The 112,013-nt window shown below is 72.0% G+C and carries 110 protein-coding genes (1 of these 110 only partly in view); 56 read left to right on the top strand and 54 right to left on the bottom strand.

The features are described from left to right. The first annotated feature begins 13 nt into the window (after window positions 1-13). From DWB77_RS32775 to DWB77_RS32765, 3 genes are all read left to right on the top strand, one after another. Window positions 14-499: a helix-turn-helix transcriptional regulator gene (locus DWB77_RS32775; protein WP_120725788.1), complete on the top strand. Its 486-nt coding sequence runs from the start codon at window positions 14-16 to the stop codon at window positions 497-499. Between the two features lie 10 nt (window positions 500-509). Further along, complete coding sequence (locus tag DWB77_RS32770; protein WP_120728498.1) at window positions 510-920, top strand: VOC family protein; 411 nt, start codon at window positions 510-512, stop codon at window positions 918-920. 145 nt (window positions 921-1,065) lie between these two features. Continuing rightward, on the top strand, window positions 1,066-1,761 hold the full coding sequence (locus DWB77_RS32765; RefSeq protein WP_120728496.1) for a beta-glucanase: 696 nt from the start codon (window positions 1,066-1,068) through the stop codon (window positions 1,759-1,761). On the opposite strand, the gene DWB77_RS32760 is transcribed toward DWB77_RS32765, so the two are convergent. Then, entirely contained in the window at window positions 1,749-1,961 is a 213-nt protein-coding gene (locus DWB77_RS32760; RefSeq protein WP_120725786.1) for a hypothetical protein, read from the bottom strand. The two genes, DWB77_RS32765 and DWB77_RS32760, sit on opposite strands and share 13 nt — an antisense overlap. 71 nt (window positions 1,962-2,032) lie before the next feature. Continuing rightward, window positions 2,033-2,260 (bottom strand): ATP-binding protein, encoded by a 228-nt coding sequence (locus tag DWB77_RS32755; protein ID WP_120725784.1) that lies wholly within the window; start codon window positions 2,258-2,260, stop codon window positions 2,033-2,035. Between the two features lie 324 nt (window positions 2,261-2,584). Between DWB77_RS32755 and DWB77_RS39040 the strand changes: the two genes are divergently transcribed. Beyond that, window positions 2,585-4,336 carry a DUF4157 domain-containing protein gene (locus tag DWB77_RS39040; RefSeq protein ID WP_246033704.1) on the top strand — a complete coding sequence of 584 codons (1,752 nt, stop codon included), beginning with the start codon at window positions 2,585-2,587 and terminating at the stop codon, window positions 4,334-4,336. Window positions 4,337-4,366: 30 nt separating this feature from the next. Here the strand turns inward: DWB77_RS39040 and DWB77_RS32745 are convergent, their stop codons facing one another. Then, window positions 4,367-5,218, bottom strand: a complete 852-nt coding sequence (locus DWB77_RS32745) for an SAM-dependent methyltransferase (protein ID WP_120728494.1) — start codon at window positions 5,216-5,218, stop codon at window positions 4,367-4,369. Window positions 5,219-5,698: 480 nt separating this feature from the next. Between DWB77_RS32745 and DWB77_RS32740 the strand changes: the two genes are divergently transcribed. Beyond that, complete coding sequence (locus tag DWB77_RS32740) at window positions 5,699-7,114, top strand: MFS transporter (RefSeq protein WP_120725783.1); 1,416 nt, start codon at window positions 5,699-5,701, stop codon at window positions 7,112-7,114. Between the two features lie 48 nt (window positions 7,115-7,162). On the opposite strand, the gene DWB77_RS32735 is transcribed toward DWB77_RS32740, so the two are convergent. From DWB77_RS32735 to DWB77_RS32710, 6 genes are all read right to left on the bottom strand, one after another. After that, window positions 7,163-9,094, bottom strand: a complete 1,932-nt coding sequence (locus DWB77_RS32735; protein ID WP_120728492.1) for a helix-turn-helix domain-containing protein — start codon at window positions 9,092-9,094, stop codon at window positions 7,163-7,165. Window positions 9,095-9,331: 237 nt separating this feature from the next. Next, complete coding sequence (locus tag DWB77_RS32730; protein ID WP_120725781.1) at window positions 9,332-10,135, bottom strand: 3-hydroxybutyrate dehydrogenase; 804 nt, start codon at window positions 10,133-10,135, stop codon at window positions 9,332-9,334. Between the two features lie 55 nt (window positions 10,136-10,190). Then, on the bottom strand, window positions 10,191-10,673 hold the full coding sequence (locus DWB77_RS32725; RefSeq protein WP_120725779.1) for an NUDIX hydrolase: 483 nt from the start codon (window positions 10,671-10,673) through the stop codon (window positions 10,191-10,193). Window positions 10,674-10,707: 34 nt separating this feature from the next. After that, on the bottom strand, window positions 10,708-12,324 hold the full coding sequence (gene lnt / locus DWB77_RS32720; RefSeq protein ID WP_120725777.1) for an apolipoprotein N-acyltransferase: 1,617 nt from the start codon (window positions 12,322-12,324) through the stop codon (window positions 10,708-10,710). A 321-nt stretch (window positions 12,325-12,645) separates the two neighbouring features. Beyond that, on the bottom strand, window positions 12,646-13,233 hold the full coding sequence (locus DWB77_RS32715; protein WP_120725775.1) for a hypothetical protein: 588 nt from the start codon (window positions 13,231-13,233) through the stop codon (window positions 12,646-12,648). A gap of 46 nt (window positions 13,234-13,279) precedes the next feature. Continuing rightward, on the bottom strand, window positions 13,280-14,062 hold the full coding sequence (locus DWB77_RS32710) for a glutamate racemase (RefSeq protein WP_120725773.1): 783 nt from the start codon (window positions 14,060-14,062) through the stop codon (window positions 13,280-13,282). An 81-nt stretch (window positions 14,063-14,143) separates the two neighbouring features. Here DWB77_RS32710 and DWB77_RS32705 point away from each other — a divergent pair, with 81 nt between their 5' ends. After that, window positions 14,144-15,319, top strand: a complete 1,176-nt coding sequence (locus tag DWB77_RS32705; protein WP_120725771.1) for a glycosyltransferase — start codon at window positions 14,144-14,146, stop codon at window positions 15,317-15,319. Between the two features lie 10 nt (window positions 15,320-15,329). Here the strand turns inward: DWB77_RS32705 and DWB77_RS32700 are convergent, their stop codons facing one another. Beyond that, window positions 15,330-16,685: a TerD family protein gene (locus tag DWB77_RS32700; RefSeq protein WP_246033703.1), complete on the bottom strand. Its 1,356-nt coding sequence runs from the start codon at window positions 16,683-16,685 to the stop codon at window positions 15,330-15,332. 406 nt (window positions 16,686-17,091) lie between these two features. Between DWB77_RS32700 and DWB77_RS32695 the strand changes: the two genes are divergently transcribed. The 4 genes from DWB77_RS32695 to DWB77_RS32680 all read left to right on the top strand — a co-directional run bounded on the left by DWB77_RS32695 (window position 17,092) and on the right by DWB77_RS32680 (window position 21,746). After that, window positions 17,092-17,544 carry a DUF6643 family protein gene (locus DWB77_RS32695; protein ID WP_120725767.1) on the top strand — a complete coding sequence of 151 codons (453 nt, stop codon included), beginning with the start codon at window positions 17,092-17,094 and terminating at the stop codon, window positions 17,542-17,544. Window positions 17,545-17,601: 57 nt separating this feature from the next. Further along, window positions 17,602-18,435 (top strand): MOSC domain-containing protein, encoded by an 834-nt coding sequence (locus DWB77_RS32690; RefSeq protein WP_120725765.1) that lies wholly within the window; start codon window positions 17,602-17,604, stop codon window positions 18,433-18,435. Between the two features lie 199 nt (window positions 18,436-18,634). Beyond that, a complete protein-coding gene (locus DWB77_RS32685; RefSeq protein WP_342778043.1) occupies window positions 18,635-19,231 on the top strand; it encodes an Rv1733c family protein in 597 nt (198 codons plus the stop codon). 112 nt (window positions 19,232-19,343) lie between these two features. After that, a complete protein-coding gene (locus DWB77_RS32680; RefSeq protein ID WP_120725761.1) occupies window positions 19,344-21,746 on the top strand; it encodes a right-handed parallel beta-helix repeat-containing protein in 2,403 nt (800 codons plus the stop codon). Here DWB77_RS32680 and DWB77_RS32675 read toward each other — a convergent pair. After that, window positions 21,716-24,052, bottom strand: coding sequence for a hypothetical protein (locus DWB77_RS32675; RefSeq protein WP_120725760.1), 2,337 nt, complete (start codon window positions 24,050-24,052; stop codon window positions 21,716-21,718). The two genes, DWB77_RS32680 and DWB77_RS32675, sit on opposite strands and share 31 nt — an antisense overlap. A gap of 188 nt (window positions 24,053-24,240) precedes the next feature. On the opposite strand from DWB77_RS32675, the gene DWB77_RS32670 reads away from it, so the two are divergent. Next, window positions 24,241-25,104 (top strand): DeoR/GlpR family DNA-binding transcription regulator, encoded by an 864-nt coding sequence (locus DWB77_RS32670; RefSeq protein ID WP_120728490.1) that lies wholly within the window; start codon window positions 24,241-24,243, stop codon window positions 25,102-25,104. Window positions 25,105-25,277: 173 nt separating this feature from the next. Continuing rightward, a complete protein-coding gene (locus DWB77_RS32665; protein ID WP_120725758.1) occupies window positions 25,278-25,760 on the top strand; it encodes an SRPBCC family protein in 483 nt (160 codons plus the stop codon). Between the two features lie 21 nt (window positions 25,761-25,781). Here DWB77_RS32665 and DWB77_RS32660 read toward each other — a convergent pair whose 3' ends face one another. The 3 genes from DWB77_RS32660 to DWB77_RS32650 all read right to left on the bottom strand — a co-directional run bounded on the left by DWB77_RS32660 (window position 25,782) and on the right by DWB77_RS32650 (window position 29,696). Continuing rightward, window positions 25,782-27,395, bottom strand: coding sequence for an FAD-dependent monooxygenase (locus tag DWB77_RS32660; protein ID WP_120725756.1), 1,614 nt, complete (start codon window positions 27,393-27,395; stop codon window positions 25,782-25,784). Window positions 27,396-27,628: 233 nt separating this feature from the next. Beyond that, entirely contained in the window at window positions 27,629-28,534 is a 906-nt protein-coding gene (locus DWB77_RS32655) for a universal stress protein (protein WP_120725754.1), read from the bottom strand. Between the two features lie 61 nt (window positions 28,535-28,595). Beyond that, window positions 28,596-29,696 (bottom strand): PLP-dependent cysteine synthase family protein, encoded by a 1,101-nt coding sequence (locus tag DWB77_RS32650; protein ID WP_120725752.1) that lies wholly within the window; start codon window positions 29,694-29,696, stop codon window positions 28,596-28,598. Window positions 29,697-29,915: 219 nt separating this feature from the next. On the opposite strand from DWB77_RS32650, the gene DWB77_RS32645 reads away from it, so the two are divergent. Further along, the gene (locus DWB77_RS32645) at window positions 29,916-30,245 is read left to right on the top strand and encodes a hypothetical protein (RefSeq protein ID WP_120725750.1); all 330 of its coding nucleotides are present in this window, start codon (window positions 29,916-29,918) and stop codon (window positions 30,243-30,245) included. Between the two features lie 149 nt (window positions 30,246-30,394). Then, the gene (locus tag DWB77_RS32640) at window positions 30,395-30,910 is read left to right on the top strand and encodes an ATP-binding protein (protein WP_120725749.1); all 516 of its coding nucleotides are present in this window, start codon (window positions 30,395-30,397) and stop codon (window positions 30,908-30,910) included. A 27-nt stretch (window positions 30,911-30,937) separates the two neighbouring features. Here DWB77_RS32640 and DWB77_RS32635 read toward each other — a convergent pair whose 3' ends face one another. Further along, window positions 30,938-31,225 (bottom strand): SHOCT domain-containing protein, encoded by a 288-nt coding sequence (locus DWB77_RS32635; RefSeq protein ID WP_120725747.1) that lies wholly within the window; start codon window positions 31,223-31,225, stop codon window positions 30,938-30,940. A gap of 153 nt (window positions 31,226-31,378) precedes the next feature. On the opposite strand from DWB77_RS32635, the gene DWB77_RS32630 reads away from it, so the two are divergent. From DWB77_RS32630 to DWB77_RS32620, 3 genes are read left to right on the top strand one after another with little or no spacing between them, the layout of a single operon-like run. Then, on the top strand, window positions 31,379-31,963 hold the full coding sequence (locus DWB77_RS32630; protein WP_120725745.1) for a TetR/AcrR family transcriptional regulator: 585 nt from the start codon (window positions 31,379-31,381) through the stop codon (window positions 31,961-31,963). Window positions 31,964-32,008: 45 nt separating this feature from the next. Next, window positions 32,009-32,578: a DUF4865 family protein gene (locus tag DWB77_RS32625; RefSeq protein WP_120725743.1), complete on the top strand. Its 570-nt coding sequence runs from the start codon at window positions 32,009-32,011 to the stop codon at window positions 32,576-32,578. Beyond that, window positions 32,572-33,456: a phosphotriesterase family protein gene (locus DWB77_RS32620; protein WP_120728488.1), complete on the top strand. Its 885-nt coding sequence runs from the start codon at window positions 32,572-32,574 to the stop codon at window positions 33,454-33,456. Before DWB77_RS32625 ends, DWB77_RS32620 begins: the two co-directional genes overlap by 7 nt. Here DWB77_RS32620 and DWB77_RS32615 read toward each other — a convergent pair. Continuing rightward, window positions 33,444-34,667 (bottom strand): ROK family protein, encoded by a 1,224-nt coding sequence (locus DWB77_RS32615; RefSeq protein WP_120725741.1) that lies wholly within the window; start codon window positions 34,665-34,667, stop codon window positions 33,444-33,446. The genes DWB77_RS32620 and DWB77_RS32615 overlap by 13 nt on opposite strands. Before the next feature lie 290 nt (window positions 34,668-34,957). Between DWB77_RS32615 and DWB77_RS32610 the strand changes: the two genes are divergently transcribed. Beyond that, entirely contained in the window at window positions 34,958-36,172 is a 1,215-nt protein-coding gene (locus DWB77_RS32610) for an MFS transporter (RefSeq protein ID WP_120725739.1), read from the top strand. A 72-nt stretch (window positions 36,173-36,244) separates the two neighbouring features. Here DWB77_RS32610 and DWB77_RS32605 read toward each other — a convergent pair whose 3' ends face one another. Next, window positions 36,245-36,649, bottom strand: coding sequence for a MarR family winged helix-turn-helix transcriptional regulator (locus DWB77_RS32605; RefSeq protein ID WP_120725737.1), 405 nt, complete (start codon window positions 36,647-36,649; stop codon window positions 36,245-36,247). Window positions 36,650-36,805: 156 nt separating this feature from the next. On the opposite strand from DWB77_RS32605, the gene DWB77_RS32600 reads away from it, so the two are divergent. Continuing rightward, window positions 36,806-37,093 (top strand): DUF6332 family protein, encoded by a 288-nt coding sequence (locus DWB77_RS32600; RefSeq protein ID WP_120725735.1) that lies wholly within the window; start codon window positions 36,806-36,808, stop codon window positions 37,091-37,093. On the opposite strand, the gene DWB77_RS32595 is transcribed toward DWB77_RS32600, so the two are convergent. The 3 genes from DWB77_RS32595 to DWB77_RS32585 form a co-directional block, all read right to left on the bottom strand. Further along, entirely contained in the window at window positions 37,054-37,719 is a 666-nt protein-coding gene (locus tag DWB77_RS32595; protein ID WP_120725733.1) for a response regulator transcription factor, read from the bottom strand. The two genes, DWB77_RS32600 and DWB77_RS32595, sit on opposite strands and share 40 nt — an antisense overlap. Continuing rightward, on the bottom strand, window positions 37,716-38,975 hold the full coding sequence (locus tag DWB77_RS32590) for a sensor histidine kinase (RefSeq protein WP_120725731.1): 1,260 nt from the start codon (window positions 38,973-38,975) through the stop codon (window positions 37,716-37,718). The genes DWB77_RS32595 and DWB77_RS32590 overlap by 4 nt, the downstream gene beginning before the upstream one ends. 62 nt (window positions 38,976-39,037) lie before the next feature. Beyond that, window positions 39,038-39,736, bottom strand: coding sequence for a TetR/AcrR family transcriptional regulator (locus DWB77_RS32585; protein WP_120725729.1), 699 nt, complete (start codon window positions 39,734-39,736; stop codon window positions 39,038-39,040). A 168-nt stretch (window positions 39,737-39,904) separates the two neighbouring features. Here DWB77_RS32585 and DWB77_RS32580 point away from each other — a divergent pair, with 168 nt between their 5' ends. After that, window positions 39,905-40,360 (top strand): nitroreductase family deazaflavin-dependent oxidoreductase, encoded by a 456-nt coding sequence (locus DWB77_RS32580; protein ID WP_120725727.1) that lies wholly within the window; start codon window positions 39,905-39,907, stop codon window positions 40,358-40,360. 156 nt (window positions 40,361-40,516) lie between these two features. Here DWB77_RS32580 and DWB77_RS32575 read toward each other — a convergent pair whose 3' ends face one another. Then, complete coding sequence (locus DWB77_RS32575) at window positions 40,517-41,794, bottom strand: geranylgeranyl reductase family protein (protein WP_246033702.1); 1,278 nt, start codon at window positions 41,792-41,794, stop codon at window positions 40,517-40,519. A gap of 178 nt (window positions 41,795-41,972) precedes the next feature. Here DWB77_RS32575 and DWB77_RS32570 point away from each other — a divergent pair, with 178 nt between their 5' ends. Together DWB77_RS32570 and DWB77_RS32565 are read left to right on the top strand one after the other, a co-directional pair. Next, the gene (locus DWB77_RS32570; protein WP_120725723.1) at window positions 41,973-43,337 is read left to right on the top strand and encodes a dipeptidase; all 1,365 of its coding nucleotides are present in this window, start codon (window positions 41,973-41,975) and stop codon (window positions 43,335-43,337) included. 88 nt (window positions 43,338-43,425) lie between these two features. Further along, window positions 43,426-44,136: an MBL fold metallo-hydrolase gene (locus DWB77_RS32565; RefSeq protein WP_120725721.1), complete on the top strand. Its 711-nt coding sequence runs from the start codon at window positions 43,426-43,428 to the stop codon at window positions 44,134-44,136. On the opposite strand, the gene DWB77_RS32560 is transcribed toward DWB77_RS32565, so the two are convergent. Further along, window positions 44,095-45,135 carry an NUDIX hydrolase gene (locus tag DWB77_RS32560; protein WP_120725719.1) on the bottom strand — a complete coding sequence of 347 codons (1,041 nt, stop codon included), beginning with the start codon at window positions 45,133-45,135 and terminating at the stop codon, window positions 44,095-44,097. The two genes, DWB77_RS32565 and DWB77_RS32560, sit on opposite strands and share 42 nt — an antisense overlap. Window positions 45,136-45,377: 242 nt before the next feature. Here DWB77_RS32560 and DWB77_RS38040 point away from each other — a divergent pair, with 242 nt between their 5' ends. Then, window positions 45,378-45,554, top strand: coding sequence for a hypothetical protein (locus DWB77_RS38040; RefSeq protein WP_162952651.1), 177 nt, complete (start codon window positions 45,378-45,380; stop codon window positions 45,552-45,554). Window positions 45,555-45,693: 139 nt separating this feature from the next. Here the strand turns inward: DWB77_RS38040 and DWB77_RS32555 are convergent, their stop codons facing one another. From DWB77_RS32555 to DWB77_RS32525, 7 genes are all read right to left on the bottom strand, one after another. Next, window positions 45,694-46,599, bottom strand: coding sequence for an AAA family ATPase (locus DWB77_RS32555; RefSeq protein WP_246033701.1), 906 nt, complete (start codon window positions 46,597-46,599; stop codon window positions 45,694-45,696). Window positions 46,600-46,625: 26 nt separating this feature from the next. Beyond that, window positions 46,626-47,831: a T4 RnlA family RNA ligase gene (locus tag DWB77_RS32550; RefSeq protein ID WP_246033700.1), complete on the bottom strand. Its 1,206-nt coding sequence runs from the start codon at window positions 47,829-47,831 to the stop codon at window positions 46,626-46,628. Between the two features lie 72 nt (window positions 47,832-47,903). Then, a complete protein-coding gene (locus tag DWB77_RS32545; protein WP_120725713.1) occupies window positions 47,904-48,233 on the bottom strand; it encodes a hypothetical protein in 330 nt (109 codons plus the stop codon). Between the two features lie 231 nt (window positions 48,234-48,464). Beyond that, entirely contained in the window at window positions 48,465-49,388 is a 924-nt protein-coding gene (locus tag DWB77_RS32540) for a carbohydrate ABC transporter permease (protein WP_120725711.1), read from the bottom strand. Next, on the bottom strand, window positions 49,385-50,299 hold the full coding sequence (locus DWB77_RS32535) for a carbohydrate ABC transporter permease (protein WP_120725709.1): 915 nt from the start codon (window positions 50,297-50,299) through the stop codon (window positions 49,385-49,387). Before DWB77_RS32535 ends, DWB77_RS32540 begins: the two co-directional genes overlap by 4 nt. 60 nt (window positions 50,300-50,359) lie before the next feature. Continuing rightward, entirely contained in the window at window positions 50,360-51,655 is a 1,296-nt protein-coding gene (locus tag DWB77_RS32530) for an ABC transporter substrate-binding protein (protein ID WP_120725707.1), read from the bottom strand. A gap of 364 nt (window positions 51,656-52,019) precedes the next feature. Next, window positions 52,020-52,976, bottom strand: coding sequence for an ROK family protein (locus DWB77_RS32525; protein WP_120725705.1), 957 nt, complete (start codon window positions 52,974-52,976; stop codon window positions 52,020-52,022). Window positions 52,977-53,134: 158 nt separating this feature from the next. Between DWB77_RS32525 and DWB77_RS32520 the strand changes: the two genes are divergently transcribed. Further along, window positions 53,135-54,175, top strand: a complete 1,041-nt coding sequence (locus DWB77_RS32520; RefSeq protein WP_120725703.1) for a LacI family DNA-binding transcriptional regulator — start codon at window positions 53,135-53,137, stop codon at window positions 54,173-54,175. Between the two features lie 555 nt (window positions 54,176-54,730). On the opposite strand, the gene DWB77_RS32515 is transcribed toward DWB77_RS32520, so the two are convergent. The 6 genes from DWB77_RS32515 to DWB77_RS39670 form a co-directional block, all read right to left on the bottom strand. Beyond that, window positions 54,731-56,464: a serine/threonine-protein kinase gene (locus DWB77_RS32515; protein ID WP_120725701.1), complete on the bottom strand. Its 1,734-nt coding sequence runs from the start codon at window positions 56,462-56,464 to the stop codon at window positions 54,731-54,733. Between the two features lie 89 nt (window positions 56,465-56,553). Next, entirely contained in the window at window positions 56,554-57,852 is a 1,299-nt protein-coding gene (locus DWB77_RS32510) for a DUF6986 family protein (protein WP_120725699.1), read from the bottom strand. Between the two features lie 173 nt (window positions 57,853-58,025). Further along, a complete protein-coding gene (locus DWB77_RS32505; RefSeq protein WP_120725697.1) occupies window positions 58,026-58,988 on the bottom strand; it encodes an electron transfer flavoprotein subunit alpha/FixB family protein in 963 nt (320 codons plus the stop codon). 101 nt (window positions 58,989-59,089) lie between these two features. Next, on the bottom strand, window positions 59,090-59,875 hold the full coding sequence (locus tag DWB77_RS32500) for an electron transfer flavoprotein subunit beta/FixA family protein (protein ID WP_120725695.1): 786 nt from the start codon (window positions 59,873-59,875) through the stop codon (window positions 59,090-59,092). A gap of 199 nt (window positions 59,876-60,074) precedes the next feature. Beyond that, window positions 60,075-60,584 carry a flavin reductase family protein gene (locus DWB77_RS32495; RefSeq protein WP_120725694.1) on the bottom strand — a complete coding sequence of 170 codons (510 nt, stop codon included), beginning with the start codon at window positions 60,582-60,584 and terminating at the stop codon, window positions 60,075-60,077. 219 nt (window positions 60,585-60,803) lie between these two features. After that, on the bottom strand, window positions 60,804-61,058 hold the full coding sequence (locus tag DWB77_RS39670; protein ID WP_428985203.1) for a thioredoxin family protein: 255 nt from the start codon (window positions 61,056-61,058) through the stop codon (window positions 60,804-60,806). A gap of 443 nt (window positions 61,059-61,501) precedes the next feature. Here DWB77_RS39670 and DWB77_RS32485 point away from each other — a divergent pair, with 443 nt between their 5' ends. Further along, window positions 61,502-62,233 (top strand): lysophospholipid acyltransferase family protein, encoded by a 732-nt coding sequence (locus tag DWB77_RS32485; protein WP_120725690.1) that lies wholly within the window; start codon window positions 61,502-61,504, stop codon window positions 62,231-62,233. Between the two features lie 4 nt (window positions 62,234-62,237). On the opposite strand, the gene DWB77_RS32480 is transcribed toward DWB77_RS32485, so the two are convergent. The 5 genes from DWB77_RS32480 to DWB77_RS32460 form a co-directional block, all read right to left on the bottom strand. Continuing rightward, the gene (locus DWB77_RS32480) at window positions 62,238-62,942 is read right to left on the bottom strand and encodes a B3/B4 domain-containing protein (RefSeq protein WP_120725689.1); all 705 of its coding nucleotides are present in this window, start codon (window positions 62,940-62,942) and stop codon (window positions 62,238-62,240) included. Window positions 62,943-62,955: 13 nt separating this feature from the next. Beyond that, entirely contained in the window at window positions 62,956-63,555 is a 600-nt protein-coding gene (locus DWB77_RS32475) for a transglutaminase-like domain-containing protein (RefSeq protein ID WP_120725687.1), read from the bottom strand. A gap of 83 nt (window positions 63,556-63,638) precedes the next feature. Further along, window positions 63,639-64,700: a threonine aldolase family protein gene (locus DWB77_RS32470; RefSeq protein WP_174248659.1), complete on the bottom strand. Its 1,062-nt coding sequence runs from the start codon at window positions 64,698-64,700 to the stop codon at window positions 63,639-63,641. After that, window positions 64,697-65,443, bottom strand: a complete 747-nt coding sequence (locus DWB77_RS32465) for an SDR family oxidoreductase (protein ID WP_120725683.1) — start codon at window positions 65,441-65,443, stop codon at window positions 64,697-64,699. The genes DWB77_RS32470 and DWB77_RS32465 overlap by 4 nt, the downstream gene beginning before the upstream one ends. Window positions 65,444-65,478: 35 nt before the next feature. Then, window positions 65,479-66,879, bottom strand: coding sequence for a DUF6421 family protein (locus DWB77_RS32460; RefSeq protein ID WP_120725682.1), 1,401 nt, complete (start codon window positions 66,877-66,879; stop codon window positions 65,479-65,481). A gap of 288 nt (window positions 66,880-67,167) precedes the next feature. Here DWB77_RS32460 and DWB77_RS32455 point away from each other — a divergent pair, with 288 nt between their 5' ends. Next, entirely contained in the window at window positions 67,168-67,803 is a 636-nt protein-coding gene (locus DWB77_RS32455; RefSeq protein WP_120725681.1) for a PadR family transcriptional regulator, read from the top strand. Between the two features lie 328 nt (window positions 67,804-68,131). Beyond that, window positions 68,132-68,815 carry a glycerophosphodiester phosphodiesterase gene (locus DWB77_RS32450; protein WP_120725679.1) on the top strand — a complete coding sequence of 228 codons (684 nt, stop codon included), beginning with the start codon at window positions 68,132-68,134 and terminating at the stop codon, window positions 68,813-68,815. Window positions 68,816-68,869: 54 nt separating this feature from the next. Here the strand turns inward: DWB77_RS32450 and DWB77_RS32445 are convergent, their stop codons facing one another. Continuing rightward, on the bottom strand, window positions 68,870-69,418 hold the full coding sequence (locus DWB77_RS32445; protein WP_120725677.1) for a GNAT family N-acetyltransferase: 549 nt from the start codon (window positions 69,416-69,418) through the stop codon (window positions 68,870-68,872). 94 nt (window positions 69,419-69,512) lie between these two features. On the opposite strand from DWB77_RS32445, the gene DWB77_RS32440 reads away from it, so the two are divergent. The 7 genes from DWB77_RS32440 (at window position 69,513) to DWB77_RS32410 (ending at window position 75,564) form a co-directional block, all read left to right on the top strand. Next, a complete protein-coding gene (locus tag DWB77_RS32440; RefSeq protein ID WP_120725675.1) occupies window positions 69,513-69,899 on the top strand; it encodes a VOC family protein in 387 nt (128 codons plus the stop codon). Window positions 69,900-70,095: 196 nt separating this feature from the next. After that, window positions 70,096-70,662 carry a DUF5134 domain-containing protein gene (locus DWB77_RS32435; RefSeq protein ID WP_120725673.1) on the top strand — a complete coding sequence of 189 codons (567 nt, stop codon included), beginning with the start codon at window positions 70,096-70,098 and terminating at the stop codon, window positions 70,660-70,662. Between the two features lie 98 nt (window positions 70,663-70,760). Continuing rightward, complete coding sequence (locus DWB77_RS32430) at window positions 70,761-71,696, top strand: M56 family metallopeptidase (protein ID WP_120725671.1); 936 nt, start codon at window positions 70,761-70,763, stop codon at window positions 71,694-71,696. 222 nt (window positions 71,697-71,918) lie between these two features. Continuing rightward, the gene (locus tag DWB77_RS32425; protein WP_120725669.1) at window positions 71,919-72,590 is read left to right on the top strand and encodes a phosphatase PAP2 family protein; all 672 of its coding nucleotides are present in this window, start codon (window positions 71,919-71,921) and stop codon (window positions 72,588-72,590) included. Window positions 72,591-72,609: 19 nt separating this feature from the next. After that, window positions 72,610-73,314: an HAD family hydrolase gene (locus tag DWB77_RS32420; RefSeq protein ID WP_120725667.1), complete on the top strand. Its 705-nt coding sequence runs from the start codon at window positions 72,610-72,612 to the stop codon at window positions 73,312-73,314. A 161-nt stretch (window positions 73,315-73,475) separates the two neighbouring features. Further along, on the top strand, window positions 73,476-74,078 hold the full coding sequence (locus tag DWB77_RS32415) for a TetR/AcrR family transcriptional regulator (protein ID WP_120725665.1): 603 nt from the start codon (window positions 73,476-73,478) through the stop codon (window positions 74,076-74,078). A gap of 139 nt (window positions 74,079-74,217) precedes the next feature. Further along, window positions 74,218-75,564 carry an FAD-dependent oxidoreductase gene (locus tag DWB77_RS32410; RefSeq protein WP_120725663.1) on the top strand — a complete coding sequence of 449 codons (1,347 nt, stop codon included), beginning with the start codon at window positions 74,218-74,220 and terminating at the stop codon, window positions 75,562-75,564. A gap of 12 nt (window positions 75,565-75,576) precedes the next feature. On the opposite strand, the gene DWB77_RS32405 is transcribed toward DWB77_RS32410, so the two are convergent. Beyond that, entirely contained in the window at window positions 75,577-75,930 is a 354-nt protein-coding gene (locus DWB77_RS32405; protein WP_120725661.1) for an ArsR/SmtB family transcription factor, read from the bottom strand. Between the two features lie 115 nt (window positions 75,931-76,045). Here DWB77_RS32405 and DWB77_RS32400 point away from each other — a divergent pair, with 115 nt between their 5' ends. Continuing rightward, window positions 76,046-77,137, top strand: coding sequence for an NADH:flavin oxidoreductase/NADH oxidase (locus DWB77_RS32400; protein ID WP_281280058.1), 1,092 nt, complete (start codon window positions 76,046-76,048; stop codon window positions 77,135-77,137). A gap of 60 nt (window positions 77,138-77,197) precedes the next feature. Here DWB77_RS32400 and DWB77_RS32395 read toward each other — a convergent pair whose 3' ends face one another. Beyond that, window positions 77,198-78,022 carry a class II aldolase/adducin family protein gene (locus DWB77_RS32395; RefSeq protein WP_120725659.1) on the bottom strand — a complete coding sequence of 275 codons (825 nt, stop codon included), beginning with the start codon at window positions 78,020-78,022 and terminating at the stop codon, window positions 77,198-77,200. A 139-nt stretch (window positions 78,023-78,161) separates the two neighbouring features. On the opposite strand from DWB77_RS32395, the gene DWB77_RS32390 reads away from it, so the two are divergent. The 5 genes from DWB77_RS32390 (at window position 78,162) to DWB77_RS32370 (ending at window position 82,733) form a co-directional block, all read left to right on the top strand. Further along, a complete protein-coding gene (locus DWB77_RS32390) occupies window positions 78,162-78,782 on the top strand; it encodes a TetR/AcrR family transcriptional regulator (protein ID WP_120725658.1) in 621 nt (206 codons plus the stop codon). Window positions 78,783-78,872: 90 nt separating this feature from the next. After that, window positions 78,873-79,961 carry a WD40/YVTN/BNR-like repeat-containing protein gene (locus tag DWB77_RS32385; protein WP_120725656.1) on the top strand — a complete coding sequence of 363 codons (1,089 nt, stop codon included), beginning with the start codon at window positions 78,873-78,875 and terminating at the stop codon, window positions 79,959-79,961. A gap of 60 nt (window positions 79,962-80,021) precedes the next feature. Beyond that, the gene (locus DWB77_RS32380; protein ID WP_120728484.1) at window positions 80,022-80,699 is read left to right on the top strand and encodes a uracil-DNA glycosylase; all 678 of its coding nucleotides are present in this window, start codon (window positions 80,022-80,024) and stop codon (window positions 80,697-80,699) included. Continuing rightward, window positions 80,696-81,682, top strand: coding sequence for an N-acetylglucosamine kinase (locus DWB77_RS32375; protein ID WP_120725654.1), 987 nt, complete (start codon window positions 80,696-80,698; stop codon window positions 81,680-81,682). The genes DWB77_RS32380 and DWB77_RS32375 overlap by 4 nt, the downstream gene beginning before the upstream one ends. Before the next feature lie 121 nt (window positions 81,683-81,803). Further along, on the top strand, window positions 81,804-82,733 hold the full coding sequence (locus tag DWB77_RS32370) for a sirohydrochlorin chelatase (protein WP_120725653.1): 930 nt from the start codon (window positions 81,804-81,806) through the stop codon (window positions 82,731-82,733). A 73-nt stretch (window positions 82,734-82,806) separates the two neighbouring features. Here DWB77_RS32370 and DWB77_RS32365 read toward each other — a convergent pair whose 3' ends face one another. The 3 genes from DWB77_RS32365 to DWB77_RS32355 form a co-directional block, all read right to left on the bottom strand. Continuing rightward, window positions 82,807-83,850, bottom strand: coding sequence for a lactonase family protein (locus tag DWB77_RS32365; protein WP_120725651.1), 1,044 nt, complete (start codon window positions 83,848-83,850; stop codon window positions 82,807-82,809). A 188-nt stretch (window positions 83,851-84,038) separates the two neighbouring features. Next, the gene (locus DWB77_RS32360; RefSeq protein ID WP_120725649.1) at window positions 84,039-85,559 is read right to left on the bottom strand and encodes an FUSC family protein; all 1,521 of its coding nucleotides are present in this window, start codon (window positions 85,557-85,559) and stop codon (window positions 84,039-84,041) included. Between the two features lie 202 nt (window positions 85,560-85,761). Then, window positions 85,762-86,274 carry a mycothiol transferase gene (locus tag DWB77_RS32355; protein WP_120725647.1) on the bottom strand — a complete coding sequence of 171 codons (513 nt, stop codon included), beginning with the start codon at window positions 86,272-86,274 and terminating at the stop codon, window positions 85,762-85,764. Between the two features lie 84 nt (window positions 86,275-86,358). Between DWB77_RS32355 and DWB77_RS32350 the strand changes: the two genes are divergently transcribed. From DWB77_RS32350 to DWB77_RS32320, 7 genes are all read left to right on the top strand, one after another. Beyond that, a complete protein-coding gene (locus DWB77_RS32350; RefSeq protein WP_120725645.1) occupies window positions 86,359-86,835 on the top strand; it encodes an Lrp/AsnC family transcriptional regulator in 477 nt (158 codons plus the stop codon). 222 nt (window positions 86,836-87,057) lie between these two features. Further along, window positions 87,058-88,110: a chitinase gene (locus DWB77_RS32345; RefSeq protein ID WP_120725643.1), complete on the top strand. Its 1,053-nt coding sequence runs from the start codon at window positions 87,058-87,060 to the stop codon at window positions 88,108-88,110. A gap of 443 nt (window positions 88,111-88,553) precedes the next feature. Further along, complete coding sequence (locus DWB77_RS32340) at window positions 88,554-88,781, top strand: type A2 lantipeptide (protein WP_120725641.1); 228 nt, start codon at window positions 88,554-88,556, stop codon at window positions 88,779-88,781. Between the two features lie 92 nt (window positions 88,782-88,873). After that, a complete protein-coding gene (locus DWB77_RS32335; RefSeq protein ID WP_120725639.1) occupies window positions 88,874-89,680 on the top strand; it encodes an HlyD family efflux transporter periplasmic adaptor subunit in 807 nt (268 codons plus the stop codon). Beyond that, window positions 89,665-91,953 (top strand): NHLP family bacteriocin export ABC transporter peptidase/permease/ATPase subunit, encoded by a 2,289-nt coding sequence (locus DWB77_RS32330; protein ID WP_428985167.1) that lies wholly within the window; start codon window positions 89,665-89,667, stop codon window positions 91,951-91,953. Before DWB77_RS32335 ends, DWB77_RS32330 begins: the two co-directional genes overlap by 16 nt. Next, on the top strand, window positions 91,954-94,800 hold the full coding sequence (locus DWB77_RS32325) for an NHLP bacteriocin export ABC transporter permease/ATPase subunit (RefSeq protein WP_120725636.1): 2,847 nt from the start codon (window positions 91,954-91,956) through the stop codon (window positions 94,798-94,800). It abuts the gene before it with no gap. 124 nt (window positions 94,801-94,924) lie between these two features. Next, on the top strand, window positions 94,925-95,479 hold the full coding sequence (locus DWB77_RS32320) for a phospholipase domain-containing protein (RefSeq protein ID WP_162952650.1): 555 nt from the start codon (window positions 94,925-94,927) through the stop codon (window positions 95,477-95,479). Between the two features lie 34 nt (window positions 95,480-95,513). Here the strand turns inward: DWB77_RS32320 and DWB77_RS32315 are convergent, their stop codons facing one another. The 5 genes from DWB77_RS32315 to DWB77_RS32295 form a co-directional block, all read right to left on the bottom strand. Then, window positions 95,514-95,987, bottom strand: coding sequence for a DUF3574 domain-containing protein (locus tag DWB77_RS32315; RefSeq protein ID WP_120725632.1), 474 nt, complete (start codon window positions 95,985-95,987; stop codon window positions 95,514-95,516). Between the two features lie 58 nt (window positions 95,988-96,045). Then, window positions 96,046-97,008, bottom strand: a complete 963-nt coding sequence (locus tag DWB77_RS38035) for a DNA-binding protein (protein ID WP_162952286.1) — start codon at window positions 97,006-97,008, stop codon at window positions 96,046-96,048. Then, window positions 97,005-98,219, bottom strand: a complete 1,215-nt coding sequence (locus DWB77_RS32305) for an MAB_1171c family putative transporter (RefSeq protein WP_120725628.1) — start codon at window positions 98,217-98,219, stop codon at window positions 97,005-97,007. Before DWB77_RS32305 ends, DWB77_RS38035 begins: the two co-directional genes overlap by 4 nt. Continuing rightward, entirely contained in the window at window positions 98,216-98,686 is a 471-nt protein-coding gene (locus DWB77_RS32300) for an ImmA/IrrE family metallo-endopeptidase (RefSeq protein WP_120725627.1), read from the bottom strand. Before DWB77_RS32300 ends, DWB77_RS32305 begins: the two co-directional genes overlap by 4 nt. A gap of 259 nt (window positions 98,687-98,945) precedes the next feature. After that, entirely contained in the window at window positions 98,946-99,368 is a 423-nt protein-coding gene (locus DWB77_RS32295; protein ID WP_120725625.1) for a YjbQ family protein, read from the bottom strand. 134 nt (window positions 99,369-99,502) lie between these two features. On the opposite strand from DWB77_RS32295, the gene DWB77_RS39665 reads away from it, so the two are divergent. The 6 genes from DWB77_RS39665 (at window position 99,503) to DWB77_RS32270 (ending at window position 105,033) form a co-directional block, all read left to right on the top strand. Further along, window positions 99,503-99,586 carry a putative leader peptide gene (locus tag DWB77_RS39665; RefSeq protein WP_359832398.1) on the top strand — a complete coding sequence of 28 codons (84 nt, stop codon included), beginning with the start codon at window positions 99,503-99,505 and terminating at the stop codon, window positions 99,584-99,586. A gap of 394 nt (window positions 99,587-99,980) precedes the next feature. Continuing rightward, window positions 99,981-100,865 carry an ABC transporter permease gene (locus DWB77_RS32290; protein WP_120725623.1) on the top strand — a complete coding sequence of 295 codons (885 nt, stop codon included), beginning with the start codon at window positions 99,981-99,983 and terminating at the stop codon, window positions 100,863-100,865. Next, window positions 100,838-101,590, top strand: a complete 753-nt coding sequence (locus DWB77_RS32285; RefSeq protein ID WP_120725621.1) for an ABC transporter ATP-binding protein — start codon at window positions 100,838-100,840, stop codon at window positions 101,588-101,590. The genes DWB77_RS32290 and DWB77_RS32285 overlap by 28 nt, the downstream gene beginning before the upstream one ends. 75 nt (window positions 101,591-101,665) lie before the next feature. Continuing rightward, a complete protein-coding gene (locus tag DWB77_RS32280) occupies window positions 101,666-102,697 on the top strand; it encodes an ABC transporter substrate-binding protein (protein WP_120725619.1) in 1,032 nt (343 codons plus the stop codon). Next, window positions 102,697-103,905 (top strand): LLM class flavin-dependent oxidoreductase, encoded by a 1,209-nt coding sequence (locus tag DWB77_RS32275; RefSeq protein WP_120725617.1) that lies wholly within the window; start codon window positions 102,697-102,699, stop codon window positions 103,903-103,905. Before DWB77_RS32280 ends, DWB77_RS32275 begins: the two co-directional genes overlap by 1 nt. Before the next feature lie 45 nt (window positions 103,906-103,950). Next, window positions 103,951-105,033: an NAD(P)-binding domain-containing protein gene (locus tag DWB77_RS32270; RefSeq protein ID WP_120725615.1), complete on the top strand. Its 1,083-nt coding sequence runs from the start codon at window positions 103,951-103,953 to the stop codon at window positions 105,031-105,033. A 42-nt stretch (window positions 105,034-105,075) separates the two neighbouring features. Here the strand turns inward: DWB77_RS32270 and mltG are convergent, their stop codons facing one another. Together mltG and DWB77_RS32260 are read right to left on the bottom strand one after the other, a co-directional pair. After that, on the bottom strand, window positions 105,076-105,912 hold the full coding sequence (gene mltG, locus DWB77_RS32265) for an endolytic transglycosylase MltG (protein ID WP_120725613.1): 837 nt from the start codon (window positions 105,910-105,912) through the stop codon (window positions 105,076-105,078). A gap of 87 nt (window positions 105,913-105,999) precedes the next feature. Next, window positions 106,000-107,811, bottom strand: a complete 1,812-nt coding sequence (locus DWB77_RS32260; protein WP_120725611.1) for an ABC transporter ATP-binding protein — start codon at window positions 107,809-107,811, stop codon at window positions 106,000-106,002. Between the two features lie 120 nt (window positions 107,812-107,931). Here DWB77_RS32260 and DWB77_RS32255 point away from each other — a divergent pair, with 120 nt between their 5' ends. Continuing rightward, entirely contained in the window at window positions 107,932-108,390 is a 459-nt protein-coding gene (locus tag DWB77_RS32255; protein WP_120725609.1) for a MarR family winged helix-turn-helix transcriptional regulator, read from the top strand. Between the two features lie 186 nt (window positions 108,391-108,576). Next, a complete protein-coding gene (locus tag DWB77_RS32250; protein ID WP_120725607.1) occupies window positions 108,577-109,974 on the top strand; it encodes a Gfo/Idh/MocA family protein in 1,398 nt (465 codons plus the stop codon). 56 nt (window positions 109,975-110,030) lie between these two features. Here the strand turns inward: DWB77_RS32250 and DWB77_RS32245 are convergent, their stop codons facing one another. Beyond that, a complete protein-coding gene (locus DWB77_RS32245) occupies window positions 110,031-111,638 on the bottom strand; it encodes a peptide-N4-asparagine amidase (RefSeq protein ID WP_342778010.1) in 1,608 nt (535 codons plus the stop codon). Window positions 111,639-111,799: 161 nt separating this feature from the next. Here DWB77_RS32245 and DWB77_RS32240 point away from each other — a divergent pair, with 161 nt between their 5' ends. Continuing rightward, a protein-coding gene (locus tag DWB77_RS32240) for an ABC transporter transmembrane domain-containing protein (RefSeq protein ID WP_120725602.1) crosses the window boundary here: on the top strand, window positions 111,800-112,013 show its start. The gene runs 1,589 nt beyond the window's last position; the window shows 214 of its 1,803 coding nt (coding positions 1-214); the start codon lies at window positions 111,800-111,802; its stop codon lies off the right edge, out of view.

Raw genomic sequence — 112,013 nt, 5'->3', positions numbered from 1 at the left:
GTAGCGTCGGTTCATGACGCCGGAAGAGCTGGCCAACCTCGTGCACCTGCGCCGGGCGCGCGACCTGATCGACCGGGAGTACGCCAAGCCCCTGGACGTTCCGACGATGGCGCGCCACGCGCTCATGTCCCCGGCGCACTTCTCCCGGCAGTTCCGGGCGGCCTACGGCGAAACCCCGTACAGCTATCTCATGACCCGCCGGATCGAGCGGGCGATGGCGCTGCTGCGCGGGGGCATGAGCGTGACCGACGCGTGCATGGCGGTCGGCTGTACGTCACTGGGGTCGTTCAGCTCCCGGTTCACGGAGGTCGTGGGCGAGACGCCGAGCGCGTACCGCGGCCGGGCGCACGACGCGGTGACGGCGATGCCCGCGTGCGTCGCCAAGGTGCACACCCGTCCGGCACGGAACCCGCCGAGCGTCCGAGGGGGCCCGAGCGCCCAGGGCGCCCCGCGCGGCCCGAGCAGGATCCGAGAAGCAGGCGGCGACGAGGCGGCCTAACGTGGACGGCATGACGATCGCACTCCAGTATTGCCACATCACCGTCAACGATCCCGACGAGTCGCTCGCCTTCTACCGCGACGCGCTCGGCCTCGAAGTGCGCAACGACGTCGCGTCGGGCGGTCACCGCTGGGTGACCCTCGGCAGTACGACCCAGCCGGGCCTGGAGATCGTGCTCTCCGAGCCGCACGCCGGCCGCTCCCAGGCCGACGGCGACACCATGCAGGAGCTGCTCACCAAGGGCGTCCTGCCGATGTTCGTCTTCCGGACGGACGACGTCGACGCGACCTTCGAGACGGTCCGGGCATCGGGCGCCGAAGTGTTGCAGGAGCCCATCGACCAGGCGTGGGGGCCGCGCGACTGCGCCTTCCGCGACCCGTCCGGCAACCTGATCCGCATCCAGCAGGAAGCCAAGGCGTAGACCGCCCGCTCCCCCTGGCGCGGGCCCCGGCCGGGTCCTCCGTCGCGCCACTCTGTACCAAAGGGCGCGGCGAGGGATGTATGGGCACGTAGCTGGGCAGTGTGGGCTCGTGCTCTCCAACGTTTTCACGTGGTGCCGCGCCCACCTGCCCCGACCGCGCTCCGGTGCCGCCTCCCCGGCGGACGACGGCCCGGTCGTGTTCACCGCGGATTTCACGTCCCTCACCCAGTGGGTCGCGGGCCGCTCGTCCGCGTATCCGGACGGCGGTCCGGTCAACCCCGGTGACAACAAGCTGGATTACCTCGTCGAGGATCCGGCGTACAGCCGTGGCGGAGTCTTCCGGGCGACCCGGAACCCCGACGGCGCCGGCACCTGGTACGCCGGTCTGCTCACCACGGAAGGCAGCGCCGAGGCGTTCATGGTCCGCACCGGGGACGTCCTGGAGGCGCGGGTGCGGCTGCCCGCCCAGGTGGGGGCGTGGCCCGCGATCTGGACCTGGCGGGAGGGTGGCCAGGAAGTCGACGTCTTCGAGTACCACCCGGACAACCCCGACCTCCTGGAACTCACCAACCACGTCCATGGCGGCCAGTCCTACTTCCGTGATCCTCGTGTCGCCCCGGGCGCCTGGCTCGATCTGCGGGTCCGGTTCGGCGCCCGCTCGGTCACCTGGTGGGTGAACGGGGTACGCGCCTTCCGCGACCACGCGGGCGTGGGCCGGGATTGGCGGGCGTACCTCATCGTGAACCTCTCCGTCTGCGCGGGCCGCTTCCACCCGCAGCCGCCGCCGGACGTGACGGAGCTGTCCTTCGAGGTGTCGGCCCTGCGCATCTACCGGCGCTGAGCGCGGAGTTCGTCGCGCCGACTCACGAAGGCAGGCAGCCGCCGCAGTACGAAGGTCAGGGCGTGCAGGGAAGGGATGTCCGCCCAGTGGACGTCGTCGATGACCAGGATGACCGGGGAGCGGCCCTGGAACGTGCCGAGGACGTCAGGAGCGAGGCACCCACGGCCACGGGGTCCGGCATGGCGCTGCCCGGCCGCCAATCGCCCTCCCCCAACGCCGACGAACTGCCCTCAATCGCAGGAGAGTTGGGGATCAACTGCGTAACGACTCCTTACGGGAGTTGCGTCTCGATCTCGTCTCCGCCGGCTCGTGCCACGCGCCACTCCGCGCTCACCCCGCCGAGGAAGCGCCGTACGAGCGAGGTCTCTCCGATGCCCGCGGGCCCGTCCACCACGACGGTCCCCGGCTCGCCGCCTCCGGCCAGGTCCAGGCGCGCCCTCATGCTGGACAACTCGTGCGCCCGGCCGACGAACGGCGCCTCTGATCCTGTCCGCGCCATGACGAGCCCCCTCCGTTTCGCGTCCGATGCCAGGACCCCGTACCGCCTCGGCCGGGCCTCCCTCGGTACCGGGCAACCAGCAGCCTGGCGTTCCTCGGGCCATGGGGCCATCGGCCGAAAGGGACCGAACACGGTCCGAACGCCCTCGCACGTGTCGCGGGGGCCGGCTCTCGCTAACGCGGGGACGGGGCGGGAGTTAGGGACACGTTGGCGCGCCCTGGAACGATCGCGCATTCCCGGTGGTGACCGCCCGGCGCCGGCGGCCCGCCGGGCCTGTTCCGTCCATCCAGTACCACGTGCTTACGGCGCGCGAGAGGACCCATGATGCCCGCCAACGAACACGCCGCCCAGGTCTCCGCACGCGACGGCGTCGACCGCGCACCCGGCACGCCGCGGCGTTCCGGCGTCCCCGCGGGTCTGCTCGCCCTCCAGGCCACGGCGGGGAACGCGGCCGTCGTCCAGATGCTCCGAGCGGCTGGTCACGGCTGGGTCCAGCCGGAGCGACACCAGCACGGGGCGGGCTGTGGCCACCAGGGGGCCGAGCAGGCCGCCGAGCAGCCGGCGGTGCAGCGGTCCACGGTGCACAACGTGTTGCGCGCGCCCGGGCGCCCCATGGACGACACGACGCGCAGCGACATGGAGGCACGGCTCGGCGCGGACTTCTCCGACGTACGCATCCACAACGACGCCGCCGCCAAGGCCTCGGCCGCCGAGGTCGGCGCACGCGCCTACACCTCCGGCAACCATGTCGTCATCGGCGACGGGGGCGGGGACAAGCACACCCTCGCCCATGAACTCACCCATGTCATCCAGCAGCGTCAGGGTCCCGTCGCCGGCACGGACAACGGCTCGGGCCTCCATGTCTCCGACCCTTCCGACCGGTTCGAGCGGGCGGCCGAGGCGAACGCGAAACGCGCGATGAGCCAAGGGACACCGGCGCCGGCGCCGAGCACCACCACGGACTCCGCCGGCGCCCCGGGCGATGCGACGGCGGTACAGCGGGCGAGTACCACGTCGGTGGAAGGCGCGGTGGTGACGTCGTACCAGCCCGCGAAGGCGGGCTCGTTGGCGCTGTGGGATCTGCCGATCGAGCGTCCGGAGAGGGTGACCGGGCCTATCCAGCCCACGGGAACCGGCGGCCGGCCGGCCGCCCCGGAACCCTTGTCGGTGACGTCCCTGCAATCGGCCTACAAGGACGCGCTCAAGCAGCATTACCAGGCGACCGGCACACGTGTCCCCAGGGGCGCGACTCCGAGCAACAGCGAAGTGTGGCGCGACCTTTTCGGCGGAGCGGGTTACGACCGCGGCCACATCATGGGCCTTGAAGTGGGCGGCAGCGACGTCACCGAGAACATTGTTCCGCAGTGGTCCCTGAACCAGCAGTCGGGCGAGTGGCGCGACATCGAGAAGGCTCTGGTCGCGCTGGGATCGGGCAACGTGACGTTCACTCCGCACTATCCGTCCGCGCACGGCAACTTCCGGGCGGTGATGATCCCGACCCGTGTCGACGTCGCGGTGCAGAGCACCGCCGGACCCACGACCGCCACCTGGCAGAACGACCCGAACCTCAATGACCTGTTCCGGTCCGGGCAGGACCCCGACAGCCCCGCGGAATCGTACGAGTACGCCAAGCAAGCCATGCACGGGACGGGAACCGTCACCGTCAACGACAGCCAAATGCATCTCATCGCGCTGATGGCCCATACGCACAACACGGCCATCGCCGACACGCACAACGACTACGTCGCCCAGATCAACTCCGGTCAAATTCCCGGACCTTCCGCATTCGACAGCCTGATGCAGCAGGCGAACATGAGCGCCTTCACGAAGGCGGCCCGTCTGAAGCTCATCGACGTCTACATTCGCTGTGGCTGGGTCACGAAGTCCGGCGCGGACTACATCGTCGACGATCCGACGTTCGCGGACGTCTCCTCCAGCAGTTCGAGCGGGACGGAGAGCGAGAGCGACAGCGATGCGAGCATGGGCTCGGCCGGCAGCGTCGTGGCCAGCGTTCCGTTCAGCCAGATGCAGCTGGGCAACGACTCGGGGTCGGACAGCGACTACATGTCGGAGTGAGCGTCCGGGGTGGTCGGTCGTTGAGGTGGATCACTTCGTCCCGTGAAACAGGCCCCAGCGGAGCAGGCCCCGTTGGGTGATGTCCGCCCACAGAGGCAAGTTGGCCAACAGCTCATCGAGGTAGGCCGGGCTCATGACGCTACGCAACTCGTCGGTGCGGTGGGCCACTTCGTTCGCGAGGCGCGCGTAGTGCGTGGCCAGGTGTTCGCTGAGGTCGTCGAAAGCAGCGCGCAGGCCCAGCCTGGACAGGTGGGACAGGTAGAAGGGGAGGGTGGCCAGGTCGCGCACGCCGAGTCGGGACAGTGCCGGCCGCAGGGCCTCACGGGGGGTGGATTCCTCCGCCATGATGTCGGAGAAGATCAGCGTGCCGCCCGGCCGCAGGACGCGTACCGCTTCCCGCAGCGCACGCTCGCGATCGGTGACGTGACACAAGACCTCCAGCGACCAGACCGCGTCGAAGTGGTCGCTGTCGTAGCGGAGGTCGCCGAGGGAGCCGGTCTCCACCTCGATCAAGTGGTCAAGCCCCCTACGGGCGTTGACCGCGCGGTGGCGCCGGTTGTGACCCTCGCTGAGGTCGAGGGCGACGACCCGGCAGCCGAAGCGCTCGGCCAGGGCGCGAGACGAGCCGCCGTATCCGGAACCGAGGTCCAGCACGGTGGAGCCCGGACCAAGCAGGTCAGCGATACGGTCCCCGGCGCGCCGCACGGTGCGGTGCGAGGCATCGGCGATCGCTTCCTGCGCGTGGCGGTACACGCCGACGTGAATGTCCTCGCCACCCCATACGGCGTCGTAGAAGGCATCGACGTCGCGGGTTTCGTAGTAGTGGCGGGTGGATTCCTCATGGGCGGACGCGTCGCCGGCAGCCTGCTCGTTTTCCGTCATGACCACTGCATTCCCCACTCCAGGGTCCCCGGCACCTGCCCGGCCGTCCTGCGTGCGGCCGGCGGGCCCGGGTGGCGGGGCGGCCCCTGCCGGTGTGGTGGCAGTCGTCCTGTCGCTCCTGCACAACGCCATGCTGTTGCCTGCCGCACGGCAGCGCACCCGCTGCGCTACGGATGATTCCTCAGCCGGGTTTCCCGCGTACTCCGCAACTTGGCCGAATCGGCTGACCACGCGGCGAAGACGGTGCGGAAGGCGGATGCTGCATGGCGAAGTTGAGCCGGTCCCGGGTGGGGCACATGTGCGCGCTCCCCCGCTCGCATTGATGGCGCCGTTGCGGAGAGCCTTGGCCGTCGGCATGGTGGGCGCGCGCACTCCATGGCCCAGAACTATGGTGTCCCACCATATACGCCTCTGACCTGCGCGTTCCTACGGTATGGCGACACGAAGTCGTCCCCCGTCGAACGCCAGGAAGTGGTGCCGATGTCCTCCCCCGCGACCGCTCCCCCACCCGCTGCCAACCTCAAGCGCATCGTCGCCGCCAGCCTCATCGGCACCACCATCGAGTGGTACGACTTCTTCCTCTACGGCTCGGCTGCCGCGCTGGTCTTCAACAAGCTGTTCTTTCCCGAGTCCGCCCCGCTGGTCGGCACCCTGCTCTCCTTCCTCACGTACGCCGTCGGCTTCGCGGCGCGGCCGCTCGGGGCGCTGGTGTTCGGGCACTTCGGGGATCGGCTCGGGCGCAAGAAGCTGCTGGTGGTGAGCCTGCTCATGATGGGCGGGGCCACCTTCGGCATCGGGCTGCTGCCCACGCACGCCACCGTCGGGGCCGCGGCTCCCGTGCTGCTCACGGCGTTGCGCCTGGTGCAGGGCTTCGCGCTCGGCGGCGAGTGGGGCGGGGCCGTGCTGCTCGTGTCGGAGCACGGGGACGCCCGGCGGCGCGGCTTCTGGTCGTCCTGGCCGCAGACCGGCGCCCCGGCCGGGCAACTGCTCGCCGCCGGAGTGCTCTCCGCGCTGACCGCGCTGCTGAGCGACGACGCGTTCACCTCATGGGGCTGGCGCATACCGTTCCTGCTGTCGGGTGTGCTCGTACTCGTCGGGCTGTGGGTCAGGCTCTCGGTGGACGAATCCCCGGTGTTCAAGGCCGCGTTGGCGCAGGCCGAGGCCCGCAAGGCGGACGCGGTGGTTGAACGGGCGCCCCTGGTCGCGGTATTGCGGGATCACTGGCGCGATGTGCTGATCGCGATGGGCGCCCGGATGGCGGAGAACATCAGCTATTACGTCATCACCGCCTTCATCCTGGTGTATGCGACGACCTCCGCCCACATGGCCAAGCAGACCGCGCTCAACTCCGTACTGATCGCCTCCGCCGTGCACTTCGTGGTGATCCCGGCGTGGGGCGCGCTCTCGGACCGGATCGGACGCCGGCCCGTGTATCTGATCGGCGCACTGGGCGTCGGCGCGTGGATGTACCCGTTCTTCGCGCTCATCGACACCGGAAGCTTCGGCAACCTGGTCCTCGCCGTCACCGTCGGCCTCGTCTTCCATGGAGCGATGTACGCGCCGCAGGCCGCGTTCTTCTCCGAGATGTTCGCGACCCGGATGCGGTATTCGGGAGCCTCGATCGGGGCGCAGTTCTCCTCCGTGGCGGCGGGCGCGCCCGCGCCGCTCATCGCGACGGCGCTGCTCTCCGACTACGGCACGTCGACGCCCATCACCCTCTACGTCGTCGCGGCCGTGCTGCTCACCGTCGTCGCCATCGGATGCGCCAAGGAGACCCGGGAGCGGGACCTGGAGCGGGTCGCCGGCCGCGCGCCGCACACTCCCATGGCGCCGAGCGGGTCCGCGGCCGGTGCGCGCAACACCGACGCCGATGTGTCGGATGCCCGAACTGCCTGATCCAGATGGCGAGTTGGGTGGGGCGGCCGTGTGGTGGCGCCCCACCTTTCAGGGCGTCATGGCTGGGGCCGCCACATGGAGGCGTAGGGCCAGTTGGATTTCCAGGGCGCGCGCCGGGCACTGCCAGTCGGGACCGAGGAGCCGGCCGATCCGCTCGACGCGCTGGGCCACCGTGTTCACATGGACGTGCAATTGTTCCTTGGTGCGCGCCGGGCTCATACCGTTGGCGAAGTACGCGTCGAGGGTGCGCACCAGATCGGTCCCGCGTTTCCTGTCGTACGCCACGACCGCGCCGATCGTGCGGTCGACGAACCCCGCGATGTCCCGGGTGTCCGCGAGCAGCAGCCCTAGGAAGCCGAGGTCCTGCGCGGCGGCGCCCTCCCCCGCCCGGCCCAGCAGCCGCAACGCCTCCAGACAGCGCCGCGCCTCCGCGTAGGCCGTGGCGACCGCGGTGGGTGTCGCGGCCGGCGCCGCGAGGACGGCCGAGGCGCCGACCGTGACCGGTTCGTGCAGGGCGGTGCTCAGCTGCTTCGCCGTCTGCCGGGCGATCTCGGCCGGGGTGTCGCCGGGGCCGAGCGGCAGGAGCAGCACCGTACCGCCGTCGCGGGCCGAGGCGAGGCCGTGGCGGGTCGCGGCCAGATACACGGCGGCGGAGCCGATGCGCCGGCGCTCCGCGGTGCGGCGGGCCGCGCCGCCCGGTCCGGCGCCGCCGGGGTGGGGGCCGTCGAGGCGGGCGGCGAGCACCACGTGCGGGGCGTCGAGATCGGCGCGCAGCCGCGTCGCGCGTTCGCGGAGCAGGCGGGGGTCGCGGCCCGGTGCGTCCAGGAGGTCGTCCAACAGCTCACCCCGGACTCGCTGTTCGGCCTCGCCCGCCGACCGCCGGGCGAGCAGCAGTAGGGAGGTGACCATCGCGGCCCGCTCCAGGGTGCGCCGGTCGACGGGGTCGAGGCCGGGCTGGCCGTGCAGGACCAGCGCGCCAAGGAGCTCGCCTCCGGCGGAGACCCCGGCGAGCCAGTCCTCGCCGTGGCGCAGCGCGTGGCCGTCGCTGCCGCTGAGCTGGAGGACGCCGGCCTGCGCGGAGTCCGCGTCCGCGAACTCGACGGTGCCGGCGAGCACTTCGGAGACCGCGTCGGCCACGTCGCGTACGCCGCCGCCGCGCAGGACCAGTTCGGTGAGCCGGTCGTGGACCTCCGAGGCCCGCTCCAGGACCGCGCTGTGGTCCCTGATGGTCTCGTTGGCCTTCTCCAACTCGGCCAGTGCGGAGCGGGTTTCGGCCAGCAGGTTGGCGGTGTCGATGGCGACGGCGGCGTGGGCCGCGAACGAGCCGAGCAGCGCGATCTCCTCGCGGGCGAAGACGCGCGGATGGCGGTCGGCCGCGAAGAGCACCCCGATGACGGTGCTGCCGAGCATCAGGGGCACGCCGAGGATGGCGACGAGCCCCTCTTCGCGCACCCCGGAGTCGATGGCGCTGGTGTGCTGGAAGCGCTCGTCGTCGAAGTAGCTGGCCGTGACGTACGGCCGGGCGGTCTGCGCCACGAGCCCGCCGAGCCCTTCGCCCATGCCGAGCCGCAGTTGTTGGAAACGGGCCGCCACCGAGCCTTCGGTGACCCGCATGTACGTGTCGCCCGCCGTCGGGTCGTTGAGGCTGAGGTAGGCGACCTCCGTGCCCAGGAGGGAGCGGGCCCGCTGCACGATGGCGCGCAGGACCGCATCCAGGTCGCGCAGGCCCGCGAGGTCGTGGGCGGTCTCGAAGAGGGCGGACAGTTCGGCCTCGCGGCGTCTGCGCCCTTCGAGGTCGGCCCGTACGCGCAGGGCGAGTTGTTTGGCGGCGTCCAGTCCTGCCAGCGCCTCGGGTCCCGCGCCGTCGGCCCGGGCCAGGAGCGCCGGGCGGTCGTACGCCTCGGCGGGCGCGCCACGGGCCAGGAGCGCCAGGTAGGGGGCTTCCGGGTGGTCGCTGAGGTGCGGGTGATCGTGGGACATGGTCACAGGGATACCTGCCGGACGGGCGGCCTCGCCAGGCCTGTGGACAACTGTTGAAGGGTACGGAACAAGCGGGAGTTCGGGGCCGGGTGGTTCGGGCGACAGCGCCCAGCCGGCCGGAGATGGCGGCCGGGCGGCAGCGCTGAGCCGTCCGGAGGTGGCGGCCGGGCCGCAGCGCTGAGCCGTCCGGAGGTGGCGGCCGGGCGGCAGCGCCCAGCCGGTCGGGGGGCGGGCGGATCAGTGCGCCGTCCAGCCGCCGTCGAGGGCGAGCGAGGTGCCGGTGATGAAGGACGCCTGAGGGGTGCAGAGATAGGCGACCGCTTCGGCGACCTCGTGCGGCTCGACGAGTCGCTTGAGCGCCGCGTCCTTCAGCAGGATCTCGGCGAGGACGCGGTCCTCGGGGATGCCGTGCGCCGCCGCCTGGTCGGCGATCTGCCGTTCCACCAGGGGCGTACGCACATATCCGGGGTTGACGCAGTTCGATGTGACGCCGTGCGGGGCGCCTTCGAGGGCGGCGGTCTTGGAGAGGCCTTCGAGACCATGTTTGGCGGACACATAGGCCGACTTGAAGGCGGAGGCCCGCAACCCGTGCACCGACGACAGGTTGACGATGCGGCCCCACCCCTGCCCGTACATGTGCGGCAGCGCGCCCCTGATCAGGCGGAACGGGGCCTCCAGCATCACGGTGAGCACGGTGTGGAACACCTCGGGCGGGAACTTCTCGAGGGGGCGCACCAGTTGGAGTCCGGCGTTGTTCACCAGGACGTCCGTGCCGGCCGCGGCCTGTTCCGCGGCGTCGAGGTCGGTCAGGTCCAGGACGAGCGGCTCGACCGTGCCGGCCAGTCCGGTGGCGCGGGCGGTGAGCCTCTTGAGGCCTGTCGCGTCCCGGTCCACCGCCCTGACCTTGGCTCCGGCGGCGGCGAGCCGTAGTGCGCAGGCGCGGCCGATGCCGCCCGCGGCGCCGGTGACCAGCGCGGTGCGGCCTTCGAGGTCCAGGGCGACGGAGGGCGGGAGGGGCGCGGGGGCGGTGGGGGCGGTCATGTTCCCGACCCTAGGCAGGCTGCCCCTCACCACCCATGTGGTCGGCGCACATACTTCAGAGGCCCGTACTGGGTTGGAACCATGTGGGGCCGTCCGACTGCGCCTGCTTGATGCGGAACAGCGAGAACTCGCTGAGATGCGGCAGGGCGTCCAGGGCGAACCAGCCCACTTCGAGCGACTCGTCGTCGTTCACACGCGCCTCGCCACCTATGGCGCGGCAGCGGAAGGCGATGTCCATGAACTGGCACTGATCACCATTGGGATAGGTCACGGTGGAGTGGCCGGCCTCCACCAGGACCACCCGCTCGGCGACGCACCGGACCCCGGTCTCCTCGTACACCTCGCGGACCGCGGTGTGCGCGGGCTCCTCCCCGGGCTCCGGGATGCCTCCGATCGTCGACCACTGGCCGGTGTCCGCGCGGCGGCCGAGCAGGACCCGGCCGGCGTCGTCGAAGACGATCGCGCTCACACCCGGCAGCAGGAGCAGCTGATGACCCGCGACGGCCCGGATGTCTCGAATGAAGTCAGGAGTTGCCATGCCCCGACCCTAATGGCCGCCCGGAACGGGCCGGTCAGGCCTCCGCGCCCCGCCGGGCGCGCACACCGCGGGTGACCGCCCAGGCCAGGCCCGCCGCGGCGGTCGCAACGAGCGCCCACTCGGGCAGGGTGCCCAGTTCGGTGGCGGGGGTGCGCGAGGAGCGCAGCGGCACCTTGGCGACGAGCGAGGCCGGGGTGAACAGGGCCGTCTTCCGCACGACCTTGCCGTCCGGCATGATCACGGCGCTGACACCGCTGGTGACCGGAACGGTGACGGTCCTGCTGTGCTCGACCGCCCGCACCCGGGACATGGCGAGCTGCTGGTAGGTCATCTCGCTGCGGTCGAAGGTGGCGTTGTTGCTCGGCACCGAGATGAGCTGGGCGCCCGCGGTGACGGTGTCGCGCACCGCCCAGTCGAAGGCCGCCTCGTAACAGGTGGCGATGCCGACCTTGGTGCCTGCCATGGTGAACACGCCCGGCTTCGTACCCCGGTTGAAGTCCTCGCGGACCATGGAGGTGTAGCCGGGGGCGAAGGTGGCGATCAGGCCGCGCAGGGGGATGTACTCGCCGAACGGCTGGATCTGCCGCTTGTCGTACGTCGCGACGGGGCCGAGCCTCGGGTCCCACTGGACCTGTTCGTTGTAGAGCTTCGTTCCGTAGCCGCCGACGACGGCGCCGATGGAGATGGGGGCGCCGATGGCCTTGGCGGCCTGGTCGATGACGGCGCGGGCGTCGTCATCGACGAAGGGGTCGACGTCGGAGGAGTTCTCCGGCCACAGGACGAAGTCGGGCCGGGGCTCCTGGCCCGCCCTGACCTTGTCGGCGAGGCGCAGGGTTTCGCGTACGTGGTAGTCGAGCACGGCCCGGCGCTGGGAGTTGAAGTCGAGGCCGAGGCGGGGCACATTGCCCTGGATCACGGCGACGGTCGCCGTGCCGTCCTCGGCGGAGTCACTGACCAGGCCGCGGGCCGCGAACGAGGCTCCGACCGGCACGACGACGGTGAGCAGCGCGGCGGCCGCGGCACCCTTGCGGACACCGTCGGCGCCGCGCAGCCGCAGCGCCTGGCGGACGCACGCGTACAGTCCGAAACCGCACAGCACCACGGCGAAGCCGAGGACGGGGGTGCCGCCGAGCGCGGCGAGCGGCAGGAACGTCCCGTCGGCCTGCCCGAAGGCGATCTTGCCCCAGGGGAACCCGCCGAACGGCGCCCGGGCGCGGGCCGCCTCGGCCGCGATCCACAGGGCGGCGGACCACACCGGCCACAGCGGAAGCCGCGAGACCACGGCGATGCCGGCTCCGGCCGCCCCGATGAACAGCGCTTCGATGACGGCGAGACCCAGCCACGGTCCGGGGCCGACCTCCACCCCGGTCCACACGAGGAGGGGCAGGAGGAAGCCGAGGCCGAAGAGGTAGCCGAGGCCCAGGCCCGCCTTCCAGCTCCGGCCCCTCAGGACCCAGCCGAGGACGGCGAACGCGACGAGCGCCAGCCACCACAGGGGCCTCGGCGGGAAGCTCAGGTACAGCAGCACCCCACCCAGCGCGGCCACGGCGGGCCGCAGGAGACGGTTCAGCAGTGCCCGCGTCCGCGTAGGGGCGGCGGCCCGCGGCCCGAGCTGCTCCGGCTCGGCGAGGGGGGTTTCGGTGGTGCTCACCCGGCGGAGTCTACGGCGGGTCCCTGTGTCCGGGGGAGCCCCGCCTTCGGAGGCCGGCGACCGGCAAGGGCCGCAACGGCGAACGATCAGGGCTCGGCGGGCTTGTCCATGCCGAGCAGTGGCAGACGGGCGCTCAGGCCTCGGCGGGCTTATCCGTGCTGGGCAGTCGCAGCCAGTCGCTCAAGCCTCCGCGGGCTTACCAGTGCCGACCAGTCGCAGCCAGTCGCTCAGGCCCCGGCGGGCTTGCCCGTGCCCAGCAGTCGCAGCCGGTCGCTCAGGCCCCGGGGGGCTTACCAGTGCCGACCAGTCGCAGCCAGTCGCTCAGGCCCCGGCGGGCTTGCCCGTGCCCAGCAGTCGCAGACGGTCGCGGATGACCCGTACCGCCGTTTCCGCGTCGTCGACGGTGATGGTGAAGACACGGCCGTCGCCCAGCTTGAGCGCCACGCCCTCGCCGCGGCGGACGACGACGGCGGTGCCGATCTCGGGCCGCCAGCGGTAGCCCCAGCCGCCCCACTGGCGCGGGGTGACGCTGGGCACGAAGTCGGCTCCGACGACGAGTTCGAGGGGGATGGTGCGGCGCGGGAGTCCGATGTGGCCGCAGCGCACTTCGAGGCAGTCGCCGTCGACCTTGACCGCCACATGGACGAAGGCCAGGGTCCCGAAGAGGACGAGGAGCCCGGCCGCCAGGCAGCCCACGACGGACATCAGCAGGGGCAGGATGCCCGACGTCCAGGTCGAGTCGACGGCCAGCTCCACGCCGAGCGCGATGCAGGCCGCGCCGCCGACCGCGAGCAGCCACTGGACGCGGTTGGTCGCCCGGCCGATCCAGACTTCTGGGGGCTGCGCGGTGGCGCCGGATCCGGTGCGGTGCTCGGGGGACGCGGGGTACTCCCGGGACGGTTCCCTCATGCTTAGCAGGGTACTCAGGTTCCGCTCCGGAGGCACCGCTCAGCTCTCAGTGAGCGGGACTGACGGCCTGGAGCAGGCGCCCTTCGGGGTAGGCGAGGGCGACGTCGGGGAGCGTGCCGACACGGCCGCTCAGCAGCACGGTCAGGCCTCCGACCTGGGCCGCGTCCGGTGCGGGGAGGATGTTGGCGCGGCGCAGGCCCTGGGCCGCCACCGGTTCGGCGCTGCCGAAGAAGGTGAGGGGGCCGCCCTGGGGGCGCAGGGCCGTACGGATGCGTTCGGCGACCAGCTCGTAATGGGTGCAGCCCAGGACGACGGTCCTTACCTCCGGCGGGGTGAGGGCGGCGGCCGCGGCGACGGCCCGGTCGATCGCGGCGTCGTCGGCGTGCTCCACGGCCTCGGCGAGGCCGGGGCAGGGCACCTCGGTGACGGGGACGCCGTCGGCGAACTCACGGATAAGCCCGCGCTGGTACGGGCTGCCGGTGGTGGCCGGGGTCGCCCAGATGGCGAAGGGCTCCCGGGCGGCGGCGGCCGGCTTGATCGCGGGCACGGTGCCGATCACCGGGATCGCGGGTTCCAGGGCGGCCCGGATCGCGGGCAGCGCGTGCACGGACGCGGTGTTGCAGGCGATGATCAGGGCGTCCGGCTCCAGGGCGGCGGCCGCCCGGGCCACGGCGAGGGCGCGCTCGGTGATGCCCTCGGACGTGCGCGGGCCCCAGGGCATGCCGTCCGGGTCGGACGAGATCACGAGGTCGGCGTCGGGCCGTAGCCGGCGTACCGCCGCGGCCGCGGCGAGCAGGCCGATTCCGGAGTCCATGAGCGCGATCTTCACCCGGTCACCATAGTCGACGGCCTCGGCGCAACCGGCCGAAGGTCCCGTGCGCGGCCCGGGTTGTGCGGCAGACTGCGGCGGGTGAGCGCCCTTGTGTGGATCGCCGTGGTGTCCTTGGTCGTCTGGCTCTGGCTGCTGCTCGGGCAGGGCTTCTTCTGGCGTACCGACCAGCGGCTGCCGCCGCGTGCGGAGCTCGCGGAGTGGCCGGATGTCGCGGTGGTGGTGCCGGCGCGCGACGAGGCGGCCGTGCTGCCGCTGAGTCTTCCCTCGCTGCTCGCCCAGGACTATCCGGGCCGTGCCGAGATTTTTCTGGTGGACGACTCGAGTGCGGACGGCACCGGTGAACTGGCTAGGCGGCTCGCAGAGGAGCACGGGGGTCTGCCGCTGACCGTCGTCGCGCCGGGTGAGCCGGAGGCGGGCTGGACCGGCAAGTTGTGGGCGCTGCGCCAGGGCATGGCGCTCGCGCGGGCGCGTGACCCGGAGTATCTGCTGCTCACCGACGCCGACATCGCGCACCGGCCGGACAGTCTGCGCGAGCTGGTCGCGTCAGCGCGCGGCGGCGGCTTCGATCTGGTGTCGCAGATGGCCCGGTTGCGGGTGGCGAGCGGCTGGGAGCGGTTGATCGTCCCCGCGTTCGTCTACTTCTTCGCCCAGCTGTACCCGTTCCGCTGGATCAACGCGCGCAGGCCGCGTGCCACGGCAGCGGCGGGCGGCTGTGTGCTGCTGCGTACGGAGGCGGCTCGGCGGGCCGGGATTCCGGACGCGGTGCGCCAGGCGGTGATCGACGACGTGTCCGTGGCGCGTGCGGTGCGCCGCTCCGGAGGGCGGGTCTGGCTGGGCCTCGCGGACCGGGTCGACAGCGTGCGTCCCTATCCGGGGCTCGGGGACCTGTGGCGGATGGTCTCGCGCAGTGCGTACGCCCAACTGCGGCACAATCCCCTGGTGTTGCTCGGTACGGTCGCGGGCCTCGCCCTCGTCTATCTGGCTCCCCCGGTCACGTTCCTCGCCGGTCTTTCGGGCGGCGACGCGCGGGCCGCGTGGGCGGGCGCGCTCGCCTGGCTGGTGATGACCGTGACGTATCTGCCGATGCTCCGCTACTACCGCCAGCCGCTCGCGCTCGCCCCGACGCTGCCGTTCACGGCGCTGCTGTACCTGCTGATGACGGTGGACTCCGCGGTGCAGCACTACCGCGGCCGGGGAGCGGCCTGGAAGGGGCGCACCTACGCCCGGCCCGAGGCCGCCCCCGAGCAGCGCTGAGCGTTCGGGGTCACTTGCGGCCCGGCGTCCAGTTCATGCCCCAGCCGTAGGTCTGGTCGACGGTGCGCTGCGGGCTGACGCCGCGCGCGGGCACCAGATAGCGGGCCTCGCGCTGGACGACCAGGTCGCCGCCGTTGTTGGTGATCAGGGCGAGGGCGCAGACCGTGGAGGGGACGGTGCACTCGTCGAGGAAGAACTCGATGGGGGCGCCGAACTGGGGCTGGAGCGTCACCGTGGCGTGGAGGTCGGCGAAGCTGCGGGCGCCCTCGTAGATGGTGACGAAGATCAGCAGGCGGCGGAACTTGTCCTTCTGGTCGAGGTTGACGGTGATGTTCTCGCCCGAGTCGACGGCTCCGGTGCGGTCGTCGCCGTCGAGGTGGATGTACGGGGGCTGGTGCAGCGCGCCGAAGGCGTTGCCGAGGGCCTGGACGACACCCTTGCGGCCGTCGGTGAGCTCGTACAGGGCACACAGGTCGAGGTCGAGATCGGAGTGGTTGGCGGCGGCGCGCCCCAACTTGGCTCCCCAGCCGCTGAATTGCTTGCGGCTCTGCCAGTTGAGGTTGATCCGCATCGCGCCCGAGCTGCCGCCCTGCTTGGCGAGCGAGACCCTGGGCGCTTCCTTCGTGAGGGTCACCTTGGAGAGCCGTACGGGCGCCGCCGGGGCCACGGGCGGGACCGGCACCTGGGCGGTCGGCGCGGGGTACGGGAGCGAGGGGGCGTGAGGCGCGGTCGGCGACGCGTAGGGGGCCGCGGCGGGCGGCGTGTAGGGCGCGGCGGGCGGCGGCGTGTGCGGGGCGGCGGGCGCCGGGTAGGAGGGCTGCGAGGCGGCGGGCGGCTGCTGGGGCTTGTCGACGGTGATGCCGAAGTCCCTGGCCAGACCTTCGAGCCCGCTGTCGTAACCCTGGCCCACCGCGCGGAACTTCCACGCGCCCTGGCGGCGGTAGAGCTCGCCGAGGATGAAGGCGGTCTCGACGGTGGCGTCCTGGCTGTCGAAGCGGGCGAGCTCCGCGCCACCCGCCGTGTCCAGGACGCGGATGCCGAGCCCGGGGACGCGGCCGAAGGTGGCGCCGTCGGCCGAGGCGGCGAGCACCAGGCGTTCGACGGCGGGTTCCATGCGTGCGAGGTCGACGAACAGGGTGTCCGTCACCGCGCCCGGCCCGGACCGCTTGCCTTCGTGGCGTACGGCACCGGAGGAGTGCGAGGGCTGGTTGTAGAAGACGAAGTCGGCGTCCGAACGGACCCGGCCGCCCACGAGCAGCAGCGCCGAGGCGTCGACGTCGGGGACGCCGGGACCGGTTCGCCAGGTCAGTTCGACGCGTACCGAGTGCGCCGGCACCGGGACATTGGCTCCTTTAAGCATGGACATGCTCTCCCCCATCACTCGACGTGGTGCCCAGGTCTCTCTGCACGTCAACCTAGTGCCCGAGCGGCCGCCCGGCCCGGTGGCCGTGGGGGGATCCTGGCCCATTGTGTCGCCGCCCGGTGACGAGACATCCAAAGACCCTGATCGCGGGGTGAGGGATCGTGGCCGGCCGACAGGCGACGGCGGCTCAACTGGCCTTCTGCGCAAGCGCCGCGGGCTCCGCGCGAATGTCGCCGTTCGTACACCGACCGCCACTGTTGGTGAACGTCGCGCCCGCGGAACGACCCCTGTCGTTCAACGGCTTCATGCATGGCGTTTCGGCAGGTCAGATGGGCAAAAGTCGCGCAAAACGGATGACCCGGGGATTGGGACTCCCCAACGGCCACATCGTGGGCTTAACTTATGTGCCATGACCTCCCCCCGCTCCACCTATGGCGGCGGTTACTACTCCGCGCCGTTCTTCCCCGACACCCCCATCTACGACTCCCTCGTCGCAGAGCGGGGTACGCCTCAGATCGCCCCGATCCGAGTGCCCTCCCTCTACGACACCGGCAGCAACTACCTGCCCGCTCTGCCGTCGGCCATGCCCGCCCTTCCGGCCGCGCCTTCACAGCAGACCCCGTCCTACGCGTCCTCGTACGGATACCAGCAGCAGATGCAGCAGCCGATGCCGTTGCAGCACGCGCCGGCCCCCTACATTCCCCAGCAGACCTCCGCCCCGCGCGGCTACCAGGCGCAGCAGCCTATGCCGCAGCGCCCGATGGGCACCGGGTACGAGGCGATGCGGCCGGCCGCGCCCCGGCCGCAGCCCGCGCCGTACGAGGATCCGTACAACCGGCCCTACCAGGGCACCGGGTACTGACCCGAGGGCACTACCCGGCCGCCCGGCGCCGTCCGGAGCGGCTGGCAGGATGTAGCGATGGACAACGGATTTGATGCGGTCGTGCACGGGATTCACCTTCATCCCGTCAAGTCGGTCGGGGGATACGACACGGCACGAGCGGCGGTCGAGCCATGGGGGCTCGCCGGGGACCGCCGATGGATGCTGGTGGACACGGACGGCACGGCCGTCACGCAACGCGAACGGCCCGAGCTCGCCCTGAGCAGTGCCGCCACACTGCCGGGCGGAGGGGTGCGTCTTTCCGCGCCCGGGCGGGCCGATCTGGAGGTCGAGCCGCCGCGGGCGGTGGCCGCCGTGGGCGTCATGCTGTTCGGCAAGAAGTTCAAAGCGGTGGCCGCCGACGACGCGGCCCACGCGTGGTTCAGCGCCTACCTGGGCGCCGAAGTGCGGCTGATGCACCTCGACGACCCGGCGCGCCGCAGGACGATCAACCCCACCTACGCGCCGAACGGCGAAACGGTGAGCTTCGCGGACGGCTACCCGCTCCAGATCGCCACCCGCGCCTCGCTCGACGCCCTCAACGCCCTGATCGCGCAGGGTGATCGCGCCGACGAGGGCCCGCTGCCGATGAACCGGTTCCGGCCCAATGTGGTCCTGGACGGGACCGAGCCGTGGGCCGAGGACACCTGGTCGCGGCTCTCCATCGGGGACGTCTGTTTCCGCGTCGCGAAGCCCTGCGGCCGCTGTGTCGTCACCACCACCGACCAGTCGACGGCCGAACGCGGCAAGGAACCACTGCGCACGCTGGCCCGGCACCGACGGATCGGCGGTCTGCTCGCGTTCGGCGTCCTGGTGATCCCGGAGAACACCGGCACCCTCCGCGTCGGCGACGCGATGAAGGTGCTCGCGTAGTTCGCGTAGCTCGCATAGCCCGCGTAGCCCGCGTAGCCCGCGCAGCTCGCATGGCTCCGCGTCGCGCGGGAACTCCTGGGGATGGTGGACGCGTTGGACAGGGCAAGCCGGGTGGGCCGGGTCCCGTTCACGCCACCCGCTCACGCCGTCCCGTCGGGGCGGCCCGGAGGCGGAAGGGGGTGCGTGGCCCGTGCGAGCGATGTCGGGGCTGTGGCGCTGGCGCCACAATCCGCTGCGCCGGCGCACCGACCTGGCGGAGGCCTGGGTGGCGCTCGTGGCTCTGGTGCTGATGGTGTTCGCCGCGCCCGCGGTGGGGGTGGTGTGCGGTTCGCTCACCGACACCTCGTTGCGGCAACAGGTCACCGAACAGCGCCGGCACCGGCATGTGACCGCGGCCGTCGTGGTGGGCCGGGCCGAGCAGCGGGCGGGCGCCTCCCTGCCCGAAGGTTCGACGATCCGCGCCGCCCGCACCACCGTGGTCGCCAACTGGACGGCGTACGACGGCAGTTCACGCCACGGCACGCTGGTCTCGCCCCTCAGGTCACCGGCGCAGGGCGCCACCTTCCGGCTGTGGACCGACGACCACGGAAGCCCGGTACCCCCGCCGATGGCACGGTCCGCGGCCGATACGCACGCGGTGTTCTCGGGGATCTGCGCGGCCGCGGCGACCGCCGGACTCATCGAGGGCATACGGCGGTTGACCGTATGGCGACTGATACGCCGTCGGTATGCCCGGCTGGACCGCGCATGGGCTCGCTACGGTCCGGACTGGGGCCGTACCGGCGCGGGCAGCTGACCGGTCAACTCGGCGGCCCCGCGCGCGCTACGGTGGACCATCAGGCGCAGGCACAGGTCACGGTCTAGGTGGGTGCGAGGACGCACGCACGAGGTGGGGGCACGGCAGCACGATGGCTCAGGGCACGGTCCAGGTGACGCACACGGGCACGTCGAGGTGGCGCCGCCGCACGGGTGAGTACGCCTCCCTGGCCGCGGCCCTGGAGGCCGCGGGCGACGGCGACGTCCTGACCATCGCCCCGGGCACCTACCGCGAGAACCTGGTGTTGCGCCGCTCCGTGACCTTGCGCGGCCCCGAGGGCGCCGTCGGCTCGGTCCGGATCGCGCCCGTCGACGGGGTGGCGCTGACCGTGCGCGCCTCGGCGACCGTACGGGACCTGTATCTGGAGGGCCAGGACGCGGCGGCGCCCGCGCTCCTCGTGGAGGACGGCGCGCCCGAGCTCGTCGACCTGCGGGTGGTGACGCGCTCCGCGGTGGGCATCGAGGTACGCGGCGGAGCGCGGCCCACGGTGCGGCGCTGTGTCGTGGACAACCCGGGCGGCGTCGGCATCGGCGTGTTCGACGGCGCGGGCGGCCTGTTCGAGGAGTGCGAGGTCGTCGCGGCCGGACAGTCCGGGGTCTCGGTGCACAGCGGCGGCCACCCCCGGCTCGAACGGTGTCGGGTGCACCACTCCAGTGGTGCCGGGCTCACCGTCGGCGGTGAGGGAAGCGGCTTGGAGGCGCTCGGCTGCGAGGTGTACGAGATCAAGGGCGCGGGCGTGACGATCGCCTCGCGCGCCGCGGCCCACCTCACCGACTGCACGGTGCACCGCACTTCGGCCGACGGCATCACCCTCGACACGGACGCGGTGCTCACGCTCGCGGACTGCGACATCCACGACATCCCCGAGAACGCGGTCGATCTCCGTTCGCGTGCGGTGCTCACCCTGACCCGCACCAAGGTGCGCCGCTTCGGCCGCAACGGCCTTTCGGTGTGGGACCCGGGCACCCGGGTGAACGCCAACCAGTGCGAGATCCACGACAGTACGGGCGACTATCCGGCGGTGTGGGTGAGCGACGGGGCCACCGCGAGCCTGGAGGGCTGCCGCGTCCATGACGTACCGGACGCGATCTTCGTGCTCGACCGGGGTTCGCGCGCCGACGTCGTGGACAGCGACCTCACCCAGGTGCGCAACACCGCCGTGTCGGTGAGCGACGGCGCGACCGCCCAGCTCGACGACTGCCGGATCAAGGAGGCGGCCACGGGTGCCTGGTTCCGTGACCACGGCAGCGGGGGCACCCTCGCCGGCTGCACCATCGACGGCGCCCAGACCGGGGTCATCGTCACCAAGGGCGCCGATCCCCGGATCGAACGCGTCACGGTCACCTCGCCCGCCGAGGCCGGCTTCTATGTCTCCGCCGAGGGCCGGGGCACCTTCCACGCCTGCCGGGTGACCGGCAGCGGCGGCTTCGGCTTCCATGTCATCGACGGCTGCCGTACGACGTTGACGCGCTGCCGCACCGAGCGGTGTGCGCGCCGGGGCTATGAGTTCTCCGAGGACGGCGCCGTCGTCGAGGAGTGCACCAGCGACGAGAGCGGCGCGCGCCCCGGGGCCCCCGAGCCGCCCGCCGTGCAGAGCGCCACCCAGACCATGGGGCTGCTCTCGGCCCTGCCCGACCAGCGCGTCATGGAACCCCCGGCACCACAGCCGGCGGCCGAGCCCGCGCGCGATTCCGGGGCGGTGCTCGGTGAGCTCGACACCCTGGTGGGTCTGGAGAGCGTCAAGCGCGAGGTGCGGGCGCTGACCGACATGATCGAGGTGGGCCGCAAGCGGCAGCAGGCCGGCCTCAAGGCCGCGTCGGCCCGCCGCCACCTGGTCTTCACCGGCTCCCCCGGCACCGGAAAGACCACGGTGGCTCGCCTGTACGGGGAGATCCTGGCCTCCCTCGGCGTCCTGGAGCGCGGTCACCTGGTGGAGGTGTCCCGGGTCGACCTGGTGGGCGAGCACATCGGGTCCACCGCGATCCGTACGCAGGAGGCGTTCGACCGGGCACGCGGCGGGGTGCTGTTCATCGACGAGGCGTACGCCCTGTCCCCCGAGGACTCGGGCCGGGACTTCGGGCGTGAGGCCATCGACACCCTGGTGAAGCTGATGGAGGACCACCGTGAGGCGGTGGTGGTCATCGTCGCCGGATACACGGCGGAGATGGAGCGCTTCCTGAGCGTCAACCCCGGTGTGGCGTCCCGCTTCTCACGGACCATCAGGTTCTCGGACTACTCCGCGGACGAGCTGGTGCGGATCGTCGAGCAGCAGGCGGACGAGCACGAGTACCGGCTCGGCGCGGGGACGGCGGAGTGCTTGCTGAAGTACTTCACGGTGCTGCCCCGGGGCGCCGCGTTCGGCAACGGGCGCACCGCGCGCCAGACCTTCGAGTCGATGGTGGAGCGGCACGCGGGCCGGGTCGCCCAGCTCGCCGACGCCAGCACCGACGATCTGACCCTGCTCTACCCGGACGACCTGCCCGAACTTCCCTGATCCGAGCGCTGGTTGGGGAGTCCGCTCGCCAACGCGGCCAGCAGCAGCGCCCGTTCGTGGGCGAACGCGGGATCGGCCTGGTAGTCGGAGTGCCCCAGGATCGGCGCGGGCAGCGGGTGGGTGCTGGTGCGGCCGTAGGCGACGGGGTCGAGCAGGGGGCCCTTGTCGACGTCGCCGCCGGTGCGTACCGGCCCGCCGATGGGGTCGGTGGCCCGCCACAGGTTCCGCCAGCAGTGCACCTCCTGGTGCAGGGCCGCTAGCGGCGCCGGGCCGAAGTAGGTGGGGAACCAGCGCCCGTAAAGACGCTCCACGGGGCAGCCGTAGGTGAGCAGGGCGACCCGGCGCCGGGTCGCGGCGGGCAGTTGCCACACGGCGGCCGCGGCGAGCACGCTGCCCTGCGAGTGGCCGGAGATCACCAGACGTCCTCCGGTGCGCCCGGTCCAGGTGTTCATCCGCCAGGCCAGGTCGGGCACGGCGCGCTCGGCGTAGCACGGGGGCGCGAAGGGGTGGGCCGCGCGCGGCCAGAAGGTGCCGACGTCCCACAGGATGCCCACGGTGCGGCGGGCCGCCGCGTCCTTGTAGGCGCGCCGCCCCCAGGTGACGAAGAGCAGGAAGCCCAGACCGGTGCACCAGGAGCCGAGCGACTGGACGGCGTCGGCGGCGAAGCCTACGGGGGCGGGCGCGCCGTCGGCGGCCCGCGCCGGCACTTCCCCCGCCCACCAGGCGCCCACCAGGGCCGCGGCGCCGAGCAGCAGGGACGCGCCGGAGACGATGCCGAGGAAGAGCGGGGCCCGGTCGGTGAGCCCGGCCATCGCGCGGGCGGCCGCGATGCGCCGGGTGCGGGCGGTGTCGGGCCGCTCGGTGGGGTAGTCAGCCATGACACGGGGCTCGTCGGCGCGGGCGGTGCGCCAGGTGCGTACGCCGAAGTACAGCAGAAGGGGAACGAGCAGCACGATCAGGGCGGGGATCACCGAGGCCTGCCAGGTCAGCAGCGGTGGTGGCCCGTGGTAGGCGGAGGGGTTCATGCCCGGGGTGGCGTCGTGGTCCAGCCAGTCGGCGACGCGCTGGGCCACACCGCCGGTCATCACCCCGCCGAGCGCGCAGGCGAGCATGGCGACGGCGGGGCCGCCGAGGCCTCGTAAGGCGGTGCGTTCGCCCGGGGCCCGGCGGCGCAGATGCTTCGCCACGGCGGCGAGGGCCACCACCAGCGCGCCCTGGCTGAAGGCGAGGATCCCGAAGGCCCGGTCACCGGGCAGGGTGCCGGCCGAGGCCCAGTCGGGGCGGCCCCAGCACGCGTACAGCAGCGCCAGCGCCAGCAGAGCGAGCGAGGTGGCGGGCAGCCAGGCGGTGACGGCCTTGTCGAGCCGCTCGTCGAGATGGGATTCGGTACGTCCGCGCCGGCACACCACCGCCACCACAACGAGGCCCGCCACGACCAGAGTTGACTCCAGGAGCAGACCGAGTGTCTCGCGGACGGCGCTGGTGGAGTCGTGGTCGTAGCGGGCGGCCGCGACCGTGACGGCGGCGGCAGTGGTCAGGAAACCGGCGGCGGTGTGGGCGGCGCGCAGCCGGGCCACCAGGCGCCTGCCGTACCAGAATCCCGGTCGGCTGAAGGCGGGGCGGGGTGCCGGCGGGGAGTCCTCGGCGGACGTGTCGCCGAGCGGCTGCTGGGACTCGTACGCGCTCCAGGTCCGGTTGGAGAGGTACCAGAGCAGCACGGTCAGGCCGGTCGGCGCGAGGGCCGCCAGTGCGAGCCGACGGCCCGGCTGGGCCCACCAGCCGTGGTGGGCCACCGACAGGAACCCCGGCCAGGACCACGAGCGCGAGCAGGCGACCGAACCCGCGCACTGCCAGGCGGTGAGGTCGAGCGCGACCTCGCAGGCGGCGGCCACCAGGAGCACCGTGAGGCTGAGCGCGATGAGCCGCACCAGCACCCCGTACAGCCGGATCGCCCAGTGCGGCTCGTGGGCGGGGGGCCGCATCCAGTGCGCGAGGTTGATCACCATGAAGGGCAGCAGGAGCAGCCACAGGGCGCGGGCGCTGTTGCCGGACGTCAGGTTGCACCAGACGTACGCCTCGGGCACCGGGCGGTCGCGGTAGCGCTCGGGGTGGGCTTCGGCGTCGGCGTCCTCGGAGCGCCGGTAGATCGCCGCGGTGTCGTCGCCGGTGACGCACACGGTGCGGGGGTCGCCGAGCATCTGCTGCGGTGAGGCGCCGCCGACGCCGTGGACCAGCAGTTCGAGGGCGGGGCCGCCGTTTTCGGCGGCGACGGCACCGGCTTTGCCTGCGGCTGGGGCACGGGTCACTTCTGCGGCTCGCTCTCGTGGTGGCAGGATCGGCGGCGCGGGGTGGCACGGAACGTCAGGATCTCGGATCGGGGTGCCTCGGTGCAGTGCGGTTACGGAATCTCCCCGTGACAGGATGGGTGTCCGTAGGCCGGGGCGCGGATGTGTCCGGCGAGTTGTTCGACGATGGGGAAGGGGTCGGCCCGGCAGTGAACGACCACCAGAATCTGCTCGCGGAGCAGCGTCGCGCGCTGATCCTCGATGAGGTCAGACGGCGTGGCGGGGTCCGGGTCAACGAACTCACCCGGAAGCTCAACGTCTCGGACATGACGGTCCGCCGGGATCTGGACGCTTTGGCGCGCCAGGGCGTGATCGAGAAGGTGCACGGCGGGGCCGTGCCGGTCGCGGAGGCCACGGCGCACGAGCCCGGTTTCGAGGCGAAGTCGGCGCTGGAGCTGAGCGCCAAGCAGGACATCGCGCGGGAGGCGGCCAGGATGGCCGTGCCCGGCAGCGCCATCGCGCTGGCGGGCGGCACCACGGCGTATGCGCTGGCCCAGCAGTTGGTGGACGTTCCGGAGCTGACGGTGGTGACCAACTCGGTGCAGGTCGCCGATGTCTTCCACGCCGCCCAGCGCTCAACGGCCGGGTCCGGGCCGCGACCGGGGGCGGCGACCGTGGTGCTCACCGGCGGGGTGCGGACGCTGTCCGACACCCTGGTGGGGCCGGTCGCCGACGCGGCGATCCGTTCGCTCCACTTCGATGTGCTGTTCATCGGGGTGCACGGCATCTCGGTGGAGGCCGGGCTCTCCACGCCCAACCTGGCCGAGGCGGAGACCAATCGGCAGTTCGTGCACTCGGCGCGGCGGGTCGTGGTGATCGCGGACCACACCAAGTGGGGCACGGTGGGCCTGAGTTCGTTCGCCACGCTCGACCAGGTCGACTCGCTGGTGACGGACGCCGGCCTGTCGAGGGAGGCCCGCGAGGAGATGACCGAGCAACTGCCCGATCTGGTCGTGGCCGGTGAGACCCCCGACAACAGCGGCGGCGACAACGGCGGGACCGCAGACATCTGACAGTCCCGGCGTTGACAACAGCGGGACCGCAGACATCTGACGGGCCGCCAGCTATCGTGTCCGGGCGCCGTCCTGCCTCCGCGCGCAGGCAGGCGCTTGCCGCGCCCATGGAGGCGCGCCTTACCGCCCCGCGTGTGCGGGGTTTCGCCCCCGACCGCCCGGAGGTATGCGCCATGGCTCGCCGACTCAGCTCCGTGGAACTCGACTTCGCCGAGTCGGCTCCGGTGCGTCTGACCTTCACCACGCGCCTCGCGGCCGCGCCCGGCCCCGTCTACCGGGCACTGGCCGAGGAGGTCGCCGACACCCCCCTCTGGTTTCCCTCCGTGGCCGCGGCCCGGCCGCTGGACGGCGGGGCGGGTCGTGAGGTCTCACTGCGCGGCGGGGTGTTCTTCCGCGAGACGATCATGGCGAGGGACCCCGGCGCACGCTATGCCTACCGGATCGACGAGACCAACGCCCCTTGCGTGAAGGCCCTGTTGGAGGACTGGCGGCTCCGGCCCGCGAGCTCGGGCACGGCTGTGCGCTGGACGATGGCGGGCGAGGGGCCCGCACTGTTCCGGCTGGCCATGCGGGCGGCGGGGCCGGGCATCGGCCACTCCTTCAAGGGCGCGATGCGCAAGCTGGACCGCCACCTCGCGGGCACGAGGACGCCTTGACCGACCTCAACTCCCCCGTATTCAGCGGCCGATGACGGAGTGCCAGATACCCTCCAGGGAGTCCGGCGTGAGTCCCTCGTCGGAGCGGGCGGCGACGAATCCGTCCGGGCGGACCAGCACCGCGCCCTTCGGCGACAGCCCCACCACATCGCACCAGGCGCCCTCGGTGTCGTACAGCACCCCCGCGCCGGGCTCGGACCCGGGCTTCCCCGCGACGATGGGGTGCACCGCCACGGGCAGCGCCTCGGCCGCCCGCGCCCAGGCGGCACCCGCTGCGCCGTCGCCGCCGGTGAGCAGGGCGAAGCCCGGGCCGCAGAGGTCGAGGGTGGACAGGCGGGCGCCGTCGCGGTCGAGCCACAGGTGCGGGACGCGGGTGCCGCTCTGGCCCGCGAGCACGTCGACGCTGTCCCCGGCCGGGGCGCCGTGGACGGCGGCGGAGGCATACCGATAGCGGGTCATGATCTCGCCGGTGCCTCGCTGGCGGTCGAGAGCGTCGGCGTTGTGAGGCGTGCGAATGGCGTATCGGGCTAGGAAGTCGGTGCGCAGCCAGGCCTGTTCGGCGACGAGCAGGCCGCGGGGACGGCGTTCGGGCTCGTAGGTGTCCAGGAGGGTGTCCGGGGACTGCCCGCGCAGGACCGCGGCGAGTTTCCAGGCGAGGTTGTGCACGTCCGCGATGCCGGTGTTGGCGCCGAAGCCGCCCCAGGGGGCGTGCCGATGCGCCGCGTCCCCCGCGAGCAGGACCCGGCCACGGCGGTAGGCGTCGGCGACGGCGGTGCCGGTGTCCCAGGCGCCCCGGGCGAGCAGTTCGATGTGAAGTCCCGGGTCGTCCGCGCCGATGGCGGTGCGCAGCAGAGCGAGACAGCGGTCGTCGGGGTAGTCGGCCGGGCTCTCGCGCTCGGGGTCGTAGGCGAGGTGGAAGGACCATTCGTCGGTGTTGTTCTTGGCCAGGAAGAGACCGGACACCTCGGGGCCGTTGATCTCGCACTGGCTGAAGGTGCGGTCGCGTACGAGCTCGGTGAGGTCGGCGCGGAAGTAGAGGTTGAGGTAGTGGTGGGTGGCGGGGCGGGTGGTGCTGGTGATGCCCAGCGCGGTGCGGACCGGGCTGCCGGCGCCGTCGGCCGCCAGGAGGTAGTGGGCGTCCAGGGTGCTGGAGCGGCCGGTGGCGCGGTCCTTGAGGGTGGCGGTGACGCGGTCGGCGTCCTGGGTGAATCCGGCCAGCTCGGTCCCGAAACGAACGTCGCCGCCGCGCTGTTCGGCCAGTACCCGCAGGACCGGTTCGAGCAGCACCTGGGGGCAGAAGCAGAACGCGGAGGGGCTCTCGTCGGCGCCCACCATGGCGCCGGTGGCCAGCACATGGCTCAGGTCGAGCGCTTCGGACGCGGCGATGCTCCGGCCGGTGCGGGCGCCGCCGAAGCGGCCCATCTTGAGGGCGGAGGCGCTCGCGGCCTGCACGGCGTCCTCGACGCCGAGCTGCCGGAAGATCTCCACGGCCCGGGTGTGCATGCCACGCGAGCGGGGCAGCACGGTCGGCTCGGTGTTGCGTTCCACCAGGACGTAGTCGACGCCCTGGTGTTCCAGGCACAGGGCCGCGGTCAGACCGACCAGTCCCCCGCCGACGATCAGTACAGATGGCATGACAGCTCCCCGTGGTTCCCCGTGCTGTTCAGTGGATCTTCCCTACCGTAGACAGCGGAGGCACCGTCGGGGGCAAACTGCGGGTCAACGCTGAGGTTGGCTCAACGCCGTTACGGGGTGCGGCAGTTGAGACGGGCCATCCGGCTCGGGGGCCGCTTCCGTCGTCCCGGATCGGGGCTGGTTCCGTCGTCCCGGATCCGGCCCGGTTCAGTCGTCTCGGCCCCGGGTCCGGTTCAGTCGTCGTCGGTGGCCGGGACCACCGCCACCGGGCACTCCGCGTGGTGCAGCACCGCGTGGGCGACGGAGCCCATGAGCAGGGAGCCGGGCTTCAGGCGCCGGCGATGTCGCCCGACCACGATCAGGGCGGCCGAGGCCGAGGCGTCGACGAGGTGGCCGGCCGCGTCGGCGGGCGCGATCACCGCGTCCACCTCGACGGCGGGGAACCGCTCCGCGAAGGGGCGCAGCCGCTCGGCCTGTTCGCGTCGTACGTCCCGCTCGCCGGGCCCGTACTGGTCGACGTCGAGGCGGCCCGGCGGGAACTCCCCCGCGACCATCAGGGCGGCCGGGGGCGTGGCCGGGTAGGCGGAGATCACCTGGAGCGGGACGCCCCGCGACGAGGCGTCCTCGAAGGCGAACGCGATGACGTCGTCGGCCGTGTCCCCCAGGTCGAGACCGAGCACCACCCGGCCCGTCGCCCGCTCGTCCTCGCCGGTGCGGGCCAGGCGCGGCACGACCACGACGGGGCAGGGCGCGCGAGTGGCGACGGCCAGGCTGTTGGAGCCGAGGAGCAGGCTGGCGAAGCCGCCGCGCCCGCGCGACCCCAGCACCAGCATGCGGGCGCCCGCGCCCAGGCCGTGCAGCGCGTCGGCGACCTCGCCCTCCAGGGAGTCGAACCGCACCGACGGCAGTCCGTCGCGGCCCGAGAGGGCGGCCCGCACGCGGTTGGTCACCGGGTCGTTGAGCTCGGGGCCGGGGCCGAGCGCGGAGCGGCGGGCCGTCCAGAGCTGGGTGTGGTCGGGCAGGACATGGGCGATCACCAGGTCGGCGGCGCGTCGGCGGGCGGTGGGAATGGCCCACTCCAGGGCCCGCAGACTGTGTTCGGATCCGTCGACGGCGACGACTACCGGGCGCGTGTCCATGACGTCACCCTGGCACGCTCCCAGGGCTCCCGCACGGGCAGAAGGTCCCGCTCCGGGCGGGTCACGCGGCGGGCCAGACCCCGCTCTCCAGGAAGGTGTCGAGCGTCCGGGTGTAGGGCGCGATGTCCAGGCCCTGTTCGGCGAGCCAGGCGTCCGAGTAGTACTTGTCGAGGTAGCGGTCGCCCGGGTCGCAGAGCAGGGTGACGATGCTGCCGGTGCGGCCCTCGGCGACCATCTCGGCGACGATCCTCAGCGCGCTCCACAGGCCGGTGCCGGTGGAGCCGCCGGCCTTGCGGCCGATCGCCTTCTCCAGGGCGCGTACCGCCGCGACGCTCGCCGCGTCCGGCACCTTCATCATCCGGTCGATGGCGCCGGGCACGAAGCTGGGCTCCATGCGGGGGCGCCCGATGCCCTCGATGCGCGAGCCGCAGTCGCTGGCGGCCAGCGGGTCGCTGCGGGTCCAGCCGTCGAAGAAGCAGGAGTTCTCCGGGTCGGGCACACAGATCATCGTGTCGTGCTGCATGTAGTGCACATAGCGCGCGATGGTGGCCGAGGTACCGCCGGTGCCGGCCGTGGCGACGATCCAGGTGGGTTCGGGGTAGCGCTCCAACTTCAGCTGCTGGTAGATGGATTCGGCGATGTTGTTGTTGCCGCGCCAGTCGGTGGCCCGCTCGGCGTAGGTGAACTGGTCCATGTAGTGGCCGCCGGTCTTCGCGGCGAGGGCCGCGGACTCCTCGTACATCTTCATCGAGTCGTCCACGAAGTGGCACCGGCCGCCGTGGAACTCGATGAGACGGCACTTCTCGGCGCTGGTGGTGCGGGGCATCACCGCGATGAAGGGCACGCCGATCAGCTTGGCGAAATATGCCTCGGACACGGCGGTCGAGCCGCTGGACGCCTCGATGACCGGCTTGCCCGGCCGGATCCAGCCATTGCACAGGCCGTACAGGAAGAGCGAGCGCGCCAGACGGTGCTTGAGGCTGCCGGTGGGATGCGTCGACTCGTCCTTGAGGTAGAGATCGATGCCCCAGGCCTCGGGGAGGGGAAAGCGCAGGAGATGGGTGTCGGCGGAGCGGTTGGCATCGGCCTGGACCTTGCGCACGGCCTCCTTCAACCAGGCGCGGTACTCGGGATCACTGCGGTCCACATCGATGGTTTCCATGCCACTCCTCGTCGGTTTCTGCGTGCCGCCCCCACGCCCGACAATACCGCTCCCACCTGCACAAACGTTCCCTTTGGGCATCCATAGGAGTGGCTTGTGGGACGCCTGGTGAGCGCTGGGCGACGCTGGCCCGGACCCGATCCCCGCCGCGCCCTGGTGCGTAGGCTCGACGTTGTGCAAACTGCCCACCAGGAGCGATGTGAAGGGGGCCGGACGGTCATGGCGGAACCCGAGTTCAGCGCGAAGGGCGTACGGATCGAGCGGTGGACCCGTTCGCTGACCCGAGCCGGGCAGGTGTTGATCAAGGACGGCCGGCTGGCCCTGCTCACCAGCAACGGCCGGGAGATCGACAGCGCGCCCGTCGACACGGTCAGCGCGACGCGGCCCCGGCTGCCCTGGCTCGCCAAGGAGGACCGGACGGTGGCGCGGCTCAACGGCACCCGCTACCGGCTGACGATGGGCGAGGAGCCGGACCGTTCGCGCGGGTCGGAACTGACCCGGCGCTTCCTTCAGGCCATCGGGCAGACGACGCACGGCGCGCACAGCTGAGGCGCCCGGGCTCCAGTGGTGCGAGTTGCGCAGTGCGAGGCCTTGGGCCACGCTGGTGTCACATCACTGAGGGTTCACCGGCGGTCACGCTCTGATGAGGACCGCCGGATCAGACAGCTACTTCCGGACCTATTCAGGGAGTCGCAACCGTGATCAGCCAGCCAAGCAGGCAGTGCACGGTGGAGCTCCAAGCCCTGCCGTCGCGGATCGGTCAGGTCCGCAGAATCGTATCGGCGCAGTTGCGCTACTGGCATCTGGATCCGTTGATAGACGAGGCGGCGCTGGGCGTCACCGAGTTGCTCACCAACGTCCATCGGCACGCCGAGCCGGACAAGATGTGCACGGTGGAGATCGAGCTGCTGCTCGACCGCCTCACCATCTCCGTGCACGACCACGATCCGACCCTGCCCGCCCTGCGGGACTCCAACTCCCTTGCCACCAACGGCCGCGGGCTTGCCCTCATAGCCGCGGTCAGCGAGAGCTGGGGCGTGCGTCCCCTGGGCGAGTCCGGCAAGACGGTGTGGTTCACCCTCGCCGCGCCCTCCCCCGCGACGCCTCTGTCGCCCTACCCCGTGTACCGGTCGACGCCCCGCTTCCGGGAACGCCCCCAGCACGCGGTGCGCGGCCGCGCCGGCACCGCCGCCCGGTCGCCCGTCGCGGGCTGACCGGGCGGGGGCCGGCGGGGCGGCGCTTCAGGCCGCGCCTCCCTTGCCGGGAGGCGTCCGGTCCATCCGCCCGAAGTGTTCCTCCAGGACGGAGATCCGGCGCCAGTACTCCTCCTCGTCGATCTCGCCGGACGCGAACCGGCGGCCGAGGACGGCGATCGGCGAGCGGTCGTCCATGGGCGGCCGCCCCGCTCCGCGCCGGCCTCGCCATCCGGCGCGGCGCAGCAGGGTCACGACGGTGAGGATCACGGCGGCCCAGACCAGCGGGACGAAGAAGATCCAGGGTCCGGGTCCTGTGTGGGCCGGGGTGTTCATCTCGCTCAGCTCCCTCGGTGACGGTGGTCGTTGCGTGCTTCGAGCCTCCCGCCGCGCGGGGGTCCGCGTCGTCGTCCACCGGGCGACGGTCCGTGTACCACGCGGGGAGGAGAACGGGCGCCACCGACTGCTCTGGATTCTGTACCTACTGGTATGTACAGTACGGTCATGAGCACTTCGGAGCGCCTGATCGAGGCCACCCGCGAGCTGTTGTGGGAGCGGGGCTATGTGGGCACCAGCCCCAAGGCCATCCAGCAGCAGGCCGGCGCGGGCCAGGGCAGCATGTACCACCACTTCGCGGGCAAGCCCGACCTGGCGCTCGCCGCGATCCGGCGCACCACCGAGGAGATGCGGGCGGCCGCCGAGGCCACTTTCGCCGACGGCCGCACGGCGCACGAGCGGATCTCGGCGTATCTGCTGCGCGAGCGCGATGTGCTGCGCGGCTGTCCGGTGGGGCGTCTCACCATGGACCCCGAGATCATCGCCAGCGCGGAACTGCGCGCACCGGTCGACGAGACCCTCGACTGGCTGCGCCACCGGCTCGCCGGCATCGTCCAAGAGGGCCTGGATCAGGGTGAGTTCGCGCCTTCCGTCGTGCCCGACGAGATCGCCGCGGCCGTGGTGGCGACCGTCCAGGGCGGCTATGTGCTGGCCCGCGCCTCCGGTTCGCCCGATGCCTTCGACGCGGGGGTGCGCGGTCTGCTCTCCCTGCTCGCGCCGCCGCCCAACTCCCACTGATCCAGCGGGCGTTCACGACCCGGCCCACCTCCCCAGGAGTACGCCATGCATGCCATGCAGTACGAGATGACGCTGCCCGCCGACTACGACATGGAGATCATCCGCAGGCGCGTCGCCACCCGGGGCCACCTTCTGGACGACTTCCCCGGACTGGGGCTCAAGGCCTATCTGATCCGCGAACGAGACGCCGGATCGCCGGTCAACTCCTATGCCCCGTTCTATCTCTGGGCGACCCCCGAAGGCATGAACTCCTTCCTGTGGGGCCCCGGATTCCAGGGGATCGTCGACGACTTCGGCCGGCCCCCGGTTCAGCACTGGGCTGGACTGTCGTACGTCGAGGGCCCCGCGCGCGGGGCGGTGCCCCGCTCGGCGACCCGGCTTCGCGTCCCGGTCCCCGAGGGGGTCGAACCGGCCCGGTTCGTGGCGCGGGAGGTGTCCCGAGCGCCCGCCCCCGGGGTGGTGGCGAGCGCCGTCGCCGTCGACCCGAGCCGCTGGGAGCTGGTGCGCTTCACGCTGTGGCAGCAGGCCGCCGCGCCGGCGGAGGGCGATGTGTTCGAGGTGCTGCACGTGTCGGCGCCCGGACGTACGGATCTGCCCGTGGGGCGGCACTGGTGAGCGCGGCGCACACGGTTCTCGGCGAGGTCGCGCCGGACCGCCTCGGCGTCGTCGCCGCTCACGACCACCTCTTCATCCGCAGCCCGCTGCTGCCCGGCCAGGAACTGCATGACGTGGCGGACGCGGCGGTGCGCCTGTCCGGATTCGGCGCGCTCGGTGGCGGCACCGTAGTCCAGTGGACGCCGTACGGGATGGGCCGCCGCATCGCCGAACTCCCGTCCCTTTCACGGGACTTGGGTGTGCACATCATTGCCGCCACCGGATTGCACCAGGCCGCCCACTACACGGCCGAGTTGCTCGACTCCGTACGCGACCGGCTCGCCGAGCTGTTCGTCACCGAGCTGACCGAGGGCATCGGGGGCACCGGGGTGCGGGCCGGGCTGATCAAGGTGGCGGGCGGTTTCCACGGCCTCGACGCGCACGCCGTGTCCACGATGCGGGCCGCCGCCGAGGCGAACCGTCGCACGGGCGCCCCGATCGCCGTCCACCTGGAGCTGGGCACCGGCGCGCTCGACGTACTCGACCTGCTGTGCGGGCAGTTGGGGGTGGCGCCCGGTTCGGTGATCCTGGGCCATCTCAACCGCTCCCCCGACTTCACCGTGCACCGCCTGGCCGCCGAGGCCGGCGCCCGACTCGCCTTCGACGGGCCCTCGCGGGCCAACCACGCCACGGACTGGCGGATGCCGGACGCGCTGCGGGCGCTCGCGGACGCGGGGTTCGCCGACCGGCTGCTGCTCGGCGGGGACACCGTGACCCCGGACACCCCGGGGATGTCCCATCTGCTGCGCAGGGTCGTGCCCCGGCTCGAACTCACCCTGGGCAAGGGGTTGTTGGAGCAGATCCTGGTCACCAATCCGGCGCGGGCCTACGCCTGGTGAGTCAGGGCCCCGAGCGGGTCGTCGAGCACCGGCTGCCAGGCCAGCTCGGCGGCCCCGACCAGGCTGTTGTGGTCCAGGGAACAGGCCAGGATCGGAACTCCGCCGCTGCGCCCCCACAGGCTCCGGTCGGCCACCACGGCACGCAGCCGGTCGGGGTCGGCCTCCAGGAGCGCCTTATGGAGCCCGCCAAGGACGATCCGGTCGGGGTTGAGGATGTTGACCAGACCCGCGAGACCGAGGCCGAGGCGGTCGACGAGTTCCTCGGCGGCGCGGCGCACGGAGGCGTCCTTCGCGTACTCGTGGCGCAGCAGCGCCCGTGACTGCTCCAGGAGCGACACCTCGGGCCCGGGGGTGCGGCCCGCCGCCGTGAGGAAGGCCAGCGGGTCGGCCTCGACGTCCAGGCAGCCGCGGCTGCCGCAGTAGCAGGGGCGGCCGTCGGGGTTGACCGTGAGGTGGCCGACCTCCAGCGCCAGACCCGAACTCCCGCTGTGCAGGCGGCCGTCGAGGACCAGGGCGCCGCCGACGCCGCGGTGCCCGGTGGCGACGCAGAGGAGGTGCTGGGAGCCGCGTCCCGCGCCGTGCCGGTGCTCGGCGAGCGCGGCGAGGTTGACGTCGTTGCCGGTGAAGGCGGGGCCCGTGATGCCCGCGGCGCGGACGCGCTCGGCGAAGATCTCACGCACCGGGGCCCCCGCGGGCCAGGCCAGGTGCAGCGGGTTGAGCGCGGTCCCCTCCGGTTCGGCGACGGCGGACGGCACGGCGAGGCCCGCGCCCACACAGCGTCGGCCGCTGCTTTCGAGGAGGGCGGCGCCCGCGTCGACGACCTCGCCGAGCACCTGGGCCGGGTCGGCGGAGACGATGACACAGCCCGGGTCGGTGGCGACGATCTCGCCGCCGAGGCCGACGAGCGCGGCCCGGAATCCGTCCGCGTGCACCTGCGCCGCGAGCGCGACGGGCCCGGCGTCGTTGACGGCGAGGCGGTGCGAGGGGCGGCCTTGCGAGCCGACCGCGACGGGCCGGGAGTCGACCCGGATCAGGCCGAGCGCTTCGAGTTCCGCGGCGACCGCGCCCGCGGTGGCACGGGTGACGCCCAGCTCGGAGGTGAGCACGGCGCGGGTCGGCGCGCGGCCGGTATGTACCAGTTCGAGCGCGGGTCCGAGCGCGCTGCGGCCCCTCTCCAGTCTGGTCCGGGTGGTCGTCGCCTTGCCGTTCATGGGGGCGAGTCTCCCATGATCCCAGCCGGAACCCGCCCCTCCGGCCGGCGGCCGGCCGGCGCACGGTCATGGCCCCCAGTACAGCGCGGTCCGGGGTCCGGTCGCAGCACGGTCCTGCGGCCGGCCGGAGCAGAGTGGGGGCCCGGATTCCGTCGGCGCCGACGGCGCGGGCGGCGGGCCGGCGACGTCCGGAGCGCACCGCTCCACGCCTCGCGAAGGCCGGCGAGCGCGACGGTTTCCTCCGCCCCGGCCGGTTGATTGCGCCGCCGCCCTCCCCCTATCCTGACTTTGTGCCGCTACTAAACAAAGTACGGACGGCTGCTCCGGGGGGACCTGGCGACACGATCGCCGCACCCTCCCTGTCCCGCCTCCGCTCCGCCCTGACCGTGTTCTTCGCCCTCGACGGCTTTCTGTTCGCCGGGTGGGTGGTCCGCATCCCCGCCATCAAGCAGCAGACCAACGCCTCCGCGGGCGAGCTGGGCCTGGCCCTGCTGGGCGTCTCGGCCGGCGCGGTGGTGACGATGGTGCTCACCGGCCGGCTCTGCCGACGCTTCGGCAGCCATCCGGTCACCGTCGCCTGCGGCGCGCTGATGGCCCTCGCCATCGCGCTGCCCGCGCAGACCCACTCCGCGCTCGCACTCGGTCTGGCGCTGCTCGTGTTCGGTGCCGCGTACGGCGGTATCAACGTCGCGATGAACAGCGCCGCCGTCGATCTGGTGGCCGCGCTGCGCCGCCCGGTGATGCCCAGTTTCCACGCGGCCTTCAGCCTCGGCGGGATGGTCGGAGCGGGCGCCGGCGCGCTGGTCGCCTCGGGGCTCTCCCCGACCGCGCACCTCCTGGCCCTGACCGGGCTCGGGCTCCTGGTGACCGCACTGGCCGGGCGGGTGCTGCTGCATCACCCCGCGCCGGTCCGCGCGAAGACGCCGCACTCCGAGGGGCGCCGGCTCGACGGCCGGGCCCGGCGTCTGGTGCTGCTCTTCGGAGTGATCGCCCTGTGCACCGCGTACGGGGAAGGCGCGATGGCGGACTGGGGCGCGCTCCACCTGGAGCAGGACCTGGCCGCGAACCCGGGCGTCGCCGCGGTGGGGTACTCCCTGTTCGCCCTCGCCATGACGGCCGGCCGTCTTTCCGGGACCGCGCTGCTCGAACGGCTCGGCCAGACCCGCACGTTGGTGATGGGCGGGCTCACGGCCGCGGCCGGGATGCTGCTCGGCGCGCTGGCCCCCACGGCCTGGCTCGCGCTGGCCGGTTTCGCCGTGATGGGCCTGGGCCTCGCCAACATCTTCCCCGTCGCCATAGCGAGGGCGGGCGCCCTCGCCGGGCCCGGCGGGGTGGCGGCCGCCTCCACGCTCGGCTACGGCGGCATGCTGCTCGGGCCGCCCGCGATCGGGCTGCTCGCCGAGTGGTTCTCGCTGCCGCTCGCCCTGACCACGGTCGCCGTACTGGCCGCGGCCGCCGCGCTGATCGGCTACGCCGCCCGCAACGCGACCGCTCCCCGGGACTGAGCCGACGCGCCGGCCGGGGTCAACTAGCCCTGTGGCGAAGGGAGTTCGGCCCCGGTTGGAGCCGGGCTGGTGTCAGGCCTGGGGCCGGTCCGCGAGCATCCGGGCGAGCACCGCGCGCTGGACCGGGAGCACCTCGGCATGGCGGGAGCGGCCCGACTCGGTGATCACCACGCTCACCCCGCGCCGGTCCTCACTGCACATCCCCCGCGTGACCAGACCGTCCTTTTCCAGACGCCCGATGAGACGGGACAGCGCGCTCTGGCTGAGATGGATCCGCGCGGCCAACTCCTGGACCCGGAAGGCACAAGCCGGGTCGCCCTCGCGCCCCTCGGCCAGGATGTCGAGAACCTCGAAGTCGCTCGCGCACATGCCGAACGCCTGCAACTCGCGGTCGAGCTCGCACGTGGTGCGCGCGTGAACCGCGAGGATGTCCCGCCACTCCTCCACGAGCAGGCGCTCGCGCTTCTCAGTCGCCATGGCGGCACGCTAGCAGAATCGGCTGATTTTGTTGCATCGTAATTAAATGCGCTTGCAATAAGTGCACGTACAGATAGTCTCGTAGGGCAAGCGGGGGGAGGGACGGCCGACGGGCGACGGTTGCCCGTCGGCCGTCCCTGCTGTGAGACTTCGCGCATGGTGACACGGAGCCGGGCCGAGCGGGACGCCATCACGATCGAGATCGGATACGCACTGGCCAGCGCCCTGTTGGCGGCGGGTGTGGTGTTCGGCGTCATCACCGGCTCCGGCTACGCCCTCGAACTCCCGCACCCGCTCAGGCGCGTGCTGCTGCTCCTGGGCGGCGGCGGCGCGCTCGTCGTGTTCGTCTGGCGGACCGTGCACGTGCTGTGGCGCTTTCCGTACGGGTCCGGCCGGGAGCCCCGTCAGCCGAGCCAGCCGGGGCGCACGAGCCCCGACTCGTAGGCCAGGACGACCAGTTGGGCCCGGTCCCGGGCGCCGAGCTTCACCATGGCGCGGCTGACATGGGTCTTGGCGGTCAGCGGGCTGACCACGAGACGACGGGCGATCTCGTCGTTGGAGAGGCCGATGCCGACGAGCGCCATCACCTCCCTTTCCCGCTCGGTGAGTTCGGCCAGCGCGCCGTCGGCGGCCGGCTCCTTGGAGCGCGCGGCGAACTCGGCGATCAGCCGCCGCGTCACTCCGGGGGACAGCAGCGCGTCCCCGTCGACCACCGCCCGGACCGCGCGCAGCAGTTCGTCCGGTTCGGTGTCCTTCACGAGGAAGCCGCAGGCACCGGCGCGGATCGCCTCGAAGACGTACTCGTCGAGCTCGAACGTGGTGAGCATGACCACCTTCACCGTGGCCAGTGCCTGCTCGGAGGTGATCTCACGGGTGGCGGCCAGGCCGTCGAGCCGTGGCATCCGGATGTCCATCAGAACGACGTCGGGGCGCAGTTCGCGCACCAGGCCCAGTGCCTCGCGGCCGTCGGCGGCCTCCCCCACCACCTCGATGTCGCCCTGGGCGTCGAGGAGGGCCCGGAACCCCGCCCGTACCAGGAGCTGGTCGTCGGCGAGCAGGACGCGGATCATGAGGTCTCCTTGGAGTGGCCCGCCAGCGGAAGCCGGGCGGTGACCCGGAAGCCGCCGGACGGGAGCGGACCGGCGTCGATGCTGCCCCCGAGCGCGGCGGCCCGCTCCCGCATACCGATCAGGCCGTTGCCGCTGCCGCCCGCCTTGCCGCCGGACGCCGGGCCGTCGTCGTCGACGCGCAGCACGAGCGCGCCGGGTTCCTGGTCGATCGTGACCCGGGCGGTGCGTGCCGCGGAGTGGCGCACGACATTGGTGAGGGCCTCCTGCACGATGCGGAAGGCCGCCAGGTCGGTGCCGGGCGGCAGGGCCCGGCGTCCCCCGCTGGTCGTGGTCTCGACGGTGAGTCCGGCGCTCGCCGCCTGCTCGACCAGCTCGGGCAGCCGGTCGAGGCCGGGGGCCGGGGAGCGGGGGGCCTCCCCCGGGGCGCGCAGAGTCTCCAGGACTTGGCGCACCTCGCCGAGCGCCTCCTTGCTCGCGGACTTGATGGTGGTCAGCGCGGTACGGGCCTGTTCGGGGTCGGAGTCCAGCAGAGCGAGACCGACGCCGGCCTGGACGTTGATGACGGAAATGCTGTGGGCCAGCACGTCGTGCAACTCGCGGGCGATGCGCAGCCGTTCCTGCTCGGCCCGCCGTTTCGCCGCCGCGGCCCGCCCGGCGCGCTCCCTCGCCCACTGCTCCCTGCGTACCCGGACGAGTTCGGCGACCGCGACGACGGCCACCGCCCAGGCGGCGACGGCCACTTCCTGGCTCCACGGCGCGGCCTGGTCGCCGCGCGGCGGGAGCCACCGGTAGAGCCAGTGCGCGACGAGGAGGTGTCCGAGCCACAGCAGGGCCACCGCGCACCAGGCCTGACGGCGGCAGCCGGCGATGACCGCGGCGAAACAGCCGACCGCCACGGGCAGGAACACCGGGCCGTAGGGGTATCCGGCGCCGAGGTAGACCAGGGCCGCCAGCGAGGCGCCGAACACCGCGACCACCGGGTGGCGCCGGCGGATCAGGAGAACCGCGCAGCCGGCGATGAGCAGCACGAGGGCGAGGGCGTCGAGCGGGCCGCGGCCCGACTGGGAGCGCCCCGCGACATGGGAGCCGACCAGCACGATCACGGTCAGCGCGACCGTCGAAGGCCAGGGCAGCCCGGCCGGGGCCTCCTCGCCGTCCGGCCCGCGCACCCAGCGCCGCAGCAGGGGCGGCGGCCCCTCCGCCCGCCAGGGCGGACCGTGGCGGCCGGCGCCGGGCGGAGACTGCTGCTCTTCCATGGGAGCCACGCTAGACCGGGCCCGGGTGTCGCGGCGTCGGCCGAGCGGGGTGATCGCGCGTACTACGCCGGGAGTACCAGGCCGACCGACCGGGCCAGCTGCTCGGCGGCGTGCGTGAAGAACGGCTCGCGGTCCTCGACGACGCGGTGGAACTGGCCGAACAGCTCGAAGGAGATGAGCCCGAAGAGCTGCGCACAGGCCGCGACCAGGGCGACCGCCACCGCCGGGGGCAGATCCGGCGCGAAATCGGCCGCCATCCGCTCGGCCTCGGCACGCAGCGGCGCCGGGGGCCGGGGCGGGGCGATGCCCTTGCCCTGATGGGCGTCCCGAGCGATGGTGAGGAGCACCGACCACACCCTCGTGGCGGGAGCGATGGTGTCCTCGGGCGCAGTGTATCCGGGGACGGGCGACCCGTAGATGAGGGCGTACTCGTGCGGATGGGCCAGCGCCCAGGCGCGCACCGCGCGGCAGACGGCGGTCCAGCGGGTCGCGGGCGAGGCCGCGGGCCGCTGCTTGGCCAGCGCGTGCTCGGCGCTCTGGCCCACCGCGTCGTAGGCGTCGACGATCAGGGCGGTCAGGAGGTCGTCCCGGCTGGGGAAGTACCGGTAGAGGGCCGAGGACACCATGCCGAGTTCACGGGCGACGGCGCGCAGCGAGAGCTTGGCCGCGCCGTCCTGGGCGAGCTGCTTTCTGGCCTCGTCCTTGATGGCCGCGGTGACTTCGATGCGTGCCCGTGCGCGGGCTCCCTGGACGGTGCTCATGACGCCAGTGTGCCAGCTCGGAGAGCAGTGGCCAACGACGCGACTGCCGCCCACAAAGCAGAGCACCCGACATTTGTGAGAGCGCTGCTCTTGCTTTGGAGCACCCGCGCGGTGCAGACTGCTCACGACCGAGAGCACCGCTCTCTCGCAGGGTCAGGGAGACTCATCATGTCCGCATCCGCACATGTCCAGAAGCCCGGCTGGTTCACGGTCAACGTCCTCAACCGGTCCGTCGCCTGGATCACCCGGCGCGGGATCAGCGTCTGGGGCTCCCGCATCCTGGCGGTCCGCGGTCGCACGAGCGGCGAATGGCGCCGGACCCCGGTCAATCTGCTGACCCTGGACGGCGAGCGGTATCTGGTGGCGCCGCGCGGCCATGTGCAGTGGACGCACAACATGCGGGCGGCCGGCGGTGGCGAGCTGCACCTCGGCAAGAAGGTCGAGGCGTTCAGCGCGGTGGAGGTCACCGACGACGACAAGCCCGCCGTGCTGCGCGCCTACCTCAAGCGCTGGAAGGCGGAGGTCGGCGTCTTCTTCAACGGCGTGGGTCCCGACTCCAGCGAGGCGGAACTGCGCCGGATCGCCCCCGACCACCCCGTCTTCCGCATCACCGCCGCCAAGTAACCACCTCGTCGCGGCCGGGTGCCCGCCCGCATCCCGGCCGCACCCCGCCCGCACCCCGGCCTCGCACCAGCAGCCACCCTCGCTCAGGGCGGGCCCAGCGAGCCCGGTCACCGTTACCCGGCGGGGCCGGAACCTCTCCGGCCCCGCCGGTGCGGGTCAGCGGTCGACGGCGTCCAGGGCCCGGCGGGCCATCGGGTGGGCGCGCACCAGGCCGGCCAGGGTCGTGGCGCCGCGGGTGATGTCCGCGAAGGCCTTCCACGCGGGTCGCAGGCCCGTGATCGCCGTGTGCAGCAGCAGCGGCCGCTTCTCGAAGAGGCTCAGCATCCGGCGGCCCACCGCCATTTCCACGCCGAGACCCGCCTTGATGGCGAACGCGTAGTTCAGCGCCTGGCGGCGGGCGTCCACCGCGTCCTGCGATTCGGCGATGCGCACCGCCCACTCGCCCGCGAGGCGCCCCGAGCGCAGCGCGAAGGAGATGCCCTCCCTCGTCCACGGCTCCAGCAGGCCCGCCGCGTCGCCGCAGACCAGGACGCGGCCACGGGAGAGGGGCGAGTCGTCGCTGCGGCAGCGCGTCAAGTGCCCGGAGGAGATGGCCGGTTCGAAGCCGGCCAGCCCGAGGCGGGCGATGAAGTCCTCCAAGTACCGCTTGGTGGCGGCGCCTTCGCCGCGCGTCGCGATGACGCCGACGGTCAGGGTGTCGCCCTTGGGGAAGACCCAGCCGTAACTGCCGGGCAGGGGGCCCCAGTCGATGAGCACCCGGCCCGCCCAGTCCTCCGCCACGCTCGGCGGCACCGGGATCTCGGCCTCCAGACCCAGGTCGACCTGCTCGGTCCGGACTCCGACGTGTGTCCCTATGCGGCCGGCGCTGCCGTCCGCGCCGACGACGGCGCGGGCGAGCACGGTCTCGCCGTCGGACAGGACCACGGCGACGGTGCGCCGGTCGGGCACGGCCGAGCCGTGCTGCTCGACCTTGGAGACGGCGACGCCGGTGCGGACCACGGCTCCCGCCTTCTCGGCGGCGGCGACCAGGCCCGCGTCGAACTCCGGGCGGTTGATCAGGCCGAACAGCATCTTCTTGGACCTGCGGGTGCGCGTCAGCTTCCCGTTGAGGGAGAAGGTGACCGCGTGCACCCGGTCCTGGAGCGGCAGTTCGAAGCCGGGGGGCAGGGCGTCGCGCGAGGGGCCGATGATGCCGCCGCCGCACGTCTTGTAGCGGGGCAGTTCGGCCTTCTCCAGGAGGAGCACCGTGCGCCCCGCGATGGCCGCCGCGTGCGCGGCGCTGGCTCCCGCGGGGCCCGCGCCGACCACCACGACATCCCAGACGGGCCCCTCGGCCGGTCCGGCCGCCGGCTCGGCCGCCGGCTCGGCGCCGGGATCGCCCTGGTTCTCCCCCAGCGGTCCGTCCGTCCCGGCGTCTGCGTTCTCGCTGCTCACGATGTGCCTTTGCTCCCCGTCCGACCAGTGGCCCGTGTTGACGACCGCATCCTACGGGGCAGTAGCCCCGCCCTCCTGTGCTGGCCCGCTGTGGGAGGATCGGCCATACCTTCGTCGTACACCCACGTGCACTACACGTGTCTGTACCTACAACGTCGCACCCACGAGGAGCGTGCCCATGACCGCGAATCCGATCGCCGAGACCATCGCCTCGCTGATGCCCCGCGCCAAGGCGGAGCTGACGGAGCTGGTCGCGTTCCAGTCGGTTGCGGACGAGGCGGTGGCGCCCAGGAGCGAGTGCGAGGCCGCCGCGAACTGGGTCGCCGACGCGCTGCGCGCCGAGGGTTTCCAGGACGTGGCGCTGCTGGACACCCCCGATGGCACACAGTCGGTGTACGGGTTGCTGCCCGGCCCGGAGGGCGCGCCGACCGTCCTTCTGTACGCGCACTACGACGTGCAGCCCCAGTTGGACGCGTCGGCATGGGTGAGCCCGGCGTTCGAGCTGACCGAGCGCGACGGCCGCTGGTACGGCCGGGGCGCCGCCGACTGCAAGGGCGGGTTCATCATGCACCTGCTCGCGCTGCGCGCCCTCAAGGCCAACGGCGGTGTGCCCGTCTCCGTGAAGGTGATCGTGGAGGGTTCGGAGGAGCAGGGCACCGGCGGCCTCGAACAGTACGCCGAGGCGCACCCGGAGCTGCTCACGGCCGACGCGATCGTCATCGGCGACACCGGCAACTTCCGCGTGGGGCTGCCCACCGTGACGGCGACGCTGCGGGGCATGACGATGGTCCGCGTACGGATCGACACCCTTGAGGGCAATCTGCACTCGGGTCAGTTCGGCGGCGCGGCACCGGACGCGCTGGCCGCGCTCATCCGCGTACTGGACTCGCTGCGGGACGACGACGGCCAGACGGTCATCGAGGGCCTCGCCGCGGACTCCGCGTGGGACGGGCTCCAGTACCCGGAGGAGGAGTTCCGCCAGGACGCGAAGGTGCTCGACGGGGTGGCGCTGCCCGGCACCGGCACCGTCGCCGACCGCATCTGGGCCCGCCCGGCCGTCACGGTCGTCGGCATCGACTGCCACCCGGTGGCCGGTGCGACGCCGTCCATCCCGTCGAGTGCCCGCGCGCAGATCAGCCTGCGGGTGCCGCCCGGCCAGGACGCGGCCGAGGCCACCAAGCTGCTCTACGCCCACATCGAGAAGCACGTCCCGTGGAACGCGCGGGTCACTCTTGAGCAGGTCGGCCAGGGCCAGCCGTTCCGCGCCGACATCACGAGCCCGGCGTACACGTCGATGGCCGAGGCGATGGCAGTGGCCTACCCGGGTGAGGAGATGCAGTCCTCGGGCATGGGCGGCTCGATCCCGCTGTGCAACACGCTCGCCGCGCTCTACCCGGAGGCCGAGATCCTGCTGATCGGTCTCAGTGAGCCCGAGGCGCAGATCCACGCGGTCAACGAGAGCGTCTCGCCCGAGGAGTTGGAGCGCCTCTCGGTCGCGGAGGCCCACTTCCTGGTCAACTACGCGCAGTCGAAGCGTGGTTGAGCCAGTCGGGGAAGGTTAAGCGCTCGGCGGACATCGCCCAGAGCGTAGATCCTTGGGACGGGCCGTGTCACCGACCTACGTTCGTCCCATGGATCTCATCACCATCACGCCCCGACTTCACCTGTTCCGCTTCCCGATCGGCCAGGCGTATCTGTGGTGCGACGAGGACGAGTTGACCCTCGTCGACGCCGGTCATGTGGGCGCGGCGGCGCCGATCGAGGAGGCGGTGCGCGGCCTCGGGCTCGACCCGACCGCGATCCGGCGCATCGTGATCACCCACGGCCACCGCGACCACTACGGCGCCGCCGGCGAACTGGCCGACCGGTACGGCGCCGAGGTGATCGCGCACCGGCTCGACGCCCCGGTGATCCGTGGCGAGGTGGCGGTGGCCGAGCCGGTGCTCCTGGACTGGGAAGTCCCCCTGTATGAGCTGGGGTTGACGGTCCCCGAGGCGCCGCCGACCCGGGTGGACCGCGAGGTCGGCGACGGGGACGCGCTGGGCTTCGGTGACGGCGCGGTCGCCGTCCACTGTCCGGGGCACACCGACGGCTCGATCGCGGTCCATCTGCCGCGCCACGGCGTGCTGTTCACGGGTGACTGCGCGGCCGGGGTCGGTCAGGTGATGCTGGGTGTCTTCAACACCGACCGGGAGCGTGCGCTCGCCTCGTTCCGCAGTCTCGCCCAACTCGGCGCGCACGCCGTCTGCTTCGGGCACGGCGACCCGCTGACCGAGGACGCGGCGGCCGTCATGAAGGCCTCAGCCGACCGGGACTCCGGCCTCCAGGTTGAGCACGGTTGACGTTTCCCGGGCGCGCAGCGCCCAGCGCAGCCGCTCGAAGCGGGCGGGCGGCAGTAGATGGGCCGCTTCCTGCTCGCTGACGAAGCGCCAGCCGCGCAGTTCGGCGCCGGGCAGCAGCACCTCCCCCGCTCGCGCGCTCTCCAGGCGACCGCCGTCGAACAAAAGCCGCAGACCGCCGAATCCGGGCGGTCTTGGTGGCTCCCAGTCGATCACCAGGAGTCTGGGGACGTGGTCGAGCCGGACGCCCAGCTCCTCCTCGACCTCGCGCACGCCGGCCCTGGCCGGGGCCTCGCCGCGCTCGACCACACCGCCGGGGAACTCCCAGCCGGGCTTGTACGTGGGGTCGACGAGGAGCACCCGGTCCTCCTCGTCGAAGAGCAGCACACCGGCGGCGAGCGTCTCGGCGGTGGGCTCGGGGGTCTGCACGATCGCGCAGGCGCGGGCCGCCCCGGAGCGGACCGCGTCGGCTATTCGCTCGGCGGTCTCGCGCACGGTGAGCGTCCCGTTGTCGACGGTGTACGCGTCGGCGGCGAGCCAGCCGAGCGCGCGCCGGAACGCCTCGATGTGCTCACGGGCCCAGGTGCGGACGCGCTGCTCGTCGGCCTCGGGGTCGTCGGGGAACTCGACACGGCCCGCGATACGCGCCCGCAGGATCGTTTCGTCCTGGGTGAGGAGCACATGGCGTACGGGGATCCGGCGCGCCGCGAGCCCGCCGAAGATCTCGTCCCGGTACTCCTGCCGCAGCAGGGTCATCGGGACCACGAGGACGCCGCCGACCTCGGCGTGGAGCGCGGCGGCGCCGTCCACCACCAGGCGCCGCCAGATCGGCAGGTCCTGGTAGTCGCTCACCTGCGCGAGGAGTTTCTGCGGCAGCAGGTGCCGCAGCGCCCCGCCGATGACCTCGGGGTCGTAGAACGTGCTGTTCGGGATCAGGTCGATCAGCTCGCGCGCGGTGCTGGTCTTGCCCGCGCCGAACGCACCGTTGACCCAGACGATCACGGTTCCCCCCTCTAGGTAGCTCCCAGTGGACTGCCCGCAACACCCTGCCACGGAAACCCCCGCCGGGCTCCGGCCGTCCTTGATCGCGGACCCAACTGTGGCCGGGCTGTTGCTTGCGCGGTGCCACCCTTTCGTCCCGCGCGGCGTCCTGGTGTTCGAGCACCGGCCACGGGGGGCCGTAACGCCGACGGCCGAGAGGTCGTTGTGCGAGTGCCGCACGAGACACAAGGGGGCGCGAAGAGATGCGTCATACGGTTCTGGAACGTTTTCCCGCGGGTGGTCCGCGCGGCCACTGGCCTGCCGAGGAGTTCGCCCACGAGCGCAGGAACGAAGGGCTCGCCGCCGAGGTCGTGATGGATCTGGAGAGCGACGCCTTCCTGGTCGTCATCGCCCCTCCCCGGCAGGAGACCGCCGACTGACACGCGCCCCGCTCCGGGCCGGCCCTCCCACCCGGCTGCTCGGAGCGACGTCCGGTTTTTGCCGGTCGACGCGGGCCCGAAGCGCCCCCCGGTCCTTCAGAGCGGTCCTTCGGGACCCGGATCGGGGGGGCGAACTCCCTTAGAAAGCGCCGTAGTTGACCTGCCAGGTGGGCAGCCCGAGGCGGCGCCACACGGCGACGACCCGGTCCCGGTCGTCGAGGCTGACCCGCACGTTGAACCGGTGGCGTACGTGGGCGTCGAACAGCTCGGCCTTCACGAGGTCGTCGCGTCGCCCGTCGCCGGGCGGCCGCATCCACAGCTCGTCGTAGGGCACGTCGTGCGCGGCGAGCCACGCCTGCGTCTGCGGCCGGTACTCCTCGCCCCGGCCCGAGAGCAGCACGATCGTGTCGCCGTGCGCCTGCCGGAAGCCGATCAGGGCATCGCGCACGGAGCCGTTGAGGCCGTCCTGCTCGCAGCGTGTGAAGTCGTACGGGTTCCGGTTGCGGTTGAGGGCGAGCGTGCCGTCGATGTCGCACATCACCGCGCTCGGCAGGGACGTGTCCGGGGTGTAGGGCTCGACCTCCGCGAGGACGACGGTGTCGTTCATCCAGGCGTCGGTGAGCCGCCAGCCGTTGCGGACGGCCTTCGTGTGCTTGTCGGCGAGGAGGCGGATGACGTCCTCGCCGACGGGTTCGGCGCGGGCCGCGTCGCGGCGCAGGCACTCCTCGACGGGCACGTCCGTGAAGTCGTGCACCACGAACCGGGCCCGTCCGGCCACGGCGGCCTTGAGGCGCTTGGGGATGTGCGGGGTCAGATGCGTGTTGTCGACGACGACGTCGAAGCCGGCGGCGATCGTTTCGCGGACCGCCGCGTCCTGGACGGCGAGGACGCTCTGCTCGGCGGTGTGCGACCGCTCCCGCCGGCCGCCGGCGGCGTCGAACATGGCGCGCAGGTCGTCGAGGTTGACGCGGCGGCACTGGCCGCCGGAGTCCTCGACGAGCTCACGGGCGGCGGTGGTCTTGCCGGAGGCGGGCAGTCCGGTCATGACGTGGACGGTGGGCATGGCGTGGTTCAGCTTTCGTCGTCGTTCGTGAAGGGGTCGGTGGCCGTCGGCTTGACGGAACGCCAGATCATCAGGTCGATGTCGCGTCCGTCGAGGAGCTGGAAGACGGCCGCCCGTACGGTACGGTCCTGGATCTCCTGGGCGCCGCGCGCGAAGGCGCCCCGGTCCTGGGCGAGATGCGACAGCTCGCCGAAGCGTTCGGCGGCGGTCCGGGCCCGCTCGGTGGCCTGGGCCTCCAGGCGCGCCCCCACCGACCGTACCCAGGCGTCGAACTCGTCGGGGACCTGCTGGAGCAGGGCCTCCAGCGGGTCGGCGCCGTCCGCGGTGAGTTCGGCGATCTCGCCCGGGCCGCAGCCGAGCGCCTGCCCGACCTGCCGGGGGTCGCGCCCGGCGAAGCGGCGGATGCCGAGGAAGCGCCAGATGTCGCGTTCGGTGATGCCGGTGAGCACCTTGTGCAGCCGTACGTACTCGCTGATCTTGGCCTTGACCCGGAGCCCGGAGGCGTACCGGATGACATAGCCCTCGGCGTCGGCGCCGGTGGCTTCGCGTCCGTCGGCGTGGACGTTGGCCTCGGTGCGCTTCAGCAGTTCCGCGAGGGTCGTCGCGGGCCAGGTGCGGGCCACGGACCCGACCGCCGCCCAGTCCGCGGCGGCCCGGGCCAGCTCGATCTCGCGGCCCATCGCGTCATACGCGGCCAGGAGCACGAGGTCGCGCCGGCCGCCGTAGTCGACGACGATCCGGTTCTGCGGGTAGAGGATCTCGGCGAGGTAGGTGACGCCGGGGCGCAGCTTCGCGGTGTCCCGCCCGTCGAGCCAGGCGCTCGCCCAGGTGGCCTGTTCGGAGGTGAACGAACCACGGGAGGCGACGCGCCAGCGGCCCTCGTAGTGGAAGACGATGCCGAGCGAACCGTCGACCTTGTCGTACACCTCGAACGGCTCGTCGGGCAGCGGCGGCGCGTAGGGGCGGCCCTGGGTGTGCTCGCCGACGTTGAAGAACTTGGGCAGGCAGTGCGCGACGACCGTCCCGCTCACCTCGTCGACGACGAGCCCGCGGCAGCGCGTGGTGACCGCGTCCCACGCCTGCGCGTACTGGCACGCCCTGGTGTACGAGTAGATGGACAGCGGCAGTTCGGGGTGGGCCTTGCGGACGACGTACCCCGCGTCCAGGGCGGTGGCGAGGCCGGCGGGCGAAACGATGCGGTCGAGGTCGATCACTGCTGCTCCAGAAAGGTGGGCTGTCATCAGCAGCTTGACCGGTCGGCTCCCCCGTGGCCAGGCATTTTCGATCTAGGCCGCGAGCGGGAGGGAGCGCGGAGTCGATGCGGCGGGCCGCGCACCGGCCTCGGCCGTCGGGGCCGCCCGACCGGGCGCGATGAAGTAGCCGTCCCGGTCGTACCAGCGGATCTCGGTGATGCGGATGTCGTGGAATCCGGCGCGCCGGAAGATGGGATCCACGAGCGCGGCGCCCTCGGGGGCGTCCGTCGTCTCCAGCTCCACGATGGTGACCATGGGGTCCACGGGGCTCGGCCGACGGGCGACCTCACGACCCGGCAGCGGGTTGCGTGCCGGGTCGAGGTCGAGCAACAGGGCGGTGGCGACGTGCAGTTCGACGGTCATGGCGATCTCCGGGGCCGGGCCGCGACCACCCGCGCCGGTACGCACCCTGTGCGAGCCGTACGGCCGGGCGGAGCGGACGACGTCTGCTTGAGGCCGCAGACCATGGGGCGGGTGCCTGGAGAACGGGTCGGTTCGTGGTGGAGGCGGCGTCGACACCCGCTGGTCCGCGGGCCGCGTCCGGCTCGTCGCACGGACGAGCCGGACCGGAGCGTCCCGGCCCCACGAGCGGGTTCACCCTTTGCTCGACCCCAGCGTGAGCCCCGCGATGAAGTGCCGTTGCAGCAGCAGGAAGACGATCAGCGTCGGAAGGGCGACGATCACCGAGCCGGCCGCCAGCAGGTTGTAGTCGGTGAAGAACTGGCCGCGCAGGTTGTTCAGGGCCGAGGTGATGGGGAGTTTGTCGCCGTCGGACATGAAGACCAGGGCCCACAGGAAGTCGTTGTACATCCAGGTGAACTGGAGGGTCGCCAGCGCGGCGAGCGCGGGGCGGCACAACGGCAGGGTGATGCGCCAGTACTGCGTCCACACGCCGGCGCCGTCGACGATCGCCGCCTCCAGGATCTCCTGCGGCAGGGTGCGCATGAAATTGGCGAGCACGAAGACGCAGAACCCGATCTGGAAGCCCACCTGCACGGCGATGACCGCCCAGTACGAGTCGAACATCGTCATCGAGTCGGACATCCAGTACGGCAGCGGGATGCGGTTGAAGACCACGTACAGCGGGGTCACGATGACCTGCTGGGGCAGCAGGTTGCCCGCCGTGAACAGCATCAACAGGAGCATTCCGCCGCGCAGTCGAAGCCGCGAGACCGCGAAGGCGACGAAGGCCGCGAGGAACAGCACGATCACCACGCCCGGCACCGCGATGATCAGGGTGTTGACGAAGTACTTCGTCATACCCGCATCGGTGAACGCCTGCTTGTAGTAGTCGAGGGAGAGGTGCTTCGGCAGGGAGAAGTAGCCGTCGCGGGACGTCTCGTCGTACGGGCGCAGGGAGGCGTAGACGGCGAGCAGCAGCGGCGCGAGGAAGGCCAGCGAGACCGCCATGAGGAAGGCGTGCACGCCGAGGCGCCCCGGGCGCACCCGGCGTCCGCGGGCGGCGGGGGTCGTGGTCGGGGCGGCGGCCGTGGGGGCGGGTGCGGTGTGGGTGGTCATCGGTTCTTCTCCCCTCGGATCTCCTGGACCAGGTACGTGATGACGAACCCGAGGGAGACGGTCAGCAGCACCACGGCGATCGCCGAGCCGAAGCCGATGCGGCTGGCCTCGCCGATGATGTTGTCGGTGACGAGCACCGAGAGCACTTCGAGGCCGTTGCGCCCGTGGTTGACGGCGTACACGATGTCGAAGGCGCGCAGCGACTCGATGACCGTGATGACGCCGACGATGACGTTGACCGGGCGCAGGGTGGGCAGGACGACCCGGAAGAAGGTCTGGCGCTCGCTCGCGCCGTCGATGGCCGCGGCCTCCTTCAAGGTGGGGTCCACCGCCTTGAGTCCCGCGAGGTAGAGGATCATCACGTAGCCGGTGTGCCGCCAGGCCGCGGCCAGCAGGATCATCCAGATGTTCACGTCCGGATCGCCGAGCCAGTCGGTCGGATCGCTCCGGTTGCCGAGCACCGCGTTGAGCGCTCCCTGGTCGCGCGAGAAGACCAGTTGGGCGATGAACCCGACGACGGCGAGCGAGAGTACGACCGGCATGTACAGCGTCGACTGGTAGAAACGGCTGAACCGTACGCCCCGGTCGATGAGGACGGCGAGCAGCAGCCCGAACGGCGTTGCCACCAGGCCGAGTACGCCCAGCCACATCAGGTTGTGCCGGACCGCCGGCCAGAACGGCGGATAGCCGGTGAAGAGGTCGGTGTAGTTCCGCGTGCCCACCCACTTCACGTCGCCGATGCCGTCCCAGCTGGTGAACGACAGGACGACGGAGGCGAGGGTCGGGCCCCACACGATGGCGAGGTCGAGCAGGACGGGCAGGCCTAGCAGCACGCCGAGGACGACGAGATCGCGGGCGGTGAACCGCCGGGGACCTCGTCGTCCTCCGCGCCGCGCGGTGATGAGCGCCACGGCGAAGTACTCCAAGTAAGGGCGGGCGGTGGGCAGTTGAAGCGACAGCGCGGGGGGCCGTCAGCCCTCGGACGCGAAGATGCTCTTCTTCTGCCGCTCGATGTCGTTGACGAGTCCGTCCACGTCGTTCGGGTTGCCGATGAACTTCTGGATGGCCGGGATCATCACCGTGGACGCGAAGTCGGGGCGGGTGTCGCGGTCCAGGAACTGCGAGATCTGCTTGGCCCCGGAGACCAGCTCGACCGCCTTCTTCTGCAACGGGCTGTACTTGGAGATGTCCGCACCGGAGTTGACCGCGATGTTGTTCGGGTCACCGGCCAGGTAGACGTCCTCCGCCTGCGGCGTGGCGAGCCACTTGAGCAGGTCCTTCGCGCTCTCCATGGACTGCTTGTTCTTCAGCTCCATGGCGTTCTTGGCGAGGAGGAAGCCGTCGATGGGCGCCTCGACGGCGTCCTGTCCGTACTGCGGATCCATCTCTGGGAACGGGAAGAACGCGATGTCGCCCTGGTCGGCCGCGGGGAACTGCTGGCCCACGTGCGGCAGTCCGAACACCGCCATGCCCGACTGCTTCTTCTGGAGGCTCCGCGCGGCTTCCTGCCAGGTACGCCCGTTGGCGCCCTGCTGGCAGTACGGAAGGATGCGGCGCCAGCTGTCGAAGACGTTCTTGACCCGCTTGTCGGTCCACGCCTCCTTCCCGGCCATCAGGCTCTTGTGGAACTCGTATCCGTTACTGCGCATGTTGAGATAGTCGAAGGTGCCCATGGCGGGCCAGCCGTCCTTGTCGCAGAACGCGATGGGATCGAGCTTGTCCTTGCGCATCTGCTTGGCGAGGTCGACGTACTGGTCGAAGGTCTTCGGCGCGGTGTAGCCGTGTTCCTGGAAGAGGCTCGCGCGGTGGAAGACGGCCCACGGGTAGTAGTAGTACGGCACGAAGTACTGCTTGCCGTCCGCGCCGGTCGACTGCGCTTTGAGCGCGTCGGAGAAGCCCTGGAAGCCCTGCCAGAGGTCGCTGATGTCGTAGAGCAGTCCCTTCTGCGCGAAGAACTGCATGCGGTAGCCCGCGAACCACATGAAGACGTCGTCCGGCTTGCCCTGGAGATAGCGGTTGATGTTCTCCTGGAAGGTGTTGTGGTCAACGGTGTTGACCTTGATCGAGCGGCCTTCCTTGGACTGTTTCTGATACGCCGCGAACGCGTCGGCGAACGCCTTCTTGGGGACGGCGTCCGACGAATTCGAGCCCAGCCGGATCGTCTTGGGGTCACTTCCGGGACCGCTGTCACACGCCGCGAGCAGCGAGGGCAGCGCGACCGCCCCGGCGCCGATCGCCGCACCCCGCAGAAGATTTCGCCGAGACATCCGATGTCCTGCCACGCCACCGGGCGCCACAGAACCGTTGAACGATGACTGCGCCATGTCCCCCTCCTTCGGGGTGCAACCCAACACAACCAAACGCGAGGCTTGGATCTCACCCCCAAGTCAGGGCGTCGTCAAGGGTTTTGACGCAAAGCCGAGCAACCGTTATCGCTTCTCACCCAACAGAGTCCAACAAGGCCTACCGAAAACGCTCGCAGGCGTGGAGGGGTGGCTGGGCGCGCGCGGCGGGCTCCGCCTTGCGTGCGCACGGAGAAGGGTGACGAAGCGTCACTTCCTTGGCAGAGCGAGGGCGTTGGAGACGCGGGTCAGTCGTCGGAGCGCTGATGGGCGGTCGGCGGCGGGCCCGTCACTTCAGCAGCGCCGCCGCCTCCCCCGCCCTACGCGCCGACGCGGCCGCCGCCGCGCCCACCAGGCCCGCGTCCGTGCCCATCAGGGCGGGCGCGACGGTGAGGCGCTGGACGAAGGAGAGCGTGGCGTAGTCGCGCAGGGCTCGGCGCAGGGGGGTGAACAGTACGTCGCCGGCGCCGGCCACTCCCCCGCCGACGACGGCGATGTCGATCTCGACGAGCGTCGCGGTCGCCGCGATGCCGGCGGCCAGCGCCCGGGCCGCGCGTTCGAAGGAGGCGGTGGCCACCGGGTCGCCGGAGCGTGCGGCCGAGGCCACGGCGGCGGCCGAGGTGTCGCCGTCCGGGCCGGGGCGCCAGCCGTTGTCCAGGGCGCGCCGGGCGATGTTGGGGCCGCTGGCGATGCGCTCGACGCAGCCGCGGGCTCCGCAGGGGCAGGCATCCCCGTCGAGGTCGACGCTGATGTGGCCGAGGTGGCCGGCGTTTCCGGTGGGGCCGGGGTGGAGCGCGCCGCCGAGGACGAGTCCGCCGCCGACGCCGGTCGACACCACCATGCACAGGGCGTTGTCATGACCGCGGGCGGCGCCGAGCCAGTGCTCGGCCGCCGTCATCGCGACGCCGTCGCCGACGAGCGTGACGTCGAGTCCGCCGGTGACCGCACGCACCCGGTCGACCAGCGGGAAGTCGCGCCAGCCGGGGATGTTGACGGGGCTGACCGTGCCCGTCGAGGCGTCGACCGGTCCCGCGCTGCCGATGCCGACGGCGACCGTACGCTCCCACAGGGGGGATCCGGTCAGCTCGGCCAGCACCGACTCGGCCGCGCGCATCACCGTGTCGCCGTCCTCGTGGGCGGGAGTCGGCCGCTGCGCCCGCAGGAGCAGCCGTCCATCGGCGTCCACCAGGGCTCCGGCGATCTTGGTGCCGCCGATGTCGAGCGCGGCCACGAGGTCGGTGTGCATCGAGGTCGGATCTCCTGGTGAGGACGGGTAACAGCAGGTCAAGATGAGAGTCTCCCCGGATGTGACAACGTTGTCCAGGGCCTATGCTCGACGCCACACACACCGTTATGGCACCGAACCCCGCCGGACGGCTCCCGACGACGACAGGACAGCGCACCGTGGCCGAGAACGCCCGCCACCCCGAGCACCGCTACGGCAACCGTCCGACGATGAAGGATGTCGCCGCGCGTGCCGGTGTCGGCCTCAAGACGGTGTCGCGGGTGGTCAACGGCGAGCCGGGCGTCACGCCGGACACCGAGCGGCGCGTGCAGGAGGCCATCGAGGCGCTGGGCTTTCGCCGCAACGACAGCGCGCGGGTGCTACGCAAGGGGCGTACCGCCTCGATCGGGCTTGTCCTCGAAGACCTCGCCGACCCGTTCTACGGGCCGCTCAGCCGTGCCGTGGAGGAAGTGGCCCGCGAGCACGGGGCGCTCCTGATCAACGGGTCGAGCGCCGAAGACACCGATCGGGAGCAGGAGTTGGTGCTGGCGTTCTGTGCCCGCCGGGTCGACGGGCTGATCGTGATCCCTGCCGGGTCCGACCACCGCTACCTCGAACCGGAGATAAAGGCGGGCGTGGCCACGGTGTTCGTGGACCGGCCGGCCGGGCAGATCGAGGCCGACGTGGTCCTGTCCGACAGCTTCGGCGGCGCGCGGGCGGGCGTGGCCCACCTCATCGCGCACGGCCACCGCCGGATCGGGTTCATCGGCGACCAGCCGCGGATCCACACCGCGACGGAGCGGCTGCGCGGCTATCACGCGGCGATGGCGGAAGCGGGGCTGTCCGTCGACGACTCCTGGGTGTCGCTCGGCTCGACCTCCCCGGAGCGGGTGCGCGGGGCGGCCGAATCGATGCTGGCCGGGCCCGATGCGGTCACGGCGCTCTTCGCGGGCAACAACCGGGTGACGGTGACGGCGGTACGGGTCCTCGCGGGGCGCCCGCATCCGGTGGCGCTGGTCGGCTTCGACGACATCGAACTCGCCGACCTGCTCGGCATCACGGTCATCTCGCAGGACGCGGCGACGTTGGGGCGGACGGCGGCGGAACTGCTGTTCCGGCGGCTCGACGGGGTTGGGGGGGTGCCGGCGCGGGTCGAGCTGCCGACGGTCCTGGTTCAGCGTGGCTCCGGCGAACTCCCGCCACCGCCCACCCACGGCTAGGCCGCCGCCGGGCGCGACGACTCGGCCCTGGGGGCCCGACCCTGACCGCCTCCCCCCTTCGCCCTCCCGCCGCGGGCGGCTGATCGCGCGATTCCTGCGCCCCAACCCCCTTCGACCCGCAGGCCGTGCTCGCTACTCGCGCAGTTCCTCGCGCCCCTGGCGGGGTTGGGGGTTGCCCGGCCTGCGTGGTTCCCCGCGCTCCTCGACCCGCCTTCGTCCGCAGGCCGTACGTGGCTGGTCGCGCAGTTCCCCGCGCCCCTGGCGGGGCTGGGGTTGCCGGGGTGGCATGTGGCCACGCGCCCTCAACCCGCCTTCGTCCGCGGACCGTGCTCGCTACTCGCGCAGTTCCTCGCGCCCCTGGCGGGGTTGGGGGGCGCGCCCCTAGAAGCCTTCGGTCTGGGGGCCGTGGTTGCTTCTCGCGCCTGCGCGCCTTAGCTGCTCGGTGCGGGGGCACCTTCAGCCTGTCCGGCGATTGAGGACGAGCGCCCTTAAGGCGCGAACGGGGTCTGGGGCGGAGCCCCAGGGGGTCGGAGCCGGCCGACCCCCGGCGTGGCGTCAGCAGGGTTTCAGGCCTGGGACCGGCTCGTCATTGGCGCCGCCCTTCACGTAAACCACGCTCACATAGACATTCGTGTTGCCACTGTCGTCATCGGTCCTGGCCCACCACGTGTTGGTCCACTTGCCATACGTCTCGCGACGGCCCAGATTCGTCTGGCAGTAGAAGTAGTTGGTGCCCGCATTGAGCACGCCCGCCGCGGTCCCGTCCTGCCGGATGGACTTCGCGCTGCGCCACACCTGGCAGTTGACCTTGCCTCCGGCGATCGGCTGACAGCTCCCCGCCGGCGGCGCGGCGCCGCCTCCCGCGCCGCCGGGACCGCCCGGGCCGGAAGCGCTCGGGGTGTTCTTCTTCGCGTCCGGCGTCCTGCCGGCCGCACCCTTCGCGTCGTCCCCCTTGGCGGGACTTCCCGATGCGGACGGCTTCGCGCCGGCGCCCGACGGCGAGCCCGACGGTGACGCCTTCGGGGATCCCGAGGGAGCATCGGCCGTGCCGCCGAGCCGGGCGGCGTCGCCCGGATCGTCCGAGGCGCCGGGGGCCGCGCTCCGCGCCGCGCCCACCGCCTGTTGCCCTCCGCCGGAGGTGTCCTCGCGGTCGAGCAGCGCATAGCCGACCCCGGCCCCCGCGAGGACGACGGCGGCGACTCCGGCCGCCACCAGCACCCTGCCACGGCCCCGCCCGTCGCTCGGTCGCGCCTCGGGCACGTGCGTGATCACCGGGCCGAAGGCTTGCGGGGCCTGGGGCGCGAGGTGCGGCTCGCCACCGGGGGTCCCGGCCGGCATCGCGGGGCCGAAGCCGTCGGGGCGGTGGGGCAGGACATCGCGCACGGTCGAGCTGCGCGGCGGCACGGCGGTCGGGACGGTCTGGACGGCGGTGGGTCCCGATGGGGCGGCGCCGTGCCCGCCGGCGACCTCTTCGAGCAGGCGCGCCGCGGTCTCCGCGTCGGGGCGGCGGGCCGGGTCCTTGTCCATCAGGCGCAGCAGGACGGGCCCGAGCGGACCCGCGCGGCGGGCCTCGGGCAGGGGGTCGACCACGATGGCGTTCAGCGTGGACCAGGTGGAGGTCCGGCGGAAGGGGGCCGCGCCTTCGACGGCCGCGTACAGGGTGGCGCCGAGCGCCCAGATGTCGGAGGCGGGGCCGGGGTCCTGGCCCTGGGCCCGCTCGGGCGCCAAGTAGTCGAGGGAGCCGACCAGTTCACCGCTGCGGGTGAGATGGGTCCGCGAACCGTCGCCGGGGTCGTCCATGGCGGCGATGCCGAAGTCGGTGAGGACCACCCGGCCCGAGGCGTCGAGCAGGACGTTGCCGGGCTTCACATCGCGGTGCAGGACACCCACCCGGTGGGCGGCGGCCAGCGCCTGGAGGACCTTGGCGCCGATGGCGGCGGCCTCGGCCGGTTCCAGGACGCCGCGCTCGGTGAGGACGTCGTCGAGGGAGGGGCCGTCGACGAGCTCCATGACGATGACGGGCCGGCCTTCGTGCTCGGTGACGTCGTGCACGGCGATGACCGAGGGGTGGCGGACCCGCGCCGCGGCGCGCGCCTCGCGCTGCATCCGCAGCCGAAGGTCGCCGAGTTCGGGCGCGGAGGCGTCGGTGTAGGCGCGCAGTTCCTTGACGGCGACCTCGCGGCCGAGCACCTCATCATGGGCACGCCATACGACGCCCATGCCGCCGCGGCCGAGCCGCGAGACGATCCGGTACCGGCCCGCCAGTAGTTGGCTCTCCCCCGTAGACACCGCTGCCCCGTCCCTGTGTGGCGATTGTGGTCGCGTACAGAGTACGGGGCAGGGGTGGGCGGGCTCGGGGGCGTCCGGTTCCGGTTCCGCTACGGGGCCGTGACGGTGAGGCTGCCGCGGCGGGGCGAGGAGAACGCGTCGAGGTCGGCGCGGGTCAGGCCGGTCAGCCGGGCCACCTCGGCGTTGTCGAGGGCGCCGCAGTCCAGGCCGCGCAGCAGGTAGCCGCTGAGCGCCTTGGCGGTGGCGGGCTCGTCCATGACGTCGCCGCCGGTCTTGGCGACGTACGCGGCGAGGCGTCCGGCGGCCTGCTCGAGGCCCTCGCGGTAGAAGGCGTACACCGCGGCGTAACGGGTCGGCATGTGGCCCGGGTGCATGTCCCAGCCCTGGTAGTAGGCGCGGGCCAGGGCGCGGCGGGTGAGGCCGTAGTGCAGGCGCCAGGCCTCGTGGACGTGCTCGGTGGAGCCGATGGGCAGCACGTTGGTCGAGCCGTCCGAGACGCGTACGCCGGTGCCCGCGGCGGCGACCTGCATGACGGCCTTGGCGTGGTCGGCGGCGGGGTGGTCGCTGGCCTGGTAGGCGGCGGAGACGCCGACGCAGGCGCTGTAGTCGAAGGTGCCGTAGTGCAGGCCGGTGGCGCGGCCCTGGGCGGCGTCGATCATCTTGGCCACGGCGGCGGTGCCGTCGGCGGCCAGGATGGACTGGCTGGTCTCGATCTGGATCTCGAATCCGAGCCGGCCCTCGGGCAGGTCGTGGGCCTTCTCGAAGGCGCTGAGCAGCCGCACGAAGGCGGTGACCTGCTCGGGGTAGGTCACCTTCGGGAGCGTGAGCACGAGGCCGTCGGGCAGGCCGCCGTGGCGCATGAGGGTGGTGAGGAATACGTCGGTGGTGCGGATGCCGCGGTCGCGGACGGCGGCTTCCATGCATTTCATACGAATGCCCATGTACGGGGCCGCGGTGCCGCTTTGGAAGGCTTCGGCGATGAGGCGGGCGGCGCGGGCGGCGTCGGCGTCCTCCTCGGCGTCGGGGCGCGGCCCGTAGCCGTCCTCGAAGTCGACGCGCAGGTCCTCGATGGGCTCGCGGGTCAGCTTGGCGCGCACCCGGTCGTACACCGGGGCGGCGAGCTCGTCGGAGATGCCCAGCACCTTGGCGAAGGAGGCGGCGTCGGGGGCGTGCTCGTCGAGCGCGGCCAGCGCCTGGTCACCCCAGGTGCGGATGGTGTCCGCGTCGAAGGCGTCGCCGGGTACGTAGACGGTGTGGACGGGCTGGCGGGTGCCGGGGTCGCCCGGGTAACGGCGGGCGAGCTCCTCGTCCACGGCGACGAGCGAGGCACTGATCTCCTCGCTGACGACGCCGGCGAGGCTCGTCGCCACCTGCTCCTGCTGACCCATCCTGCATCCTCCACACGGTCGAAACTTTTCCGCTTCACGGAATCAACAATCCGTATAGCGAAGTTAATCGGCCCACTCCCTCGCGTCAATGCTTACCGGGGGGTCTCCGAAACGGCCCGGGGCCGCGCGGTGAGGATCACCACGCGGCCCCGGGACCGGAAAGAACTCGCAGGTCAGCCCTTGCGGGACTGGACCTCTTCGGTCAGCTGCGGCACGACCTGGAACAGGTCGCCGACCACGCCGTAGTCGACCAGGTCGAAGATCGGGGCCTCGGCGTCCTTGTTGACGGCCACGATGGTCTTCGAGGTCTGCATGCCGGCCCGGTGCTGGATGGCGCCGGAGATGCCGTTGGCGATGTAGAGCTGCGGCGAGACCGACTTGCCGGTCTGGCCGACCTGGTTGGAGTGCGGGTACCAGCCCGCGTCCACCGCGGCGCGCGAGGCGCCGACGGCCGCGCCGAGCGAGTCGGCGAGGGCCTCGATGACCGCGAAGTTCTCGGCGCCGTTGACGCCGCGGCCGCCGGAGACCACGATCGCGGCCTCGGTCAGCTCGGGGCGGCCGGTCGACTCGCGCGGGGTGCGCGAGGTGACCTTGGTGCCGGTGGCCAGGGCCGAGAAGGTGACGGACAGGGCCTCGACGGCGCCCGCGGCGGGGGCGGCCTCGACGGCGGCCGAGTTCGGCTTGACCGTGATGACCGGGGTGCCCTTGGAGACGCGGGACTTGGTGGTGAAGGAGGCGGCGAACGCGGACTGCGTGGCCACCGGGCCCTCGTCGCCGGCTTCGAGGTCGACCGCGTCGGTGATGACGCCGGCACCGATGCGGAGCGCGAGGCGGGCCGCGATCTCCTTGGCCTCGGCGGAGGACGGGACGAGCACGGCCACGGGCGATACGGCCTCGTACGCGGCCTGGAGCGCGTCGACCTTCGGCACGACGAGGTAGTCGGCGAACTCGGGGGCGTCGGCGGTGAGGACCTTGACCGCGCCGTGCTCGGCGAGCGCGGCCGCGGTGTTCTCGGCACCCGCGCCGAGCGCGACGGCGACGGGGTCACCGATGCGGCGGGCCAGCGTCAGCAGTTCGAGGGTGGGCTTGCGGACGGCACCGTCCACGTGGTCGACGTAGACCAGAACTTCAGCCATGGGACTTCAATCTCCTGCACGTGCGAAGAAAAGGCGGGCGGTTGAGGGGCTCGGCGAGCCCTAAGCGGACGCGGCCCGGAAGGTGCCCGGGCCGGGTGGGCTTAGATGAACTTCTGGCTCGCGAGGAACTCGGCGAGCTGCTTGCCGCCCTCGCCCTCGTCCTTGACGATCGTGCCGGCCGTACGGGCCGGACGCGCGGCCGCGGAGTCGACCGCGGTCCAGGAGCCTTCGAGACCGACCTCGTCGGCCTCCAGGTCCAGGTCGCCCAGGTCCAGGGACTCCACCGGCTTCTTCTTGGCGGCCATGATGCCCTTGAAGGACGGGTAGCGGGCCTCGCCCGACTGGTCCGTCACCGAGACGACGGCCGGAAGCGAGGCCTCCAGCTGCTCGGACGCGGCATCGCCGTCACGGCGGCCCTTGACGGTGCCGTCCTCGACCGAGACCTCGGAGAGCAGCGTGACCTGCGGGACGCCGAGGCGCTCCGCGAGCAGCGCGGGCAGGACACCCATGGTGCCGTCGGTGGACGCCATGCCGCAGATGACCAGGTCGTAGCCGGTCTTCTCGATGGCCTTCGCGAGGACGAGCGAGGTGCCGATGACGTCGGTGCCGTGCAGGTCGTCGTCCTCGACGTGCACCGCCTTGTCGGCGCCCATCGACAGCGCCTTGCGCAGCGCGTCCTTGGCGTCCTCGGGGCCGACGGTCAGCACGGTGATCTCCGCGTCGTCCGCCTCGTCGGCGATCTGGAGTGCCTGCTCGACCGCGTACTCGTCGAGCTCCGAAAGGAGGCCGTCGACGTCGTCGCGGTCGACGGTCAGGTCATCGGCGAAGTGCCGGTCGCCGGTGGCGTCGGGCACGTACTTCACACAGACAACGATCCTCAAGCTCACGCCGGCTCTCCTACTGCATCGTCATTTCTGGGCTGCCTTGTTGCACGCAGCATAGGCGCCTGATGGGGCGGTTTCCGGTCGGGGCGACCGGCGCTCCGAACGAAATATTACTCGCCAGTACACCCAGCTTGTTCCCAGTAAGCAAGCGCTTTGAACTGTGACCTTGGCAACGGTGAGTAATCGTCCGGTGGGGGAACTCTCAGTCGCGCAGCGCGTTGAAGCGGCCCTGGTGATAGAGGAGGGGGCGGCCGGCGCCGGTGAGGTCGCCGGCGATCGCCTGGCCGAGCACGATGCGGTGGTCACCGGCTGGGATGCGGGCCACCACCTTGCAGACCAGCCACGCGAGGACGCCGTCGATGACGGGCACGCCCTCGGGTCCGGTGCTCCAGTCGGTGGGGGGCCCGAAGCGGTCGGCGCCGCTGCGGGCGAAGGTGGCCGCCAGGTCCTGCTGGTGCTCGCCGAGTATGTGCACGCCGATGTGGTCGGCCTCGGCCACCACGGGCCAACTGGAGGAGCCGGTACCGATGCCGAAGGAGACCAACGGGGGCTCGGCGGCGACGGAGTTGAGGGAGGTGGCGGTGAAGCCGACGGGCCGGCCGCCCTGTTGGGCGGTGATCACGGCGACGCCGGCGGCGTGCCGGCGGAAGACCGACTTGAGCAGTTCGGGAGAGGCGGCCTGTGCGGTACCGAGTTCGGGTGAAGCCGTCACGACAGTGTCCTTCTTCAAGAGGTGCGACAAGGGCTGCGGGTTCTCAGCAGCCCGGACAGCGCGCGCTCGCCGTGCGGGCGAGGTCCACTGGGGCGCGTCCATGGAGAAGGAGGTTTGTCGGCACATCGTCAGACTGTCGATCCCGCGCCGCCCCAGTCAAGTGCCTTCCGGGATGTGGGAGATCCCTCACGGTGCGTCGCCCTGGGACAGCGGGAACCATCACACCGCCTGCCCGAGCGCGGCGATGACGTCCGCCCTGCGGGGCTGTCCCTCCGCTCGGCGCACGACGGCGCCCCCGGCGTCGAGGACGAGGACCGTCGGGGTGCGCTCGATGCGCAGCTCCCGTACGAGCGCGAGGCGCTCCTCGGCGTCGATCTCCACATGGGCCACGCCGTCCACCATGGCGGCGACCTCCGCGAGCGTGCGCCGGGTCGCCCGGCAGGGCTGGCAGAAGGCGCTGGAGAACTGCACCAGGGTGGCCCGCCGCCCGAGCGCCGTCCCGAGCTCGGCCTCGCCGAGCCTGCGCCCTGTTCCGGGCTCGGCCTCGCCAGGCCTGCGCCCTCCTCCGAGTTCGGCCTCGCCGAGCCCGCGCCCCGTTCCCGGTTCGGCCTCGCCGAACTCGCGCCCTTCGTCGTCGTCACTCAAGACGTCTCCCCCCTCCACCGCCCCGGCCGTATCTCGTCTTCACACGGCCACTACCCGCACTGTCGTACGGTTGCAGCACGTATGGGCCCGCAATGATTCCTCCCCAGGCCGTGACCTGCGAAGACGTGATGAGAATCTCGCTCGCGCACTACGGGGGGACTGGCCAGTTCGGCTCGTATCGGGCACCATCTGCCCAAAGCCCAAAACCTACGGGCGCGTAACTTATTTCTCCGGGAGCACCCTCCCCGGGCACACGAAGGGTCTCCCCTCAGATGGCAGAACTCGTCTATCGGCCGGTCATCGGCGCCGCACTCGCGATGTTCAAGGCGCTCGACCTGAAGATCGACACCCAGGGTTCGGAGAACATCCCGCGCACCGGCGGGGCGGTGCTCGTCAGCAATCACATCAGCTATCTCGACTTCATCTTCACCGGGCTCGCGGCGCTGCCGCAGAAGCGGCTCGTGCGCTTCATGGCCAAGGAGTCGGTGTTCCGGCACAAGATCTCCGGCCCGCTGATGCGCGGCATGAAGCACATCCCGGTCGACCGCAAGCAGGGCGAGGACGCCTACCAGCACGCGCTCGCCTCGCTGCGCTCGGGCGAGGTGATCGGGGTGTTCCCGGAGGCGACGATCTCCCAGTCGTTCACGCTCAAGAGCTTTAAGTCGGGCGCCGCGCGCCTGGCCCAGGAGGCCGGGGTGCCGCTGATCCCGATGGCGCTGTGGGGCACGCAGCGGGTGTGGACCAAGGGGCGCCCGCGCAACTTCAAGCGCAGCCACATCCCGGTCACCATCCGCGTGGGTGAGCCCCTGGAGGCGCCTTCCGACCAGTACGCAGGCGCCATCACCCGGCGGCTGCGCGAAGCCTGCCAGGAACTGCTGGAGGCCGCTCAGCGCGCCTATCCGGTCCGCCCCAAGGACGCGAGCGACACCTGGTGGGTGCCGGCGCACCTGGGCGGCACGGCGCCGACGCCGGAGCAGGTGAAGGCGGCCGAGGCAGCGGGCTGAATCGTCACGCCTGTCCGCAGGCGGCGACCGGGGCGCGGACCGTGATCCGCGCCCCGGGGCTGAACTTCTCCAATTGCTCGGCCAGTTCGGCCCCGGCGGCGGCCAGGTCGCAGTGCGGGGCCATGCCTTCCAGAAGGAAGAGTGCCTCCACCGACTCCTCGGTGAGCCTGGTGCGCACTCCCTGACGCCAGTTCCAGCGGCGGCAGGTGACGCCCTCGTCGTCGCACCACACCACTTCGCCCGCGTCCGGGTGCTCGATGACCGCCTCGCCGCCCGCGACGGTGTGGAACGGCTCCTGGCCGGCGGCCCGCACCAGGCGCATCGCGCCTTGAATGCGGTCGGCGTCCTCGCCGCCGACCGGCACCAGGTGGGCGACGCTGATCGCGTTGTAGACGTCCACGAGCCGGTTGACCCGCGGCAGCCCGCCGTCGGCGAGGGCCCGCCTGGCGAGCGCTTCCGCCGAGTTGCGGGTGCGGTTCGGCTTGGAGCCGAAGGCGGTGTACGTCGCGCGCCAGGCGGCGAGGTGCGGGTCCTCGTGCGGGGCCCGGCCCGCCAGCCGCCCGGCGAGGCGTCGCGCGGCGTCGTCGAGCAGGGCCGAACTCGCCGCGTCGCTGGGCGCGTTGACGAGTCCGGACGCCTCGACGACGACATGGGTGAAGCCCGGCGCGAGGGCCCGGACGTCGTCGGACACGGTGAGTGCGAGCGTCATGGTCGGTGGTGCCTCACAGTTCGGTCGGGTAGATCGGCCACAGCGACGGCCGGTCGGGTGCGGTTTTCAGGGCCCGCAGGACCGCCTCATGAGGTACATCGTAAAGCACCGGGTAGTCCACTTCACTGAACTCGGGCCGCGCCCGCCACGCGAGCCGCTCCTCGTCGAGCGAGAACCGGGCGTCCACCCCGGGCTTGTTGCCCCGCGCGTCGACGCGCGCCCAGAGGTCCGACCCGGGCAGCCGGAGCGCCACGAGGCCGTGCACGAAGGGGCGGGAGCCGTCGTCGTCGGCGAGCCGCTGGTAGCAGAACGCGGCCGGGATCCCCTCGGCCCGCAGCAGGGCGGCCAGCGCATGGGACTTGGCGCAGCAGATGCCGGTGCCCCGGGCCAGGACGTCGGAGGCCCGCCAGGTCACCGCCAGGTCGCCCGAGTCCTGGGAGTGCGTGATCTCGTCCCGTACGAAGGTGTAGGCAGCCTCGGCGTATGTGTATGCGTCGTGGGTTCCGGCGGCGAGCCGGGCGGCCGTCTCGCGCACCAGCGGGTGCCGATGATCGACGACATCGTCCGCCACCAGATAGGCGGAGAGTTGGGGGTTGCGCTGAATGAGCTGCATGGCATGCGAGCGTACGAACGCGGCCGACCGCAAGTCAATGCCTTTACGGTCGACCGCATAAGTATTCAGGCGAGAGCGATCGGCTAGCGCGCCATTTCTTCCTTCAGCGCCAGCAGGAAGCCGTCCACGTCGTCCTCGGTGGTGTCGAAGGAGCACATCCACCGGACGTCGCCGGCCTTCTCGTCCCAGAAATAGAACCGGTAGCGCTTCTGGAGCCGCTCACTGACGTCGTGCGGGAGCCGGGCGAACACCGCGTTGGCCTGCACCGCGTGCAGGATCTCCACGCCGTCGACCTGGCGCACCCCCTCGGCCAGGCGCTGGGCCATGGCGTTGGCGTGGCGGGCGTTGCGCAGCCACAGGTCCTTGGCGAGCAGGGCCTCCAACTGCACCGATACGAAGCGCATCTTGGAGGCGAGCTGCATCGACATCTTGCGGATGTGCTTCATCTGGTGGACCGCGTCCGGGTTGAGCACGACGATCGCCTCGCCGAACAGCATCCCGTTCTTGGTGCCGCCGAACGACAGGACGTCCACGCCGACCGTGTTGGTGAACGTACGCATCGGCACGTTCAGCGAGGCGGCCGCGTTGGATATCCGCGCGCCGTCGAGGTGGACCTTCATTCCGCGCTCATGGGCGTGGTCGCAGATGGCCTTGATCTCGTCGGGCGTGTAGACCGTGCCCAGCTCGGTGTTCTGGGTGATCGAGACGACCTGCGGCATCGCGCGGTGCTCGTCCTCCCAGCCCCAGGCCTGCCGGTCGATGAGCTCCGGCGTCAGCTTGCCGTCGGGCGTCGTCACCGTGAGCAGCTTCAGGCCGGCCATGCGCTCGGGCGCTCCGCCCTCGTCCACGTTGATGTGGGCGGTGTCGGCGCACACCACGGCACCCCAGCGGTCGGTCAGCGCCTGGAGCGCCGTGACGTTGGCGCCCGTCCCGTTGAAGACCGGGTAGGCCTGGGCGCCCGCGCCGAAGTGGCTGTGCATGACGCGCTGAAGGTGCTCGGTGTAGTCGTCCTCGCCGTAGGCGATCTGATGACCGCCGTTGGCGAGGGCGAGGGCGGCGAGGACTTCGGGGTGCGCGCCGGCGTAGTTGTCGCTGGCGAAGCCGCGCACCGCCGGGTCGTGGTGGGCTCGCGCGTCCGTCCTCACGGCTTGGGGGTCAGCCACAGGCGCTGTCCGTTCACTTCCTGGGCGGGCTTGTCCCACACTCCGGCGATGGCGTCGGCCAGCTCCGTGACATCGGTGAAGCCCGCGAACTTCGCATTGGGTCGCTCGGCGCGCATCGCGTCGTGCACCAATGCCTTGATCACCAGGATCGCAGCAGCGGCCTGCGGACCGTCCTCGCCCCCCGCCTTGCGGAAGGCGTCCCCGAGCGCCAGCGTCCACGCCTCGGCGGCGGCCTTGCCGGCGTTGTAGGCGGCGTTGTTCGCGGTGGGCTTGTGCGCACCGGACTGGCTGACCAGGACGAAGCGGCCCCGGTCACTGCGCAGCAGCCCGTCGTGGAAGGCGAGCGAGGTGTGCTGCACGGTCTTGATCAGCAGCTTCTCCAGGAGGTCCCAGTCGGCCAGATCCGTCTCCGGGAAGGAGGCGCTGCCGCGCCAGCCGCCGACGAGGTGGACCAGGCCGTCGATGCGCCCGAACTCCTTCTGGGTGCGCTCGGCCCAGTCGCGGGTGGCCTGGAGGTCGAGCAGGTCCACGGTGTCGCCGGTGACGGTGGCCCCGCCGTGGGCGTACCGCGCCGCGTCCACGGCCTCGGCCAGGCGTTCCGGGTCCGCGTCGGCGCCGACGACGACGGCGCCCGCTTCGGCGAGCCGCAGCAGCGCGGCCCGCCCGGCGGGTCCCGCCGCTCCCGCGACGGCGACGACTGCCCCGTTGAGAGGTCCGTTGTTCATCTTCCTCGCCCCTTCCGAACCGTCCGTACGAGAGCTCACGCGGCGGCCCCGGCCGGAGCGGAAGCGGCGGTGATCCCCTTGGTGGAGGCGATCACGTTCTTCAGCTTCTTGGAGAGCGCCTCATAGAACATGCTGAGCGGAAACTCGTCCGGAAGCACGTCGTCGACGAGCTTGCGGGGCGGCTGCGTCAGGTCCAGGGCGTCGGGACCCTTGGCCCAGCGCGATCCCGGGTGCGGGGCGAGGTAGGTGGAGACCAGGTCGTACGCGGCGAACCAGTGGACCAGCTTCGGCCGGTCGATGCCGTCGCGGTAGAGCTTCTCGATCTCGGCGCACAGCTGGTTGGTGACCTGCGGGGCGCGGTCCCAGTCGATGTGCAGCTTGTTGTCGGTCCAGCGCACGACGTCGTGCTTGTGCAGGTAGGCGAAGAGGAGCTGGCCGCCGAGCCCGTCGTAGTTGCGGACGCGGTCGCCGGAGACCGGGAAGCGGAACATCCGGTCGAAGAGCACGGCGTACTGGACGTCGCGGCCGTGCTGGTTGCCCTCGGCCTCCAGCTTCACGGCCTCCTTGAAGGCGGTGAGGTCGCAGCGCAGCTCTTCGAGGCCGTACATCCAGAACGGCTGGCGCTGCTTGATCATGAAGGGGTCGAACGGCAGGTCGCCGTGGCTGTGGGTGCGGTCGTGGACCATGTCCCAGAGCACGAACGCCTTCTCGCAGCGCTCCTGGTCGGCCACCATCTCCCGGATGTCATCGGGGAGTTGGAGACCCAGGATGTCCACGGACGCCTCGGTGACGGCACGGAACCGGGCCGCCTCGCGGTCGCAGAAGATGCCGCCCCAGGTGAAGCGCTCGGGGGCTTCGCGCACGGCGATGGTCTCGGGGAACAGCACCGCCGAGTGGGTGTCGTAGCCCGAGGTGAAGTCCTCGAAGGTGATGCCGCAGAACAGCGGGTTGTCGTAGCGGGTCGCCTCCAGCTCGGCGAGCCACTCGGGCCAGACCATGCGCAGCACGACCGCTTCGAGGTTGCGGTCGGGGTTGCCGTTCTGCGTGTACATGGGGAAGAGCACCAGGCGCTGGAGCCCGTCGGCGCGGTCGGCGGCCGGGTGGAAGCTCATCAACGAGTCCAGGAAGTCCGGCACGTCGAAGGCACTGTCCGCCCACTTGCGCAGGTCGCCGACGATGGCGCGGTGGTAGGCCGCGTCGTGCGGCAGCAGCGGGGAGAGCTGCTCGACAGCGGCGATCACCTGGTCGAGGGTGGCCTCGACGACGGCGCGGGGCGGGGCGCCCTCGGCGTCGAAGTCGATCGAGCCGTCCTTGGACTGCCAGGGCCGGATCTCCTCGACGGCATTCTTGAGCGCGGTCCACGCGGGGTGGTCGACCACCCGCCGGTCGGCACTTGCGCCCCCCACGGCCGGGTCCTGCACAAGAATTTCCGTCATGTCACTTCCTCCACAGGAGAACCTAGCGTCAAGACACCGTATCCGTGTTCGGTTCTTTCCCTCAAGAGGAAGCTCAACAAATTATCCTGTGATGTTTGCGTTGCGCCGCTCATCTTCCTGTGCCAGCGCAATGGCACGGCTAATGGCTACGGCGAAGATGGTGAGCGGGGTCACTACCGGAAGGCGGCCGTCCGGTGCGATCCGCCAACGCCACGACGAAGATCACGGAGCATCTCACGGGCCCTTCGGGGGTTGTTTCCAGGTGCCGCGCTCACTTCAATTCGCCCTATGCCCAGTCGTCAGATCCCCAGCGAGCAAGAACCCCCACGGCCGCTGCCGCCGACGGCCTGGGCGGTCCTCGGGCTGCTCTCGTTCCCCGGCGAACGGACCGGCTACGAGCTCAAGAAGTGGGCCGACGCCTCGCTGCGCTTCTTCTACTGGTCACCCGCGATCAGCCAGATCTACGCCGAGCTGCGCCGCCTGGAGACGCTCGGGTACGCCACCTCGCGCCGCTCGGGACCGGAGGAGCCGCGCACCAAGCGGCGGTACGCGATCACCGAGGCGGGCCGCGCCGCGCTCGCCGCCTGGGCCGACTCGACGCAGGACGTGGGCCCCCCGGTGCTCAAGCACCCCCTGGTGCTGCGGATCTGGCTCGGGCACCTGGCGGCGCCGGAGCGGCTGCGCGCGCTGGTCGAGGAGCATCTGGCGCGCACCGAGGCCGAGTTGCGGCAGGTGCGGGCCGCGCTGGCCCGCGCCGAGGACCACGCGGAGTGGGCGCATCCAAGGATCGCGCTGCGCTGGAGCGAGCTGCGGGAGCTGGCCGAGCTGGAGCTCGCGAGGGCGATGCTCGCCGACCTGGACCGTCTGGCGCCGCCCCGGGGTGCGATTCCGGTCAGCCACGACGGATGGCCCGGTCCCGGATGAGGTCCGGCCGGCGGGCGCGTCAAGGGCGAAAGGAATCGCCCACGGGCGAGTGACGCGGGTTGGCCCGCGCGGGGTGCGCACAGGTAGGACGGACTCCCCCAGACCGCCGACCGCACCCCGGAGCCGCGCCCGTGAGTACCCGCGCCGTCCTTGTCGCAGCCCTGATCACCGGTCTCGTCCTCGGGATCGCGTCAACCCGCGCGGACGACTCCGATGCGCCCCGCGTGCCGGGGTCCGTTGCGGTGGCGGGCCGTTAGGCTGCGGCTGCCGCGCGGGCACGGGACCGCATCGCGCGCGCATACCGCCGTCGACGGAAGCGAGGCCTGTCTTGACGTTCCTCACCATCGGTCATCGCGGGGTCATGGGTGTCGAACCGGAGAACACCCTGCGTTCCTTCATCCGCGCGGAACGCGCGGGCATGGACGTCATCGAACTCGATCTGCACCTCAGCAAGGACGGCGCCCTCGTCGTCATGCACGACGCCGAGGTCGACCGCACCACGGACGGCACGGGCCCCATCGGGGAGCTGACCCTGGCCGAGCTGCGGGAGCTGGACGCCGGGCAGGGCGAGCGCGTCCCCGTGTTCGAGGAAGTGCTCGACGCGGTGAAGACCCCGATCCAGGCAGAGATCAAGGACCCCGCCGCTGGCCGCGCGCTCGCCGAGGTGATCCTGCGGCGGGACCTGGTGGGCCGGGTGGAGGTCCTCTCGTTCCACGACGCGGCGCTCGCCGAGATCGCCGCGCTGGTACCGGGCCTGCGCACCGGGCTCGTCGACGACGACTGGGGCCCCGACCTCCTGGACCGGGCGCGCGCCGTCGGCGCCGGGAGCCTGGTCCTGAGCCTCGAACGGATCACCCTGGAGACGGTCGAACGGGCCCATGCCGCAGGGCTCAAGGTGATCGGCTGGACCGTCAACACCCAGGACCATCTGCGTCTCGTCCGCGCCCTGCAACTGGACGGCGCGACGACCGACCACCCGGAGATCCGTCGCACCGGCCGCTTCACGGCGTGAGCGTCGCGCCCGGCTCCCGGCCCGGTCGAGTCCTGGGCCGGCCCGCGCCTCGGCTCAGGCCAGTTCCTTGACCAGCAGCTCGAACGCGAGGTCGTCGCGCTGCGGCAGCCCGAAGCGCTCGTCGCCGTACGGGAAGGGCGTCAGCTTTCCCGTACGGCGGTAGCCGCGCCGCTCGTAGAAGGCGATCAGCTCCTCGCGCACCGAGATCACGGTCATGTGCATCTCGCGCACCCGCCACTCGACCCGCGCGACGCGCTCGGCCTCGGCGATGATCCGCTTGCCGAGGCCCGCGCCCTGAAGCGCGGGAGACACCGCGAACATGCCGAAGTAGGCGGCCTCACCGCGGTGTTCGAGCTGGCAGCACGCCACGAGCGCGTCGTCGAGCCACACGGTGAGGAGCTTGCTGGCGGGTGCCGTGATGACCGCGCGCACGCCCTCGGGGTCGGTGCGCTGACCTTCGAGGATGTCGGCCTCGGTGGTCCATCCGGCCCGGCTGGAGTCGCCGCGGTAGGCCGACTCGATGAGCGGGACCAGCGCCTCGATGTCGGCTTCCGTGGCGTCCCGGTAGGTCAGCTCCGCGTCGGCGCGGCGGGCGGTGTCCATCGTGCGGTCTCCCTGCTGATCGATTGCGCTGGGGCGGCCACCCGAGCCTAACCCGGCGGCCAGATCCGCCGGACAGGCCCTAGGGTCCCCTGTCATGGTGCATGTACTGAGCAGTCGGACCCTTCTGCGCCCCACCGACCCCGAGCGTTCGCGGGCCTTCTACGGCGAGCGTCTGGGGCTGCCCGTCTACCGCGAGTTCGGCACGGGGCCCGAACGCGGCACGGTGTACTTCCTCGGCGGCGGCTTCCTGGAGGTGTCCGGCCGCGCCGAGCAGCCGCCCGCTCCGGGACTCCAGCTGTGGCTCCAGGTCGCCGATGTGACCGCGACGCACGAGGAGCTCGTGGCGCGCGGGGTGGTGATCGCGCGGCCACCGGTGCGCGAGCCGTGGGGGCTCATCGAGATGTGGATCGAGGACCCCGACGGGGTGCGGATCGCCGTCGTGGAGGTCCCCGCCGACCACCCGCTGCGCTACCGCCCCTGAAGACCGGACGGCGTCCGGCGGCACCCCGTCCCGCCGGACCGCCCCGCCACCGGGCTCCGCACCCGCTCCTGACCGGCTCCTGACCGGCGAAGATCCCCCGCGCGCTCCCCTTGTGTGTCCCTGCGCCCGCGTATGCGGCCCCGTCGACGGGCATCGACTCGTCGGCAGGGCGTCACATCGAGCGGGGAGGTACGCCGTGCACGGTCCGGTGCTGCCCGGCTGGCTGCTCGTCGCGCTGTGCGCGGCGACGGGCTCGTACTGTCTGCTGCGCATGCGCAGCGGCTCCGCGCGAGCCCGGCGGGCGGCGGGCGGCGAGGCGGTGATGGGGTTCGGGATGGCCGCGATGGCCGTGCCCGCCGCCTTCCTGGCGCCACCGCCGTGGATGCTGACGGGGTACGCGGTGGTCTTCGGCGGCGCCGCGCTGCGCGCCCTGTGGCTCGCGTGGGGCGGCGCGCACCATCTGCACCATGTGGTGGGTTCCCTGGCGATGGTCTACATGGCGCTGGCGATGACACCGCCGGCCGGTGGGGCCGGTGCACAGGCCGGGCACGCGGGGCACGCCGCGGGCGGTGTCCCGCTCCTGACCGGGGTGTTGCTCGTGTACTTCGCGGGGTACGTCCTGTCGACGGGCGCCCGGCTGCTGCCCGGCGCGGCCGCGGGAGCGCCGGGCGCGACCCTCACCTGGGGCGCGCGGCCCGAACTGGCGCTGGCCTGCCGCCTGTCGATGGGGATCGCCATGCTGGCCATGCTGGTGACGGTCTGAGCCCCCCGGCGGGCCCGACGCCCGGGCCGATCGTGGCATACGTCACTTGGTGGTCGCGGACATACCTATGACGGCGGCCCCGCTCATAGGCTGAGACCATGACGGTCTCCCTCGCGTTGCTGGTGCTCGGCCTGGTGTCCGCCGTCGCCGCGCCGCGGCTGCTCGCCCGCGCCGACTGGGTCGAGCGCGAGCCGGTGGTGGCGCTGTGGGTGTGGCAGTGCGCGGTGGCGGCGGTGCTGCTCTGCTTCGGGCTCGCGATGGTCCTCAGTGCCGCGTCGGCCTGGCGGACCGTGCGCGGCCAGGTCTTCGCGCCCGCGCCCCGGGCGGTGGTCGAGGCGTATGCGCTGGGCCCGTACGGCCCGTGGTCGGCGGCGCTCGCGGTGGTGCTCTTCCTCGGTGGCGCCTGGACCGGGGCGATGCTCACCCGGGAGATCCGGGACAGCTGGGCCAGGCGTCGTCGGCGCCGCGCGGAGCTGCGCCTGCGCTCGCCGCTGCTGCCCGGCGAGGAGCCCTCGGGCGAGCGTCTGGTGGTCCTGGAGGCGGCGCGGCCCGACGCCTGGTGGCTGCCCGGCCAGACGCCCCAACTGGTCATCACCACAGCGGCACTTCAGCGTCTGAAGGGCCATCAACTCGATGCGGTGCTCGCCCACGAGGTCGGGCACGCCCGGGCCCGCCACGACTGGCTGCTGCACTGCGCGGGGGCGCTCGCCCGCGGGTTCCCCCAGGTGCCGGTGTTCGCCGCGTTCCGCGACGAGATGCACCGCCTGGTGGAGTTGGCCGCCGACGACGTGGCGTCGCGTCGCTTCGGCCGCCTCACCATCGCGCTCGCCCTGGTCGAACTCAACGAGCACCGCGGGGTGTTCGGGCCCTGTCCCGCGCCGGACGGTCAACTCCCGCAGCGGGTCCACCGGTTGCTGTCCGCGGCCCCCCGGCTGTCCGCGAGCCGCCGGCTGCGGCTGACCGCGTACGCCGCGCTCGTTCCCGCCGTGCCGCTGGTCGTCGCCTTCGTGCCCGGGCTGCACGCGCTGGGCTAGGGCCTGTCCGGCGGATCTTGTCTGGGACGCGGGGGGCTGCCACGCCCATCTGCGGCGTTGTCGTCGGTTGCCGACGCTCCGCGTCGCCGCCCTCCTCCGCCTTGCAGCTAGACGCACCAGCCCCCCGCTCACCAGCACCACAAGGCCAAGGCACCCCGACGACGACCAGATCCGCCGGACAGGCCCTAGCCGCGCCCGGCCGGATCGGCTTGGATCATCCCCATGCTGCTCACCGCCCCCGAGGCCCGCTCCCGCCCGGCCGCGCCCCTGCGCGCCGGACTCCTCTGTCTCGCGCTCGCCGCGGTGCTGCTCGCTCTGGTGGTGGCGGGGTGGAGCCCGTTGACGTCGTTGGACCGGGCGATCGCGCAGGGGCTGCACCGCCGGGCCGTCGCCGACCTCGGTCTCACCCACGCCCTGCGGATCCTGAGCGACTGGGTGTGGGATCCCTGGGCGATGCGGGCCCTGCTCGCGGTGGTCGTCGCCGTGCTGCTGCGGCGCGGCGAGCGGCTGCTCGCGCTGTGGGTCGCGGCGACCAGCGCCCTCGGCACGGCCGTGCAGCAGGGGATGAAGGCGGCCGTGGGCCGGGACCGGCCGCGCTGGCCCGACCCGGTGGACTCCGCCGGTTTCGCCGCCTTCCCCTCCGGCCACGCCCTCACCGCGACGGTCGCCTTCGGGCTGATCGTGTGGCTGCTCTCGCTGCACGGGGCGGGGCGCGCGGTGCGCGGGACCGTCCTCGCGGTCGGGGTGGTCTCCGCGCTCGGCGTGGGGTTCACCCGGCTCTTCCTGGGCGTGCACTGGTTCTCCGACGTGTTGGGCGGCTGGCTGCTGGGGGTGGCGATCGTCACGCTGAGCGCGGCGGCCCACCGCCGCTGGGTCTTGAACCGGGCTCCGTGAACAGGCGAGGATCGCGAACATGACGATCAAGGGCGTTCTCTTCGACTTCTCCGGCACCCTCTTTCGCGTCGAGCCGGTGAGCGACTGGCTTTCCGCCGCGCTCGACGAGTGCGGCATCACGCTGCCCGCGGCTGAATTCGCCCGCTGCGCACGGGAGTTGGAGGAGTTCGGCGCCCTGCCCGGCGGCGCCAACCCGCTGCGGATGCCCGAGCGGCTCACCGAGCTGTGGGGCGTGCGCGACAAGGACTGCGAGTTGCATCGCCGGACGTACACGGGTCTGGCCGGCGAGGTGGAGCTGCCCGATCCGCGCCTGTACGACCTGCTCTACGACCGCCACATGACCCCGGAGGCGTGGCGTCCCTACCCGGACACCAAGCCGGTGCTCGCCGCGCTGCGGGAGCGCGGCGTCAAGGTCGGCGTGGTCAGCAACATCGGCTGGGACCTGCGGCCGGTCTTCCGTGCGCACGGCCTGGACGACTTCGTCGACGCGTATCTGCTGTCCTTCGAGCACGGGGTGCAGAAGCCCGACGAGCGGTTGTTCCGGGCGGCGTGCGAGGCGATCGGCCTGGAGCCGGCCGAGGTGGTGATGGTGGGCGACGACCGGCGGGCGGACGGCGGCGCGGCGGCCCTCGGCTGTGCGGTGCACTTCGTGGACCATCTGCCGGCGGACGAGCGCCCGGACGCACTGCTCCCGGTCCTCGCGCTGGCCGAGGACGGCCGCTGAGGCCGGAAGAAGGGCGGAAGAAAGGGGCCACCCGTCCGGGGTGATCCCCCGCGTCACCCCGAACGAGCAGCCCACGCGCAGGTCGGTCCCCGGCGAAGGGGTACCGCCCCGCGACAGCCTGAGTATATTGGCTCAGAGCCAGTCAACGCAGGAGTTACAGCATGTCCCCGCGCAGCGCATCGGTCAATGAAGAACTGCGCAGACGTTCTCGCGAGCGGCTGCTGCAAGCCACGGTGGAGCTGGTGGCGGAACGCGGCTACGAGGCGACGACCCTCGGGGACATCGCGGACCGCGCCGGTTCGGCCCGCGGCCTGGTGTCGTACTACTTCCCGGGCAAACGCCAACTGCTCCAGTCCGCGGTGCACCGGCTGATGCACCTGACCCTGGAGGCGGGCCTGGAGCGCGAGCCCCGGACGTCCGACGGGCGCGAACGGCTGGCCCGGGCGATCGACGCGATCCTCGGGCTCACCCATGAGCAGCCGGTCCTCATGCGGGCCCACATGGCGGGGATCCTGCAAGCCCAGGGCTTCGTGCGGTGCCCGGAGCAGCAGCGCCTCGCGGCCCTGCTGCGGGACACCGTCGAGCGGTACGGCGCCCGGGACGTGGACACCGAGTACCCGCTGCTGCGGGCCAACCTGATGGGGGCGGTCTTCGCCGCGCTGCTGCCGGGCGCCCCGATGGACGCGGTGAAGCTGCGGGCCGAGCTGTTCCAGCGGTACGGCCTGGACTGGGAGCTGGGCGACCCGCCGGTGCCGGTCCCCTGACCTCCGCGCCCCTCCCCGGCCGGTGGGCGCCGGGCCCGTCCCCTGACCGGCGGCGCAGGTCTATCCGCCGTGCGCACGGCGGTGCCATCCTGAAGGCCCTGCGGTTTCCGCGGTTCTCTCTCCCCGAGGAGCACCCGCCATGCTGCGCATCGCCGTCGTCGGATCCGGGCCCAGCGGTGTCTACACCGCCCAGAGCCTGGTGGAGCAGAGCGCGGTGACGGAGGTCCGGGTGGACGTCCTGGACCGGCTGCCGTGCCCGTACGGCCTGGTCCGCTACGGCGTCGCCCCGGACCACGAGAAGATCAAGTCGCTCCAGAACAACCTCCGTACGGTGCTGGAGGACGACCGGGTCCGTTTCCTCGGACATGTCGAGGTCGGTCCGGGCGGCGTCTCGCCGGAGCTGTTGCTGCGGCTCTATCACGCGGTGGTGTACTGCGTCGGCGCCAAGTCCGACCGGCACCTGGGGATTCCCGGCGAGGAGCTCCCGGGCAGTTTCTCCGCGACCGAGTTCGTCTCCTGGTACAGCGCGCATCCCGACAGCGACCCGGGCGGCTTCGTGCTGGGCGCCCGTTCGGCCGTGGTGATCGGCGCGGGCAATGTGGCGGTGGACGTGGCGCGCATGCTGGCGCGCGGCGCGGACGAGCTGCGCTCCACCGACGTGCCGCAGTCCGCGCTCGGCGCGCTCGCCGTCAGCCGGGTGCGCGAGGTACACATGGCGGCCCGGCGCGGCCCCTCCCAGGCCCGCTTCACCACCAAGGAGCTGCGCGAGCTGGGCGGCCTGCCGGGGGCGGACGTCACGGTGCGCGTCGACGAACTGGCCCGGGACCCGGACTTCGTCGATCCGGCCGCGCTGCCGGGCCCGGTGCGGCGCAACGTGGAGGTGATGCGCGGCTGGGTGGGTCGCGCGGCGCGGCCCGGCGCGCGGGCGCTGCACCTGCGGTTCTATCTGCGGCCCGTGGAGATCCTGGAGCGGGACGGCAGGGTGGGAGCGGTCCGTTTCGAACGGACGACGCCGGACGGCAGCGGCGGGGTCATCGGCACGGGGACGTACGAGGACATCGAGGCGCACCTGGTGCTGCGCGCCGTCGGCTATCTCGGGGTGCCGCCGATGGGTCTCCCCTTCGATCCCGCGACCGGGACCGTGCCGCACGCGGCGGGCCGGGTCCTGCGCGCGGGGGCCGCGTCGCCGGGCGAGTACGTGGCGGGCTGGATCAAGCGCGGCCCCACGGGCGTCATCGGCACCAACCGGCCCTGCGCCAAGGAGACGGTGAGCTCGCTCCTCGCGGACGCGTCGCAGCTGGCCGACCGCACGGTCGCGGCCGAACCCCTGGACGCGCTGCGGGAGTTGGGGCTGCGCCCGGTGACCTGGCGGGGCTGGCTGGCGATCGAACGGGCGGAGGCCGAGCTCGGTCACTCGCTGGGGCGCCGCTCGGTGAAGATCCCCGACTGGGACGGGCTCCTCGCGGCCTCGGGCGACGCGGGCTGAGGCATACCGCCGTCAGACGCCGTCACCGAGGCGCCCGGCCTGCCTGCCCGCGGCGTCCAGCACGCTGTCGAGGAGTCCGGGGAAGAGGGCGTCGAGGTCGTCTCGGCGCAGGCCGTTCATCTTGGCGGTGCCCCGGTAGACCTGCCGGATCACACCGCTCTCGCGCAGGACGCGGAAGTGGTGGGTGGTCGTCGACTTGGTGACGGGCAGCACGAAGTAGGAGCAGGAGAGCTCGCCCTCGGTGGTGGCGAGCGCCCGCACGACCCGCATCCGCATCGGGTCGGACAGCGCGTGCAGGATGCCCTCCAGGCGGATCTCGTCGCGCTCCGGGTGGGCGAGTTCACGGGTGTTCGTCACGGTGGTCACGCGTTCATTGTACGAGGACCGTCGTAGTTTGACATCCCCCGTACTACGAGAGTTATCGTACGAAGCGATCCCGGCACCGCACCGGTGCCTCGGGCCGTTTCGACTGGAGTATGCCGTGGCTGCTGCGAGTGCCCTCTTCGAACCCTTCACCCTGCGGTCCCTGACCGTCCCCAACCGGGTCTGGATGGCTCCGATGTGCCAGTACTCGGCCGAGGTCTTCGGGCCGAACGCGGGCGTGGCCAACGACTGGCACTTCGCCCACTACGCCGCCCGCGCCACCGGTGGCACGGGTCTGATCCTGGTGGAGGCCACCGCCGTCAGCCCCGAGGGCCGCATCTCCCCCGCGGACCTGGGCATCTGGAACGACACCCAGGTCGCGGCGCTGCGCCGGATCACCACGTTCCTGGAGAGCCAGGGCACGGTCCCCGGCATCCAGCTCGCACACGCCGGCCGCAAGGCCTCCACGGACCGGCCCTGGCACGGTGGCGCCCCGCTGGCGCCGGACAGCGAGGAGGGCTGGCAGCCGCTGGGGCCGAGCCCGGTGGCGTGGGACGAGCGCCACACCGTCCCCACCGAACTGACGGTTGATCAGATCCAGTCCGTGGTCGGCGAGTTCGCGGCCGCGGCCCGCCGGGCCCTGGACGCCGGTTTCAAGGTCGTCGAGATCCACGGCGCGCACGGCTATCTGATCGGCCAGTTCCTCTCCCCGCACTCCAACCGGCGCACCGACCGGTACGGCGGCTCGTTCGAGAACCGCACCCGCTTCGCGCTCGAAGTCACCGACGCCATAAGGGCGGTGTGGCCCGAGGAGCTGCCGCTCCTCTTCCGCGTCTCGGCCACCGACTGGCTGGACGAGGGCGGCTGGACGCCCGACGAGACGGTACGCCTCGCAGGGCTGCTCAAGGAGCACGGCGTCGACCTGCTCGACGTGTCGAGCGGCGGCAACGCCTCGGGCGTCCGCATCCCGGTCGGGCCCGGCTACCAGGTGCCGTTCGCCGAGCGCGTCCACCGGGAGAGCCCGCTCGCGGTCTCCGCCGTCGGCCTGATCACCGAGCCCGAGCAGGCGGAGAAGATCCTCGCCAACGGCGAGGCGGACGCGATCCTGCTGGGCCGCGAACTCCTGCGCAACCCCTCCTGGGCCCGTCAGGCCGCCCGTGAACTCGGCGCCGAGGTGCGGGTGCCGGACCAGTACCACCGCTCGGTCTGAGCAAGAGTCCGCCCGGAAGTTCGGGACCGCGCGAGGTCCCGAACTTCCTTCCAGGGCCTGCTAGTTGACATGATCCGGGTCGCTGTCGGCGATCATCTCGTAGAGCGGCTGGGCCTGGAACCAGCCCGCGAAGTGGCCGCCGAGCTGACCCCGGGTGTGCAGCGCCGTCTCGCGGTCGATGTGGCGCGGGGTGCCGGCGGCCATCGCCAGGAGCTGGGCCTGGCAGGAGCGCTCCATGGTGATGAACCACCACACCGCCTCGGCGACCGAGTGGCCGACGGTCAGCAGCCCGTGGTTCTGGAGGATCACCGCCTTGTACGCGCCGAGCGCCGCCGCGATCCGCTTGCCTTCCTCCGCGTCGCTGACCACACCCCGGTAGTCGCTGTAGAGGCCGTGGTCCTCGAAGAAGGCGCAGGCGTCCTGGGTGATCGGGTCGAGGGGGACGCCCAGGGACGAGAACGCCTTGCCGTGCAGGGAGTGCGCGTGGGCGGCGGCCACCGCGTCCGGGCGCGCCCGGTGGACGGCGCCGTGGATCAGGAACGCGGCGCGGTTCACCGGGCGGGCGCCGTGCAACAGGTTGCCCTCGTGGTCGACCAGGATCAGGTCGGACGCCTTGATCCGGGTGAAGCTCATGCCGAACGGGTTCACCCAGAACCGGTCGGGGTGCTCCGGGTCCCGGACGGTGATGTGTCCGGCCACGCCCTCCGAGAAGCCGAAGCGCCCGAACAGCCGGAAGCCCGCGGCAAGTTGCTCCTTGCGGTAGCGGCGCTCCTGCGCCACGTCCTCGAAGGTGGGCGGCATCGGCACGGTCACCCCCTCGGGCAGCGGTCCCGCCGCGCCCGCCACCACCTCGGCGGGGGCCGGAGCCGTGACGAAGTCGGTCATGAGCGTTCCTCCTGAAGGGTTTGCCGGACTCGCCCGGGAGGGCCCCCGGGCGCGCCACCATCGGATACATTCACGTATCCGATACGCGCTTGGATGCTTTCCGAGCGCACACGCGCTGTCAAGGGTCCGGGAGCGAGCAGTGCCCAAGGGAACGACGAAGCGGCGGCCGAGGACGCTGGCCCGGTTGCTCGACGCCGCGCTGGAGGTGTTCGCGGAGTCCGGGTTCGGGGCGGCCCGGATCGAGGACATCTGCCGGCGCGCGGGCTATACGCGCGGCGCCTTCTACTCCAACTTCTCCTCCAAGGAGGAGCTGTTCTTCGCGCTCTTCGACGCGCACGCCGCCCGCGAACTGGAGCGGATCGCCCAGCTCGCCGCGCGGACCGAGGACCGCGACCTGTCGCCGGAGCGGATCGCGGCGCTGCTCGCGCACATCGAGCCCGACGAGCGCACCTGGTTCCTGGTGACCACCGAGTTCACCCTGTACGCGATCCGCAACCCGGGGGCGGCCGCCCGGCTCGCCGACCACGACGCCCGGCTGCGCGAGGAGGCGGCGGCCCTGCTCGGCGCCCTGCTGGCGCGGGCCGGCCTGGAGCCGCGCGGGGAGCTGACCGATCTGGTGCGGGTCGTGGTCGCACTGCGTGAAGGCGCGCTCGGCCAGAGTTATGTCGAGCCCGAGGCGCTGCAACCCGCGGCGCTCACCGAACGCTTTCTGCCCCATCTGCTCGAAGCCGTGACGAAGCCCGTGACAAAACCGCTCTGACCTGCCCATTCCTCAAGCCTGGAAGCCATTGTCAGTGGCTGGGTGCACACTGGCCCCTATCCGGAACAACGGCGTTTTGGAGGGACCGGCATGACCGAGGTACTGCTCACCGTGGGTACACGCAAGGGACTGTTTCTGGGCCGAAGGCGGGGCGGGTCCTGGGAGTTCGAAGGACCGCACTTCAACGCCCAGGCGGTGTACTCCGTCGCCATCGACACCCGGCACTCCCCCGCCCCCCGGCTGCTGGTGGGTGGCGACAGCGCGCACTGGGGGCCGTCCGTCTTCCACTCCGACGACCTGGGCCGCAGCTGGGTCGAGCCGAAGCAACCGGCGGTGAAGTTCCCCGAGTTCACCGGCACCTCCCTGGAACGGGTGTGGCAGTTGCGCCCGGCGGGGCCCGAGGCCCCGGGCGTCGTGTACGCGGGCACCGAACCTGCCGCCCTGTTCCGCTCGCAGGACGGCGGCGAGAGCTTCGAACTCGTACGGCCCCTGTGGGAGCACCCGACGCGTTCGCGCTGGGTGCCCGGTGGCGGGGGCGAGGGGCTGCACACCATCGTCACCGACCCGCGGGACGCCCGCGCCCTGACGGTCGCCGTCTCCACGGCGGGGGTGTTCCGCACCCAGGACGGCGGGGCGAGCTGGGCACCCGCCAACAAGGGGGTCGCCGCGGTCTTCCTGCCGGACCCCAACCCGGAGTTCGGCCAGTGCGTCCACAAGGTCGCCCAGGACCCCACCGACCCGGACCGGCTCTATCTCCAGAACCACTGGGGCGTCTACCGCAGCGACAACGCCGGCGAGCAGTGGACGGACATCGGCGCGGGCCTCCCCTCCACGTTCGGCTTCGCCACCGCCACCCACCCCCGCCGGGGCGGCACCGCCTATGTCTTCCCGATCACCGCCGACTCCGACCGGGTGCCGGCCGACAACAAGTGCCGTGTCTTTCGCACCGAGGACGCGGGCAAGAACTGGGAACCCCTCTCGGCGGGTCTGCCCCAAGAGGCCCACTACGGCACGGTGTTGCGCGACGCGCTGTGCACCGACGACGCCGATCCCGCGGGCGTCTACTTCGGCAACCGCAACGGCGAGGTGTACGCGAGCGCCGACGACGGCGACAGCTGGCGGCTGCTCGCCTCGCACCTGCCCGACGTGCTCTGTGCGCGGGCGGCGGTGATCGGTTGACCGGGGTGCGGTTGACCGGGGCGCACATGCGGTGGGTGGTGCGCCGATAGAGTGACGGCCGTGGCAGCACGACCGTTGAAAGAGATCGTCGAGCCCGGCTGGGCGGACGCACTGGAACCCGTGGCCGGAAGGATCGCCGCGATGGGCGACTTCCTCCGGGAGGAGATCGCGGCAGGACGCACCTATCTGCCCTCCGGAGCACATGTGCTGCGGGCCTTCCAACAGCCCTTCCACGAGGTGCGGGTGCTGATCGTCGGCCAGGACCCGTATCCGACGCCGGGGCACGCGGTGGGCCTGTCGTTCTCGGTGGCGCCCGAGGTGCGGCCGCTGCCCGGCAGCCTGGAGAACATCTTCCGTGAGCTGGGCTCCGACCTGGAGCTGCCGAGGCCGTCCAACGGCGACCTCACGCCCTGGACGCGACAAGGGGTGCTGCTGCTCAACAGGGCGCTCACGACGGCGCCCCGCAAGCCCGCCGCCCACCGCGGCAAGGGCTGGGAAGAGGTCACCGAACAGGCGATCCGGGCGCTGGTCGCGCGCCGCACCCCGCTCGTCTCGGTGCTGTGGGGCAGGGACGCCCGCAATCTGCGTCCCCTGCTCGGCGACCTGCCGGCGATCGAGTCCGCGCATCCTTCCCCGATGTCCGCCGACCGCGGCTTCTTCGGCTCGCGTCCCTTCAGCCGTACGAACGAACTTCTTCAACGCCAGGGCGCCCAGCCGGTCGACTGGCGACTGCCGTGACGGGCCGGGACGCGCCCTGGGTGCTCGGGGTCGACTCGGGAGGCTCCGGCGTCCGGTTCGCGCTGCGCCGGGCCGATGCGGCCTTCCCGGCCGAGGTCGTCACCTCGAAGGAGCCGGTACGCACCGGCCCCGCCGGGATCGACGCCGCGCATCTGGTGGAGCAACTGCTGCCCGCCGTGGAGGAGTTGAGCGTACGCACGGGAGCGCGACGGATCGCGGCCGTCGCGGTCGGGGCGGCCGGGATGGCCACGCTCGGGGACGGGCTGCGGGCCGAACTCCCGGGCGCCCTGGCGCGTTCGCTGGGCGTGCGCACGCTCGCGCTGGCCGCCGACGCGGTCACCGCCTACGCGGGCGCGCTCGGCCGGCGGGCCGGGGTGGTGGTCGCGGCCGGGACCGGAATGATCGCGCTCGGCACGGATCTGGCCGGCTGGCGGCGGGCCGACGGCTGGGGGCATCTGCTCGGCGACTGCGGGGGCGGCGCCTGGATCGGCCGGGCCGGCCTCGACGCGGCCCTGCGCCGCCACGACGGCCGCCCGGACGGTTCGGCGGCGCTGCTCGCCCGCCTGAAGGCGGTCTTCGGCGCCCCGGGTGAGCTGCCGGGGAAGCTGTATCCGCGCGACGACCGGGCCGCCGTGCTGGCCTCGTTCGCGCCCGAGGTCGCGGCCTGCGCCGAGGGCGACCCGGTGGCCGCCGGCATTCTGCGGGACGCGGCCCGGCACATCGTCGCCACCGCCGCCGCGGTCTGCCCGCCGGCCGGCGCCGACGAGGAGCTGCAAATCGCCTTCACCGGCGGCCTGTTGAAGCTCGGCGAGCCCCTGCTCGTACCGCTGCGGGAGGAGCTCCACCGTCAACTGCCGTACGCCCGCACGGTCGAGGCGGCCGGGGATCCGCTGGCGGGTTCCCTGGCCATCGCGGCGGGGCTCGCGCAGGGGGAGCTGGGGCTGCCGCGGGATGAGCGCATGTTGTGGATCGTGACCGACTGAGGGCCAAGACAGACCAGGACAGTTGATCTTTATGCCACTCTCCGGGAATATCGGGGCAGATACCGCGCAGCTGTCCCCTCCCCGAACAGCCGCCCACGCAAAACCAGTAGCATGCGACGCCATGAGCACCCCCACTGGGCCGGCATCCGGCCTGCCCGTACGAATGCCGCGGCCCCGTCAGTCCGGCCGGCACCGCCGCCCGGAGCCGGTGGTTGCTCCGGAGGGCGCGCCCGCGCTCGTTCTCGCCGTTCCCGGCGCTCCCGGCCCGGCTGTGCGCAGCCTGGCCGAGGAGGTCATCAGCATCGCGCGTTCCGAGCTGCCCGGCCTGCACGCCCGCATCGGATACCTGGACAGCACCGAGGCCGAGGCCGCCGAGTACCCCACGCTCGAAGCCGTGCTCGCCCACACCGCCGCCGAGCGCGTCGCGCGCGTCGAGCAGGCGCGCGCGGCGGGCCGCGAGGCCGCCGACCCGCAGGGCCCGGCCGCCGTGGTGGTCCCGCTGCTCGCGGGTCCCGACAGCGCCCTGATCCGCCGGATACGGCAGGCCGTCATGGACAGCCGTGCCGCCGCGGAGCTGACCGATGTGCTCGGCCCGCACCCGCTGCTCGCGGAGGGCCTGCACGTGCGGCTCTCCGAGGCAGGTTTGGCCCGCGCCGACCGCGCCCGCCTCTTCACGGTGGCGACCGCCGCCGACGGCATCATCCTGGCGACGGTGGGCGGCGAGGAGGCCGTGCAGGCCGCCGGGATCACCGGCATGCTGCTCGCCGCGCGTCTCGCCGTGCCGGTGATGGCCGCCGCGCTCGACCAGGAGGGCGCGATCGCGGCGATGGCCGCACAGCTGCGCGGCTCGGGTTCGGCGCAGCTCGCCGTCGCCCCGTATCTGATCGGCCCGGAGGTGACCGACGGGCTGCTCGACGCCGCCGCCAAGGAAGCCGAGTGCTCGGTCGCCGAGGCGCTGGGTGCCTACCCGGCGATCGGCAAGCTGGTCCTGTCGAAGTACGCGGCCGCGCTGGGGATCACCCCGCAGCCGCAGGGATCGCCGGCGCACTGACCGCTCGTACGACGTGAAGAGGCGGGGCCCGCACCGATGACCGGTGCGGGCCCCGTCGCGTCGCCGACCGCGGTCAGACGAAGACCACGCAGGAGGCCGCGGGCGCCTGGAGGGAGCCCACGCGGGTGGGCACGCCGGTCGCCGCGTCGATGTCGAACCAGGTCACGTCGCCGGAGCGCTCGTTGGACGCGTACAGACGGCGTCCCGTGGGGTCCAGGGTGAGGTCGCGCGGCCAGTGGCCGCCGCAGTCCACGGTGGTGACGAGTGCGGCCTTCTCGCCCGTCGGGTCGAGCGCGAGGACCGCGATCGAGTCGTGTCCGCGGTTGGCCGCCCACAGAAAGCGTCCGTCGTGGCCGACGACGACCTCTGAGGGGTAGATCTCGCCGCTCGCCGCGTCCTCGACGACCGGCACCTCATGGAGGGGTTCGAGGATGCCTGCCGCCGCGTCCCAGCGGCACACGGTGAGCGTCGGCGCCAGCTCGTTGAGGACGTAGGCGTGCCGGCCCGAGGGGTGGAAGACGAGGTGGCGGGGGCCGCTGCCGGGCCGGAGCGCGGCCTCGGAGCGCAGACTCAGGGCGCCGGTCTCCTCGGTGAGCGCGCAGACGCGTACGGAGTCGGTGCCGAGGTCGACGCTGACGATCCAGCGGCCGCTGGGGTCCGTGAGCACCTGGTGGGCGTGCGGTTCGCGCTGGCGGTCGGGGTCGGGCCCCGAGCCCTGGTGGACCAGGACGGACGCGGCGGGCCCGAGCCCGCCGCCGGGCAGTACGGGCAGCGCGGTGACGCTGCCGGAGTCGTAGTTGGCGGTGAGGAGGTGCCCGGCGGCGAGGTCGAGATGGGTGGGGCCGGATCCCCCCACCGGCACGGGCTCGCCGAGCGGGCGGGGCAGGTCGTCCCTGATGTCGAAGGCGGCGGCGGTGCCGTGGGCGTTCTCCCCCACGGCGTACAGGACGGCTCCGTCGGGCGAGGCGACCAGGAACGAGGGGTTCGCGACATGGTCCGACGAGCCGAGCGGGGTCAGGGCCCCGGTCTCCTCGTCGACGGCGACCGCGGTCACCCCGCGCCCGCCCGCCGTGGTGAACGACCCGATGAACGCCCGCCCGGCCCTGTCCGTGCCCACCGTGCCACCCCTCTCGCCGATGCCGGCCCCGCGACCCGGAACCCGCCCGCACACAGCTGTGCTGCGGCGACCGTAGCAGGGGGTGTCAGGGCCCCCCTCGGCCGCTGGATCCGGGCGGGCGCGCCGGGGCCCCAAGTGGCGGTGCGGTGAGGGGAGTTGGGGTCCGGATGGCTGGGGGGCGGCGACGGTCAGGCGTCGGCGAGCGGCGATCCGGGGGCGGCCTGGAGCGGCCGGCCCAGGCCCACCAACGCGCGCTCCAGGGCGTGCAGATGGGCGAGGGCCGGGTGCTCCGCGGCGGCGGTGGCGTCCTTGTGTTCCGGTGCCACCGCACGGGCCGCCGAGTCGGCCGTCGACGGGGAGGAGACCAGGACCGCGACGGCGGCTTCCACGCGCTCGCACGCGGCGGTCAGCCGCTGGTCGTGGGAGGCCTCGGCGTCGGCGGCGATGGCCGCCAGCTGGTGCGCCTGCCGGGCGCAGTCGTCGAGGTACGCCAGGACCTGGCGGGCCCGGGCCTTGCGCGCCCGCAGCGGATTGAGCGGATGCACCAGCGGCGCCAGCGAGAGCCGGACCTTGTTCAGGGTGAACTCCAGCTCGGCGATGTGCGGCAGCGGGTCGGCGTCCGCGCCGGCGAGACGGGCCGCCGCCGTCGCGGCGGAGGCCCGGACGCTGTGCAGCGCGTGCCGCACCCAGGCGTCCGTCGTGGCGTGGGTGGTGATCGGCAGGACGAGCAGCACGGCGAGAACGGATCCCGTCATGCCGACACCCGTCTCGAAGAAGCGCAGCGCGAGCAGGTCGGTGTTGAGCACGCCGAGGAGCCCGTAGAGCAGGCTCGCCATGACGGTGACCGCGAGCATCATCCAGGTGTAGGAGACGGCCGCCGTGTAGAAGATGCCGAAGACGCAGAGCGCGATCAGCACGGCGGTCGGCACAGGTGCCCCGTGCAGCGGCACGGCCACCGCCAGGCCGATGCCGACGCCGATGACGGTGCCGAGCACCCGGCGGAAGCCGCGCACCAGGGTCTCGCCCCGCGACGTCGTGTTCACGAAGATCCACCAGGTCGCGCCCACCGCCCAGTACCAGCGGTCCGGTGACAGAAGCTGGCCGACGGCCAGCGCGAAGCCCGCTCCGACCACGGCCTGCACGGCCTGGCGCGTGGTCGCCCGGTAGAGGCCCCGGCCCGGTGCGGGCGCCGTCATGACGACGGGCGCCGAGTGGCGGCGCTCGTAGCACCAGGCGCCGAAGCGCACCGCCGCGGCCATCGCCAGGGACAGCAGCACGGCCACGTACAGCTCGGGCAGCTGGCTCGGCACCATGTGCAGGAACTGCGCGACGAAGAACGCCATGAAGGCGAACACGCCGAGCGCATGGCCGCGCGGTCCCCAGCGGCGCGCGAAAACACCCCCTCCGACGATGGCGAGGAAGGCCAGGTCGCGCGCCCACGGGTGGCCGTGGAGCACGGCCGCGAGGGCGAACACCGGCAGGCCGACCACCGGCAGCAGGGCCGTGGTCACCGCCTGGCTCCGCACGCTGGGGTCCGTCACGGTGAAGAGGGCCAGCAGGGCGGCGAGACCGCCGGTGATGGCCGCCACGAGCGAGTGACCGACCGCGCCGCACGCCACGACCGCGAGCCCGATCCCCAGCACGGCTCGCATCGCGGCGCGCAGCCGCAGCCGTCCCGGGTCGGGGGCCACGAACACCCTCTTCACCACTGACACCGCTCTCTTTCTCCTCCGGACATGAGAAAGGCGCTGCGGAGACCACAGCGCCATCGACTCCCCTATGACACCATCCTTGCGCCCAATGGCTCAACTCCACCTCGTGCGACTGTGCCAATGGTTCAGTTGTGTCGGTCTTCTCATGTCCAGGGCGCCCCCATCGGCCCAGTGTCGGCCGCGGCGCCGCCCCTTCCGTCTAACGGCGGCGCTTCAGCAGGCCCCGTACATACGCGGCCTGGCCGGCGTGCTGAAGATCGTCCGCGATGATGCTGGTCAGACGGACGCCCAGGGTGACGTGCGGGGTCCAGCGCTCGTCGACGACCCGGTCGAGCGCCACCTCGTCGAGACCCCGCACGAACGACAGGGTCTGCTCGTGGACGGCGTCGTAGTAGTCGCGCAGCTGCTCGGCGGACACGTCCCGCACCGCGGCCACCTGCTCGGTCGTGTGCCCGTAGCCGGTCTCCTCGTCAGCGAGCGACAGGCCGAACCGTTCGGCCCAGCCCTGGGCGGTCCACACCTGGTCCCCGCCCGCGGCGTCGGCGATGTGGTCGTCCTGAACGCGCGTCAGATGCCAGATCAGCCAGGCGATCGAGTTGGCCTCGTCGTCCGGCCGGAAGGCGAGTTCCTCGGCCGACAGGCCCTTGACGGCGGCGTGCACGAGCTCCTGGACGCGCCCGAACGCGTCCGCCACAAACTCTCCGGTTTTCATCCGGCCATCCTCACTCATCGATCTTCGCGACGCCATTGGTACTGTCGACTCCGTATCGGCGGGATCAGAAGGAGCCAACGGAACGTGACGGTGGACTCGCTCGACACCGAGATCCTGCGCCTGCTCATCGAGCAGCCACGCACCAGCGTCCGCGAGTACGCGCGCATCCTCGGCATCGCGCGCGGCACGCTCCAGGCCCGGCTCGACCGCATGGAGCGGGACGGCGTGATCACCGGCACCGGTCCGGTGCTCTCCCCCGCGGCCCTCGGCCACCCGGTGCTCGCCTTCGTGCACATCGAGGTGACCCAGGGGCATCTGAACGAGGTCGGCGACGCGCTGGCGGCGGTGCCCGAGATCATCGAGGCGTTCTCGATCACCGGCGGGGGTGATCTGCTGACCCGGGTCGCCGCGCGCGACAACGAGCACCTCGAAGACGTCATCCAGCGGCTCATCCAGCTTCCGGGCGTGGTCCGCACCCGGACCGAGGTGGCGTTGCGCGAACGCGTCGCGCACCGGCTGCTTCCGCTGGTGGAGTCGGTGGGGCGGGCCTCCGCGAAGTAGGCGACACCGGGGACGGCCACGGCCGTCCCACGCCCAATTCCCTTTCCACGCACGGCTCCTGAAGACCCGTCAGGCCGAGGACCGACCCGTCGACCCGATTGACGGAAGGTCTGGACCAATCTACGGTGTGGGGCGCCACCCCCTCGCACCTCCTCAGGTCCCCCCACGGTCCAGGAGCGGCCGTGCCCCGCCATGGGCGCTCCCGGAGGCTAGGAGCACAGCATGATCGGTCGTACGTTACGTCTGCTGGGAGCCGGGCTCGTGCTCGCGCTCGCGACGCAGGTCCCGGTGAGCGCGGCGCCGAGCGCGCCCGGGGCCGACACCTGCGCGGTGAAGTCGAGACCCTCGGGCAAGGTGCTCCAGGGGTACTGGGAGAACTGGGACGGGGCGTCCAACGGCGTGCATCCGCCGCTCGGTTGGATCCCGATCACCGATTCCCGCATCGGCGCCCACGGCTACAACGTCCTCAACGCGGCCTTCCCCGTGATCCGTTCGGACGGCACGGCCCTGTGGGAGGAGGGGATGGATTCGACGGTGAAGGTGCCGACCCCAGCCGAGATGTGCCAGGCCAAGGCGTCGGGCCAGACCCTGCTCCTGTCGATCGGCGGGGCCGCCGCCGGCATCGACCTCAGTTCGAGCGCGGTGGCCGACCGCTTCGTGGCGTCGATCGTGCCGATCCTCCAGCGGTACAACTTCGACGGCATCGACATCGACATCGAGACGGGCTTGGTGGGCAGCGGCTCCCTCACCACCCTCTCGACCTCCCAGGCCAATCTGATCCGCATCATCGACGGCGTGCTCGCCAGGATGCCGTCCACCTTCGGTCTGACGATGGCGCCCGAGACCGCCTATGTCACCGGCGGCAGCGTCACGTACGGCTCGATCTGGGGCGCGTACCTGCCGATCGTGAAGAAGTACGCGGACAACGGCCGTCTGTGGTGGCTCAACATGCAGTACTACAACGGCAGCATGTACGGCTGCTCCGGCGACTCCTACGAGGCCGGCACCGTCGCCGGATTCACCGCGCAGACCACCTGTCTCAACAAGGGGCTCGTCGTCCAGGGCGCCACGATCAAGGTCCCTTACGACAAGCAGGTCCCCGGGCTCCCGGCCCAGCCGGGCGCGGGGGGCGGCTATATGACCACCAATCAGGTGTCCCAGGCGTGGAACGCCTATGGCGGCGCCCTCAAGGGCCTGATGACCTGGTCCCTCAACTGGGACGGCTCGAAGAACTGGACGTTCGGCAACAACGTCAGGGCGCTACAAGGCCGTTGACGCGTGTCATCCGCACCGGGCGCGGGCCTGGGCTCCCCGCCGGGTCCGGGTCCGGTTCGCGTCCGGCCCGGGCCCGCTCCGTGCCCCCGAGACAAGCGGAAGGGTTCCTTCCGAGAATCTGCACACCGTGTGCGCGGACCCGTCACCGCGACCATGAACGCGCCCGGGCACGAGGGCGGCCCGAGGGGCATTGGTGCGGGAGTGTCCCACTTGAGTAATGCGCTGACGGACCCTCAGGAATGCAACTCGTGAAGCTCGTGAAGAAACTGCCCCCAACTTATGAACGCGCCTGCACGGGACGGCAATTCAAGCGGTGGGGAATGCCCACGACACCCGGCGGCGATTGGCTGTGAATGCCGTCGGCGTGTTTTGATCCTGCCCACTGCGGGAGCACCGGCAAGGTGTTCCCGATAGGAAATGTCCCCATGAAAGGCAGTACTCCCATGAACAACGCTCCCCAGGTCGAGACCCTCGAGATCTCCGACGCCGACCTGGACAACGTGTCCGGCGGCCTCGTGGGCACCGTGCTCGGCAACGTGACCGGCACCGCCGACTCCGTCCTGCCGGTCTCGGGCATCGTCAACTCGGTCACCGGCCTGGTCGGCTCGGTCACCGGTGTGAACACGGGCGCCGTCACGGGCCTGGCCACCGGTCTCGTCGCCGGTCTCTGAGATCGCGCGCGAGCCCCGGAACCACTCGGTTCCGGGGCTCATTGCCGATGGCCAACGGTTTGCGAATGTTTCGCGGATAGGGAAAGAGTTCCGTGCAGTTTCGTCAGCAGGCCCTTTCCAAACTCCAGTCGCCGGAAGAACTCGACCTGCCCGTGCGTTTCGCGCGCCCGCAGGGACGACTCGTCCTTCTCGTCACCGTTCTGGTCATGGCCGCCGCTTCTTTCTGGGCCGTGACGGGCTCCCTTTCCTCCACGATCGACGCACCCGGCATCCTCACGCACGCACAGGGCAGTTACGTCCTCCAGAGTCCCGTCGAGGGACAGGTCACCGGGGTGTTCGCCCAGGAGGGCGCGACCCTGGCGGCCAACGCGCCGCTCCTCAAGGTGCGCACCCCCCAGGGCGACCGGATCGTGCGCGCGATCGCCGCCGGCCGTCTCACCAGTCTCTCCGCCACCATCGGCTCGGTCATCGCCACCGGCGCGGGCGTGGCGAGCGTGGAGCGCACGGGCGGCCCCGACGACCCCCTGGTGGTGATGTTGTACGTGCCGGGCGACAGCGCCGCCGGTGTCCCCGTGGGCGCGCCCGTCGACCTCGCCGTGCAGACCGTGCCGGCCGAGCGGTACGGGGTGCTGCGCGGCACGGTGGCCGCGGTCGGCCGGACGGTGCAGACGCCTCGCCAGATCGCCGCGTTCCTCGGCGACAACCAGCTCGCCGAACAGTTCTCGCGGGACGGCATGCCGGTGGCGGTGCTGGTGCGCCTCGACCGCACGCAGGCCACGAAGTCCGGCTACCGCTGGTCGTCGGGACAAGGCCCGCCCTACGCGGTCGACTCCATGACCCCGGCCACCGGCACCGTCCACCTGGCCGACCGGCGCCCCCTCGATTGGCTGCTCCCGTGACCGCACCGCGCACCTCCACCTCCCAGCTCCCGCCCCCCGGCCACGGCCGCCGCCGACCGGCCGAGCCGACCGGCGGCAGGCGCCGGGCGTCACGGGCCCGCCGGACGCCGAGGACCCGGCGGGCCAAGGCCGTGCACAGCCCCACCATCCTCCAGATGGAGGCCCTGGAGTGCGGCGCCGCCTGCCTCGCCATGGTCCTCGCCCACCACGGCCGCCATGTCCCGCTGGAGGAGCTGCGCATCGCGTGCGGCGTCTCGCGGGACGGCTCACGAGCGAGCAACGTCCTGAAGGCGGCGCGCAGTTACGGGCTCACGGCCAAGGGCATGCAGATGGAACCGGCCGCGCTCGCCGAGGTCCAGGCGCCCGCCATCCTGTTCTGGGAGTTCAACCACTACGTGGTGTACGACGGCATGGGGCGCCGCCTCGGCCGGCGGGGCGTACACATCAACGACCCGGACAAGGGGCGCCGGTTCGTAACGTCGGAGGACTTCGACACCAGCTTCACGGGCGTCGTCCTGGTCCTGGAACCCGGCCCCGACTTCCGGCCCGGCGGCCGCAAGCCCGGTGTGCTGGCCGCGCTGCCCGCACGACTGCGCGGCACCACGGGCACGATGCTGGCCTCGCTGCTCGCGAGCCTGCTGCTCGTCGCCGTCGGCGCCGCGCTGCCCGCACTGAGCCGCACCTACATCGACCTGTTCCTGATGGGTCATCAAACCTCGTTGCTGGGCGTGCTGTTCGCGGCGATGGGCACCATGGTGGCGCTCACCGTCGTGTTGACCTGGCTCCAACAGGCGAACCTGCTGCGCGGTCGCGTCATCTCCTCCACGCTGAGCAGCGCCCGCTTCTTCCGGCATCTGCTCCGGCTGCCGGTGACGTTCTTCGCGCAGCGCAGCCCCGCCGACCTCGTCCAGCGGCTCCAGTCCAACGACGCGGTGGCCGAGACGCTGGCCCGCGACCTGACGGCGGCGGCCGTGGACGGTGTCGTCGTGCTGCTCTACGCCGCCCTGCTGTGGAGCTACGATCCCCAGCTCACCGTCATCGGGGTGGGCATCGCCCTGCTGGACGTGGTGGCGATGCGGATCGTGGTCCGGCTGCGGGCGACCCGTACGCAGAAGTTGCGCGCCGACAGCGCACGGCTCACCAACACCGCGTACACGGGGCTCCAGTTGATCGAGACCCTGAAGGCCACCGGCGGTGAGAACGGGTACTTCCGCCGCTGGGCGGGGCAGCACGCCACCACGCTGGAGGAGCAGCAGCGGCTCGGGGTGCCCAGTGCCTGGCTCGGTGTGGTCGCCCCCGCGCTCGCCACCCTCAACAGCGCGCTCATCCTGTGGATCGGCGGGCTGCGAGCGGTGGAGGGGCACATCTCCATCGGTCTGCTCGTCGCCTTCCAGGCCCTGGTGACCCGCTTCACGGCCCCGGTGACCCGGCTGAACGGCGTCGCGGGCCGGATCCAGGACTTCGCGGCCGATGTGGCCCGCCTCAAGGACGTCGAGAACTTCCCCGTGGACGCCCTGCACAGCCGCCCCGAGCCGCCCGCGAGCACCCGACGCCTCAAGGGCCATGTGAGCCTCGACGACATCACCTTCGGCTACAGCCCGCTCGACAAGCCGCTCCTGTCGGGGTTCTCGCTCACGGTCGGGCCGGGCCAACAGGTGGCTCTGGTGGGCGGTTCGGGGAGCGGCAAGTCGACGGTGTCCCGGCTCATCTCGGGTCTGTACGCGCCCTGGGAGGGCACCATCCGCATCGACGGGCAGCGCCTGGAGGACATCCCGCGCGGCGCCCTCGCCGCGTCCGTGTCCTTCGTCGACCAGGACGTCTTCCTCTTCGAGGGCACGGTGCGGGACAACGTCGCGCTGTGGGACCCCTCGATCCCGGACGACGCGGTGGTGGCCGCCCTCAAGGACGCGGCCCTGTACGAGGTCGTCGCGCGCCGGCCGGGCGGCATCCACGGCCGGGTCGAGCAGGACGGGCGCAACTTCTCCGGCGGTCAGCGCCAGCGTCTGGAGATCGCCCGGGCGCTGGTGCGCCGGCCCAGCATCCTGGTGCTTGACGAGGTCACCAGCGCCCTGGACGCCGAGACCGAGCACCTCATCATCGACAATCTGCGCCGTCGCGGCTGCGCGTGCGTCGTCATCGCCCACCGGCTGAGCACCGTCCGCGACAGCGACGAGATCGTGGTCCTCGACCACGGGACCGTCGTGGAGCGCGGCCGCCACGAGGAGCTCCTGGCCGCCCGGGGGGCCTACGCCGAGCTGGTCGGGGAGCACTGAGTGACGTTCGTACACGCTGCGGCCGCCCAGGACGCCTCGGGGCGGGACGCCGTCGTCGGCGCGCTCGGCGGACTCGGGCAGCCCGTCGACCGCACCGGTTCCGGCGGCTTCTCCCTGGAGGGGCCCCAGGTGCTGTGGCTCGTGGTGGGCGGAGCCCTGGATCTGTTCGCGGTGGACGCGGCGGAGCAGGGGCACTGGCACTTCCTGGGCCGGCTGGAGCCGGGCACCCTGCTGCTCGGCCCCGTCGAGGGCCCACGGCACACGCTGGTCGGGCGGCCCCTGCGGGAGTGCGTACTGCGCCGCATTCCCCTGCGCGAGCTGTACCGCGAACCGTATGACGGGTACGCAGCCGCGCACCCGAGCCGGTACGACGCCGGGGACGCGACCCTCAGCCTGCTGGAGCACGCCTTCTCGCTGGGCATCGGGCGCGGCCAAAGGGTCCTGTTCGAGGCCCCGTTGGACGGCCGGACCGCACTCGACGAGTCGGTGGCGGACGACGACATCCTGTGGCTTCCGGTGTCGCCGGGCAGTGTGCAGTACGGCGCGGCGTTCAGCGCCGAGGCCGCCGGCGACCTGCTCGTCGACGGGGCGCTGTGGCAGGGCATGGTCAACCAGCAGTACCGGCTGCTCTCGGCCCTCGACCGCTGGATCGAACGCGTGGAGCGGGCCCATGAAAACCGTACGGCGGCCGGGATCAGAGCGGGTGAGGCCGTCCGCGAGGAGGCCGACCGGGCGCTGCTCACCTCCATCGGCCGCACCCGCAAGGCGCCCGCGCGCACCCCGGGCCCCACCGACGACGCGACGTACGCGGCCTGTCGGCTGGTCGCGGACGCGGCCGGGATCACCCTCGCCGACCGGGCGCTCGGCGGGGCGATCGGCGACCGCGTCGATCCGGTGGAGCGGGTCGCGGTGGCCTCCCGCATCCGGACGCGGCCCGTTCGGCTGGCCGGGCGCTGGTGGCGCGAGGACGCGGGGCCGCTGGTCGGGCGGCGGGTGAGCGGCACCCCCGTCGCCCTGCTGTGGCGGCGCGGCGGGTACGAGGCGGTGCATCCACTCTCCGGTCGCCGCACCCGTGTCGACGCCGACAACGCCGAGGAGTTCGAGGGGCGCGCCGTCATGTTCTACCGGCCGCTGCCCGACCGGCCACTGGGCAAGCGGGGGCTGCTCCGGTTCAGCCTGCGCGGCACCCGCGCCGACATACACCGGCTGCTGCTCGCGGCCCTGGTGACGGTGGCGCTGGGCGCGCTGGTGCCGATCGCCACCGGACAGGTCCTCGGCGTGTACGTTCCGCGCGCCCAGAGCAGCCTCATCGTGCAGGTCTCGCTGGCCGTGGTGGTGAGCGGCATCGTGTCCGCCGCGTTCGCGCTGCTCCAGAACCTCACCGTGCTGCGGATGGAAGGACGCATCGAGAGCACCCTTCAACCCGCCGTATGGGACCGGCTTTTGAGGCTGCCGACCCGGTTCTTCGCCGAGCGCTCCACCGGTGAACTGGCCAGTGCGGCGATGGGCGTGAGCGCGATCCGGCGGGTCCTGACGGGCATCGGACCGGTCGTCGTGCAGGCGGGCACGGTCGCCGTGATGAACCTCGTCCTCCTGCTGTGCTTCAGCGTGCCCCTGGCGCTGGTGACGGTGGCCCTGTTGATCGTCATCGCCGCCGTGTTCCTGACCCTCGGCATGGCAGAGCTGCGCTGGCAGCGCCGCCTGGTCGAACTGGGCAACAAGCTGAACAACCAGGCGTTCCAGACCCTGCGCGGCCTGCCCAAGCTGCGGGTGGCCGCGGCGGAGAGCTTCGCGTACGGGGCGTGGGCGGGCGAGTTCGCCCGCAGCCGGGAGTTGCAGCAGCGGGCGGGCCGGATCAAGAACCTGACCACGGTCCTCAACTCCGTCTATCTGCCGCTCTGTTCGCTCCTCATGTTCGTTCTGCTCGCCGGGCCGGCCCGCGGGTCGCTGTCGGCGAGCGCCTTCCTGACCTTCAACACGGCCGTGACGATGCTGCTCACCGCCGTCACCCAACTGACCGGCGCGTTCGTCTCGGCCGCGGCGGTGCTGCCCATGTTCGAGCAGATCAAGCCGGTCCTCGACGAGGCGCCCGAGGTCCGCGGGGCCGGCCCGCAGCCCGGTGAACTCACCGGGGAGATCGAGGCGCGGGGTGTGTCGTTCCGCTACGGCGACGACGGTCCGCTGGTCCTGGACAACGTGTCCCTGAAGGTGGCGCCCGGCGAGTTCGTGGCGGTCGTCGGGCCCAGCGGCTGCGGCAAATCGACCCTGCTGAGGCTGCTCATCGGCTTCGACGACCCGGTCTCGGGAAGCGTCCTGTACGACGGCCAGGACCTGACGGCCCTCGACCGGGCGGCCGTGCGCCGCCAGTGCGGGGTCGTGCTCCAGAACGCACAGCCGGTCACGGGGTCGATCCTGGACTGCGTCTGCGGGGCCGAGGCGTACAGCCAGGAGGAGGTGTGGGAGGCGGTCGCGATGGCGGGTCTCGCCGAGGACATCAAGCGGATGCCGATGGGCCTGCACACGATGATCTCCGGTGGCGGCGCGATCTCGGGGGGTCAGCGCCAGCGTCTGATGATCGCCCAGGCGCTGGTGCGGCGACCGCGCGTCCTCTTCCTCGACGAGGCGACCAGCGCCCTGGACAACGAGACCCAGCGCACGGTGATCGAGAGCACCCGGGCCCTGAGGGCGACCCGTTTCGTGATCGCCCACCGCCTCTCCACCGTCCTGGACGCGGACCGGGTGATCGTCATGTCCGAGGGCCGCATCGTCCAGCAGGGCCCGCCCGCCGAGCTCCTCGCCGACCCCCACGGCCGCCTGCACGAACTGGTCCGCCGCCAACTGCGCTGACCCGCCCACGAGAAGGGCGAGCCCCCGCTACAACGGGCCGTATGTCGGCGGGCGTTGAACATCGCGAGCCCCGGTCGCGTACTGGAGGGCGTCCCCCTGTCGCGCCCGGCCCGAAGGGCTCCTTGTGAGGTACGCACCGAAGCGGAGGGCGGCCCGCTGGGCCGTTGTGCTCGCGACCGTCGGTACGGTCGCGAGCACCGCGGCCGCACTGCCCGCCCGCGGGCCCCAGCCGTCCGTCAGCGCGGTGGACGACTGTGCCCGCGGCGGCGTGGACGTCACCGCCGCCAACGGGGGCGACGAGCCGTTCACCTTCCGGCTGGCGGGCGTCGCGGCCGCCGTGGACCCCGGCGGATCACGCACCGTCCTGGTCCCGGTCGCCGACCGGCAGAGCTACCGGTTCACCGTCCTCGGCCCCGGCGGCTTCCGGCAGGACGTCGCCGGGGTACTGGACTGCGCCTCGGCCTCCCCGTCACCGGCGGCCGGCGCCGACCCCCCGGCACGCGCGGAGCGTGCGGCGGGCGCGGTGGCCGCGTCCATCGCGCCCCGGGAGAGCGCGGCGGGCGCCGGCGGGAGACGGTTCGCGCTCGCCGGGGCCACCGACCTGGAATCGCTGGTCACCGGGGCGGTCCTGGTGCTGCTCGGCGCGATGGTCTTCGTCGTCCGCAGGCTCGCGCTGTGAGCACCCGTGCGCCCGGCCGCCGGGGCCGGGCCGATCAGAAGTCGGCCTGGGCGTTGACGTCGGCCCGGCCGACGGACTCCAGGCCGTACATCGAGCAGTACAGGGCGCGGATGTACTCGATGTCGCGGTTGTGGGCGCGGGCCTCGCGCGTGGGATAGAGCACCGTCAGCTCGTAGGAGATCTCCCGGTTGATGCTGCCGCTCCTGTCGCGCCACTGGCCCCGGCCCTGCTGGATGGTGAGCCCGGAGGGGAAGCGCGGGGTGATCACGTCCGCGACGAACTTCATGAACTGCTCGTCGGTTATGGGTGGTTGGCCGTTGTGGCGGCCCGTCCCGAAGTACAGGTGCGTCGCCAGATAGGCGCTGCCGGTGGTGGCGGCCGATGGCTGAGTCGCCGGGGCGACCGCTCTGCCGTAGGCGACCTCGGACACCTGTCCGCCGGTCGTGAGGAGGAGGACGACCGCCACGAGCGCGGCGGCCGCGGGCGTGGACACCCTGATGTGCAGCATGTGATCCCTGTCTGTCGGGTTCTGATGGGGGTGGTGCCCTGCCGGTCCTGGGCGGGCCCTAACGGGAGGGACGGCCTTCGCCACCGGGGTGCGGGGGCACGGACTCCAGCAGGTGGACCGCCGCGTCCCGCAGGTTCGCGGGCGCCTTCGCACATCCGCGCAGCCGGGTGGCGGTCCTGGTGAGGGTCTGGGTGGTGCGCGCGGAGCCGATGCGGGCGGCGCGCGGGGCGAGTTCCGTGATGAGGTCCTCGGCCTCGCGCCAGGCCCGGGCGCCGGTCAGCGCTGCGAGCAACTCCGCGGTGAACAGGTCGCGGTAGGAGGGGCCGGGGGCGGTGGCGGCCTCGTGCAGCAGGGGGATCGCCCGGTCCCGGGCGCCGAGCCTGGCCAGCACCCAGCCGTGGTGGCCGGTGAGTTCGGCCTGGTCGATCCACCAGGCCCAGGGCGGATCGTGGGGCGAGGGCCCGTCGAGGAACCGGCTCCGGGCGCGGGAGATGAGGCGCTCGGCGGTGCGGGAGGCGCCCAGCATGGCGAGGGCATGGGCCCGGCGGACGAGGACGAGGGTGGCGACCAGGGTCGGCAGGGGGCGCGGTCCGGCCACCCGGGCGGCGGACTCCAGGGCGGCCAGGGGCCGTTCGGCGCGGGCGTGCAGCATGCTGTCGTTGAGCAGTACCAGACGGGCGACGGCGCGGTCGCCGCAGAGGCCGGCGAGGTCCAGGGCCCGGCTGTTCATGCGATGAGCGGCTTGGTCCAGTCCCGCGTCGAAGAGGATCCAGCCGATCACTTCGCACAGTTCGGCCAGCGCCGCGAGCAGGTCGCTGTCCGCGTCGCCCAGGGCGGCCGGTTCGGCCCCCAGCGCGGGGATGCTCCGCACCAGTTGGCGCACGGCGGGCAGGGCCGCCCTCGCCCCCTGTGCCACGTCCAGCGCCACCAGGTCTCCAACTGCCGTGCGGGCCACGGCGGTCAGCGTCTCGCGGGCGGCCTTGTCGAACGGCGCGGCGCCGGAGTGGGGAGGCTGCGTCATGACGGGATTCTGTCGGGCGCGCGCATCGCACGGCCCTGGGTGAGCGCGGTGAACGAGGACGCCACCTGGGTCAGCCACTCCACCTCGTCGCGGAAGTCGTCGTACGGCGGCCTCGCCGGGATGTCGGCGGTGTCGGCCAGTTCGTCCCGCTCCTCGGCCGGTCGGTTGAGGACGGCCCGCACCTGGAGGGCCTCGCCGAGGGGCGAGGTCGGGTCCTCGGGCAGGCCGAGCGAGCGGGCCACGCGGGAGAAGTCGGCGAGCGAGAGCGAGGTGCGGAGCATCAACTGGCCGTCGCGTATCTCGATGACCCGCCGGTAGAGGCTGTAGTGGGGGTCGCGCGGCGGGACGAGGTCGCGCGCCCAGGAGCGGGGCGGGTCGAGCGCGATGTCCGGCGAGGCCTCGTACAGCGCCCACCACAGGGGCCGCAGCCGTAGATAGGAGCGGTAGCTGCGCAGCCAGCCGGCGGCGCGGGTGAGGTGGATGCCCCAGGACGGGATGGTCCAGCCGGTGATCTGGAGCAGGGCTCCGATGGTGCCGCACGACCACTGGATGGGGTCGAGGGCCGAGGCGTCGTAGTGCAGCCGGGTGCCGGCGATCTGGATGCTGCGGGTGACGCAGTAGACCAGGATCAGGCTCGCGCCGACGGTCACCGTGCGCATGCCGACCTTGAGCCACTGCCGGTTGGCCATCTTGGTGAAGCGCAGCGAGAGCCGGACCGTCTCGAACTGCCCCACTCCGCAGATGACGAGGTAGAACGACATGTACAGGGCGTATCGGCCGTCCTGGATGCTGAGCAGGATGGTGGAGGTGGCCGTTTTGGCGCTGGCGACCGGGCTGACGGCGAGGGAGGCCACCACCAGGACGCACAGGGCGGCGCCGAAGAACAGCACCCGGCGGCGCGCCCGGCGGCGGGCCTCCTCGGGCGGCGACGACCAGTACACGAGGACGACCTGCTGGGCCGCGGTGAGCACGACGACGGCGACCTGGACGATCAGCGAGGTGATGTTGGGCAGGCCGAACAGGGCGGAGATGTGCACCCGCAGCGCGTCCAGGTCGACGAGGAAGCTGATGCCGGAACAGAGGAAGTAGACGCACAGCGCCCACAGGGCGACGTCCTGTCGTCTGCGCAGCAGGTCCGGCAGCCGGTAGCCGAAGGCGGCGATTCCGCCGAGCGCGCAGACCCAGGTGAGGATTCCGTTGACCGTGTTCATGACGGGTCCGGGTGGCCGACACCGTTCTCGATGCGGGCGACGATCTCCGCGGCCTCCTCGGGAACCCCCCAGGCGGGTTCCAGCCAGCGCTTGGTGGCGCGGGCCAGGATCAGCGAGGCCATCGTCTCGGCTTCTTGTTCCTCGTCGTCGCTGTAGCGAGAACGCATCAACATGCTCCGCACCGCCGCCGGTTCGGCATTCGTGAACAACTGACTCGTATCAGTGTGATCGAATTCCACGGAGCCCCGGTGTGCGAAGGCGATATGGGAGAGCTCATGGGCGATGATGTGTTCTTTGTGTGACGCGGAGGCGGCCTTCTCGTAGGCGATGATGTCGAAATCGTCGAGTTTCAGCCACAGCCCGAAGAGATGGCGCTCCGGGAACGGCATCGGAATCAGATGGATCGGCCGCCGGTTCTGCGCGCTGAGGTAGCGGTGCAGTTCATCGATGCCGCAGCCGTGCTCCATGCCCCACTCCGCGAGCAGCGCCTCACACGTGTGACGGACCTTTTTGAGACGGCGCCTGAGCCGACGGTCCTCCGGCGACGGTAACGCAGAGCCAGACACCTTCATCCTTAGCCTTCCACGCCTTCCACGCTGGAGAAGCAGGCCGTTGCAATGCCGATTCGACTGGTTCCCCGGATTCGGCTTCCCCACTCCGGGAGAACGACGCGGCTATGATGCCACACCCCCAACTCCCCTACGGGAAAAGTTCCTTTCACCGTACTCAGCCGAGAAAACTCAGCCGTACCTGGCGGTTCGGATTGTCCTTGTTCGTGTCCACCAGACACACCGACTGCCAGGTCCCAAGCGCGAGCCGTCCCCCGACGACGGGCAGCGTGGCGTGCGGCGGCACCAGGGCCGGCAGTACGTGGTCGCGGCCGTGGCCGGGGCTGCCGTGGCGGTGCTGCCAGCGGTCGTCGGCGGGCAGGAGGGTGTGCAGGGCGGCGAGCAGGTCGTCGTCGCTGCCGGCGCCGGTCTCCATGACGGCGACGCCGGCGGTGGCGTGCGGCACGAAGACGTTGAGCAGGCCGTCGCGGCCGGCCGCGTGCCGCCGCAGGAACTCCTCGCAGTCCCCGGTCAGATCGGTGACCGTCTCGCTGGAGCCGGTGGTGATGTTCAGGACGTGGGTGGTGAAGGCGTCGGACATGCTTCCCATCTTCCCGCGCGCGGTCGGGGTACGCCCGGCAGCCGCACCGGTGGACGCGACCAAGGGGCAAGATCGCCTGTCCGACGGGCGAGACATCGTTGACGCGGTCCGGAACGGGTCGCTACGTTCACGCCATGTCACGTTCAGCCATGCTCACCACGCGCGGTCACATCGACCTGCTGCGGGTGGCGTCCGCCGCCTGTCGCCGCGGCTGCTGACGACCCGAACCGTTCGACGGCTGAACCCCTTCCCCTCAGCCGATTCGGCCGACCGCGGTCACCGATCCCGCCTTCGTCGCGTCTGACGCCTCGCGTCCTTCGCGGCGTCGCGCGAGCGTCCCGAAGGTTTTCCTGAGGCCTCCCCCAAGGCTTTCCCAGCGGCCTGCTCAAAGGCTTCGCCAGAGGCCTGCTCAGGGCTTTCCGGGGCGCCCCACGCCTGGCAGTTCCCTGCCCGGCCGTCCCCTGCGCCGCCACCACCCGCCGACACACGCCCCGTCACGCCTCGCGCCCCCCTCGTCCGGAGAGCGCGCACCGACCCGGGGCGACGGTCGAGCACGCCCCGGGCCCGCCCCACCCCCAGCGCTTCGCGCTGCCCCTGACCCATGGAGTCGTCATGACCGTCGACCATGCCCCACCGGACACATCCGCCCCTCCCCATGCCCCGGCCCCGACCCCGCCCGCCGGCCCCGCCCTGGAAAAGGTCGTCCCCCTCGCCTCCCGCGGCAGCCGGCTGCGCTCGGTGCCGCGCTGGCTGCGCCGCACCGTCGGCCCCGTGACCCTGCTCGTCCTGTGGCAAGTCCTCAGCGCCAGTGGGGTGTTGAGCCCCGACACCCTGGCCTCACCCGGAACGGTCGCCCGCGCCGGGGCCGATCTCATCGGGGACGGGACGCTGCCGTCGGCGATGGGCATCTCGCTCCAGCGGGTGGCCGTGGGCCTGCTCATCGGCGGCGCGGCCGGGATCGTCCTGGCCCTCGCCTCCGGGCTCTCACGGCTGGGCGAGGATCTGATCGACGCCACCGTACAGATGCTGCGCACCGTGCCCTGGGTCGGTCTGATCCCCCTGTTCATCATCTGGCTCGGCATCGGCGAGGCCCCCAAGGTGGCGCTCATCGCGCTCGGCGTGGCCTTCCACCTCTATCTGAACGTGTACGCCGGAATCCGGGGTGTCGACGCCCAACTCGTGGAAGCGGGGCAGGCGTTGGGGCTCGGCCGCTGGGGCCTCGTGCGCCATGTGGTGCTGCCGGGCGCGCTGCCCGGCGCGATGACCGGGCTGCGCTACTCCCTCGCCACCGCCTGGCTGGCCCTGGTGTTCGGCGAGTCCATCAACGCGGACGCCGGCATCGGCTTCCTCATGAACCAGGCCCGCGAGTTCTTCCGCACGGACGTGATCGTCGTCTGCCTCGTCGTCTACGCCTTCCTCGGCCTTTTGGCCGACGCCGTCGTCCGCACCCTCGAAAGGCTGCTGCTCCAATGGCGACCGACCTTCACCGGCCAGTGACCCCCGCGACCTCCGCCGATGCCGTAAGGGTCGAAAATCTGACCCGCGCCTTCGACGGGCGCCCGGTCATCGACGGGCTCCATCTCACCCTGCGGGCGGGCGAGTTCACCGCGCTGCTCGGGCGCAGCGGCTGCGGCAAGTCGACGCTGCTGCGCGTGCTCGCCGGCCTCGACCGCGAGATCGAGGGCACCGTGCTCGTCCCCGAGCGACGGGCCGTCGCCTTCCAGTCGCCCCGGCTCATGCCCTGGAAGCGGGTGTGGCGCAACGTCCTGCTCGGCCTTCCCGGCAAGCCCCAACGGGCCGTCGCGGAAAGCGCGTTGGAGGAGGTGGGGCTCAGTCACCGGTCCGGGGCGTGGCCCAGGACGCTGTCCGGCGGCGAGGCCCAGCGTGCCTCGCTCGCCAGGGCGCTGGTGCGCGAGCCCGACCTGCTGCTGCTCGACGAACCGTTCGGCGCGCTCGACGCGTTGACCCGGATCAAGGCCCAGCAGCTCGTCGCCGAGCTGTGGCAGCGGCGCGGCTGCGCGGTGCTGCTGGTGACGCACGACGTGGACGAAGCGCTGCTGCTCGCCGACCGGGTCCTGGTCATGCGGGACGGCGCCATCGCCCATGACACCCCCGTCGCCCTCGACCGGCCCCGCACGGTCGGCGCCCCCGGATTCGCCGCGCTGCGCGCCGAACTCCTCGCCGAACTGGGCGTACACCAACCCTCCATCGCCTCCCGCTGACCCACGACGCGCCACAACCCCCTCCCGCGAACCGCCGATGGCGGACCGCCGAACCACGAGAAAGAGCCTCCGCCCATGCGACGCCACATCCTGCCCGCCCTGTTCCTGCCGCTCGCTCTCCTGCTCGCAGCCTGCGGCGGCAGTCCGGCGGCCGACTCCAAGTCCGTCGCCGGTTCGGGCGCCGACGCCCTCACGCTCAACGCCGGTGACCAGAAAGGCGGTTCCGAGTCGTTGCTGAAGGCGGCCGGCGAGCTCGACCACCTCGATTACGGGATCAAGTGGTCCACGTTCACCTCGGGGCCACCGCTGCTGGAAGCGGTCAACGCCGGGGCCGTCGACATCGGCGCGGTCGGCAACACCCCGCCGGTGTTCGCCGCCGGCGCGGGCTCCAAGATCAAGGTCGTGGCGGCCAGTCATGGCTCGTCCGCCGGAGAGGCGATCCTCGTCGCCCCGGACTCCCCGCTGAAGCAACCCGCGGACCTGCGGGGCAAGTCGATCGCCGTCGCGCAGGGAAGCTCCGCCCACTACCAGCTCCTCGCCACGCTGAAGAAGGCCGGGCTCGGCATCGGGGACGTCCAGCTCAAGCTCCTCCAGCCCGCCGACGCGCTGGCCGCCTTCAACCGCGGCAAGGTCGACGCCTGGGCGGTGTGGGATCCGTACACCGCGCAGGTCCTCGGCTCGGGGAAGGGGCGGGTACTGGCGACCGGCGAGGGGACCGTCAACGGCCTCGGGTTCCAGGTCGCCTCGCCCGCCGCGCTGAAGGACCCGGCGAAGGCGCGGGCCATCGGGGACTACCTCCAGCGCCTCAACCGCGCCCAGGAGTGGGTGTTCAAGCACCCCGAGGCCTGGGCCAAGGTCTGGTCGAAGGAAACGGGGCTGCCCTACGCGGTGGCGCTCGACTCGGTGAAGCGCAGCAACGGCACCCGGGTCCCGGTGGCCGTTGACGACGCGGCGGTCTCCTCCGAACAGCGGATCGCCGACACCTTCGCCGATCTCCGGCTGATCCCGCACCGCTTCTCCTTCAAGGACTACGTCGACACCCGCTTCAACGGCACGCTGCCCGCCTCCACCACCACGCCCCGCTCGTACGGAAAGGCCTCCTCCTGATGACCGTTCATCTGCACTGGTTCCTGCCCACCGGCGGTGATGGCCGGACCCTGGTCGACCGGCACGCCTACACCGATGGCGGCATCAAGCGCTCGGGGATCTCCCCGGTGACCGGGGTGCGCGCACCCGACATCGCCTATCTGACCCAAATAGCCAAAGCGGCCGAGCAGTTGGGGTTTGAGGCGGTGCTGACGCCGACGGGCACGTGGTGCGAGGACGCGTGGCTCACGACGGTCGCGCTCGCCCAGCACACCGAGCGGCTGAAGTTCCTCGTCGCCTTCCGGCCCGGGGTGATCTCGCCCGTCCTCGCCGCGCAGATGGCGGCCACCTATCAGCGCATCACGCGCGGACGGCTGCTGCTCAACGTGGTGACGGGTGGCGACTCCACCGAGCAGCGCCGCTTCGGCGACCACCTCGACCACGACCGGCGCTATGCCCGTACCTCGGAGTTCCTCTCGGTCGTACGCGGCGTCTGGGGAGGCCGGCCGTACGACTTCGAGGGCGAGCACTACCAGGTGGAGGGCGGTCTGACCGCGCTGCCGCCGGACCCGTTGCCGCAGATCTTCTTCGGGGGTTCCTCGGCGGCGGCCGGACCGGTGGCCGCCGATCACGCCGACGTATATCTGACCTGGGGAGAGCCGCCCGCCCTGGTGAAGGAGAAGATCGACTGGATCCGGGGGCTCGCGGAGGAGCGCGGGCGCACGGTGCGGTTCGGCGTCCGGCTGCACACCATCTCCCGGGACTCCTCGCGTGCGGCGTGGGCGACGGCCGACCGGCTGCTCGACGATCTCGACGCCGAGACGATCGCCGCGGCCCAACAGGCGCTCGGCAGAAGCGAGTCGGTGGGCCAGCAGCGGATGCTCGCCCTCCACGGCGGCTCGCGGGACGCGCTGGAGATCGCGCCCAACCTGTGGGCCGGGGTGGGTCTGGTGCGGGGCGGGGCGGGCACGGCACTGGTCGGCAGCCATGGGGAGGTGGCCGACCGGATCGAGGAGTACCACGCGCTCGGCATCGAGCACTTCGTGCTCTCCGGCTATCCGCATCTGGAGGAGGCGTACTGGTTCGGCGAAGGCGTGACGCCCGAGCTGGCGGCACGCGGGCTGCTGGCGACGGCTCCGGCCTCCCCGCTGCTCGGGGTGCCCGCCGCCAACGGGCGTCCGGCTTCCGCGCCGGGCGGGGCCCCGCTCCTGGTGGGCGGCGGCCGCTGAACGGCTCCCGGGAAGATCCGCGCGCCCCCGGAGGTTAGTAGAACCGTGAACGATTCCGGGGTGCGCGACATGGACGTGGTGGTCATAGGCGCCGGGCAGGCAGGCCTGTCCGGCGCGTACCACCTGCACAAAGCCGGTCTGGAGCCCGGCCGGGACTTCGTGGTGCTCGATCACGCGCCGCGGCCGGGCGGCGCCTGGCAGTTCCGCTGGCCCTCGCTCACCTACGGCAAGGTGCACGGGATGCACGCGCTGCCGGGCATGGAGCTGACGGGGGCGGCCGTCGACCGTCCCTCCTCCGAGGTCATCGGCGCGTACTTCGCCGGGTACGAGGACGCCTTCGACCTGCGGGTGCACCGGCCGGTCGAGGTGAGCGCCGTACGGGAGGGCGAGGCGGGGCGGCTGCTCGTCGAGACCTCGGAGGGCGACTATGCCTCCCGTGCGCTGATCAACGCCACCGGGACGTGGGACCGGCCGTTCTGGCCGCGCTATCCGGGTCAAGAGACGTTCCGGGGGCGGCAGTTGCACACCGCGAACTACCCGGGCCCCGATGCCTTCCGCGGACAGCGGGTGGTCGTGGTGGGCGGCGGGGCCTCGGGCACCCAGCATCTGATGGAGATCGCCGAGGTGGCCGCGGAGACGACCTGGGTGACGCGTCGGCCGCCGGTCTTCCGCGAGGGCCCCTTCGACGAGGAGGCCGGGCGCGAAGCCGTCGCCCTGGTCGAGGAGCGGGTGCGGCTCGGGCTGCCGCCGGCCAGTGTGGTCTCGGTGACGGGGCTGCCGCTGAACGACGCCGTCCGGGCGGCGCGGGCCCGTGGCGTCCTGGACCGGCTGCCGATGTTCGACCGGATCACCGAGCACCGGGTGGTGTGGGACGACGGGCGGAGCGTCGAGGCCGATGTGATCCTGTGGGCCACCGGCTTCCGCCCCGCCATCGACCATCTCGCCCCGCTGCGGCTGCGCGAGCCGGGCGGCGGCATCCGTCTCGAAGGGACGAGGGCGGCCAGGGACGAGCGGGTCCACCTGGTGGGCTACGGCCCGTCCGCCTCGACGATCGGCGCGAACCGGGCCGGGCGCGCGGCGGTACGGGAGATCCGGCGCCTGCTCGACCGCGAACCCGTCGGGGTGTGAGCGGAGGCGGGTTCAGCGGGGGCCGAGAGGGATGCGGCGCGTTCAGCCTGCCCCGTCCGTCTCCTTGTGGCTCCTGCGGTTCTCGTTGAACTCGCTGACGTTCAACCGGTGTTGGGCATAGTTGTCCGTGAAGCGCGTGTCGCCGGGGGCCACCGTCACGAAGTACAGCCAGGTGCCGGGAGGCGGGTTGATGGCGGCGTCGACGGCCTCCTGGCCGGGGTTGCCGATGGGGGTGGGCGGCAGGCCCTTGCGTTCATAGGTGTTGTACGGGCTGTCGATCCTGGTGTCGCCCGTGGTGGTGGCGAGCGTCGAGCGGTTCAGGGCGTAGTTCAGGGTCGAGTCCATCTGGAGCGGCATGCCGTGGGCCAGCCGATTGCGGATGACGCGCGCCACCTTGCCCATGTCGGCCGGGGTGTCGGCCTCCGCCTGCACGATCCCGGCCATGGTCACCAGCTGATAGACCGTCAGACCCGCACGCCGGGCGCCATCGGCGATGTGGTCCTGCCCGAAGCGCTTGGTGGCCGTCTCGACCATGTACGCGAGCAGGCCGCCCGGGGTCGTGTCGTCCGTGATCGGATACGTCGCCGGGAACAGATAGCCCTCCGGGTTGCCCTTGGCCTCGGCCGGCAGCTTCAGGTCCGCCGTCGCAGCGGCTCGGCGGGTCGTGCCGGGCGGCAGGTCCAGGCGCTTGTCGACGGCCGCGTACACCTGCGTGGCGCGCCACCCCTCGGGGATGAGCAGGGTTCTGACCGGAGCGCCGGTCTCGCGCAGGACCAGCACCAGCACCACACCCGCCGACAGGAGCAGCGCGAACAGCAGCAGGAGCAGTCGGCCACGGCGGGTGAGCCGGGGGCTTCGGCGGTACGCGGTCTCGCTCATGGCGGCACGCTACCCGCATATATGGGATGAATCAGACATATGACGGGTTCTGGCAGCCATGCGCCGGGGCGGCGAGCGCCGGAAGGCTCAACCGCGCGCGGGGGCGAGCTCCGCGTCCCTGCGGACCAGGGCGGCGTACCGCCCGTCCCGCTCCAGCAGCTCCTCGTGGGTGCCGCGCTCGGCGATCAGACCGCCGTCGAGCACGACGATCTGGTCCGCGTCGCGCACGGTGGACAGGCGGTGGGCGATGGTGATGGTGGTGCGTCCCTCGGAGAGCGCGTCGATGGCCTGCTGCACCGCGTGTTCGGTACGGGTGTCCAGGGCACTGGTGGCCTCGTCGAGGATGAGGACCGCCGGGTCGCGCAGGATCGTCCGGGCGATGGCCAGACGCTGCTTCTCACCGCCGGAGAAGCGATAGCCGCGCTCGCCGACCAGGGTGTCGTAGCCGTCGGGCAGCGAGGCGATGTGGTCGTGGATCTGGGCGGCACGGGCGGCCGCCTCCAACTCCTCGTCTGTGGCGTCCGGCTTGGCGAAGCGCAGGTTCTCGGCGACCGAGGCGTGGAAGAGGTAGGTCTCCTGGGAGACCACGCCGATCGCCCGGGCCAGGCTGTCGAAGTCGAGCTCGCGGACATCGACGCCGTCGAGGGTGACGCGGCCACCGGTCACGTCGTACAGACGCGGCACCAGATAGCTGAGCGTGGACTTTCCGGAGCCGGTGGGGCCGACGACGGCCAGGCTTCCCCCGGCGGGCACCGTCAGGTCGATGCCGGAGAGGGTGGGGCGCTCCTGCTTGTCGTCATAGCGGAAGTCGACGCTTTCGAAGCGGACCGCGCCGCGCGCCACCGGCAGGCGGACCGGCTCGTCGGGCTCGGTGATGTCCACCGGCAGGTCGAGGTATTCGAAGATCCGCTGGAACAGGGCGAGCGAGGTCTGCATCTGAACGCCCGTGGACAGCAGGCTCACTGCCGGGCGGAACAGGCCCTGCTGGAGCGTGACGAAGGCGACCAGGGTGCCGATCGAGACGGCGGGGCCACCGGTCTGGAGGGCTATCCCGGCCGCCCAGTAGATGACGGCGGGCATGGCGGCCATGACGATGCCGATGGTGGACATCCGCCAGCGGCCGGCCATGTTGGAGCGGACTTCGAGGTCGACGAGGCGCTCGGACTCGGCGGCGAAGCTCCGGGTCAGCGAGTCGGCCCGGCCCATGGTGCGGCCGAGCAGGATGCCGCTGACGGACAGCGATTCGGTGACTTCGGCGGCCATGGCGGCCATCTGCTTCTGGCGCTGGGTGGTGATCTTCTTGCGTTCGCGGCCGACCCTGCGGCTGATCCATACGAAGACCGGCAGCAGAAGCAGCGAGACGCAGGTCAGGCGCCAGTCGAGCGCGAGCATCGCGACGACGGAGGCGACGACCGCCGTCAGGTTGGAGACCAGCGAGGTCGCGGTGGAGGTGACGGTCGCCTGCATGCCGCCGATGTCGTTGGCGATGCGGGACTGCACCTCACCGGTGCGGGTCCGGGTGAAGAAGGCCAGCGGCATCCGCTGGAGCTGGGCGTAGACGGCGGTGCGCAGGTCGTGCATGACGCGCTGGCCGACGGTGGTGCTGATGAGTGTCTGGAGGACGCCGAAGACGCCGTTGACGACCGCCGTGGCGATCATGCCGAGGGCCAGCAGGCTCAGCAGGCCCGTGCGGTTGTGCGGAATGGCCACGTCGAGGATCTCGCGCAGCAGGAACGGCGAGGCGACCGAGACGAGCGAGGAGGCGGCGACGAGCAGGCCGACCACGGCGAGCCGGCCGCGGTAGGGGCGGAAGAGGCCGAGGATGCGGCGGATCTGCGCCGGCTCCTGCGGCTCGGTGCCGCGGGGCGGGGGCGTCCAGGTGGATGGTTCGGGGCGCATGGGCTCCTTCGACAGGAGTGAGGGCGCCCGCCCGGCCGGGGCGGGAGCGGTGGCGACTTCGAGAGCATAGCTCATTGTTACCTATACTCACAATGAATGGAGTCCTGTTATTGTTCCCGTATGCAGCCTCCCATTTCCCGGGCCCCCGACGCCGACGGCCTGCTCGCCGAGCAGTTGCTGCGGCTGACCCGCCGACTGCACCGGATCCAGAAGCAGCACCTGGAGCCGGTGGGCATCACACCCGCCCAGTCCCGGCTGCTGCGCACGGTCGCCCACTGGCCCGAGCCCCCTCGCATGGCCGATCTGGCCGCGCGCCTGGAAGTCGTGCCGCGCGCCGTGACCAGCCTGGTCGACGCCCTGGAGGAGAGCGGGGACGTGCGCCGGGTGCCCGATCCGACCAATCGCCGCGTGATCCGGATCGAGCTCACCGACACGGGCCGCGCCACCTTGCGCGCACTGCGCGGCGCACGCCGGGGCGCCGCGGAGGAGATCCTGGCTCCCCTGACGACCGATCAGCGCGACGCGCTCGGCGGCCTGTTGACGGCCCTGTTGGACGGATCCCCGGAGAGCCGCTGCTGACGCACGGCGGCCGACACGAGCGGCCGTCCTCCCGATGAAGCGTCGTCGGGCGTTCCTCGGCCGGTATCAAGAGACCGGCGGCGCTCTGGCGCGACCCTCGCCCCACCTTCACGGTCGCAACCCGGGTTCGGCGAAAGTCGCGCAGACGTCAGGCCATGGAATTCCTGTAGCTCACCAGGAGGCTCGATGAACGACGCACGTCCCGAACACCACGACGTCAGCCGGCGCTCCGTGCTGCGGACCGCCGGCGCGGCCGGTGCCGGGCTCGGTCTCGGGGCGTTCGGCCACCCCGCCGAGGCGGCGCAGGAGCCGGTGGAGGACGGGCCGCGGCGGCAGGGCAGCACCATGATCGGGGTGCCGTTCCAGCGGCGTTCGACCGTGCGCGTCGCGATGATCGGCCTCGGCAACCGCGGTGGCGCGATGATCGATCTGTATCTGGCCGTGCCGGGCGTCACGGTGGTGGCCCTGTGCGATCCGGTGAAGGCGAAGGCCGAGCGCGCCGCCGCCAAGGTCACCGCCGCCGGGCAGCCGGCGCCCGCCGTCTACGTCCACGGCGAGCACGACTACGAGGAGCTCCTCAAGCGCGGCGACATCGACTTCGCGCATGTGGCGACGGGCTGGGACTCCCACTTCGAGATCGCCAAGTCGGCCCTCCTGAACGGAGTTCACGTCGGGGTGGAGTGTCCCCTCGCACTCGGGCTCGACCAGCTGTGGGAGCTGGTGGACCTCTCCGAACGGACCCGCAGGCACTGCATGCAGTTGGAGAACTGCTGCTACGGGCGCAACGAACTGCGGGTCCTGCGCATGGCGCATGCCGGCAAGTTCGGGGATCTGCTGCACGGGGCGGGCGCGTACAACCACGACCTGCGCTCGATGATGTTCGACCCCGCCGCCTACGAAGGCCCCTGGCGCAGGCTCTGGCACACCCGGTTGCGCGGCGACCTCTACCCCAACCACGGCTTCGGTCCCGTCGCCAACTACATGGACCTCAACCGGGGTGACCGGGCGGTGAGCATCGTCAGCGTAGGCTCGCCCTCGCTCGGCCTGGCGCAGTACCGGGCCGCCCACATGCCCGAGGGCGACCCGAGCTGGAAGGAGACGTACATCGGGAGCGATCGCACGATCAGCCTGGTGACGACCGCGAAGGGCCGGGTGATCCGCCTGGAGCACGACGTGTCGACGCCCCACCCCTACAGCCGGATCAACAGCCTGGGCGGGACCAAGGGCCTCTTCGAGGACTATCCCGAACGGATCTATCTGGAGGCAGACCACCGCGACGACACGTGGGGCGACTTCTCGAAGTACGCCGAGTGGGACCACTGGTTGTGGAAGGAGCACGCCAACCCGCCCGGCGCGCACGGCGGGATGGACTACATGCTGGTGTTCCGGCTGATGCAGTGCATGCGGCTGGGCCTGGTGCCCGACTTCGACGTCTACGACGCGGCGACCTGGACCTCGCCGGTCCCGCTCAGCCATCTCTCGATCAAGGAGCGGGGCCTGCCGCAGCAGATCCCCGACTTCACCCGGGGCGAGTGGCGCAAATCCCGTCCGGGGATGGACTCCGAAAAGCCCGCCGAGGCCTGAGACCGCGTCCGGCCCCGGCCCCCGCGCGGGGGCCGGGGCCGGGGCCGGACGGTGGTTCAGCAGCGCCGGACGTCCTGGGTCAGGGCGCCCTGTGCCGTCTTCAGGCTCCGGTCGTAGCAGCCGTCCGAGCCGTACAAGCGGTAGCGCTCGGCGGAGGTGCCGGTGGCGTGCCGCTGCTCGCGCGGCACGTTCATGGTCCAGGAGGCGTCACCGCGATAGGTGTCGTCGAGGTGGGAGAAGGCGGTGGGGCGCGCGCCGCGCAGGGTCACGGAGTCCGCGCGGTCCCCGAGGGTGATGGCGGTGCGCAGCCGGCTGTCCGCGCCGATGGTGGTCGTGCCGTCCATCGTGTACGTACGGTGGTCGCGGACGGTCAGCGCGGGGCCCCGGCCGGATGTCGTGACGCTCTGGTCGTCGCGCCAACTCCCCTTCAGGGCATCGACGTTCTCGCCCTCGGTCCAGCGGTGCGTCGAGTCGGACGTCACCGAGCGGTCCACCGTCGTGGTGACGCGGCCGTGCGAGGTGTCGAGGTATCCGGCCGTGGTGAGCCGGTGCTCGCTGGTGGCGTCGAGCCGCAGCTCGGCCGAACTCGGTTTGTAGCTGGTCGAGTTGACCGGCGCCGACTCCTCGTGGCGGCTCAGCGCGCCGGTGACGACCTTGCTCGCCTTGTCCTGCCAGATGAGGAGGTTGGTGGGCGTGGACCAGCCGTCCTGCCCGGCGGGAACCCCGGCCACGGACACCTCGACCTGGTGCGGGCGGCCGTCGTTGAGCAGGGCCGCGTACGGCGTCAGGTCGTACTCGACGGGCTTCACGTCGAAGGCGCGGGGTGCGGGCAGGACGTACCAGAGGAAGGGGTTGGACCAGCCTCCCGTCCATACGGTGGGGAACGGCGCGGCGATGCCCGCGAGTTGGCCGTCGACCCTGACCTGCACCTCCCGGTTGGGGCCGGCGGGCGCCTTGCAGGAGTACGGGGCGGGGTCGGGGACCGCCAGATACCAGAACTCCTCGCAGCCGCCGCCCGATCCGGTCGCGTACACCTCGGCGACGACGCGCTCGGCGTTGCGGGGCGTGGTCACCCGCGGGGTGTCGAGGGGAAGCACCGTATCGGGGGTCACGGCGGGCTGGGTGCGCCCTTCGGCGGCGTAGAAGGTGAGGGTGACCTTGACGTCGATGACCCCGGTGTAGGTGTCGTTCACGGTGTTGCCGATGAGCATCTCGACGGGCTGGGCGGAGCGGAAGGTGGCGCTGTAGCGCGTGACGTCCTTCTCTACGTTCCAGGCGATGCCGTCCACGGAGGGCTCCGGCGTGGAGGTGCGCAGCACCTCGGTCCCGCCCACGTGGAGATAGCCGAGCCGGTCGTACTGGCGCCCCTTGACCGTGCCGTCGAGGCGGAGCACCACCTTGCTCCACCGGTCGCCGCAGCCCTTGGGCGGGGTGTAACTCCCCTTGTAGGGCGTGAAGTCGCGGAACTGGGCCTCGGCGAGGGTGACCCGACAGGACGTGGTGTGCGGGGTCGTCACCGGGGGCGCCGCGGTCAGCGGGTCGTGCCAGTCGGTGCCGAACTCGGCGGGCGGGGTGTCGGCGGCCGCGGCCGGGCCCGCGCCGAGCACCAGACCGGCGGCCAGGGTCAGGCCGCCGAGCATGGACATGATCCTTCGTCGTCTCATGGACCAGGAGTGAAGCGCGAGCGCGGCCGGGACGCCAGACCCGGTGGGTGAGCAATGGCGGGTTCTGGGCCCCAACGCGGAAAAATCGATTGAAATCCACGGGCACGAAGGGCGAACCTTGCACGGCTCCAGCCATTCGACGCGAGGAAGCCCGGGACGCCATGCAGATTCGCGATCTTCCGTACTCGGACCCGGGCGAGCCGGATGTCCGCTCGGGTCCCCGCTTCCTGTACTGGCTGGCGCGCAACCAGCTCGGCGGCCAGCTCAAGGCGCTCGGCTGGGGCCTGCTCCAGCAGTGCGGCATCGCCGGGCTGCCCCTGACCGTCGGCCTGGCGGTGCAGGCGGCCGTCGACCGCTCGGGCGACCGGCTCGCGT

It is taken from the genome of Streptomyces hundungensis (assembly GCF_003627815.1).
GTDB classification, from domain to species: Bacteria; Actinomycetota; Actinomycetes; order Streptomycetales; family Streptomycetaceae; genus Streptomyces; species Streptomyces hundungensis_A.
The sequence above is the reverse complement of the archived record's forward strand: the minus strand, read 5'-3'. Positions and strand labels throughout refer to the sequence as shown.

Excerpts from the sequence above, each read along its gene's own strand:
- DWB77_RS32730 (WP_120725781.1), bottom strand. The coding sequence starts at position 10,135 with ATGACCGCCCCCACCGCCCCCGCGCCCCTCCCGCCCTCCGTCGCCCTG.
- DWB77_RS38035 (WP_162952286.1), bottom strand. The coding sequence starts at position 97,008 with ATGACGCAGCCTCCCCACTCCGGCGCCGCGCCGTTCGACAAGGCCGCC.
- DWB77_RS32735 (WP_120728492.1), bottom strand. The coding sequence starts at position 9,094 with ATGTCCCACGATCACCCGCACCTCAGCGACCACCCGGAAGCCCCCTAC.
- DWB77_RS39665 (WP_359832398.1), top strand. The coding sequence starts at position 99,503 with ATGTCACGTTCAGCCATGCTCACCACGCGCGGTCACATCGACCTGCTG.
- DWB77_RS32355 (WP_120725647.1), bottom strand. The coding sequence starts at position 86,274 with ATGAAAACCGGAGAGTTTGTGGCGGACGCGTTCGGGCGCGTCCAGGAG.
- DWB77_RS32505 (WP_120725697.1), bottom strand. The coding sequence starts at position 58,988 with ATGGCTGAAGTTCTGGTCTACGTCGACCACGTGGACGGTGCCGTCCGC.
- DWB77_RS32475 (WP_120725687.1), bottom strand. The coding sequence starts at position 63,555 with ATGCAGCTCATTCAGCGCAACCCCCAACTCTCCGCCTATCTGGTGGCG.
- DWB77_RS32615 (WP_120725741.1), bottom strand. The coding sequence starts at position 34,667 with ATGAACGGCAAGGCGACGACCACCCGGACCAGACTGGAGAGGGGCCGC.
- DWB77_RS32420 (WP_120725667.1), top strand. The coding sequence starts at position 72,610 with ATGACGATCAAGGGCGTTCTCTTCGACTTCTCCGGCACCCTCTTTCGC.
- DWB77_RS32465 (WP_120725683.1), bottom strand. The coding sequence starts at position 65,443 with ATGAACAACGGACCTCTCAACGGGGCAGTCGTCGCCGTCGCGGGAGCG.
- DWB77_RS32385 (WP_120725656.1), top strand. The coding sequence starts at position 78,873 with ATGACCGAGGTACTGCTCACCGTGGGTACACGCAAGGGACTGTTTCTG.
- DWB77_RS32285 (WP_120725621.1), top strand. The coding sequence starts at position 100,838 with ATGGCGACCGACCTTCACCGGCCAGTGACCCCCGCGACCTCCGCCGAT.
- DWB77_RS32660 (WP_120725756.1), bottom strand. The coding sequence starts at position 27,395 with ATGCCATCTGTACTGATCGTCGGCGGGGGACTGGTCGGTCTGACCGCG.
- DWB77_RS32680 (WP_120725761.1), top strand. The coding sequence starts at position 19,344 with ATGGCTCAGGGCACGGTCCAGGTGACGCACACGGGCACGTCGAGGTGG.
- DWB77_RS32540 (WP_120725711.1), bottom strand. The coding sequence starts at position 49,388 with ATGACCACCCACACCGCACCCGCCCCCACGGCCGCCGCCCCGACCACG.
- DWB77_RS32775 (WP_120725788.1), top strand. The coding sequence starts at position 14 with ATGACGCCGGAAGAGCTGGCCAACCTCGTGCACCTGCGCCGGGCGCGC.
- DWB77_RS32295 (WP_120725625.1), bottom strand. The coding sequence starts at position 99,368 with ATGTCCGACGCCTTCACCACCCACGTCCTGAACATCACCACCGGCTCC.
- DWB77_RS32315 (WP_120725632.1), bottom strand. The coding sequence starts at position 95,987 with ATGCTGCACATCAGGGTGTCCACGCCCGCGGCCGCCGCGCTCGTGGCG.
- DWB77_RS32425 (WP_120725669.1), top strand. The coding sequence starts at position 71,919 with ATGCTGCTCACCGCCCCCGAGGCCCGCTCCCGCCCGGCCGCGCCCCTG.
- DWB77_RS32460 (WP_120725682.1), bottom strand. The coding sequence starts at position 66,879 with ATGACGGAAATTCTTGTGCAGGACCCGGCCGTGGGGGGCGCAAGTGCC.
- DWB77_RS32410 (WP_120725663.1), top strand. The coding sequence starts at position 74,218 with ATGCTGCGCATCGCCGTCGTCGGATCCGGGCCCAGCGGTGTCTACACC.
- DWB77_RS32630 (WP_120725745.1), top strand. The coding sequence starts at position 31,379 with ATGTACAGTACGGTCATGAGCACTTCGGAGCGCCTGATCGAGGCCACC.
- DWB77_RS32655 (WP_120725754.1), bottom strand. The coding sequence starts at position 28,534 with ATGGACACGCGCCCGGTAGTCGTCGCCGTCGACGGATCCGAACACAGT.
- DWB77_RS32625 (WP_120725743.1), top strand. The coding sequence starts at position 32,009 with ATGCATGCCATGCAGTACGAGATGACGCTGCCCGCCGACTACGACATG.
- DWB77_RS32455 (WP_120725681.1), top strand. The coding sequence starts at position 67,168 with ATGCCCAGTCGTCAGATCCCCAGCGAGCAAGAACCCCCACGGCCGCTG.
- DWB77_RS32645 (WP_120725750.1), top strand. The coding sequence starts at position 29,916 with ATGGCGGAACCCGAGTTCAGCGCGAAGGGCGTACGGATCGAGCGGTGG.
- DWB77_RS32755 (WP_120725784.1), bottom strand. The coding sequence starts at position 2,260 with ATGGCGCGGACAGGATCAGAGGCGCCGTTCGTCGGCCGGGCGCACGAG.
- DWB77_RS32590 (WP_120725731.1), bottom strand. The coding sequence starts at position 38,975 with ATGGAAGAGCAGCAGTCTCCGCCCGGCGCCGGCCGCCACGGTCCGCCC.
- DWB77_RS32600 (WP_120725735.1), top strand. The coding sequence starts at position 36,806 with ATGGTGACACGGAGCCGGGCCGAGCGGGACGCCATCACGATCGAGATC.
- DWB77_RS38040 (WP_162952651.1), top strand. The coding sequence starts at position 45,378 with ATGCGTCATACGGTTCTGGAACGTTTTCCCGCGGGTGGTCCGCGCGGC.
- DWB77_RS32415 (WP_120725665.1), top strand. The coding sequence starts at position 73,476 with ATGTCCCCGCGCAGCGCATCGGTCAATGAAGAACTGCGCAGACGTTCT.
- DWB77_RS32250 (WP_120725607.1), top strand. The coding sequence starts at position 108,577 with ATGAACGACGCACGTCCCGAACACCACGACGTCAGCCGGCGCTCCGTG.
- DWB77_RS32695 (WP_120725767.1), top strand. The coding sequence starts at position 17,092 with ATGACCTCCCCCCGCTCCACCTATGGCGGCGGTTACTACTCCGCGCCG.
- DWB77_RS32770 (WP_120728498.1), top strand. The coding sequence starts at position 510 with ATGACGATCGCACTCCAGTATTGCCACATCACCGTCAACGATCCCGAC.
- DWB77_RS32300 (WP_120725627.1), bottom strand. The coding sequence starts at position 98,686 with ATGGAGCACGGCTGCGGCATCGATGAACTGCACCGCTACCTCAGCGCG.
- DWB77_RS32280 (WP_120725619.1), top strand. The coding sequence starts at position 101,666 with ATGCGACGCCACATCCTGCCCGCCCTGTTCCTGCCGCTCGCTCTCCTG.
- DWB77_RS32345 (WP_120725643.1), top strand. The coding sequence starts at position 87,058 with ATGATCGGTCGTACGTTACGTCTGCTGGGAGCCGGGCTCGTGCTCGCG.
- DWB77_RS32370 (WP_120725653.1), top strand. The coding sequence starts at position 81,804 with ATGAGCACCCCCACTGGGCCGGCATCCGGCCTGCCCGTACGAATGCCG.
- DWB77_RS32740 (WP_120725783.1), top strand. The coding sequence starts at position 5,699 with ATGTCCTCCCCCGCGACCGCTCCCCCACCCGCTGCCAACCTCAAGCGC.
- DWB77_RS32745 (WP_120728494.1), bottom strand. The coding sequence starts at position 5,218 with ATGACGGAAAACGAGCAGGCTGCCGGCGACGCGTCCGCCCATGAGGAA.
- DWB77_RS39040 (WP_246033704.1), top strand. The coding sequence starts at position 2,585 with ATGCCCGCCAACGAACACGCCGCCCAGGTCTCCGCACGCGACGGCGTC.
- DWB77_RS32440 (WP_120725675.1), top strand. The coding sequence starts at position 69,513 with ATGGTGCATGTACTGAGCAGTCGGACCCTTCTGCGCCCCACCGACCCC.
- DWB77_RS32260 (WP_120725611.1), bottom strand. The coding sequence starts at position 107,811 with ATGCGCCCCGAACCATCCACCTGGACGCCCCCGCCCCGCGGCACCGAG.
- DWB77_RS32430 (WP_120725671.1), top strand. The coding sequence starts at position 70,761 with ATGACGGTCTCCCTCGCGTTGCTGGTGCTCGGCCTGGTGTCCGCCGTC.
- DWB77_RS32525 (WP_120725705.1), bottom strand. The coding sequence starts at position 52,976 with ATGCACACCGACCTCGTGGCCGCGCTCGACATCGGCGGCACCAAGATC.
- DWB77_RS32605 (WP_120725737.1), bottom strand. The coding sequence starts at position 36,649 with ATGGCGACTGAGAAGCGCGAGCGCCTGCTCGTGGAGGAGTGGCGGGAC.
- DWB77_RS32480 (WP_120725689.1), bottom strand. The coding sequence starts at position 62,942 with ATGACGCTCGCACTCACCGTGTCCGACGACGTCCGGGCCCTCGCGCCG.
- DWB77_RS32635 (WP_120725747.1), bottom strand. The coding sequence starts at position 31,225 with ATGAACACCCCGGCCCACACAGGACCCGGACCCTGGATCTTCTTCGTC.
- DWB77_RS32245 (WP_342778010.1), bottom strand. The coding sequence starts at position 111,638 with ATGAGACGACGAAGGATCATGTCCATGCTCGGCGGCCTGACCCTGGCC.
- DWB77_RS32555 (WP_246033701.1), bottom strand. The coding sequence starts at position 46,599 with ATGACCGGACTGCCCGCCTCCGGCAAGACCACCGCCGCCCGTGAGCTC.
- DWB77_RS32595 (WP_120725733.1), bottom strand. The coding sequence starts at position 37,719 with ATGATCCGCGTCCTGCTCGCCGACGACCAGCTCCTGGTACGGGCGGGG.
- DWB77_RS32690 (WP_120725765.1), top strand. The coding sequence starts at position 17,602 with ATGGACAACGGATTTGATGCGGTCGTGCACGGGATTCACCTTCATCCC.
- DWB77_RS32580 (WP_120725727.1), top strand. The coding sequence starts at position 39,905 with ATGTCCGCATCCGCACATGTCCAGAAGCCCGGCTGGTTCACGGTCAAC.
- DWB77_RS32530 (WP_120725707.1), bottom strand. The coding sequence starts at position 51,655 with ATGTCTCGGCGAAATCTTCTGCGGGGTGCGGCGATCGGCGCCGGGGCG.
- DWB77_RS32700 (WP_246033703.1), bottom strand. The coding sequence starts at position 16,685 with ATGTCCATGCTTAAAGGAGCCAATGTCCCGGTGCCGGCGCACTCGGTA.
- DWB77_RS32570 (WP_120725723.1), top strand. The coding sequence starts at position 41,973 with ATGACCGCGAATCCGATCGCCGAGACCATCGCCTCGCTGATGCCCCGC.
- DWB77_RS32445 (WP_120725677.1), bottom strand. The coding sequence starts at position 69,418 with ATGGACACCGCCCGCCGCGCCGACGCGGAGCTGACCTACCGGGACGCC.
- DWB77_RS32485 (WP_120725690.1), top strand. The coding sequence starts at position 61,502 with ATGGCAGAACTCGTCTATCGGCCGGTCATCGGCGCCGCACTCGCGATG.
- DWB77_RS32290 (WP_120725623.1), top strand. The coding sequence starts at position 99,981 with ATGACCGTCGACCATGCCCCACCGGACACATCCGCCCCTCCCCATGCC.
- mltG (WP_120725613.1), bottom strand. The coding sequence starts at position 105,912 with ATGAGCGAGACCGCGTACCGCCGAAGCCCCCGGCTCACCCGCCGTGGC.
- DWB77_RS32545 (WP_120725713.1), bottom strand. The coding sequence starts at position 48,233 with ATGACCGTCGAACTGCACGTCGCCACCGCCCTGTTGCTCGACCTCGAC.
- DWB77_RS32665 (WP_120725758.1), top strand. The coding sequence starts at position 25,278 with ATGGCTCGCCGACTCAGCTCCGTGGAACTCGACTTCGCCGAGTCGGCT.
- DWB77_RS32275 (WP_120725617.1), top strand. The coding sequence starts at position 102,697 with ATGACCGTTCATCTGCACTGGTTCCTGCCCACCGGCGGTGATGGCCGG.
- DWB77_RS32725 (WP_120725779.1), bottom strand. The coding sequence starts at position 10,673 with ATGGCAACTCCTGACTTCATTCGAGACATCCGGGCCGTCGCGGGTCAT.
- DWB77_RS32650 (WP_120725752.1), bottom strand. The coding sequence starts at position 29,696 with ATGGAAACCATCGATGTGGACCGCAGTGATCCCGAGTACCGCGCCTGG.
- DWB77_RS32565 (WP_120725721.1), top strand. The coding sequence starts at position 43,426 with ATGGATCTCATCACCATCACGCCCCGACTTCACCTGTTCCGCTTCCCG.
- DWB77_RS32255 (WP_120725609.1), top strand. The coding sequence starts at position 107,932 with ATGCAGCCTCCCATTTCCCGGGCCCCCGACGCCGACGGCCTGCTCGCC.
- DWB77_RS32340 (WP_120725641.1), top strand. The coding sequence starts at position 88,554 with ATGAACAACGCTCCCCAGGTCGAGACCCTCGAGATCTCCGACGCCGAC.
- DWB77_RS32685 (WP_342778043.1), top strand. The coding sequence starts at position 18,635 with ATGTCGGGGCTGTGGCGCTGGCGCCACAATCCGCTGCGCCGGCGCACC.
- DWB77_RS32510 (WP_120725699.1), bottom strand. The coding sequence starts at position 57,852 with ATGGGTCAGCAGGAGCAGGTGGCGACGAGCCTCGCCGGCGTCGTCAGC.
- DWB77_RS32305 (WP_120725628.1), bottom strand. The coding sequence starts at position 98,219 with ATGAACACGGTCAACGGAATCCTCACCTGGGTCTGCGCGCTCGGCGGA.
- DWB77_RS32715 (WP_120725775.1), bottom strand. The coding sequence starts at position 13,233 with ATGAGGGAACCGTCCCGGGAGTACCCCGCGTCCCCCGAGCACCGCACC.
- DWB77_RS32585 (WP_120725729.1), bottom strand. The coding sequence starts at position 39,736 with ATGAGCACCGTCCAGGGAGCCCGCGCACGGGCACGCATCGAAGTCACC.
- DWB77_RS32395 (WP_120725659.1), bottom strand. The coding sequence starts at position 78,022 with ATGACCGACTTCGTCACGGCTCCGGCCCCCGCCGAGGTGGTGGCGGGC.